The organism is Emticicia aquatilis (genome assembly GCF_014644295.1).
Taxonomy (GTDB): domain Bacteria; phylum Bacteroidota; class Bacteroidia; order Cytophagales; family Spirosomataceae; genus Emticicia; species Emticicia aquatilis.
In genome coordinates this window covers 805,600-920,942 of record NZ_BMKK01000001.1, presented here as the reverse complement: position 1 = coordinate 920,942, position 115,343 = coordinate 805,600, and the positions used below count along the sequence as shown (strand labels likewise).

At 37.1% G+C, this 115,343-nt stretch carries 91 protein-coding genes, 2 tRNA genes and 1 pseudogene (2 of these 94 only partly in view); 30 read left to right on the top strand and 64 right to left on the bottom strand.

Annotated features, from left to right (window positions below):
• Nucleotides 1–424, bottom strand: partial view of a YihY/virulence factor BrkB family protein gene (locus IEX65_RS04035; RefSeq protein ID WP_188764725.1) — the start only. Its footprint begins 494 nt before the window's first position; only the first 424 of its 918 coding nucleotides appear in the window; its start codon is at nucleotides 422–424; its stop codon lies off the left edge, out of view.
• 243 nt (nucleotides 425–667) lie between these two features.
• On the opposite strand from IEX65_RS04035, the gene IEX65_RS04030 reads away from it, so the two are divergent.
• The 4 genes from IEX65_RS04030 to IEX65_RS04015 all read left to right on the top strand — a co-directional run bounded on the left by IEX65_RS04030 (nucleotide 668) and on the right by IEX65_RS04015 (nucleotide 2,270).
• Nucleotides 668–820: a lmo0937 family membrane protein gene (locus IEX65_RS04030; RefSeq protein ID WP_188764724.1), complete on the top strand. Its 153-nt coding sequence runs from the start codon at nucleotides 668–670 to the stop codon at nucleotides 818–820.
• A gap of 45 nt (nucleotides 821–865) precedes the next feature.
• Nucleotides 866–1,060: a hypothetical protein gene (locus IEX65_RS04025; protein ID WP_188764723.1), complete on the top strand. Its 195-nt coding sequence runs from the start codon at nucleotides 866–868 to the stop codon at nucleotides 1,058–1,060.
• Nucleotides 1,061–1,243: 183 nt separating this feature from the next.
• Nucleotides 1,244–1,735 carry a ferritin-like domain-containing protein gene (locus IEX65_RS04020; RefSeq protein ID WP_188764722.1) on the top strand — a complete coding sequence of 164 codons (492 nt, stop codon included), beginning with the start codon at nucleotides 1,244–1,246 and terminating at the stop codon, nucleotides 1,733–1,735.
• A 67-nt stretch (nucleotides 1,736–1,802) separates the two neighbouring features.
• On the top strand, nucleotides 1,803–2,270 hold the full coding sequence (locus IEX65_RS04015; RefSeq protein WP_188764721.1) for a Dps family protein: 468 nt from the start codon (nucleotides 1,803–1,805) through the stop codon (nucleotides 2,268–2,270).
• 42 nt (nucleotides 2,271–2,312) lie between these two features.
• Here the strand turns inward: IEX65_RS04015 and IEX65_RS04010 are convergent, their stop codons facing one another.
• From IEX65_RS04010 to IEX65_RS03995, 4 genes are all read right to left on the bottom strand, one after another.
• On the bottom strand, nucleotides 2,313–2,672 hold the full coding sequence (locus IEX65_RS04010) for a DoxX family protein (RefSeq protein ID WP_188764720.1): 360 nt from the start codon (nucleotides 2,670–2,672) through the stop codon (nucleotides 2,313–2,315).
• Nucleotides 2,673–2,713: 41 nt separating this feature from the next.
• On the bottom strand, nucleotides 2,714–3,418 hold the full coding sequence (locus IEX65_RS04005) for a hypothetical protein (RefSeq protein ID WP_188764719.1): 705 nt from the start codon (nucleotides 3,416–3,418) through the stop codon (nucleotides 2,714–2,716).
• Nucleotides 3,419–3,569: 151 nt separating this feature from the next.
• Nucleotides 3,570–5,288 (bottom strand): GMC oxidoreductase, encoded by a 1,719-nt coding sequence (locus tag IEX65_RS04000; protein WP_188764718.1) that lies wholly within the window; start codon nucleotides 5,286–5,288, stop codon nucleotides 3,570–3,572.
• 128 nt (nucleotides 5,289–5,416) lie between these two features.
• Nucleotides 5,417–6,061 carry a gluconate 2-dehydrogenase subunit 3 family protein gene (locus tag IEX65_RS03995; protein ID WP_188764717.1) on the bottom strand — a complete coding sequence of 215 codons (645 nt, stop codon included), beginning with the start codon at nucleotides 6,059–6,061 and terminating at the stop codon, nucleotides 5,417–5,419.
• Nucleotides 6,062–6,507: 446 nt separating this feature from the next.
• On the opposite strand from IEX65_RS03995, the gene IEX65_RS03990 reads away from it, so the two are divergent.
• Both IEX65_RS03990 and IEX65_RS03985 read left to right on the top strand, forming a co-directional pair.
• Complete coding sequence (locus tag IEX65_RS03990; RefSeq protein ID WP_188764716.1) at nucleotides 6,508–7,818, top strand: UDP-glucose dehydrogenase family protein; 1,311 nt, start codon at nucleotides 6,508–6,510, stop codon at nucleotides 7,816–7,818.
• 113 nt (nucleotides 7,819–7,931) lie between these two features.
• On the top strand, nucleotides 7,932–8,912 hold the full coding sequence (locus IEX65_RS03985; protein WP_188764715.1) for a UDP-glucuronic acid decarboxylase family protein: 981 nt from the start codon (nucleotides 7,932–7,934) through the stop codon (nucleotides 8,910–8,912).
• Between the two features lie 58 nt (nucleotides 8,913–8,970).
• Here the strand turns inward: IEX65_RS03985 and IEX65_RS03980 are convergent, their stop codons facing one another.
• From IEX65_RS03980 to IEX65_RS03965, 4 genes are read right to left on the bottom strand one after another with little or no spacing between them, the layout of a single operon-like run.
• A complete protein-coding gene (locus IEX65_RS03980; protein ID WP_188764714.1) occupies nucleotides 8,971–9,867 on the bottom strand; it encodes a TIGR01777 family oxidoreductase in 897 nt (298 codons plus the stop codon).
• Nucleotides 9,868–9,878: 11 nt separating this feature from the next.
• Nucleotides 9,879–10,700: a hypothetical protein gene (locus IEX65_RS03975; protein ID WP_188764713.1), complete on the bottom strand. Its 822-nt coding sequence runs from the start codon at nucleotides 10,698–10,700 to the stop codon at nucleotides 9,879–9,881.
• A 36-nt stretch (nucleotides 10,701–10,736) separates the two neighbouring features.
• Complete coding sequence (locus tag IEX65_RS03970; RefSeq protein WP_188764712.1) at nucleotides 10,737–11,243, bottom strand: GbsR/MarR family transcriptional regulator; 507 nt, start codon at nucleotides 11,241–11,243, stop codon at nucleotides 10,737–10,739.
• Nucleotides 11,244–11,296: 53 nt separating this feature from the next.
• A complete protein-coding gene (locus tag IEX65_RS03965; protein WP_188764711.1) occupies nucleotides 11,297–11,839 on the bottom strand; it encodes a GNAT family N-acetyltransferase in 543 nt (180 codons plus the stop codon).
• Nucleotides 11,840–11,942: 103 nt separating this feature from the next.
• On the opposite strand from IEX65_RS03965, the gene IEX65_RS03960 reads away from it, so the two are divergent.
• The 3 genes from IEX65_RS03960 to IEX65_RS03950 all read left to right on the top strand — a co-directional run bounded on the left by IEX65_RS03960 (nucleotide 11,943) and on the right by IEX65_RS03950 (nucleotide 17,462).
• A complete protein-coding gene (locus IEX65_RS03960; protein ID WP_188764710.1) occupies nucleotides 11,943–13,148 on the top strand; it encodes a bifunctional 3,4-dihydroxy-2-butanone-4-phosphate synthase/GTP cyclohydrolase II in 1,206 nt (401 codons plus the stop codon).
• 218 nt (nucleotides 13,149–13,366) lie between these two features.
• A complete protein-coding gene (locus tag IEX65_RS03955; protein WP_188764709.1) occupies nucleotides 13,367–16,699 on the top strand; it encodes a TonB-dependent receptor in 3,333 nt (1,110 codons plus the stop codon).
• 76 nt (nucleotides 16,700–16,775) lie between these two features.
• Entirely contained in the window at nucleotides 16,776–17,462 is a 687-nt protein-coding gene (locus tag IEX65_RS03950) for a DUF5662 family protein (RefSeq protein WP_188764708.1), read from the top strand.
• A 66-nt stretch (nucleotides 17,463–17,528) separates the two neighbouring features.
• Here IEX65_RS03950 and IEX65_RS03945 read toward each other — a convergent pair whose 3' ends face one another.
• The gene (locus IEX65_RS03945; protein WP_188764707.1) at nucleotides 17,529–18,677 is read right to left on the bottom strand and encodes a cysteine desulfurase family protein; all 1,149 of its coding nucleotides are present in this window, start codon (nucleotides 18,675–18,677) and stop codon (nucleotides 17,529–17,531) included.
• A gap of 247 nt (nucleotides 18,678–18,924) precedes the next feature.
• The gene (locus tag IEX65_RS03940) at nucleotides 18,925–19,392 is read right to left on the bottom strand and encodes an Lrp/AsnC family transcriptional regulator (protein ID WP_188764706.1); all 468 of its coding nucleotides are present in this window, start codon (nucleotides 19,390–19,392) and stop codon (nucleotides 18,925–18,927) included.
• A 143-nt stretch (nucleotides 19,393–19,535) separates the two neighbouring features.
• On the opposite strand from IEX65_RS03940, the gene rocD reads away from it, so the two are divergent.
• The 3 genes from rocD (at nucleotide 19,536) to hemE (ending at nucleotide 23,319) form a co-directional block, all read left to right on the top strand.
• Entirely contained in the window at nucleotides 19,536–20,771 is a 1,236-nt protein-coding gene (rocD, locus tag IEX65_RS03935; protein WP_308424942.1) for an ornithine--oxo-acid transaminase, read from the top strand.
• Between the two features lie 142 nt (nucleotides 20,772–20,913).
• Entirely contained in the window at nucleotides 20,914–22,125 is a 1,212-nt protein-coding gene (locus IEX65_RS03930) for an OmpA family protein (protein ID WP_188764705.1), read from the top strand.
• A 168-nt stretch (nucleotides 22,126–22,293) separates the two neighbouring features.
• Nucleotides 22,294–23,319, top strand: coding sequence for a uroporphyrinogen decarboxylase (gene hemE / locus IEX65_RS03925; RefSeq protein WP_188764704.1), 1,026 nt, complete (start codon nucleotides 22,294–22,296; stop codon nucleotides 23,317–23,319).
• 102 nt (nucleotides 23,320–23,421) lie between these two features.
• On the opposite strand, the gene IEX65_RS03920 is transcribed toward hemE, so the two are convergent.
• The 9 genes from IEX65_RS03920 to fmt form a co-directional block, all read right to left on the bottom strand.
• The gene (locus IEX65_RS03920) at nucleotides 23,422–24,720 is read right to left on the bottom strand and encodes a Gfo/Idh/MocA family protein (RefSeq protein WP_188764703.1); all 1,299 of its coding nucleotides are present in this window, start codon (nucleotides 24,718–24,720) and stop codon (nucleotides 23,422–23,424) included.
• 116 nt (nucleotides 24,721–24,836) lie between these two features.
• The gene (locus tag IEX65_RS03915) at nucleotides 24,837–26,552 is read right to left on the bottom strand and encodes a PQQ-dependent sugar dehydrogenase (RefSeq protein ID WP_188764702.1); all 1,716 of its coding nucleotides are present in this window, start codon (nucleotides 26,550–26,552) and stop codon (nucleotides 24,837–24,839) included.
• Between the two features lie 70 nt (nucleotides 26,553–26,622).
• Nucleotides 26,623–27,393, bottom strand: a complete 771-nt coding sequence (locus IEX65_RS03910; protein ID WP_188764701.1) for a 3-ketoacyl-ACP reductase — start codon at nucleotides 27,391–27,393, stop codon at nucleotides 26,623–26,625.
• Complete coding sequence (locus tag IEX65_RS03905) at nucleotides 27,390–28,841, bottom strand: oxidoreductase (RefSeq protein ID WP_188764700.1); 1,452 nt, start codon at nucleotides 28,839–28,841, stop codon at nucleotides 27,390–27,392. Before IEX65_RS03905 ends, IEX65_RS03910 begins: the two co-directional genes overlap by 4 nt.
• A gap of 76 nt (nucleotides 28,842–28,917) precedes the next feature.
• Nucleotides 28,918–30,303 carry a glycoside hydrolase family 88 protein gene (locus tag IEX65_RS03900; RefSeq protein WP_188764699.1) on the bottom strand — a complete coding sequence of 462 codons (1,386 nt, stop codon included), beginning with the start codon at nucleotides 30,301–30,303 and terminating at the stop codon, nucleotides 28,918–28,920.
• A 208-nt stretch (nucleotides 30,304–30,511) separates the two neighbouring features.
• Complete coding sequence (locus IEX65_RS03895; protein WP_188764698.1) at nucleotides 30,512–31,429, bottom strand: sugar phosphate isomerase/epimerase family protein; 918 nt, start codon at nucleotides 31,427–31,429, stop codon at nucleotides 30,512–30,514.
• A 139-nt stretch (nucleotides 31,430–31,568) separates the two neighbouring features.
• Nucleotides 31,569–32,909: a dihydroorotase gene (locus IEX65_RS03890; RefSeq protein ID WP_188764697.1), complete on the bottom strand. Its 1,341-nt coding sequence runs from the start codon at nucleotides 32,907–32,909 to the stop codon at nucleotides 31,569–31,571.
• Between the two features lie 30 nt (nucleotides 32,910–32,939).
• Nucleotides 32,940–33,911, bottom strand: coding sequence for a porphobilinogen synthase (gene hemB, locus IEX65_RS03885; RefSeq protein ID WP_188764696.1), 972 nt, complete (start codon nucleotides 33,909–33,911; stop codon nucleotides 32,940–32,942).
• 189 nt (nucleotides 33,912–34,100) lie between these two features.
• Nucleotides 34,101–35,012: a methionyl-tRNA formyltransferase gene (fmt, locus tag IEX65_RS03880; protein ID WP_188764695.1), complete on the bottom strand. Its 912-nt coding sequence runs from the start codon at nucleotides 35,010–35,012 to the stop codon at nucleotides 34,101–34,103.
• Between the two features lie 238 nt (nucleotides 35,013–35,250).
• Between fmt and greA the strand changes: the two genes are divergently transcribed.
• Entirely contained in the window at nucleotides 35,251–35,724 is a 474-nt protein-coding gene (gene greA / locus IEX65_RS03875; RefSeq protein WP_188764694.1) for a transcription elongation factor GreA, read from the top strand.
• Nucleotides 35,725–35,811: 87 nt separating this feature from the next.
• Here greA and IEX65_RS03870 read toward each other — a convergent pair whose 3' ends face one another.
• From IEX65_RS03870 to IEX65_RS03860, 3 genes are all read right to left on the bottom strand, one after another.
• Nucleotides 35,812–36,600: an RluA family pseudouridine synthase gene (locus tag IEX65_RS03870; RefSeq protein WP_229250504.1), complete on the bottom strand. Its 789-nt coding sequence runs from the start codon at nucleotides 36,598–36,600 to the stop codon at nucleotides 35,812–35,814.
• Between the two features lie 66 nt (nucleotides 36,601–36,666).
• A complete protein-coding gene (locus IEX65_RS03865) occupies nucleotides 36,667–37,749 on the bottom strand; it encodes a sensor histidine kinase (RefSeq protein WP_188764693.1) in 1,083 nt (360 codons plus the stop codon).
• A 57-nt stretch (nucleotides 37,750–37,806) separates the two neighbouring features.
• Entirely contained in the window at nucleotides 37,807–38,496 is a 690-nt protein-coding gene (locus IEX65_RS03860) for a response regulator (RefSeq protein WP_188764692.1), read from the bottom strand.
• Between the two features lie 201 nt (nucleotides 38,497–38,697).
• Between IEX65_RS03860 and IEX65_RS03855 the strand changes: the two genes are divergently transcribed.
• The gene (locus IEX65_RS03855; protein WP_188764691.1) at nucleotides 38,698–39,165 is read left to right on the top strand and encodes a CYTH domain-containing protein; all 468 of its coding nucleotides are present in this window, start codon (nucleotides 38,698–38,700) and stop codon (nucleotides 39,163–39,165) included.
• A gap of 51 nt (nucleotides 39,166–39,216) precedes the next feature.
• Here IEX65_RS03855 and IEX65_RS03850 read toward each other — a convergent pair whose 3' ends face one another.
• From IEX65_RS03850 to IEX65_RS03815, 8 genes are all read right to left on the bottom strand, one after another.
• Nucleotides 39,217–39,882, bottom strand: coding sequence for a carbohydrate-binding family 9-like protein (locus tag IEX65_RS03850; RefSeq protein ID WP_188764690.1), 666 nt, complete (start codon nucleotides 39,880–39,882; stop codon nucleotides 39,217–39,219).
• A 5-nt stretch (nucleotides 39,883–39,887) separates the two neighbouring features.
• Nucleotides 39,888–40,337 (bottom strand): hypothetical protein, encoded by a 450-nt coding sequence (locus tag IEX65_RS03845; protein ID WP_188764689.1) that lies wholly within the window; start codon nucleotides 40,335–40,337, stop codon nucleotides 39,888–39,890.
• A gap of 28 nt (nucleotides 40,338–40,365) precedes the next feature.
• A complete protein-coding gene (locus tag IEX65_RS03840; protein ID WP_188764688.1) occupies nucleotides 40,366–41,742 on the bottom strand; it encodes a glycoside hydrolase family 30 protein in 1,377 nt (458 codons plus the stop codon).
• A 203-nt stretch (nucleotides 41,743–41,945) separates the two neighbouring features.
• Nucleotides 41,946–42,734, bottom strand: coding sequence for a hypothetical protein (locus tag IEX65_RS03835; RefSeq protein ID WP_188764687.1), 789 nt, complete (start codon nucleotides 42,732–42,734; stop codon nucleotides 41,946–41,948).
• A gap of 213 nt (nucleotides 42,735–42,947) precedes the next feature.
• The gene (locus IEX65_RS03830) at nucleotides 42,948–44,072 is read right to left on the bottom strand and encodes a PI-PLC domain-containing protein (protein ID WP_188764686.1); all 1,125 of its coding nucleotides are present in this window, start codon (nucleotides 44,070–44,072) and stop codon (nucleotides 42,948–42,950) included.
• 193 nt (nucleotides 44,073–44,265) lie between these two features.
• Complete coding sequence (locus tag IEX65_RS03825; protein WP_188764685.1) at nucleotides 44,266–44,673, bottom strand: MaoC family dehydratase; 408 nt, start codon at nucleotides 44,671–44,673, stop codon at nucleotides 44,266–44,268.
• Nucleotides 44,674–44,810: 137 nt separating this feature from the next.
• Complete coding sequence (locus IEX65_RS03820) at nucleotides 44,811–45,614, bottom strand: mechanosensitive ion channel family protein (protein ID WP_188764684.1); 804 nt, start codon at nucleotides 45,612–45,614, stop codon at nucleotides 44,811–44,813.
• 186 nt (nucleotides 45,615–45,800) lie between these two features.
• Nucleotides 45,801–46,481 (bottom strand): hypothetical protein, encoded by a 681-nt coding sequence (locus IEX65_RS03815; RefSeq protein WP_188764683.1) that lies wholly within the window; start codon nucleotides 46,479–46,481, stop codon nucleotides 45,801–45,803.
• Nucleotides 46,482–46,642: 161 nt separating this feature from the next.
• Here IEX65_RS03815 and IEX65_RS03810 point away from each other — a divergent pair, with 161 nt between their 5' ends.
• From IEX65_RS03810 to IEX65_RS03800, 3 genes are read left to right on the top strand one after another with little or no spacing between them, the layout of a single operon-like run.
• Complete coding sequence (locus IEX65_RS03810) at nucleotides 46,643–47,509, top strand: PDDEXK family nuclease (protein WP_188764682.1); 867 nt, start codon at nucleotides 46,643–46,645, stop codon at nucleotides 47,507–47,509.
• Entirely contained in the window at nucleotides 47,506–48,495 is a 990-nt protein-coding gene (gene miaA, locus IEX65_RS03805; RefSeq protein WP_188764681.1) for a tRNA (adenosine(37)-N6)-dimethylallyltransferase MiaA, read from the top strand. Before IEX65_RS03810 ends, miaA (IEX65_RS03805) begins: the two co-directional genes overlap by 4 nt.
• 43 nt (nucleotides 48,496–48,538) lie before the next feature.
• The gene (locus tag IEX65_RS03800; protein WP_188764680.1) at nucleotides 48,539–49,147 is read left to right on the top strand and encodes a DJ-1/PfpI family protein; all 609 of its coding nucleotides are present in this window, start codon (nucleotides 48,539–48,541) and stop codon (nucleotides 49,145–49,147) included.
• Between the two features lie 48 nt (nucleotides 49,148–49,195).
• Here the strand turns inward: IEX65_RS03800 and IEX65_RS03795 are convergent, their stop codons facing one another.
• Both IEX65_RS03795 and miaA (IEX65_RS03790) read right to left on the bottom strand, forming a co-directional pair.
• Nucleotides 49,196–49,975: a hypothetical protein gene (locus IEX65_RS03795; RefSeq protein ID WP_188764679.1), complete on the bottom strand. Its 780-nt coding sequence runs from the start codon at nucleotides 49,973–49,975 to the stop codon at nucleotides 49,196–49,198.
• A complete protein-coding gene (gene miaA, locus IEX65_RS03790) occupies nucleotides 49,972–50,910 on the bottom strand; it encodes a tRNA (adenosine(37)-N6)-dimethylallyltransferase MiaA (RefSeq protein ID WP_188764678.1) in 939 nt (312 codons plus the stop codon). The genes IEX65_RS03795 and miaA (IEX65_RS03790) overlap by 4 nt, the downstream gene beginning before the upstream one ends.
• A 147-nt stretch (nucleotides 50,911–51,057) precedes the next feature.
• On the opposite strand from miaA (IEX65_RS03790), the gene IEX65_RS03785 reads away from it, so the two are divergent.
• The gene (locus tag IEX65_RS03785) at nucleotides 51,058–51,696 is read left to right on the top strand and encodes a DUF4230 domain-containing protein (RefSeq protein ID WP_188764677.1); all 639 of its coding nucleotides are present in this window, start codon (nucleotides 51,058–51,060) and stop codon (nucleotides 51,694–51,696) included.
• Between the two features lies 1 nt (nucleotide 51,697).
• Here IEX65_RS03785 and IEX65_RS03780 read toward each other — a convergent pair whose 3' ends face one another.
• The 5 genes from IEX65_RS03780 to IEX65_RS03760 all read right to left on the bottom strand — a co-directional run bounded on the left by IEX65_RS03780 (nucleotide 51,698) and on the right by IEX65_RS03760 (nucleotide 58,068).
• Nucleotides 51,698–52,495, bottom strand: a complete 798-nt coding sequence (locus IEX65_RS03780; RefSeq protein WP_188764676.1) for a glycerophosphodiester phosphodiesterase — start codon at nucleotides 52,493–52,495, stop codon at nucleotides 51,698–51,700.
• A gap of 71 nt (nucleotides 52,496–52,566) precedes the next feature.
• Nucleotides 52,567–53,115, bottom strand: coding sequence for a DNA-3-methyladenine glycosylase I (locus IEX65_RS03775; RefSeq protein WP_188764675.1), 549 nt, complete (start codon nucleotides 53,113–53,115; stop codon nucleotides 52,567–52,569).
• 77 nt (nucleotides 53,116–53,192) lie between these two features.
• Nucleotides 53,193–53,582, bottom strand: a complete 390-nt coding sequence (locus IEX65_RS03770) for a restriction endonuclease subunit S (protein WP_188764674.1) — start codon at nucleotides 53,580–53,582, stop codon at nucleotides 53,193–53,195.
• The gene (locus IEX65_RS03765) at nucleotides 53,579–55,246 is read right to left on the bottom strand and encodes a type I restriction-modification system subunit M (RefSeq protein WP_188764673.1); all 1,668 of its coding nucleotides are present in this window, start codon (nucleotides 55,244–55,246) and stop codon (nucleotides 53,579–53,581) included. Before IEX65_RS03765 ends, IEX65_RS03770 begins: the two co-directional genes overlap by 4 nt.
• Nucleotides 55,246–58,068 carry a type I restriction endonuclease subunit R gene (locus IEX65_RS03760; RefSeq protein WP_229250502.1) on the bottom strand — a complete coding sequence of 941 codons (2,823 nt, stop codon included), beginning with the start codon at nucleotides 58,066–58,068 and terminating at the stop codon, nucleotides 55,246–55,248. Before IEX65_RS03760 ends, IEX65_RS03765 begins: the two co-directional genes overlap by 1 nt.
• Before the next feature lie 192 nt (nucleotides 58,069–58,260).
• Here IEX65_RS03760 and IEX65_RS03755 point away from each other — a divergent pair, with 192 nt between their 5' ends.
• The 4 genes from IEX65_RS03755 (at nucleotide 58,261) to IEX65_RS03740 (ending at nucleotide 60,571) form a co-directional block, all read left to right on the top strand.
• Nucleotides 58,261–58,497, top strand: a complete 237-nt coding sequence (locus IEX65_RS03755; protein ID WP_188764672.1) for a hypothetical protein — start codon at nucleotides 58,261–58,263, stop codon at nucleotides 58,495–58,497.
• Complete coding sequence (locus tag IEX65_RS03750) at nucleotides 58,412–59,038, top strand: hypothetical protein (protein ID WP_188764671.1); 627 nt, start codon at nucleotides 58,412–58,414, stop codon at nucleotides 59,036–59,038. Before IEX65_RS03755 ends, IEX65_RS03750 begins: the two co-directional genes overlap by 86 nt.
• 64 nt (nucleotides 59,039–59,102) lie before the next feature.
• Nucleotides 59,103–60,185: a hypothetical protein gene (locus IEX65_RS03745; RefSeq protein WP_188764670.1), complete on the top strand. Its 1,083-nt coding sequence runs from the start codon at nucleotides 59,103–59,105 to the stop codon at nucleotides 60,183–60,185.
• Nucleotides 60,185–60,571, top strand: a complete 387-nt coding sequence (locus IEX65_RS03740; protein ID WP_188764669.1) for a hypothetical protein — start codon at nucleotides 60,185–60,187, stop codon at nucleotides 60,569–60,571. The genes IEX65_RS03745 and IEX65_RS03740 overlap by 1 nt, the downstream gene beginning before the upstream one ends.
• A gap of 38 nt (nucleotides 60,572–60,609) precedes the next feature.
• On the opposite strand, the gene IEX65_RS03735 is transcribed toward IEX65_RS03740, so the two are convergent.
• From IEX65_RS03735 to IEX65_RS03720, 4 genes are all read right to left on the bottom strand, one after another.
• Nucleotides 60,610–64,539, bottom strand: coding sequence for a hypothetical protein (locus tag IEX65_RS03735; RefSeq protein ID WP_188764668.1), 3,930 nt, complete (start codon nucleotides 64,537–64,539; stop codon nucleotides 60,610–60,612).
• A gap of 42 nt (nucleotides 64,540–64,581) precedes the next feature.
• A complete protein-coding gene (locus IEX65_RS03730) occupies nucleotides 64,582–65,043 on the bottom strand; it encodes a hypothetical protein (protein WP_188764667.1) in 462 nt (153 codons plus the stop codon).
• 79 nt (nucleotides 65,044–65,122) lie between these two features.
• Nucleotides 65,123–65,824, bottom strand: coding sequence for a hypothetical protein (locus IEX65_RS03725; protein ID WP_188764666.1), 702 nt, complete (start codon nucleotides 65,822–65,824; stop codon nucleotides 65,123–65,125).
• Between the two features lie 58 nt (nucleotides 65,825–65,882).
• Nucleotides 65,883–74,426 (bottom strand): DUF6443 domain-containing protein, encoded by an 8,544-nt coding sequence (locus IEX65_RS03720; protein ID WP_188764665.1) that lies wholly within the window; start codon nucleotides 74,424–74,426, stop codon nucleotides 65,883–65,885.
• A 200-nt stretch (nucleotides 74,427–74,626) separates the two neighbouring features.
• Between IEX65_RS03720 and IEX65_RS03715 the strand changes: the two genes are divergently transcribed.
• Nucleotides 74,627–76,561 (top strand): T9SS type B sorting domain-containing protein, encoded by a 1,935-nt coding sequence (locus IEX65_RS03715; protein WP_188764664.1) that lies wholly within the window; start codon nucleotides 74,627–74,629, stop codon nucleotides 76,559–76,561.
• Here IEX65_RS03715 and IEX65_RS03710 read toward each other — a convergent pair.
• From IEX65_RS03710 to IEX65_RS03680, 7 genes are all read right to left on the bottom strand, one after another.
• Nucleotides 76,558–76,722 (bottom strand): hypothetical protein, encoded by a 165-nt coding sequence (locus IEX65_RS03710; RefSeq protein ID WP_188764663.1) that lies wholly within the window; start codon nucleotides 76,720–76,722, stop codon nucleotides 76,558–76,560. The genes IEX65_RS03715 and IEX65_RS03710 overlap by 4 nt on opposite strands.
• A gap of 531 nt (nucleotides 76,723–77,253) precedes the next feature.
• Nucleotides 77,254–77,616 carry a hypothetical protein gene (locus tag IEX65_RS03705; RefSeq protein WP_188764662.1) on the bottom strand — a complete coding sequence of 121 codons (363 nt, stop codon included), beginning with the start codon at nucleotides 77,614–77,616 and terminating at the stop codon, nucleotides 77,254–77,256.
• A gap of 513 nt (nucleotides 77,617–78,129) precedes the next feature.
• The gene (locus IEX65_RS03700) at nucleotides 78,130–78,516 is read right to left on the bottom strand and encodes a hypothetical protein (RefSeq protein WP_188764661.1); all 387 of its coding nucleotides are present in this window, start codon (nucleotides 78,514–78,516) and stop codon (nucleotides 78,130–78,132) included.
• Nucleotides 78,516–79,229, bottom strand: a complete 714-nt coding sequence (locus IEX65_RS03695; protein WP_188764660.1) for a PD-(D/E)XK nuclease-like domain-containing protein — start codon at nucleotides 79,227–79,229, stop codon at nucleotides 78,516–78,518. Before IEX65_RS03695 ends, IEX65_RS03700 begins: the two co-directional genes overlap by 1 nt.
• A gap of 194 nt (nucleotides 79,230–79,423) precedes the next feature.
• Entirely contained in the window at nucleotides 79,424–80,251 is an 828-nt protein-coding gene (locus tag IEX65_RS03690; RefSeq protein ID WP_188764659.1) for a DUF932 domain-containing protein, read from the bottom strand.
• 88 nt (nucleotides 80,252–80,339) lie between these two features.
• Nucleotides 80,340–80,999, bottom strand: coding sequence for a hypothetical protein (locus IEX65_RS03685; RefSeq protein WP_188764658.1), 660 nt, complete (start codon nucleotides 80,997–80,999; stop codon nucleotides 80,340–80,342).
• A gap of 45 nt (nucleotides 81,000–81,044) precedes the next feature.
• A complete protein-coding gene (locus tag IEX65_RS03680) occupies nucleotides 81,045–81,317 on the bottom strand; it encodes a hypothetical protein (protein ID WP_188764657.1) in 273 nt (90 codons plus the stop codon).
• A 70-nt stretch (nucleotides 81,318–81,387) separates the two neighbouring features.
• Here IEX65_RS03680 and IEX65_RS03675 point away from each other — a divergent pair, with 70 nt between their 5' ends.
• The 4 genes from IEX65_RS03675 to IEX65_RS03660 all read left to right on the top strand — a co-directional run bounded on the left by IEX65_RS03675 (nucleotide 81,388) and on the right by IEX65_RS03660 (nucleotide 91,305).
• The gene (locus IEX65_RS03675; protein ID WP_188764656.1) at nucleotides 81,388–81,585 is read left to right on the top strand and encodes a hypothetical protein; all 198 of its coding nucleotides are present in this window, start codon (nucleotides 81,388–81,390) and stop codon (nucleotides 81,583–81,585) included.
• Between the two features lie 770 nt (nucleotides 81,586–82,355).
• Nucleotides 82,356–84,626, top strand: coding sequence for a dynamin family protein (locus IEX65_RS03670; RefSeq protein WP_188764655.1), 2,271 nt, complete (start codon nucleotides 82,356–82,358; stop codon nucleotides 84,624–84,626).
• Entirely contained in the window at nucleotides 84,601–90,687 is a 6,087-nt protein-coding gene (locus IEX65_RS03665; protein ID WP_188764654.1) for a P-loop domain-containing protein, read from the top strand. The genes IEX65_RS03670 and IEX65_RS03665 overlap by 26 nt, the downstream gene beginning before the upstream one ends.
• Nucleotides 90,688–91,065: 378 nt before the next feature.
• A complete protein-coding gene (locus IEX65_RS03660) occupies nucleotides 91,066–91,305 on the top strand; it encodes a hypothetical protein (protein WP_188764653.1) in 240 nt (79 codons plus the stop codon).
• Nucleotides 91,306–91,500: 195 nt separating this feature from the next.
• Here the strand turns inward: IEX65_RS03660 and IEX65_RS03655 are convergent, their stop codons facing one another.
• From IEX65_RS03655 to IEX65_RS03590, 13 genes and pseudogenes are all read right to left on the bottom strand, one after another.
• The gene (locus IEX65_RS03655) at nucleotides 91,501–93,516 is read right to left on the bottom strand and encodes a toprim domain-containing protein (protein ID WP_188764652.1); all 2,016 of its coding nucleotides are present in this window, start codon (nucleotides 93,514–93,516) and stop codon (nucleotides 91,501–91,503) included.
• Between the two features lie 166 nt (nucleotides 93,517–93,682).
• Nucleotides 93,683–93,952 carry a helix-turn-helix domain-containing protein gene (locus tag IEX65_RS03650; protein ID WP_188764651.1) on the bottom strand — a complete coding sequence of 90 codons (270 nt, stop codon included), beginning with the start codon at nucleotides 93,950–93,952 and terminating at the stop codon, nucleotides 93,683–93,685.
• A 215-nt stretch (nucleotides 93,953–94,167) separates the two neighbouring features.
• A pseudogene (locus IEX65_RS28005) lies at nucleotides 94,168–94,964 on the bottom strand (RteC domain-containing protein).
• 119 nt (nucleotides 94,965–95,083) lie between these two features.
• Nucleotides 95,084–96,706: an alkaline phosphatase PafA gene (gene pafA, locus IEX65_RS03635; protein WP_188764649.1), complete on the bottom strand. Its 1,623-nt coding sequence runs from the start codon at nucleotides 96,704–96,706 to the stop codon at nucleotides 95,084–95,086.
• Nucleotides 96,707–97,607: 901 nt separating this feature from the next.
• A complete protein-coding gene (locus IEX65_RS03630) occupies nucleotides 97,608–98,882 on the bottom strand; it encodes a YdcF family protein (protein WP_188764648.1) in 1,275 nt (424 codons plus the stop codon).
• Between the two features lie 66 nt (nucleotides 98,883–98,948).
• Nucleotides 98,949–100,628, bottom strand: a complete 1,680-nt coding sequence (locus tag IEX65_RS03625; protein WP_188764647.1) for a RagB/SusD family nutrient uptake outer membrane protein — start codon at nucleotides 100,626–100,628, stop codon at nucleotides 98,949–98,951.
• A gap of 18 nt (nucleotides 100,629–100,646) precedes the next feature.
• Nucleotides 100,647–104,156 (bottom strand): SusC/RagA family TonB-linked outer membrane protein, encoded by a 3,510-nt coding sequence (locus IEX65_RS03620; RefSeq protein WP_188764646.1) that lies wholly within the window; start codon nucleotides 104,154–104,156, stop codon nucleotides 100,647–100,649.
• 24 nt (nucleotides 104,157–104,180) lie between these two features.
• A complete protein-coding gene (locus IEX65_RS03615; protein ID WP_188764645.1) occupies nucleotides 104,181–105,182 on the bottom strand; it encodes a FecR family protein in 1,002 nt (333 codons plus the stop codon).
• A gap of 47 nt (nucleotides 105,183–105,229) precedes the next feature.
• The gene (locus tag IEX65_RS03610) at nucleotides 105,230–105,886 is read right to left on the bottom strand and encodes an RNA polymerase sigma-70 factor (protein WP_188764644.1); all 657 of its coding nucleotides are present in this window, start codon (nucleotides 105,884–105,886) and stop codon (nucleotides 105,230–105,232) included.
• A gap of 499 nt (nucleotides 105,887–106,385) precedes the next feature.
• Nucleotides 106,386–106,457: transfer RNA gene (locus IEX65_RS03605), tRNA-Arg, on the bottom strand.
• Nucleotides 106,458–106,494: 37 nt separating this feature from the next.
• On the bottom strand, nucleotides 106,495–107,754 hold the full coding sequence (locus IEX65_RS03600) for a site-specific integrase (RefSeq protein ID WP_188764643.1): 1,260 nt from the start codon (nucleotides 107,752–107,754) through the stop codon (nucleotides 106,495–106,497).
• A gap of 248 nt (nucleotides 107,755–108,002) precedes the next feature.
• Nucleotides 108,003–108,075, bottom strand: a tRNA-Arg gene (locus tag IEX65_RS03595).
• 42 nt (nucleotides 108,076–108,117) lie between these two features.
• Nucleotides 108,118–110,454 (bottom strand): beta-N-acetylhexosaminidase, encoded by a 2,337-nt coding sequence (locus tag IEX65_RS03590; protein WP_188764642.1) that lies wholly within the window; start codon nucleotides 110,452–110,454, stop codon nucleotides 108,118–108,120.
• A 244-nt stretch (nucleotides 110,455–110,698) separates the two neighbouring features.
• Between IEX65_RS03590 and IEX65_RS03585 the strand changes: the two genes are divergently transcribed.
• Nucleotides 110,699–112,999 (top strand): ATP-dependent helicase, encoded by a 2,301-nt coding sequence (locus IEX65_RS03585; RefSeq protein ID WP_188764641.1) that lies wholly within the window; start codon nucleotides 110,699–110,701, stop codon nucleotides 112,997–112,999.
• 7 nt (nucleotides 113,000–113,006) lie between these two features.
• Here IEX65_RS03585 and IEX65_RS03580 read toward each other — a convergent pair whose 3' ends face one another.
• Both IEX65_RS03580 and IEX65_RS03575 read right to left on the bottom strand, forming a co-directional pair.
• Entirely contained in the window at nucleotides 113,007–114,266 is a 1,260-nt protein-coding gene (locus IEX65_RS03580; protein WP_188764640.1) for a Y-family DNA polymerase, read from the bottom strand.
• Nucleotides 114,266–114,712 (bottom strand): LexA family protein, encoded by a 447-nt coding sequence (locus tag IEX65_RS03575; protein WP_188764639.1) that lies wholly within the window; start codon nucleotides 114,710–114,712, stop codon nucleotides 114,266–114,268. Before IEX65_RS03575 ends, IEX65_RS03580 begins: the two co-directional genes overlap by 1 nt.
• 191 nt (nucleotides 114,713–114,903) lie before the next feature.
• Between IEX65_RS03575 and IEX65_RS03570 the strand changes: the two genes are divergently transcribed.
• Both IEX65_RS03570 and IEX65_RS03565 read left to right on the top strand, forming a co-directional pair.
• Nucleotides 114,904–115,113, top strand: coding sequence for a hypothetical protein (locus IEX65_RS03570; protein ID WP_188764638.1), 210 nt, complete (start codon nucleotides 114,904–114,906; stop codon nucleotides 115,111–115,113).
• Nucleotides 115,114–115,123: 10 nt separating this feature from the next.
• On the top strand, nucleotides 115,124–115,343 hold the 5' portion of the coding sequence (locus IEX65_RS03565; RefSeq protein ID WP_188764637.1) for a type II toxin-antitoxin system RelE family toxin. It continues 59 nt past the right edge of the window; the window shows 220 of its 279 coding nt (coding positions 1–220); its start codon is at nucleotides 115,124–115,126; its stop codon lies beyond the right edge, outside the window.

Here is a 115,343-nt window from a genome sequence, read left to right as displayed (position 1 = left end):
CAATCAGCGAAAATGACAAAAAACGATTAACTAAATACTTGACGATTCCGTTTTTGGGTTTAGCTTTCAGCGACCAAATCAGATTGATAGAATCTTGGATTTCTGCAAAAACTCCCGTTGCACCAATAAAAAGCATAATTACCCCAACTACTCCCGCAAAACCTGTTTTGCCCGATAGCTGAGCGTGTTGCACCATTTCTTGCACTTGTAGAGCGGCTTCTTTGCCAATAAGACCATTTATTTGTCCATAAAGTTGCCCTCTAATGGCATCTTGTCCGTAGAAAAAGCCAACTATCGACAAAAAGATGAGTATCATCGGGGCCAACGAAAACAAAGTGTAATAAGACAACGAAGCACTTAACTTAAAGGCATTATCATTCATAAAGCCCTCAAAAGTATTTCTTATAAGTCTAAGATATTTCATAAAATGCTGATATATAAATAGGTAAATCAAAACCTCATTGAGCTTTTATAAAAGCCTCAGTACTTTAAAACAAAATTTTATACCAATAGCATAAATGGGCAAAATTTTCCACAAAATAGAAGCTCATGCTTGATATTTCCCCAGCTTTCTGCCTCATAATCAATGGAATAAATATTTTATCAGTAAATACAACAATCAAAACACAGTTATAAATATTCTAAACCATTAAAAACTATTACAACTATGCGTTCAATCTTGTATATCATCGCCGTAATCTTAGTTATTGGATGGCTCATCGGAGCTTTTGCTTATAGTGCTTCTGGGCTTATCCATATTTTATTGGTTTTAGCCATCATATCTTTCTTAGTTGGATTGATACGCAAGGGCAAAATCTAAAACTAAAGAGTAGTTCATATTTATTCACTAAAACAAATTGAAACTATGGAAACTGTCATTCTAATCGGATTTTTAGTAGCGGGTTTATTAACCTCATTTTCGCTGATTTTCTTTTCAGAACACTTTAGCCCGTTTAGTTCTGGAGTAGTGAAAAATATGAACTCAGAATACAAACAAAAAGTTGACTACTTGAAAAAAATCAAACACAACTTTACTCGTATAAAGCAAGTTCACGCCTGATGTATAAGACTGGCTTCTGCTATGCTTCAAATCATCGGTTTTCTATATTGAAATCATTGTAAACTAAATGCCAAAAAGGTTTTTGTGGCTGTTCTCCTCTGGAAATAGGACATAAAGATTATAAGCATTTAGTTTACTATGTACTAAATTTTGGGTACACAACTTTTAAATTTAATAAATACCATGAAAACGCAACACGACACGCTCAGAGATACCCTCAACGAGCTAATAGAAATCAATCACAGTAGAATTGATGGCTACAAGAAAGCAATAAGCGATGTAACTCAGGAAGACCTACAAGGATTATTTGGTAGTATTATCAACGAAAGCGATGGTTTTGCTGAATCATTGGCCGAATATGTCGTAAAACTTGGTGGCGAGCCAAGCACTTCGAGTACGTTCTTAGGAAAAGTACATCAAGTTTGGTTGGATTTCAAAGCTGCACTTAGCTCTAAAAATCGACACACAATCTTAAACTCGTGCGAGTTTGGTGATACCCAAGCCATCAAGGCTTATGATTTGGCTTTAGAAATGAACGAACTTAGCGAGCCATTGCGGGCTTTATTAATCGTACAACGAACAATTATTGCCGAATCTTTGGATATTATTAGGTCATTGATGAAAGCCAATACCGACACTAAATCTGAAATTGCGGCTTTAGATATTACTCAATGAGTAAAGTTTCTGACGAAACTCAATTTCGCACATACCCTTATCAATCATCTTTAAAATAACTAAATTCATGCAAGCAAGTATTGGAATACCCAAAAGCGAAAGCCAAAAAATAACTGACATTTTATCGACATTATTGGCCGACGAACACGTATTGGTCATCAAAACTCGCAATTACCATTGGAATATCACTGGGCCAAGTTTTATGGAAATACACAAGTTCTATGAATCTCATTACGAAATTCTGACCGAAACCATTGATGAAATTGCCGAACGTATCACTCAATTGGGGTATCAGGCAATTGGCACAATGAAAGAGTTTTTGTCGGTCACTCGCCTGACCGAAGGCCCGTACAATGAGCATCAGACCGAACAAATGAAAGTACTTTTAGCCGACCAAGAGACTCTTTGCAAGAATATCCGTAAAGACATTGATGATATTGCCGACTTGAAAGACCCCGTAACAACTGATTTCTTGACGGGAGTTTTGGCAAAACACGAAAAAATGGCTTGGATGATACGCTCATTCTTGAAATAAATCACCCTCATATATCAATAGCTTTCTATTTAGTATAGGAAGCTATTTTTTATGGATATACCACGCCCATGCAATCAATACAAACTGCAAAGGTAGGCGAATCAAAGCCGCTTGATGGCTACCGATGGCAGGATTTTCTTTGAAGACATCGAAGATATGAAGCGGCAAAAACACCAGCATCATAATCAAGATTCCGAGTGTAGCCATTGAGCGAAAACGAGGAATAAAAACACCCACACCCACCGCAATTTCTGCGATTCCAGTTAGATAATTAATGGCCAAACTTGGCAGAAAATCAGGTATAAAAGGAGCATACATTTCGGGTTTGATGAAGTGATTGATGCCACCAAAAATCAAAAAAGTACCGAAAAGATAAGTCAGGATGAGTTTTAGGTTTTTCATAGGAACGGTTTTTAGGATTGTATCGTTAAATATAGCGTTTACTATTGGTTCGACAACCAATTCTGCAAAACCTTTTCATCATCGTTCAATTTCCCGACGATTCGGTAATTCGATTTACCCAAAATGATAGAATCTTTGGCTCGCTCATTTACGACCGCATACGGAAACCTACCACTGGCATGAATAAAACGCATTTCGTTGTTTTGGTAGAGCAGAAATCCCGTGTGCGTATCAAGCCCGACCACATAAAGCCCAGTGCCAGTTTCTCGAACACCCGCCAAAAAATCAGTAATAGTATATTGACTAAACCTACGTATCGACTCTTTTTCAACGAGCGATTTTATCATTTCTTCCGAAGGCAACTGTGCGAGTTTATTCCGTTCGATTTTTAAGCCCAAATCTTCCAAAACCGTTGTCACGAAATAGCCACAGGCAATTTTCCCTTTGCCTGGGGTTTCGGTCTGCCCATAAAACGAATAACGAGTGCCGTACCAAAAAGGCAGTAAAGTACAAAACTGACGAATAAATACTTTACTCAGATTATCACTGTTAGAAGCTAACTCTTTACGTTCATTAGTCAATTGATGTAGCGTATTTCTATATTTTTTAGGTGTAAAATAAAACGTATGATACCCCCATAAAATGGGTGTGCGTTTCATAAAATACCCATACACCGCCGCCGAGACAAGCAAGAAAACCAGTAAGATATATTTCGTATAAGTGCGGCGTTTGGGGCGTTTTTGCATGAATTTTTCAGTATTGTAGCACAAGTTTCTAACTTGTGTAATACAAATATTTGAGAAAAACTTTATTAAAACAAAAAACAGCGAACTTATCAAAAGGCAAGTTCGCTGTTTTTTGTAACTATGGTCTATTTTCCATCGTTCATGGACTCAATTACAAATTCATTTTCTTCAACTCACTCACAGCGAAATCTGCTGCACGAGCCGTAAGAGCCATGTATGTAAGCGATGGGTTTACGCAAGATGCCGAAGTCATCGCTGCACCGTCAGTTACGAATACGTTGCTCGCTCCCCAAACTTGATTGTTGGCGTTCAAAACCGAAGTCTTGGCATCACGTCCCATACGGGCAGTTCCCATTTCGTGGATACCGATACCTGGGTTTTTGCTACGGTCATCGTAAGTCTGAATATTTTTTATACCCGCAGCATCAAGCATTTCGGCTGCTTCGTTCATCATTGCTACACGCATTTTCAAGGCATTTTCGCCCCAACCTGCATCAAATTCAACAACTGGTAAGCCCCACTTATCTTTTTTGTCAGAAAGCGTAAAGCGGTTGTTTGAATCTGGCAAAGTTTCACCAAAACCACCAATATTAAATGACCACGGCCCTACTTGTGTCATTGCTTCTTTGAAATCAGCACCGAAGCCGTCCATCTGTCCGCCACGACCCCAACTTGCACGGCTGGCACCGCCTTGGTAGCCAAATCCACGAACGAAATCACGTTTTTTGTCGCTACCCCAGTTTGCAAAACGAGGCACGTAGATACCATTGGCACGACGGCCATAATAGTACATATCTTCCATGCCCTCGAAAGTACCCGAAGCACCAACTGCTAAGTGGTGGTCCATGATATTACGTCCAAGTTGGTCCGACTCATTACCCAAACCATTCGGGTGAGTTTTCGACTTCGACTGCATCATAATCCACGCTGAGTTGATGGCTGAGGCATTCAAGAAGATAATTTTTGCAAAATATTCGTATTCTTCTTTTGTGTTTTGGTCGATTGCTTTTACACCAACTGCTTTACCTTTTTCGTCATCAAAAATTACTTGGTGAACAATCTTATCGGTAGTTAAAGTCAAATTACCAGTTTTATTGGCCGCTGGCAAAGTTGCCGACTGTGTACTGAAATAACCACCGTAAGGGCAACCACGCATACAAGCATTGCGGAATTGGCAAGATGCACGACCTAAATCCGTTTGGATTTTGGTTGGAGCAGTCAAGTGAGCCGTACGACCGATTGTAACGGCACGACCACCAAATTTCTTTCCAATTCTCGACTTAAATTCTTTCTCAACACAGTTCATTTCCATACCTGGTTGGTAGTTACCATCAGGCAATACATCTAAGCCATCTTTTGTACCACTTACCCCGATGAAACTCTCAACGTAGCTATACCACGGAGCTAAATCTTTATAACGAATCGGCCAGTCGATACCGTGACCGTCTTCGAGGTTTGCCGTGAAATCACGCTCGTTCCAGCGGTAGCTTTGGCGTCCCCACATCAACGAACGACCACCTACGTGATACCCACGAATCCAATCGAATCCACGTTTCTCACCATAAGGGTTTTCTTTATCATTTTCAAACATATTGCGGTGTTCTTCACGGCCAGTATAACCCGTACGAACACTTGCCCAATATTGTTCACGAGCCATATTATCCATGTTTCCACGGTGTGGGAAATCCCAAGGATTTTTCATCGCATTTTCATAACCTTCCACGTGCTTAATATCACGTCCACGCTCAATCATCAACACTTTTAAGCCCTTCTCACATAATTCTTTGGCAGCCCAGCCACCTGATATCCCCGAACCCACAACGATGGCGTCGTAAGTCATTTTCTCTTTTTCTTTACCTTGAATATTCATCAGATTGAATAGATTATTTTTAGTATTTTGTTAGTCTATATTCCACAGACCACGGTTAACAGTGGTGTTATTATTGGTACAATAGTCAAATTTTTTGTGGACAGTTGACTATCTACCCTTTGGCTATTTTATAACGCCCAAGCTTTTTGACCTGGAGTCATTTTTACACAACCTTCGTACTTTCCTGGTACTTCTACATAAGCTAATGCTTGTTTGCAACCTACTTCTGAAGTAAAATAACCCAAAAGTGTCAATTCTTTCATTATTTTAAAGAAAGGTGTTGGCGGAGCTTCTGTTTTACCCTTAGTTTCTTTCGTTAGACCAGTTTCAGAGTCCACCATTTTCTTTGCACTTTCATTTTTCTTTGCTTCATCGTTGGCAGCAGCTTCACATTTTTTCAATACAGCCGTTTGTTGTTCGGGCGTACTTTCCAAAAACTTTTTACCTCCGTTTGATTTCTTAGATTCTTCTTCGAGTGCATCTAAGCCTTTCACAAAATGCTCTTGTTGAGCAGCAGAGTAGCAATCTTTCAACATCATTTCAATAAACGGTCCAACGCCCGCTTCTTTAGCTCCCGGAGTTGTTGTTTTTGGAACAATGATTTCGGCTATTTCGGCAACCAAGCTTTTGTAGTCGGTCGATAAGGCAAAAGAGGTTGCGGCTTCGGTTGCAGTATTAGATTTGCAGCCTTCGAGCATCGCAATCATTGTTGGGGCAGACAAAGCACCTCCCATCAGGTAGGCAACTCTTTGTATCGCATCTCTTCTATTCAATGTTTGATGTTCTTTTTAGGATTGTCAAATAATTTAAGTGGTGAATTTACGAAAGAATAACTTGTCTATGCAAGCTAAAACCAACGAAAATTCTATTAATAGCGATAAATCTCCAAAATTATTGTGAAGTATAGCTTTTGCTATATCTAAAAACGAAATATAGCAATCTTAAATTTTTACTATAATTAATACATTAACTGGCTTGCAAAAAATGATATTTATATTTAAAAATAATGGACTTAATCGGGTGTTTACTTCTTTAAGTGGGTATTTTTGAAAAATATTTTTATTTTTTTTGTTTGAATAAAATTTTTGTTTCTAAAAAAAGTTATACATTTGTGCCAACAAATTAAAGACCAAATAATATTAAATCCAGTCGTTTGTAAATGCCCCAACAAATGATTAAACTATAAAACTCTCCTTTTGGGGCTGGGAATTTTTGACTTATGAAAATAGCAGTAGTAGGAACAGGATACGTAGGACTCGTGACGGGTACTTGTTTTGCTGAAACAGGTAATCAAGTTACTTGTGTAGATATTGATGAGCGTAAAGTTGAGAAACTTCGCAAAGGAAAATTAACAATCTATGAGCCTGGTTTAGATGTGATTTTCGACCGTAATACGAAAGAAGGTCGTTTGAAATTTACAACAAATTTGGCTGAAGGTATCAAAGATGCACAAGTGATTTTCTTGGCATTGCCGACACCTCCAGGAGAAGATGGCTCTGCCGATTTGAAATATATTTTGGGTGTAGCCAATGACCTTGGCCCATTGCTCGAAAACTATGCCGTAATTATTGATAAAAGTACAGTACCAGTAGGCACAGCCGAAAAAGTACGTGAACGTGTAGCCAAAAATGCAAAAGTTGAGTTTGATGTTGTATCGAACCCAGAGTTTTTGCGTGAAGGTGTTGCCGTTGAAGATTTCATGAAGCCTGACCGTGTAGTTATCGGTACAACTTCTGAAAAAGCTAAAAAAGTAATGGAAAAACTTTATGCTCCGTTGGTGCGTCAAGGTAATCCTATCATTTTTATGGACGAGCGTTCGGCCGAAATGACAAAATATGCAGCGAATGCTTTCTTGGCAATGAAGATTACGTTTATGAACGAAATTGCTAACCTTTGCGAAAAAGCAGGTGCAAACGTAGATGATATTCGTCGTGGTATCGGTACTGATAGCCGTATTGGTAAGCGTTTCTTGTTTGCTGGTATTGGTTACGGTGGAAGTTGTTTCCCGAAAGACGTACAAGCTTTAGAAAAAACTGCCAATGAGTTTGATTACGATTTCAAAATTTTGAAATCAGTAATGAAAGTAAACGAGAAGCAAAAAACCAAGATGATGCCACACGTGAAGGCATATTTCGATGGCGATTTGAAAGGCAAAACGATTGCTCTTTGGGGATTGGCTTTCAAACCTCACACTGATGATATTCGTGAAGCTCCAGCTTTATATAACATCAAAGAATTGCGTAAAGCAGGTGCCAAAGTAGTTGTTTATGACCCAGAAGCGATGGAGAACGTACGTGGCGTAGTTGGTAAAAAAGTAAAATACGCTAAAAGCCCATACGAAGCCATTGAAGGTGCAGATGCCTTGATGATTATGACCGAATGGCCAGAATTCCGTACGCCAGATTTTGATAAAATGGAAGCAGCTCTCAAAAATAAAGTTATCTTTGATGGCCGTAACCTTTACGAACTAAAAGATATGCGTGATTTAGGTTACACATATTTCTCAGTTGGTAGAGATACTGTGAAATAAAACCTCTAACCGCAGTAGCGGACTATCCCTAAGGGGAGATAAAAGGTGGTTAACTAAGATAAAATTTCATACAAATATTAAAACAAAAACTCCCCTTTAGGGGTTGGGGGTATATGAAAAGAGTATTAATAACAGGCGGTGCGGGTTTTTTGGGTTCGCACCTTTGCGATAGATTTATCAAAGAAGGACATTATGTAATTGCGATGGATAACCTAATCACGGGAGATTTACGCAATATCGAACATTTGTTCAAGCATCCAAATTTTGAGTTTTATCACCACGATGTGAGTAAGTTTATTCACGTTCCTGGCGAACTCGACTATATCTTGCACTTTGCGTCACCAGCAAGCCCGATTGATTATTTGAAGATTCCGATTCAAACCCTAAAAGTGGGTTCGTTAGGTATTCATAACTGTCTTGGCTTGGCTCGTGTGAAAAAAGCAAGAGTGATAATAGCCTCAACATCAGAAGTTTATGGCGACCCACAAGTTCACCCACAAACAGAAGAGTATTGGGGACACGTAAACCCAGTTGGGCCACGTGGTGTATATGACGAAGCAAAACGTTTCCAAGAAGCCATGACAATGGCCTACCATACTTATCATGGTTTGGAAACTCGTATCGTGCGTATTTTTAATACGTATGGTCCAAGAATGCGACTCAACGACGGACGTGTATTGCCAGCATTCATTGGGCAAGCATTGCGTGGCGAAGACCTCACTATCTTTGGTGATGGTACACAAACTCGCTCATTTTGCTACGTTGATGATTTAGTAGAAGGTATTTACCGTTTACTGCTTTCTGATTATGCTTACCCTGTAAATATCGGTAATCCATCAGAAATTACGATGAATGAATTTGCCGAAGAAATCATCAAATTGACAGGAACAGACCAAAAAATCGTGCATAGACCATTGCCGAAAGATGACCCTAAACAACGTCAACCAGACATTACGAAGGCGAGAGAAATCTTAGGTTGGGAGCCAAAGGTAAGCCGTGCGGAAGGCTTGAAGATTACCTACGAATATTTCAAAAACTTACCAAAAGAAAGACTTTTCGAAGAAGTTGCTCACCGTGAGTTTAATAAGAAATAATAATATAAGTTCTTGGAAACCCTGTAAAACCTAAAGTTTTACAGGGTTTTTCTTTTCATTAAGACAGCAAATTATCAAAAGCCAATTCAATATTGGGAAAACGGAATTTAAACCCACTCCCCAAAAGTTTTTTAGGGTAAACATTTCTGCTTTTAAGTAAGAGTTCGGCTTCGGTACCAATAAAAATAGCTGCTAATTCCAGAATAAAAACTGGCGATGAAATGCCAAACGGAATGCTCATGAGCTTTCTTAGTTGCTGCATAAAATCTGTATTTTTGATAGGTGCAGGAGCGGTAATATTTATTGCCCCGACGATGCTTTCATCGTTAATGATATATTCTACGGCTCTACAAAAGTCTTCGATATGAATCCAACTCATCATTTGCTCACCATGTCCTTGTTTTCCTCCTAATCCTAATCTACTTATGGACTTTATTTTTTGAAAAGCTCCGCCATCATTTCCTAAAACAATAGAAGTTCGCAAAGCGACTTTTCTGACATTGGTGCTTTCTTTTTTGAAAAATGCGGCCTCCCATGCTTTACAAATATTCATCGAAAAATCATCTCCAATGATACCATTTTCTTCATCCATCAATTGGGTTTCGGCATGAATATAAATAGTTGCACTACTTGCATTTAACCATACTTTCGGAGGACACTTGCATTTGTCAATAGCTTCCTGCAAAATATTGGTGCTGTTTATCCTTGACGCTAAAATCTGTTTTCTATTGCTCGCGTTATATCTACAATCCACCGATTTACCAGTCATGTTGATTAATGCATCGGCATTTTCCAATTCGCTAACCCAATTTCCAAGACTATTCGCATCCCAATAAACCTGATTTTGTTTAGTTGGATTTCTACTTAGAATAATTACTTGGTGCTTTTTTTCTATCAAGTATTTTTCAAGGGCATTTCCTAAAAAGCCCGAACCACCTGCAATAATAATTTTCATGATTTTAGTATTTAGTGGATAACAAAGCCGATAATGAATAATACAAAAACTCGATAAATCAGCCATGAAATAGATGGAAGCCAACCAATGTCTAAGATTTTACATCGTCTGATATGCTCAAAAAACATGAAGCCTACAACCAACCCAAAATATGCCAAATGTAAAAGTGGTAGTTGATTGTTAATCAAGAGCATAGGAATAAGCAGTAATGTCCCAATCAATGAGACCGTCATCATATTGCCGAGATAATCAAGGAGTTTATCTTTGGGAAGTTTATATAAAATTACACTCTGCCAGACAAGCTGCCCCAAACAAACCAAAAATTCTCTACCTAAGTGATTTTTCCAACCCATAAACTCATTAATCGGTTTCGTGAAATGAAACAAAACAGTAGAAGAAGCTATAACTACAAGAAGTATATACAGGAATCGGTATTTTAGGTTAAGGTCAGGTACGCAGACTCTTTCATTGAGTTGTGGTGAACTCGGAGCAATTATTTTTCTATTAAAAGAGATGAATTTGTATAGTTTTCGTAGAAAAAACTCAACAACTATGTTTTTTAAGATGGGTTTTAGAAATGAGAAACTATGGGTAATTATATACACTAAAGCATCTAGGCCGTAGAGTGCTTCTTGGGTTTGAGTATTGTAAAAAGCAATTTCGTTACGTGCTTTGTTCATGTCAACGCTATTGCTTACTGAAGTATCAATCGTCTGATACGGACTGCAAGTTCCTTGCTCAATCATGCCTGTCTTTTCAAACGCACCTCCATAAAGTTGACACATCGGACAATCTTTATCAATTAGAAGTTTGTAGTTATTTAAAGTTCTCATAGTTTCAGGAATTTATGAAAATTTGTAATAAAAAAATTAACTAATCATTTTCAAAACATTTTTAAGAAGAGCGTTCTTTTCTACTTTTAATAATAACTCGCTCATTGCATCCATCTGCTCGATAAAGCTATTGAGTTCGGTAAGCATATTTTTTATGTGTACCTGTTCGCTATCTTTGGCATCAGTTGTTGAGTTAAGCAGGGCTTTTACGGTTTGTTTAGCAGGCATAATCTCACGCTTTTTTCGCTCGGTAATAATTCGGGTAGCAATTTGCCAAATATCGTGTTCGGCAATAAAATATTCCTTTCTATCGCCTGGTTTTGTTTGTTTATAGATAAGATTCCAGTTGACAAGCTCTCTCAAAACCATATTTACATTACCTCTCGAAAGCTGTAATTGTTGCATAATATCCTCAGTACTAAGTTCCGAACTACTCAATAACATAAGAGCATGAACTTGTGCGGTTGAGCGGCTAATTCCCCACGATGTACCAAGTACTCCCCATGCCTGAACAAACTGTGTTTTTATTTCATCTGTTTTCATACACAAATATATATAAATAAAAACAAACTTCCAAGAATTTGTGAAAGTTTGTTTTATTCCAACTCCAAAACCATATCAAAATTATCAATTCCTTTATTTACAAACTTTCCAATTGTCCGAAAGCCTTGTTTAGAATAATAATTGATGGCCTTTGCATTACTGGCTTGCACACCTCCCCACAAAATCACTCGTTTTATTCCTTTGTTTCGTAAATCATTTTTTATAAAGTCAAACAGGAGATTTCCTAAGCCTTTACCTTGCCACGCATCTGCCACCGATGGTGCAAAAGTGCAATCGGTTGTTGGTTGAAGCTGAAATTGATAGGCTTCAAGTCTGAGTTTATCTTTTGGTACATAACCTAATTTAATGATAGTATAAGCAACGATTTCTTTTGAGTAGCTATCGTCGATGATAAAGCCTGTGTTGCGGCTTTCGGTAGCATAAAAAAGCTTGATTGTGGGTAAATCAAAGGCATGAGGAGCAAATCTACTGCGAGTAGCGGCACTTAGTTTTTCTAAATAAAAGAGCAAGTTGTCAAAATCTGTACTTTCAAGTTGCCGAACAATCATGGTTTTATTTATCTTTACTTCACTCATTGGAATTATATTTTTGAGTCAATTTCTTTAAATTCCTTTACCTTTGCAAATCTTTTGTACAACAAAACTGTTCTCTGAAAAAAGACATAAACATACCAAATAGATGAAATTAGACCGCATAGAAGATGCAATCGAAGCAATTCGTAATGGAGAGATAATCATCGTTGTTGATGACGAAGACCGTGAGAATGAAGGTGATTTTATATGTGCTGCCGAAAAAACTACGCCCGAAATGGTTAATTTCATGGTGAAAGAGGGTAGAGGCTTAATGTGTACACCTCTTACTCGTAAGCGTTGCGAAGAACTCGAATTAGATATGATGGTGGGCAAAAATACAGCCCAACACGAAACCGCTTTTACGGTTTCAGTCGATTTATTGGGCAATGGTTGTACGACTGGTATTTCGGCCAGCGACCGTGCTAAAACCATTCAAGCACTCGTAAATCCTGCCACTAAACCTGAGGATTTGGGTCGTCCAGGGCATATTTTTCCATTGCGTGCAGCCGAAGGTGGCGTAATTCGTCGTTCTGGCCACACCGAAGCCGCTATTGATTTGGCCGTTCTGGCTGGGCTTCAACCCGCAGGTGTTTTGATTGAAATTCTCAACGAAGACGGCACAATGGCACGCTTACCGCAATTACTTGAAATTGCTAAGAAGTTTAACCTTAGATTAGTGAGTATCAAAGATTTAATTGAGTATCGTCTCGAAAAAGAATCTTTGATAAAGCGTGAAATAGGTGTAAATATGCCAACCGAATGGGGTAATTTTGATATGGTGGCTTTTCGCCAGCTTGATAACGACCAACTGCATTTAGCACTTATCAAAGGTACTTGGGAAGAAGACGAACCCGTTATGGTGCGTGTACATTCTTCGTGTGTAACGGGCGATATTTTTGGTTCGTGTCGTTGTGATTGCGGGCCGCAACTTCATGCCGCCATGGAATTAGTGGAGAAAGAAGGCAAAGGCGTTATACTATACATGAACCAAGAAGGACGTGGCATTGGATTGTTGAATAAACTAAAAGCCTATAAATTGCAAGAAATGGGGCGTGATACCGTAGAAGCAAATCTCGAATTAGGTTTCAAAATGGATGAACGTGATTATGGAGTAGGTGCTCAAATTTTGAGAAATTTAGGAATCAAAAAAATGAAATTGATTTCAAATAATCCTAAAAAGAGAGCGGGTTTGATTGGCTACGGTTTAGAAATCATAGATTCGATTCCGATTGAGATACCCGCAAATCCTCATAACATTGCATATTTGCAAACCAAACGAGATAAAATGGGGCATAAAATTATGGGTTCTTAAAAATATTAGGCACGCATAACAATTTCTTAACGATTAGAAATTGAATTTTATCAATATTTTTCATTAAAAATCTTATAAAAACTTGTAGTTCAAGCACTTATCCAAATAAAAAGGATAGGTGCTTGTTTTTTTTAGAGAAAATTTTTAAGACCTTTGTTGTGGAAATTTAAAAACCACTAATGATTTTTACTTCAAACATTTCTAACTCCAAAAAAAACATGATGCGAAAATTTACTTTTTTGCGAGGGGCTCTCAGCCTACTTGTTGGGATTCTTTTTGCTTTTCAAGGCTTTGCACAGGTAACAACCTCTTCGATTAGCGGTTTAGTAGCAGACGCTAAAGGCGAAGGTTTGCCAGGTGCAACGGTTGTTGCAGTTCACGTACCATCAGGTACTAAATATGGTACGGTTTCAAACTCTGCGGGTCGTTATATACTTCCTTCGGTTCGTGTTGGTGGACCATATAAAGTTACATTTACATTTGTAGGTTACAAAGAAGCAGTAAAAGAAGGTGTTATCACCAGCTTAGGTTCTGCTGCTAACGTTGACGTTAAATTAGATGAGGCAGGTACATTCCTTGATGAAATCAAAGTTACATCAGGACGTTCGGATATCATTTCATCGAGCCGTACGGGTGCTTCTACAACTTTGGGTTTAAATGCTGTTAATAGTTTACCAACTATTGGTCGTACTATTGATGACATTACTAAATATAATGCTTACAGTAATGGTCGTTCTTTTGCTGGTCAAGATAGCCGTTTGAATAACTTCACTATTGATGGTTCGGTTTTCAATAATGGTTTCGGTTTAGGTAGCTCATCACAAGCAGGTGGACGTACTGGTACAACTGCCGTATCTCTTGATGCGATTGAGCAAGTACAAATCAACATTGCTCCTTTTGACGTTCGTCAATCAGGTTTTGCGGGTGCTGGTATCAACGCCGTAACTCGTTCAGGAACAAACGACGTAACTGGTTCAGTATATTACCTCACAAGAGGAAGTGACATGGTTGGTAAGAAAGCAGATGGTAAAGAGTTACCACCAGTAAATATCAACGAAAAAACGTTTGGTTTCAGAGTTGGAGCTCCAATCATCAAAGATAAATTGTTTATTTTTGCTAACTTTGAAATGTTTAATAGCTCTACACCAGCACTTACATGGTCGGCTAACCGCTCTGGTGCAACTGGTAACGTATCTCGTACTACTTACGCTGACTTACAAGATTTAGCAAGTTTCATGAGCTCTAACTTCGGATGGGAAGCTGGTGAGCTTGATGGTTTCAACAACGAAATTAATAGTAAGAAAGGTTTGGTTCGTTTAGATTATAACATCAATAACAACCATAAATTATCAGTGCGTTATTCACATCACGATTCTGGTTCAGATGCTATCATCAGTAATAGTAATAGTAGTAATACAGCAGGTAATGGTAACCGTACAAACTCGGCCTTAGCATTATCACCACAAAATACTGGTTACAAGATTGCAGATAATACTCGTTCGTTTGTAGCTGAATTAAACTCTAACTTCAAGGGTAAATTTGCTAACAACTTAATTGCTACTTATAATAAGCAAATCGAAGACCGTACTTACCGCACTGCTGTTTTCCCAACAGTTGATATTTTGAATGCAGGAAGTACTTATACTTCAGTAGGTTTCGACCCATTCACGCCTAATAACAAATTGAATTATTCTACGTTCAACGTAACGAATAACTTGAGTTATTTTGCTGGAAAACACAATATCACTTTTGGTTTATCTTACGAAGCATTCCAATCTAACAACGTGTTCTTCCCAGCGTCGAATGGTGTTTGGGTATTTAACTCTATCGCTGATTTCAAAACAGCTGCTTTGGCTTATAAAGCTAATCCAAATCTTGCAGTTTCTCCAGTTCCAGTAGCACGTTTCAACTACCGTTATTCATTGTTACCAGACGGTGGAGAGCCTTTACAAACTTTGAAACAAAATACATATTCAACTTACTTACAAGACGAATATTCTGTTAATCCTCGTTTGAAAGTTACAGCGGGTGTTCGTTTAGATGTATTTGATTATAACGATAAATACGCTACAGACTTCAATAACCCAGTTGTAGCAGGTTTAACTTACAAAGATGAGAACAATGCTGATTTGAAAATCTCAACTGGAGCATTCCCAAGTAATAAGGTAATCGTAACTCCTCGTTTAGGTTTTAACTATGACGTAAAAGGAGATAAAAGCACGCAAATCCGTGGTGGTACAGGTATCTTCGTTTCACGTATTCCACAAGTATTGGTTTCGAACCAATTGGGTAATAATGGTGTAAATACAGCGGTATTAAACTTTACTAATACAACTGCTTATCCGTTTACAACAGACCCAAGTCGTTTCAAACCAACTACTACTGATATTACTAAGCTTCCTGCTTATGTAATCAACGCATCGACTGATAATCTTAAAAACCCAATTATTTGGAAAAGCAGCTTAGCGATTGACCAAAAATTACCTTGGGGCTTAATCGGTACAGTTGAAGGTATCTACAATGATAATATTCAGGCTCTTCGTTATATTGATGGTAACTTAAAATCACCAACAACTAAATTTACTGGCCCAGATACTCGTGACCGTTTCCCTGCTTCTGGTTTATCAGGAAATGCTGTAAACCCAGCTCGTTTTATCAATGCTGCTAATACAAACGCATTTATCTTGACTAACACAAAAGAAGGTTACTCTTACTCTTTAACAGCTAAATTAGAAAAGACAGCTACTAAAGGTTTCAGTGGAATGATTGGTTATACATACTCTAAAGCAAAAGACTTACAGTCGGTTGCAAGTACTGTATTAGCTAATATCCCAACTGTACAAGGACAAAACTATTTAACTCCTTCTTGGTCAGATAACGACTTACGTCACCGTTTAGTAGGTTATGTAAACTACCGTATCAACTATGGTGGTAAATTAGGTGGTTCTACAATGTTTACTTTGGGTATGGTTTCAAACAGTGGCTTTAAGGTTTCTTATACTTACGGTAATGACTTGAATGGTGATGGTCAAAACAACGACCTTATCTTTGTTCCAAACAAAGCTTCAGACCTTACTTTTACTGCATTGACAGTAGGTTCGGGTGCAACAGCCGTTACTTTCTCGCCTGAGCAACAAGCAACAGCTTTTGAAACATATATCAGCAATCACCCTTATTTAAGTACAAAACGTGGTCAGTACTCTGAAAGAAATGGTGCTGCTGTGCCATCTTTAACTCGTTTTGACTTCACAGTTGAGCAAGATTTCTATGTAGCTACTGGCAAAAAAGGCAAGAAAAATACTATTCGTTTACGTTTTGACGTATTGAACGTAGGTAACCTTCTTAACAACAAGTGGGGTGTTGCTATGTCAACAACAGGTACAAACCCGTTGAGCTTAGCATCTATCAGTGCTGCTGGTGTTCCTTCTTACCGTATGGCTACTCAAGTAGTGGATGGAACAACTATCTTATTACGTGATGCTTTTGTGAAAAGTATTAATATTAACAACGTTTGGCAAGGACAATTCGGAATTCGTTATATTTTCGAATAATTCTTCCAAGAATCAATTACGTCAAGAACCCTCACTATTTAGTGGGGGTTTTTGCATTATCCGAACCCTATTACCTATGAATAAACGACGTATCTTTGAGCAAAAAATCTTTTCATTGTTTTGTGATAACAAGCATGATGCACAAAAACTGGTACGTTTATTATACGAACGTTTTGATGTGGAGAGTCATGATTATGAAGATGATGAGGTTTGGAATTTAGTTGAAAATTACTTTATCAATAAGGTGATTCCTCATAAAATAGAAGTTCGCAAAGCTGGAATGGACTTCCTGAAAGAAAAATGGTTTATAGAGTTACTATCCCTATCGGATAACCCACATCCAAACGACCCAGTAGAGCAGTTTAGGTATAATCTTTGGAGACACGACCTTTCCAAGTTTTCAGTTCAAGAGGCCTACGGATATGCCGTACACGATTTCAAGAATCCTAAGCCAACCCAGTCGTTGTTCCAACGAGCGTGGCATCATCATAAATTGCAGAATGCTCATCATCCTGAGTATTGGTTGAGTGTGGAACGCAATGGGACTACAACCCCTCTACCTATGCCAAGTATATATGTGGGTGAAATGATAGCCGATTGGATTGGTGCTTCGATAAGTTACGGTACGAATTTTCAAGAATGGCTACCCAAAAACTTGCCACAATTTTTATGGCATCCATATACTGCCAATCTTACAGCTGATTATCTTTCAAAGATGGGATTTAAGGTCAGAAAGGAAGAGCAGAAGTTGTATTTAGGATAATAGATACGAAGTATTTCTTTTGGTCAGACCTGAGAGTAAGACCAAAAGAAAAGTTCAAGAAAGGGGTTAGGCCTTCGGAACAGACCCGTATAAACCAGTTACCACTTCAACTACTTTATCAATTTCTTCAACAGTATTATATTTTCCGAAAGAGAAGCGAACATTTCCACGCTCTGGCTGTACGTTTAAGGCCCCCAGTACGTGCGAACCTACATCTGAGCCGCTCGTACAAGCACTACCACCAGAACACGAAATTTGAGCAATATCAAGGTTGAAGAGTAACATGTCATTGTCTTCGCTTGGTGGAAGGCTTACATTCAGAACCGTGTAAAGGCTACGCTCTAAATTATCCGAATCACCGTTGAATCTTACGTCAGGAATGGCGGCTTTCAGTTTTTCAATCATTCTGCTTTTTAAGCCTTCAATATGTGTTTTGTGTTGCTCCATTTCTTTGTAGGCTATTTCGAGAGCTTTGGCTAAACCTACAATACCGTACACGTTTTCTGTACCGCCACGCATATTGCGTTCTTGTGAACCACCGTGAATAAACGGATGAATCTTATTATCGGCATTGATATACAAGAAACCAACACCTTTTGGGCCGTGAAATTTATGAGCAGCACCAACCAGAAAATCTATCTTCGTATTTTGTACATCATGCTTATAATGCCCCATCGTTTGTACAGTATCCGAATGAAAAATGGCATTGTATTTTTTGCAGATTTCGCCTACTTTTTCTAAATCAATCAGATTACCGATTTCATTATTTCCGTGCATCAACGAAACCAAACTTCGTGGTTTTGTACTTAACAATTCCTCCAAATGCACTAAGTCAACGTGGCCTTTTTCATCAAGATTTACGAAACTTAACTCAATTGTGCCTTGTTTTGCCAGATATTCAAGCGTATGCAATACCGCATGATGCTCAGTTGGAGAAGTAATGGCGTGTTTTAGACCATAAGTATCAATGCTACCCGTAATGGCTGTGTTATCAGCTTCCGTACCGCCCGAAGTAAAGAAAATCTCTGAAGGAGAGGCATTAATCAGACTGGCCACGGTCTTACGTGCCTTTTCGATAGCCGAGCGTACTTGTCGCCCGTGCGAGTGAATAGATGAAGGATTACCGAAGTTTTCGGTCATCAGGGGTAACATTGCCTGCAAAACTTCATCATCAAGGCGAGTTGTGGCGGCATTATCTAAATAAATTTTAGGCATTTTAGAGGCTTAGTTTGTTGGGAATGGTCTATCCGCAATCAATAATTGGTTGCGAGTGGCATTCCGTTTTACAAATTTTTTATTATATTTTACAAAAATAATATTTGGTTTTTAATATTACAACCCACTGTTTTGATAGACTAAGGCGAATATTATTTGGCTTTCTGCTGAAAATGTGAAAATTTATAGCCTTTCTTGAAGGTGTGCAACAATTACTGCGGACTGTTGACCTCTGACTGTTGACTAATTACAGCTCTACACTTACATTTCGCTTGAAGGCTGCTCCAAAATCAATCATTGATTCGGTTTTTAAAATTCCTGCAATATGGTCTATTTTATCATATAACACACTTCTCATGTGTTCGTTCGATTTTGCCACAATTCTTATGTAAAGCGTGTATTGACCTGTAATATAGTAACACTCAGTTACCTCGGGAATTTTACGTAGCTCTTCTATAATTAGCTTAGAATCAGAGTCTTCCTTCAAAACTAAGCCAGTAAAAGCACTCCATTCGTAGCCAAGTTTGCGTTCGTCGAGGATAATTCCTGCACCTTTCAAAATACCGATTTTCTTCATGCGATTAACTCGCTGATGAACCATCGTATTCGATATATTTAGGTGTTTGGCTATTTCCGAGTAGGGTTTTCGACCATCTTTTTCGAGTTGAATCAGAATTTTTTTATCGTATTCATCCAACATATTATCATTTACCATAAGTCAACTTTTATATTAATTAATAATTTTTGAGGTATAATTATTTAATTATTCAAAAATAAAGTAAATAATGCTTAAAGTGAAAATATATTAAGTCAATCTAACATATTTGAGTATTATTTCTGAATAAACCATAGAAAATTATGCTAACAGATATTTCACTCAGCGAACAACTAATCGAATTAGAAGAACGCTACGGAGCTCATAACTATCACCCAATTTCGGCCGTCCTTGACCGTGGAGAGGGCGTGTATGTTTGGGATGTCGAAGGCAAAAGATATTATGATTTCCTTTCGGCCTATTCGGCTGTTAATCAAGGGCATTGCCATCCTCGAATCATCAATGCACTCATTGAGCAATCGCAGAAACTAACGCTTACTTCACGAGCGTTTTACAGCTCAATGTTGGGACGTTATGAAGAATATATCACCAATTATTTTGGTTATGATAGAGTTTTGCCGATGAATACGGGCGTTGAAGCAGTAGAAACGGCTCTAAAACTCTGCCGCAAATGGGGCTATCAAGTAAAAGGGATTCCAGAAAGTAAAGCCAAAATAATTTTTGCAGGAGGAAATTTTCACGGACGCACTTTATCGGTAATTTCGGCATCGACTGACCCAACTGCCCGTAAAGAATTTGGGCCATACATGACTGGTTTCGAGACAGTTCCGTATAATAATATCGAAGCACTCGAAGAAGCACTCATGAGCGACCCTTATGTGGCTGGATTTATTTTTGAGCCAATTCAGGGCGAAGCGGGTGTAGTTGTGCCAGATGACGAATATTTAAGAGAAGCATATCGTTTGTGCAAAGCCAGTAATGTGCTTTTTATTGCCGATGAAATTCAGACAGGTATCGCTCGCACGGGTAAATTGCTGGCTATCAATCATGTAGGTGTTAGGCCTGATGTGGTTATTCTCGGAAAAGCTCTTTCGGGTGGTGTATTGCCTGTATCGGCAGTTTTGGCTGATGATGAAGTGATGCTTACGATTAAGCCTGGCGAACACGGCTCAACTTACGGCGGAAATCCTTTGGCTTGTGCAGTAGCAATGGAGGCTCTACAAGTGGTAAAAGATGAGAATTTGGCCGATAATGCCGATTATTTGGGTAAAATTTTCCGTGCCGAAATGCAGAAATTGGTGAATGAAACGAACATCGTTACGCAAGTGCGTGGGCGTGGGTTGCTGAATGCAATTGTGGTAGATTCGCACGAAGATTCTGATTTGGCTTGGGATATTTGTATGAAATTTAAAGATAATGGACTTTTGGCCAAACCAACGCACGGCAATAAGATTCGCTTGGCTCCGCCATTAGTCATGACCGAATCTCAGATGTGGGATTGTGTTGAGATTATTTCCGATGTTGTAAAAAGTTTCTAATACTTCTAAGATATATTTCAAAAAAAGCTCCAATTATGGGGCTTTTTTTATGCAAAAAAATATTTTTTCTACACTTTGTTACTTTTTTACTTAATAGAGTCTGAATGATAGTACCACGAAATTTTAAACAATTATATTCAAAATGGACTTATTAGGTTTAGTTAAAGAACAGCTTACTTCTACTATCGTTTCAAAGATTAGTAGCTTTCTTGGTGAATCAACAGAAAATACAAACTCGGCACTCACAAGTGCTTTGCCAGCTATCTTGGGTGGTGTTATGCAAAAAGCCTCAACAACTCAAGGAGCATCTGATTTATTAAATACGATTCGTACTGGTGGGTACGATGGTAGCGTATTAAGCAATCTGGGAGGTTTATTAGACGACGTAAAAAGTACTTCAACTCTTGCATCGCTCGGTAGTGGTCTTTTAGGAAATATATTTGGTGATAAACTCGGTGCATTAAGTAGCCTTATTGCTAATGTATCCGGAATTAAATCAGGCTCGGCTTCATCGCTTTTAGGTTTAGCTGCTCCAATTTTGATGAATGTGCTGGGTAAACAAGTTACCTCACAGGGTATCAGTACATCGGGTTTAGCAAGTTTATTGATGAGCCAAAAAGATGCCGTAAAAACAGCTTTACCTGCTGGCATTGGAAGCATCTTGAATGTTGGTGCTTTGGGCGATTTCTTAGGAAATCCGAAAGCAACAGTAACCAACACCTTTGAAGCAGCAGATGATAATAAAAAGCCAAATTCATGGCTGCCTTGGTTGCTTTTGGGTGGTTTATTATTGGGTGCTTTATATTATTGGAACAGTTGCCGTAATACCGAAGAAGCAACAGTAGCACAAACAACGACCGAAACGGTTGCGACGGTTGATAGTGCCGCAACACAAGTTGTAAGTTCATTGAAGAAAACGCTTTCGACAGGAGTTGAGTTGAATTTTGGCGAGAAAAGTATTGAAAATGAATTGATTAGCTTTATTGAAGATAAATCTAAACCAGTTGATAAAACTACATGGTTTAATTTCCGTGACCTCAGATTCGAGACAGGAAGTGCTGTGATTGACTCGACATCTATGCAAGAAGTACGTAACATTGCCGAAATTTTGAAAGCATATCCGATTGATTTAAAAATTGGCGGATATACTGATAATGTAGGCAAAGAAGCGGCTAACCAAAAACTTTCGGCCGACCGTGCGACCAGTGTAGTAAATGCTCTCGTAGCGATGGGCATTGATGCCAAACGTTTGTCGCCAGAAGGCTATGGTTCACAATTCCCAGTAGCATCAAATGACACTGAAGAAGGCAGAGCCCAAAACCGACGTATTGCTGTAAGAGTTACCCAAAAGTAATTCCCGATTACCCCAAAACAACAAAACACATACCGCCGAGGCTACTTCACGTAAGTAGCCTCTTTTTTTGTTACAATTTATATCATTTTGATGCGTGCCAAAACCATTTTGACTAAAATTCCGTAACTAATTATAGCAATAAAATAGGCGGAAGCGTATCTTTGTAGAATGAAATTACAAAATGATTTAATATTACGTGCCGCCAAGGGCGAGCGTGTTGAGCGAGTACCTGTCTGGATGATGCGTCAAGCTGGACGTATCTTGCCTGAGTACCGTGCTGTAAGAGAAAAAGCAGGAAGTTTTATAAAATTGGCCACAACTCCCGAAATGGCTGCCGAAGTAACAATTCAGCCAGTAGATATTTTGGGAACTGACGCTGCAATCATATTTTCGGATATTTTAGTTGTGCCAGAAGCCATGGGTTTACCTTACGAAATGGTGGAATCTAAAGGCCCGGTTTTTCCGAAGGTTATTCAAAATAAAAAAGATATTGATGCTTTAAGGATAGCTAATCCCGAAAATGAGTTGGCTTATGTATTGAAAGCGATTGATATTGTAAAGAAAGAACTAAACGGGCGTGTGCCATTATTGGGTTTTGCGGGAGCTCCGTTTACTATTTTTTGTTATATGGTTGAAGGAAAAGGCTCAAAAACCTTTTCGATAGCCAAGAAAATGCTTTATTCTGAGCCAGAATTAGCTCATGCGTTGCTACAAAAAATTACTGATACTACAATCGCTTACTTAAAAGCTCAAGCCAAACATGGAGCAGATTTAGTACAGATTTTTGATTCGTGGGCAGGTATTCTCTCGCCTGACCAATATCGTAAATTTTCGTTGCCTTACATTGCCCAAATTTGTGATGCCATCAACGAAGTACCAGTAACAGTATTTGCTAAGGGTGCATTTTTTGCGAGAAAAGAAATGTCGAAACTGAATTGTGATGTAGTGGGTCTGGACTGGAACATGGACATTACAGAGTCTCGCCGAATGATTCCGCACAAAACTTTACAAGGAAATCTCGACCCGTGTGTTTTGTATAGCTCTTTTAAAGAAATTGAAAAACACACTAAAAAGATGATTAAAAACTTCGGTGGACAAAAATATATTGCGAATCTTGGTCACGGTGTATATCCTGATACCGACCCTGAGAAAGTAAAATGTTTTATCGAAACAGTGAAAAATTATACGATATAAAGTTAGGACAAGTTTCCAACTTGTCTGTTATTGTAGAAAAAAATATAAAAAAGGCTAACAAAATTGATTTTGTTAGCCTTTTTACATGAATTACATGACCAATCAAACCTTATCAGGTACAACATAAGGAGCTCGATACTTACGAGTGAGCATGGCGTTTGCTTCTTTATCTCCGATGAAAGTTTCTTTACTTGGGTCGAAGTGCAATGTTCTGCCCAAACGGTAAGAAATATTGCCCAAGTGAGCGATACTTGCCGCTAAATGTCCTGTTTCAATCGGGCCATTAAGCAGAGATTTATCTTTTGCTCGTACAGCATCAATGAAGTTTTTGTAGTGGTCGCCACCTGCATTGCGAGCAGGGCCAGGCGTGCGTTCTTTTCCAAGAAAAGTTTTATAATCGTTATAGCCATTGATAACCATATAGCCTTTATCACCATAAAAAATGTTGCCCACCTCAACGCCATCTTCTTTGTTTGTCATCCACGGACGCACTTCCATCTGAATCACTTTTCCTTGCTTTGGGTAGTTGTAAGTCGTGCTTAAAACTTCGGGTGTTTCTTTGCAGTCGTTCCAGAGATATTTTCCACCCGCAGCCGTAATGGTTTCGGGCAAACCCACATCTAAACCCCACATACAAAGGTCGGTTTCGTGGATACCTTGATTTCCTACATCGCCATTGCCATATTCCCAGAACCAGTGCCAGTTATAATGCACATAATTTTTGCTAAATTCTCGTGCTTGGGCTGGGCCTTGCCACAAATCCCAATTGAGGCCTTCAGGAACGGGCGATTTTCCCAAATCACCAATATCTGGACGCCACTTATAGACCGTTCCACGAGCCATATAAACTTTTCCGATAAGTCCATCTCGCAAATGTTTGATGGCTTCTTGAATGGCCACCGAACTACGCAACTGCACACCATTTTGCACGATTCGATTGTATTTGGTGGCTGCTTCAACCAGTTTTCGGCCTTCAAATACATTATGGCAAGCAGGTTTCTCTACATATACATCCTTACCCGCCTGACACGCCCAAATAGCCGCTAAAGCGTGCCAATGGTTGGGTGTGGCAATACTCACGGCATCGATGCTTTTATCTTCGTAAACCTTGCGTAAATCGCCTTCAGTATTTACTTTTCTGCTATATTTTTCTTCAAAAGCCTTTGCACCAGCTTTCAGCACAACGTTATCTACATCGCAGAGAGTGGCAACTTCTACATTATCTTGTGCCATAAACCCTTTTATATGGTCTTTCCCACGGCCATTAATACCAATAACTGCTACTCGCATTCGGTCGTTTGCACCGAAAGCAGTGGAAGGAATGATAGTCGGAATAGCCATCATGGCAAGTGAACTCGGAACTGTTGCCTTGAGAATATCTCGGCGAGTAAATTTTTTCATTGTTTGCTGAATAGTTAAGGTTGAATAGAGATTATGGTAGCACATGTTTCTAACTTGTGCTATAACTGAGAATGCGACTTTACAATATTTACATCATCACAAGTTGGAAACTTGTGCTACTCTTTTGCTCCAATAATCTGATAAACTCTTCCATCGGCTTTAGTCATGATATACATTTCGCCTTGGGCATCAATGCCAAAATGCAAGTCAATTCTATCATTGCCACACAAATTTCTGAGGGTTTCGGGCTTGCCATTGAGCGTGAGTTTCCATTCTTTTATTTGTGCTGTTTGCCCTTGTTTGAGGTCGGCTACATCTAAATAAAACAATCTTCCTGTTGGAATATCTCCGAATAAATATTTTCCTTTTAATGCTGGTATTAAGCTGCCTATATATTCGTAGCCACCCGTAATGGCTTTGGCTTCATCGTGGTCGAAAGTAGCTACTGGATAAGTTATGTTATAGGTTTTATCATTAGCTGGTAGTGGATAAACTTTATTCATATCACCGTCGGTATGAATCACAAATTTGCCTTCTCGAATCGGCCAGCCGTAGTTTCGCCCTGCTTCGATTTTGTATAAAGATTCGATATTGGCATGACCAATGTTTGCAGCAAGCATATCGCCTTTGCTCGTCCACATGATTCGGTGTGGGTTTCGGAAACCACTCGCAAAAATTTCTTTCAGAGTCTTTTTATTAGTCGATTTTACATAAGGATTTGTGGCAGGAATACCATATTTGCCATTTTTACTATTTCTGCCCGCTGGGTCGATTCGTAAGATTTTGCCCCAGATTCTTTCTTCTTTGTTTGTCAAGAAAGCGTAACCATTTTCGGCGGCTCCACCATCGCCAATTCCTATATACAAAAGGCCGTAATCGGTATCGCCTTTTTTTGCCATTGGATTAAAGCTAATTTCTTGCACACCATGAATGACCGAAACAACATTTATTCGCATCATTTCACGAGGTTTTCCCGAGAAGACTCCCGACGCAGGATTTTCAATTTTCCATTCGGTAAGCACCCATTGTAAAGCAACTTTTATCGAATCAGAATAAGCAAAATCAGCTTTTGCTGAGCCTGTTTTTTCGCTGTGAGTGGTATAAAGTAAGCCGTTATTCAAGAAATCTGGATGAAATGCAAAACTTCCCAAACCAGAAGCCAAACCTGGTTGGTGAATGAAATTTGGCATTAATTGGGCAAAATCCATGTAAACTACTGGCGTACTACCTTCCATTTTATACAGTTTTCCTCGTAAATCATTTACAAAAATTTGTCCTGTAATTGGCTGAGGAGCCAATTTTGTAATACGGGTGAGCGGATATTTCCCACCTTCACTTGATACAGGAAATTGCGTAAACTGCTTTACATCAATGACAAGATTTGAAACTTCGATTGGTTCAGGAATTGGATTTTTGAGCCCTTCGCCATAGTCTTTCTTGAAGTTATTTTTGATGGGCTTTGTCGTAGCTAAATAATCAACAATCGCATTGAGTTCTGTTTCCTGCAAATGGCTGTATGAAGGCATAATAGCCTTTTTGTATTTCAGAAAAGCTTGGGTGGCTCGTTCATCGCCCGCAGCAATTACATCTTGCGAATTTTTGATAAATTTCTTCACCCAAGCCGGAGAAGTGATACTCGTAATGCCCGATAATTTCGGCCCAATACCATCTGTTTTAATTTGATGACAACTGGTACAATTTTGAGTAAATAATATTTGACCTTTGCCTATAGAAAGTGAGTCTATCGGTTGAAAAAATGCTTCTTTCCTTGCAAAAACGTTCATATTTGCAAAGAAAAGAAGAGATAATATGTAGATGATAGTTCGTTTCATTAGGTAAATATTTAATCGAAAAACGGTATTTCTATAAATAACTATCGACTGCTGACCGTGGGTTATTTTTTCAAAGCCTCGCAATTGTCAGACCACCATCAATCATAAAAACCTGCCCTGTTGAATAAGGGAAAGCTCCTTTAGCTATTGCTGCAACTGCTTTGCCAATATCATCGGGAAACCCCCAACGGTTTTGAACCGTGAGTCCATCGGCAATGAGTTTATCATATTTGGCCGTTACGCCTTCGGTCATGTCGGTTTTTATTACACCTGGTCTTACTTCATAAACAGGAATATTAAATTCACCCAGACGAGCTGCAAAAAGCTGAGTCATCATACCCAAACCTGCTTTCGATACGCAATATTCTCCCCGATTGACCGAGGCAACTGTGGCCGAAATAGAAGATACAGTTATGATTGATGCCAAAAAATCTGGGTCATTATTCTTCTGCTCAATCATCCAATTGGCGGCGGCTTGGGTTAAAAAGTAAGTTCCTTTTAAGTTAGTCGAAATTACATAATCGAAACTTTCTTCGGTGGCTGCTAAAATATCATTACGTTCTTTAGGAGCAACGCCCGCATTATTGACCAAAACATCTAATCTTCCGAAATGAGCTTTGATTTTGTCAAGCATTTGGGTACGTGCTTCCTTTGAAGCAATATCGCCTTGACAATAAATTACTTCTGCTCCGAGAATTCGTAAAAACTCCAAAACTTCTTCTACCGATTGCTCATCTCTAACCCCATTGATAGCCAAATTAAAGCCATTTTGTGCTAAGTGTTGGGCAATTCCTAAGCCTATTCCACGACTTCCGCCTGTTACGAACGCTACTCTTTTCATATTCCGTCTTTGATAGTTTTGAGTAGTTCGGCGTGCGGATGGTTTTTATAAATTGGGTCGAGAGGAAAACAACCTGAATATAAACCATTGCGTGGAGCAGTTGTGCAATCAGAGAAAGTACGACACAGCAATTTGCGTTGCGTTGGACGGTCGTTTAGCATATCATCTGGCATGGTTGGGTACGAAAGCACCATACGACCGAAGCCTACAAAGTCCGCTTTGCCATTTCTCAATACATTATGGGCAACATTTGGTAACCATTCTTGTAAATAAGAATAGCCCGAACCCACAATAACCATTTCTGGAAATGCTTTTTTTAGTCCTTCGGCCACATCAATCATACGAGCCACACCTTCCAAAGGCTCTTCGGGTGGCTGATAACCATCTGAGGGCGGAAAGAGGGCAGGACGTGTAACATGAGGATTGTAATACGGACTCGAAACCGTAACACAAATCAACTGAATGCCCAGACTTTGAGCCAATTCTAAAAATGCTTTTGGTTCTTCTAAATCAATGTTTATTCCAGAATCATCACAACCAAAGGCATATTTGTAAGCTTGATTTGGAGTTAAATCGGGTTCACCTTCTCCAGTTACACTTTTTTTAAACGGCACAAAATCAATGGCACTCAGACGGATGCCCATTTCTAAACCTGGGGCCGCTTTTTTGATGCCTTCAACGATGTTTCTTAAAAAACGAGTACGATTTTCGAAACTTCCACCGTATTTGCCTTCACGGTCGTAGGCACTCAAAAATTCATGACCTAAATAACCGTGGCAATGCTTGATATCGACAAAATGAAAACCTGCTTTTTGAGTCAAAACGGCAGCTTTTACGAAATCTTCCACCAAAGTATCAATTTCATCATCGGTCATCAAAGGATGATTTTCGCTTAGATGAAATTTCTTGTCGAGTTTTGGGTGATTGTATAAAATCTTAGATTCAAACTTGGTATTATCATTTGGCTTGCAGAAACGCCCCGAGTGAGTGAGTTGTAGTCCAACCAATAAATCATCCGTCGAGCCAAATTTTTCGGTGTGTTTGTCAATCACAAGCTTGTAAAGGTTCTCATATTCCGAAAAATTAGCTTCATTCATCACCAGTTGACGAGGATTTGCTCGCCCTTCATGTGTAACAGCTACTGCTTCGCAACCCCACAAGAGTTTTGCACCGCTGATGGCAAAGTTTTCCCAACGGCGTTTGGTAAATTCACTTGGTCGGCCATCGGCTGTGCCGTCCCAGCCTTCCATTGGTAAAATTGAGAGTGCATTACCAATTTTTTTGCCCGATTTTAGGGTAATACTCTTTTTGAAAGGTGATGCTTCGCCTGTGATTAATTCATCATCAAAATCAAGAGTAACATTACTTGTCGAAAGATAATTTCTTAAATCTTGAGCGGTTTTGAGTTGAGCTACTCTGGTATATTTTGGTTTAAATTTTTCTGCCATTTGTCTAATTAATGAATAATTGAGAATGGATAATTGAAAATGAACATTGCGTCATTGCCAAAATCTAATCGGTCGGTTATTTTTCTAAACAATTATAAAAAGCATAATAAGGCTCTTGATTGATGAGTTTCTGCACATAGAGAGCGACTTCTCGGAAATGATAATCGCCCCACATGCTTGATTCTCCGTTTGCAATTTTGCTGCCTTCGGGAACATAATCCCAGCCATTTGGTTGGTGATAAATTGAGTGAAGGAGCAAACCTTGATGATTGTCGTTTGTACTCAAATAAGGTTCTTCTAAAAGCGAATTAAGCACTGTTAGCCCCGCTTGCCAGTATTTTCTGCCAGTTTCGGTATCGCCTTTTCTCATTAAATATCTGCCCAGACGTAACAAACCTTGCGAACCAATAGCTGCCGCCGAAGCATCAACAGGTTCAAAATCATTGTAAGGATTGGCTTTTTCGCTGAGATAATCGCCCAATTTATGTAAGTTTGGAGCTCCAGTATCCCAGTAGGGAATGCCGTCGATTGGTGTATGTTCGATATAAAAATCGCAAGTTGCTTGAGCCGCTTTCAGCATGTATTTTTCGATGCTTGCTCGGCCACCAAAGGCTTCGAGTTCGGTATCTTCGAGGGTTTCAAGAAACTCCAATTCTTCGGGAAAACCACACATCGCCCAAGCCAGTCCACGAGTCCAAGTTGAGAAACCCGTGTAGCCTTGTTGCGAGTTTGGACAACGGAAATTTCCATCTTTTACATTGAAAACGCTTTCGTGAGCCGTTCGGCCCCAAATATCATAAGAATCTCGACCTTCACCATAAAAAACCGAATAATCGGCAGTGGCTTTGATATGCTGCAATGCACGGTCAAGCATATTGATTTTTACATCACCTTCGCCTTGAAAAACATGACCTAAACGATGACTAACCACCAAAGCACGGCACGAACGAATGGTGTCAACAAAAAGAGAATGAGCTCCATTGAAAGAATGAATATAGCCACCGTTTTTTATTGGTGTCCAACGACTTGCTTGCACTGCACCCGAAATTTTAAGAGCCAATTCATAGAAATTTTTCTCCCATTCGTTGAAAGCAATTTTTCCCTCACGCATCAAACGTAGCAAATTGCCGTAGGTGCTTACGTTATTGAAGCCGTGGTCGTGTACACCTATGTGGCTCACGTGCGGAGCCATTACGTTGAGCGTATTTTTTCTTCCAATTTCAAGGAAATCTTGTTCGCCAGTGGCATCGAATTGCAAAATTGCTGAGCCAAACTGAAAGCCTTGTGTCCATTCTGTCCAACCACGAGTAGTGTATTCGCCTTTTCGTGTAAAAACTGGCGAACCCTTTGAAACATCGTAATTTTGCTCAATTGATTGGATTTTTTGTCCAGAAAGCTCCCAAAATCTTTTTAGTTTTGAGCTTAAATCGGTGGGTTGAAGGTTGTAATCAATTTTAATCATTTGTGATTGAATATTTTTTTAACCTAAATTTTTCATGTAATGCGTGCTACTATCCCGTAGGGATTCAATATCGGTAGAAAAGATAGATTTGGGTAAATAACCTCATGCCGTAGGTATGAAACCTACATAAATTTATGTTGCATACCTACGGCATGCTTATGAATTTGCTTTAGATTTACCTACCGATATTTAATCCCTACGGGATATTTTATACAAGCCATGTTTTTAGCAATGCTAAATCTCTTTTCATGGCCGAAATAATCTCTTTTTTGTCCATTTTTATTGTTCTTAGGCCGTTTTCGGCTCCGCCTAAATCATATTCAAAGTGCATTGTTATTGGTACATTAATGTTGTATTGCTTCACTAATGCCAAGAATTTTTTCCAATCGACAATTCCTTCGCCCAACGGACAACCAACTTTTTTGAGCTTGCCATCCTGCAAAATATATTTGAAGTCTTTGATGGCTAAAGATTTGATGTACGGGGCAATTAACCTAAAACCAGTTTCCCAGTTAGCCCCGCTTTCGGCAGTAGCATGATTGACGTCGTACTGACAGCCCGTGAGTGGCGAATTGATGCTTTTGAAAATAGGGAATAAATCCCAAACGGCTGCTCCGAGGTTTTGTCCACCATGATTTTGGTACTCGCCCGAAATTTTAAATTTCTTGTTCAAAACATCTAATCCTTTCATTTGCTGACCAAAAGTCTCGACCTGTTGCATGATGTCTTTTTGCATATCAAGGTGATACCAGCCCATGCGATAATGTTCAACGCCTAAGCCACTGGCAGTCTTCAAAACTCGTTCCGATAAGGCATCAGCTTGCAAGATACTGGTGGTCATCATCGGAATTTTAATGTTGGCTTTTTTAGCGGCTTGAACAAATTTGAGTAAGTCAGCTTCAACTTTTTCGGGTAGCACATGACCGTCAGGACGCACCGTTAGGTCAATGCCATCGAAGCCCATTTCTGCAATGGTATTGGCCAAAGTTTGGTAGTCTTCAATCCAGTGAAGTGTCTTTGAAAAAACACTGATTGAAGGGTTGGTAAGAGGTTTGGCAAAAAGAAAATCAGTTTTTGCTAAAATAGTACCAGTTAGGGTTGTTGCGATGAAATTTCGTCTGTTCATGTTTAAAATTAGTAAAATAATCGAAAATAAATGGTACTAATTTTATTAAAATTTTAATTATTTCATGAGCTGCTAAAAACAAAAATCCCCCTACAAAAACATTGTAGAGGGATTCTTTTATGTAGAAAATAAGAATGAATTATCGGTTAAATGCTAATCGCTGACCTTTATTAATTTCATCGAATTTGCCATTAGCAAAGGCTACATTTCCCGAAACAATTGTGTGGGTAACCTTTGAGCCAAACTCAGTTCCTTCAAATGGAGACCAACCACATTTGGCATAAAGACTATCTTTCGTGACGAGCGTTTTTTCGCTTAAATCAACCAAAACTAAATCAGCCCAATAGCCTTCACGGATATATCCTCGGCGGTCGATTTCAAAGCAATCGGCTACCGAATGAGCCATTTTCTGAGCAATCTTTTCGAGCGAAATCTTACCTTGTTTATGAAACTCCAACATCACATTGAGCGAATGCTGCACTAAAGGAAGTCCCGAAGGAGCTTGCCAATATGATTGTTGTTTTTCTTCCCAAGTATGCGGTGCGTGGTCGGTTGCAACTACATCAAAATGGTCGTCGAGCAATGCTTGAAGCAATTTTTCACGGTGTCCGTGTTTGATAGCAGGGTTACATTTGATTTGATTTCCCAAAGTTTTATAATCATCAGCATCAAACCAAAGATGATGCACACAAACCTCCGAAGTAATATTTTTACCCCTAACCCCTAAAGGGGAATTATTAAATAATGGAATCTCATCAGCCGTAGAAATATGTAGAATATGCAATCTTGTACCGTGTTTTTTTGCTAATTCGACCGCCATTGCCGATGATTTATAACATGCTTCTTCGTTGCGGATTATCGCATGAATGTCATGCGGTAAGTTTTCGCCATATTGCTCTTTATATTTTGCCAAATTGGCTTTCACGGTGGCTTCATCTTCGCAGTGCGTAGCAATTAATGAAGGAAAATTTGAGAATATTTGTGTCAGAACACTCTTATCATCGACCAACATATTTCCAGTTGAGCTTCCCATAAAAATTTTCAAACCACAAACATTCTTGATGTCAGTTTTCATGGCTTCATCATAATTATCATTCGATGCTCCCATGAAAAATGAATAATTGGCTATAGATGATTGAGCCGCTATTTGATATTTATCCTCCAAAAGTGCTTGGGTAAGTGCATTTGGCACTGTGTTGGGCATTTCCATGAAACTTGTTGTTCCTCCAGCTACAGCCGCACGAGCTTCGGTAGCAATTGTTGCCTTGTGCGTTAGGCCAGGCTCACGAAAATGCACTTGGTCGTCTATCACACCAGGTAAAAGATATTTACCAGTGGCATCAATTACCTTTTTGGTTTTGAGGTGAGAAAGGTTGTTGCCGATTTGCTCAATGAAGCCATCTTTGATAAAAACATCAGCGGGCGTAATTTTTCCTTCGTTAACTACGAGGGCATTTAGTATTAGTATGGTTTGTGACATGGAAAGATATTCGATAGAAAACGATTGATTTTATTTTTTGAGTAAAGCAAACTCTTTCGCAAAATAACTCAAGATGATTTTTGCTCCTGCACGTTTAATACTCAAAAGCATTTCAAGCATGGCTTTGTCGCCGTCGAGCCAGCCATTTTGAGCAGCGGCTTTTATCATGGCATATTCGCCCGAAACATTATAGGCAGCAATCGGTAAATCAAAGTTGTCTGCCATTGTTTTGATAACGTCAAGGTACGAAAACGCAGGTTTTACCATCAAGAAATCTGCACCTTCGGCTACATCAAGCTGACCTTCGATAAGAGCTTCACGTACATTGGCTGGATTCATTTGATAGGTTTTCTTATCGCCAAATTTTGGAGCAGAATCAAGAGCATCACGGAATGGACCATAAAATGCACTCGCATATTTTACTGAATACGACATGATACTTACATTCGTAAAGCCTTCATCGTCAAGCATTTCTCTGATATAACCAATACGGCCATCCATCATATCCGACGGCCCGATGATATCCGCTCCTGCACGGGCTTGTGCGAGAGCCATTTTACCTAAAATATCAAGCGTTTCGTCGTTTAGAATCTCACCATTTTCTACCAAGCCATCGTGGCCATCGCTGCTGTACGGGTCCATTGCTACGTCGGTCATGAGAGCAATGTGCGGGAATTTATCTTTGATTTCGCTCAATGCTTTTAAATAAAGCGTATCGGGATTGTGACTTTCGGTAGCGTATTTGTCTTTTTTTGCTTCGGGATAATTCGGAAAAAGACAGATTGATTTGATTCCTAAATCAGAAACCTCTTTGATTTCCTCCAACAAAGTATCAATCGAAAAGCGATAAATGTTTGGCATTGATTTTATCTCGCTTTTGATACCCGAACCTTCCATCACAAACATCGGAAAGATAAAATCATTGACTGAAAGGGTGGTTTCTTGTACCAAATCTCTGATTGCGGCACTTTTTCTATTTCTACGTGGGCGACTGATTAGCATGTTTGTCCTAATTTTATAGCTATTGTTATTTGACAAGTTTGAAACTTGTCCTACATGATTTACGTAATTTCTGATTGCAAAGTTCGGTAAGAAAACGTTGGGATGTAAGAATTAACTATAAAAGTTATAAGGTTTATCCATAAAATAAACTTATAACTAATTCTCTAATAACCAGTATCTAATTATAAATTACGCCCTAAAACCCCTCAAAAACTCCTCAATTCCCATGCGTTTTTTACCTTCGAGTTGGAGTTCTTTGATTTTTATCCATTTATCAGCACTTCTAAAGTCGAGGTAAGTTTTTCCATCAGTTTGGAAATTCCCTATTTCGGCCGAATCATTGGCAGTTTCACCAATTTCAGTTTTGTAAATTTTGCAAGTTTTGTCATTTAGCGTAGTCCAAGCGGCAGGGTAGGGTGAAAGTCCACGCACGAAATTATGGATTTTTTCGGCCGATAAATTCCAATCAATTTGGCAAGTTTCTTTAAAGATTTTCGGTGCAGATTTTAGTTCAGTACTCATATCTTGCGGAATCTGCGGATAACTTCCCGCCTCAATTGCTTCTACGGTTTTGACAACTAAACCCGCTCCGATTTCCATCAATTTATCATGAATGGTTCCTGCATTATCTTCGGGAAGAATCGGTGTTTTTTCAGCGAAAATTACATTACCTGTATCAATTTCGTGTTGTAGGAAAAATGTCGTCACGCCAGTTTCGGTTTCTCCGTTAATTACTGCCCAATTGATTGGAGCAGCTCCACGATATTGTGGCAAAAGCGAACCATGCAAATTGAAAGTACCGAGACGTGGCATATTCCACACAACTTCGGGCAACATTCTGAAGGCAACAACTATCTGTAAGTCAGCTTGATAGCTGCGTAATTGTTCGAGAAATTCTGGGTTTTTCAGTTTCTCTGGCTGCAAGACAGGAATACCCTGTGAGACAGCATATTTCTTTACGGGAGTCTCGTTCATGACCAATCCTCGACCCGACGGCTTATCGGGGGCAGTAATCACAGCCACTACTTCTTTCCCACTTTCTACCAATGCTTTCAAACTCGCCACCGCAAAATCGGGCGTACCCATAAAAACTATTTTCATCAGATTTTCGTTATAAATAATGTGGCTTTAAAAATCACTTGATTTTTAAAAAAACTTTGTACCTTTGTTATTCAAAATAAGCAAATGAAAAGAAAACGAACAAATAAAGTGCTATTTCGCCCGAAAATAAGATAGTTTCTGGACTAAAAACTTGGTTTTACACAGAGACGGTCGAAAATTTTCGCCGTTTTTTTTTGTCTCACCCCTAAAGTTTAGGGGTTTTTAAATTTTATAAATTATGTCAAAGATTCAATATTACACAGAAGAAGGTTTTAATAACCTAAAAAATAAACTTCACGAATTAAAAACTAAAGGTCGTGCCGACATCGCTCGTCAGATTGCGGAAGCTCGTGATAAAGGTGATTTATCAGAAAACGCCGAATACGATGCTGCCAAAGATGCACAAGGTTTGATGGAAATGGAAATCTCGAAATTGGAAGAGATTGTTGCGAGTGCTCGTATCTTAGATGAGTCAACTATTGATACATCGAAGGTTTCGTTGTTATCGAAAGTGAAAATCAAAAATAAGAAAAATGGTGCTACAATGGCTTATACATTGGTCGCTGAAGAAGAAGCAGATTTGAAATTGGGTAAGATTTCAATCAATTCTCCATTTGGAAAAGGTTTGTTCGGTAAAAAACTTGGTGAAACGGCTGAAATTCAAGCACCGGCAGGTGTAGTTGAAGTAGAAATTTTGGAGATTACAAGATAATTTCTTGCTTGAGATATATAAAAAGGGCATTTGTTTTGAAGCAAATGCCCTTTTTCGTAGCACAATTTAGAAAATTGTGCTACTTTATTATCCAAACTTATCCAACTGCTTCACAACTACGCTGAAATCTTTCGGATATGGAGCTTCTACTGTTATTGCATCGCCATTCAGCAAACGAAACGTAAGCGAATGTGCGTGTAGGGCAACTCTTCTGATGAGCGGAATCTCCTCAGTACCGTTTTTTAGATTAAACTTTTTGCTTTTGATTTGCGAAAGATAAATATCATCACCGCCATACATGGGGTCAGATACAATCGAGGCTTTTAGGCACTGCAAATGTACCCTAATTTGGTGCATACGCCCCGTGATTGGCATACATTCTACTAAAGTATAACTTCTGTAAGCTTTGAGTGTATTAAAAATCGTTTCGGCAATTTTTCCTTTTTCTCGGTCGATTCTCACGCCTGTTCCATCACGAAGTTGAGCAATCGGTAAATAGACCGAAACCCCTTCAAAATCATGCACACCATTTGAGATTGCGTGATAACGTTTAGCTACCTCACGGGCTTCAAATTGCATCGCCAGATTACGGTAAGCGGCTGGATTTTTGGCAATGGCCAACACACCCGAAGTTTCTTTGTCGAGACGGTGACAAAGTTGGGCATCATGTGAGTATTCTTTTGCCAAACGCAAAATACTTTGGTGTTTGTCTTGTGTTCGCTCGTCGAGGCTTGATAAATAAGGGGGTTTATTTATCAAAATATAGTCTTCATTTTCAAAGATGATGATGTCTTTGAAGTCGATTTTCTTTAATGTATTCTTTATTTTTGGTGCTTCTTTTTCGTCGAAAACACTAAAATCGAAATCATATTCCATTTATTTACTGCTTTTTTGTGCAAAGTTACGCTTTAAACCCGCATGGTCTGCAAGACCTCACAGGTTTTATTTTGCGATAAGCTGTTCGCTATCAGTAATATTTTCGGTAGAAGACTCTATGATTTTGGCGAGTTTGAATTTAAAAGTAGTGCCTTTGTCGATTTTGCTCGTGACCGTAATTTTTGAATTATGAGCGTTTAGAATATGCTTTACAATGGCTAAACCGAGGCCTGTTCCGCCTGTATCACGTGAACGACTTTTATCAACTCGGTAGAAACGCTCGAAGATGCGAGAGATATGTTCGGGCTGAATTCCTGGGCCGTCGTCTTCGACTGATACATGAAAATGCTTTTTATCTTCTTCTATTTCAACCACAACTTTACCATTGTCTTTACCGTATTTAATGGCATTATCAATGAGGTTGGTTAAAACTTGCGTAATTCGCTGTTTATCAGCCTTTACGAGTGCTTTTTCGAGCGTTTTAGGTTTGATTTTTAGGGTTACGCCACGGCTTTCAGCCTTGTGTTCGAGTTGCTCGAAGATTTCCTGTGTAATGATTTTTAGGTCGATTTGCTCAAAGTGCATTTTTAAATCGCCTTTTTCTACCTGAGAAAGTGTCACTAAATCTCGTACTAAGGCATCAAGGCCATCAATACTTTTGGCGGCACGATTCAAGAAACGGTCGAGTGTTTTGGGGTCGTCTTTTGCTCCATCAATGAGCGTATGAATAAAACCTTGTGCTGCAAAAATAGGTGTTTTGAGTTCGTGCGAAACATCGGCTAAAAATTCTCGACGGAACAGCTCCATTTTCTTCAATTCTTCGATTTCGGTTTGTTTTTTTGCCACATACGTCGAAATCTCAGTATTGAGTTTTTTGATAGGATTCACACTTTTCAAGAGGCTTTTTCTCGAAATATCAAAATCACGAATTTTGAGTTGCTGAATGGTTTTCGAGATTTGTTCAACTTCACGAAAAACCAAAATATCAATCGTATAAAAAACCAAAAAGAAGGTCGCAAAAAAGCACGCCACACCTACCACGAAAAGCATGGCTACCGTAACATCTGGCACAAAACTTAGAAACGCTACCGAAATGAGCGTGATAAAAATAGCCAAAAAAAACGCAATGATTCGAGGACTAAAAGACATTCTTTGGTCGATTATTTACTACAAATGTAATTGATAATTAGCAATTTATCATCGAAATTACGCTTCGTCAGTAAACATATAGCCCACTCCTTTGAGGGTTTTTATGAAATTTTCGCCTACTTTTTCACGTACTTTACGTATGTGTACATCAATCGTACGCTCAACTACATATACGTCGGCACCCCAGATTTTCTGCAAAATTTCGTCACGACTAAATACTTTATTAGGGTATTGGGCAAGAAAAGATAACAATTCGAATTCTTTTTTGGGCAGAACAATAACATTCCCGTCGGGTTTCGTAACCGTGTAATTCAGACGATTGATACTTAATCCTGCAATTTCGAGTGTATCGCCCGCATCGGTTTTCTGAGCTTCACGTCTGAAAAACGCATTGATTCGGCTCATCAAAGCACGAGGTTTAATTGGTTTATTGATATAATCATCGGCACCGAGCTCAAATGCGGCTACTTCTGAATATTCTTCGGAGCGAGCTGTCAGATAAAGAATGAAAGTATTTTTTAGTTCGGGCATCGTACGAATCATGCGGCCAACTTCGATACCATCGAAGAAAGGCATCATGATATCAAGAATCACTAAATCGGGGAGGAATTCCTTCGCAACTTCGATTGCTTTTTTACCATCGGGAGCAGACGCTACCTTATAGCCTTCTTTTTCGAGATTATAGACCAATAATTCTACAATATCGGCTTCGTCGTCAACTACTAAAACACGGTGAGCAAGACTCATAAGTAGTAATGTTATTTGTTGGTGTTATTTACTGCTGCAAAGGTAAGGTTAAAAAAACGTTAGGTATATTAAGCCAATGTTAAATCTTATCGAAAGAGGGAATTCTGAATAAAAATTAAGCACTTTTGGACAATAAAACAAGTGTTTCGGTAGAAATAAAATCGAATGTATATCTTTGTGCCGAAATAATTGAATGAAAATATGGGATTAGAAATTGAGAGAAAGTTTTTGGTAAATCATGTAAAATGGGCTACCGTTGAAAAGCCAAATGCGGAGTTTTACAGACAAGGATATTTATTGACAGACCCAAATAAAACCATTCGGGTCAGAGCTACTGATACCAAAGGTTTTATGACAATAAAAGGCAAATCTGAGGGAGCAACTCGTGCCGAATTTGAGTATGAAATACCAAAGGAAGAAGCCATTCAGCTGCTCGATATGTTTGCAGTTTCTGATTTGACCAAGTACAGATATAAAATACTTTTTGCCGAAAAACTATGGGAAGTAGATGTGTTTTTGGGTGAAAATGAAGGTTTGATTGTGGCCGAAATTGAGCTTTCGAGTGAAGATGAATTATTTGAGCTACCCGATTGGGCTGCCGAAGAAGTAACTGGCGAAAAGAAATATTATAATTCTAATTTATCGACACTGCCGTTTAGTAAATGGTAAATAGTTACGATTAAAAAAGAGGAACGAATTCATATCCGTGCCTCTTTGGGTTTACATTTCCACCTTCAAAATACCGAAAGCTTCTGGTCGGTGAAAACGAGGTATTGCACCGCTCATAGTCGGGCTCCAGCACAGATACGCACACGTAGTGGGCGTTCCTTTCCAGTCAGATTTCGTATGTGATTTTAGCGAGATAATTCGATAAAAATTTACACGATAAGTATCTGATTTTCCTCCCAATAATGTCCACGGAATTTGCATTTTTCCTGACCAACTATCGGCAGTTTTGCTTACCGAGTGAATGATTTTTGCATCCTCGTGACTCACAAAATCACAACTTTTAGGAGCCTCTTTGGTTGGGTTTTCAATCCAACCTGCAAAAAGGGCATTGTTTGGGTTGATTTCTAATTCTAAATAACGGGTAGGAGCGGCCGAGCCTTCGGCGATGAAAAGCTCAAATACCTCTTGGTTATACATTTCGCTATTGTGTTTTGTGTATGAATTTTGTGCCACAAAAGGATTTTGTAAGCAACTAAATTCAATACTCAAATATTGGTCGTCAGCTTTTAGTTTTACTTCGGTTATTTGGCTCGAAACTTTGCCGTCAGTGGCGTTTTTAAAGTGAGTTTCTGGAAGTTTAGTCCAAGTGTTTTTAGGTAAACTGATAGTTGGGGTTGTACTCATTGAAGCAAAAAAGAGGTATAAGAATATTAGCATAATGGTTAATTCGATTTTTGAGAAATTGCTCTGTAAAATCGTTTGATGTTGGGTGATAGTAAAATTACTAAAAGCCAAAAAGCTGGAATTAAAATTGTCCAAATATATTGATATTCGCTTATTATCAAATACGGATTTGTAAAATTCCTTCTTTCATCTACAAGTAACTGCTGCTGAGAACCAAAATAAATTTGAATAGACAGCAGCAATACAATCCCCATTCTTGGAATGATGTGTTTGGGATGATTATTCCGAAAAACAGAACTAAAAACCATAACAATACAAAACATATATGTAGTGGCGGGAGACCAACCTGTGTACTTAATGGTTTTTTGCCAAAGTTCTTTCTCTAAAATTAAAGGTAATAAAAAACTCAAAAATGTAACTATAATTGCAAAAGCCGCAAAAACCTTTAATTCAATAGGTATTTGGTCAAATCTCTTCTGAAGTGTCATTATTATGATTGCTTATTATGAATAATTTTTACCAAATATACGTAGCCACCGAGCCAGCATCGAGCGAGGTAGTTACTTGTTTTTTGTGATAACGAATATTGAATTCTTGGGCTTTTCCACCTTCGTTTTGTACAATCAGAACAGTTTTGCCCAATGGAGTTTTAAAGGCCACATTCGGCAACGACATTGTAATATTTGAGGCGATTCTGACTGAATTTGGACGAACGAACTTTGAAGCATGAGCAATAATATAATAAGCTGGATTTCGAGTAATGTCTTGCCCAATCGTGATAGCTCCCAAGCATTCGGTACAACCTCCATCTGTATGCGGATTTTGCTTTGGGTCGGCGGCAAGATTCCATTCTAAAACCGTTTTGCACCAATTGCGTGAAGCACCAATGACTAAGTTTTTGATATGCCACGAAAAATCTCCCGCAAAATTGCCTGGAGCTCCAATCCATTGCTCGGTAAAATACAGATTTTTATCGGGATGAGCCTCGTGAACGCTTCTGATATTTTCTACACTACCACCATATAAATGAAAAGCCGAGCCATCAATGTATTTACGAGCTTCTGCATCATTCAAAATACTGATAGGATAATCGGGGCGGTCGGCGTTATGGTCGTAAATGATGATTTTTGTTGAGATTTTCGCTTGCTTAAATGCTGGTCCGAGATTATTCTTTACAAAAACAGCTTGTGCATCTTGTTGCATCAATAAACTTGGATTATTGCCAGGGTGAAGGGGCTCGTTTTGAATCGTGAGGGCATCAATTGTAATTCCTTCTTTCTTCATTGCCTGTATGTATTTGACCAAATATTGAGCATAAACACCATAATATTCAGGTTTTAGACTTCCTCCTTTAGAATTATTGTTGGTTTTCATCCAAGCAGGAGGCGACCACGGCGAACCCAAAATCTTGATTTTAGGATTGATTATCAGTATCTCTTTCAAGACAGGAATCAAGTGTTTTTTGTCTTCCGCCAAACTAAATTTAGTAAGTTTTGGGTCGGTTTCACCCGCAGGAAGGTCATCATAAGAGAAAACGTGGTCGTCGAGGTCAGATGCCCCTACACTTATACGTAAATAACTTACACCTATATTATTGCCATCGGTGGCAAATAATTCTTGCAAAATTTTAGCTCTTTCAGCTGCATTCATCTGGCTCAAAAGTAGCGTGCTACCTCCAGTAAGGGTATAACCAAAACCATCCATTTGTTGGAATTTCTTGGCATCATCTACATAAATACTCGGTGAAGTGTTACTGATTTTATCAAAACTAAGGGTATTTGTTTGTTTCTGAAATAAAACAGATTTATCGGTTTTTGTGAGCCATATTTCTACGTTTTGGGCATTTGCCTGCAAAACCCACGCACATAGCAAAAGAGTGGAAAGTTTTTTCATTGTAGTTTTGTTTGAATATCTGTCTGCAAGATACACAAAATGATTGTTTATCGAAATGAAGATAGAATATCAATATCCTTAGCGAAAGATTTGCAAACCCTTAACTAAGGAGGAATTTGAGGACGCATTTCTTAATAAAAGAAAAAGAGGTACCATTCTTGCGAATAATACCTCTCTGTTTTATTATAAAATCTACAAAATAACTATTTTATTGTTGCTACTTCTCTTTTCGGAAGCATTTTCTTGCTGCGAGTTTTTACTACTTTTATTTGTGGTACAGGCTTTTTCTCCGAAGAATCTGCCTGCACAACTGGAGTTGGAATTGGCGGAGTTTCGGGTTTCACATCGGCAGTGATTGGTGCTGGAGTCGCTTGTGGGGTTGTTGCGGTAGTAGTTGGTTCAGTTGTTTTGGTCGTAGCTGGTGCTGCTGCTACTTCAATTTCAACTTTAGGAGCATTACTTATTCCAGCTACTCTTTCGCTGACTCCACTATCTATTTTCGAGGCTTCACATTGTTTAATGGCATCATCAATTTCTTTATGATTCCAACCGTCTGCTTTTCCTTGTTCATAGAGCGAAATTGCTTTTTCGAGCATTAAATTCACTTCTTTCGCTGAGTTTTGTTTTAGTGCCAGTTTCTGCCAATAAGTAGCTTCTTCGATTGATAATTGTGGCAATATTGGAGCATGAAAATCATCGGGATTTATTTCGAGTAACTCACGAAGCTTAGTTTTTGCATCATAGTATTGCTTGGAAGCACGTAAATCAAGAAACTGCTTTGTGAGTGAAATTGCAGTATTACAACGCTGGGCAAACTGGTTTTCGCTGAGATTTGTACCATAAAGATTACGGTATAAAAAGAATGCGTGGTAATAATCGCCTTTTTTGAAAAGTTCGTCGGCGTAAGCACGGTGTGTTTGAGAGAAGCTAACGAGTGGGAAAAATAAAGCCACAAGAAGCATACGATTCATGGTTCTAAAGTACTTGTTCATTGTCTTTTGAAATAATTATGGGAAAGGACAAGTCAAGATACAATCATCGTATTGAAAGGGATTTTTTGTGAGTAATGCTTTCTAAGGTATTTAATTTAAAACGGCTAAATGAGAAGGTTTATTGCTTTTTGCTCGAAATATGCTTTACTAATTGGTGATAATGGTAAATGTAGTGGCTTTTAAATAGACAGAAGCCACTACATTTTTTTTAAGTCAATGCAAACTATCATTGACCGTGATACAAACATCAGTTACGAAAGTATCGCAATAATCTACATAAATAATGTTTGGTACACATCTATATCCACCAGAACTTAGCTTAATTTGATTATTGCTAATCATCGTATTAATAGCTGCTGGTAAATGCCCGTTGGCGGTAGCGGCCAAATCAGATATTTTATCAAACACATGGTCAACGTTTTTCATGGTTAAAGTCCAAGATAGCAAATAATAGTCGCCCGAATGATAGGAACTGGTATTAAACTTTTTTATTTGTCCTCTACTGTCTGTCGAGCTCGACATAGTATTATAGCTATCGGTGTTGGAATAACAATCATAGAGTATAAAATCGCCACTTGGTAAATTAGGAGCTGTATTGACAGTATCAGGGTGGTTTCCTGAATCTGGAACCATATCAGCAAAAGAATAACATCGTTCGGGCATGGTGATAGAACTATTCATACCATCAAATACTGCTATGACTTTCGCATGTTGAGTAGTTCCACTGGTAGTGATTTCGTTTGTAGTATATTCGGTTAATCTTTTACCATCATTGTTGTGATAAAGCCAGTGGAAAGTATTGCCATTATCTTCAGCAATGGTGAAAGTACTATCAACATAGTTTACAAGCCACTGTTTGAAATTATTGAACACATCATTGTGTTCTCCATCATCTAATAAGGTTTCATCTACACTATTATTTTTGTGAGTTACTTGAAAATAATGAGAAAATTTAAGAATTACTACTTCAGAATTGCCGCATTCATTTAAGAATTTAATGACATCACCGAGCATAGATTTTAATTTTCCGCCAGTGCAACCCACATTACCTGCCGAAGAATCAAAATGGCCTGCATATCCTTCCTTTTTACTATCATCATTTGCATCGGCCTCATCAAATACCCAACCCGGTCGAATATCAAAATATCTGACACCAGCTTCGAGCTGTGATTGAATATCTTTTGATTGTGTTTGTGCATTATCCGAAGGGAAAACGCCCGCAATATTGGTATGCCATGAAATTTTGTACATACCTGCATCGTGCGAACCCGGAATTGCTAATTGATTGAGAGGGATGTCTTTGTATTTTGACATCCAAGATAAGTAATTAGTAGACATTTGTAGTATTAGTTTTATGGTAATTAATGGGTCAAAACTAATACTTTGAGTAATAATATTTTTATTAAATCTTTAAAACTTATTGAGTGGAAAATGAGCAGAAAAAAATAAAAATTAGCGTTTGTTAGAGCTAAGATTAGAAGAAAAGAAGCCCTTACCAAAAGGTATTATTTTCGATAAAGGCTTTGAAAAATTAAATCTTAGTCAAGTGCATCAGCGTAGCCAAACCTCTGATTGTTCGGCGAGAAGTACCTTTGATATACACTTCGCCCGTAATTTCGGCAACGTGTTTTTCTCGGTCAACGCTCATTACAGTAAAAATTACCTCATATTCAGTATCAACAAACATCGGAAAAAGGTACTCCGTTTCTTGTTTCATATAGACCGAGCCTTCGCCCGGAAATTCCATGCCCAAGATGCGAGTAAATACACTACTACTCAAATGTCCATGAATAATCGGACGCTTGAAACGTGTAGTAGCTGCAAATTCAGCATCGAGGTGCAAAGGGTTTTTATCACCAGTAACTTCGGCAAACTTAATCACATCTTCTTGCGAAAAACTAAAGCTTTGGCGGTAAGTATCGCCTATTTCTAAAAGCATAATGAGTTCGTGTTTTCTTAAATAATTGCCAAAAATAGCAAAAAAAAAGCCACCCCAAAAGGAGCGGCATTTTTTATTGTTATATTGGCTATATCAATTAAGGGGTATGTGTATTGAGTAATTTTGTGTAGATTTTTCTATTTAGCCAAGTTTATGTTCATCGCTGGTGTTGGGGCTTGTACACCCTGAGCATCAAATTGTCGTTTAATATTTTCTTGCATAAAATAATATACATCCCAGTAGCTGGCACTTTTACACCACGGACGCACATCGAATTTGATAGTGCCAGTTTCTAAGCAATTGACCAACACATCGGTCGGTTTATCTTTCAAGATTAACGGGCAGCTATTGGCCACTTCGTTTACTACTTTTCGTACTTTATCAATGCTTTCAGAGCCAGCCACATTAAATTGCATATCAACTCTAATTTCCCCTTGTCCAGAAATATTAGTAATTGGCCCAGACGTAATCGAACCATTCGGAATAATAATTCTCTTGTTGTCGAGGGTTTTTAAAATGGTTGTGAAAACTTGAATTTCTTCAACTTCACCCGTAAATCCTGCGACAGTCACCAAATCGCCTACTTTATAAGGTTTGAAAATCAATACTAAAACACCACTCGCAAAATGCCCCAGACTACCTTGCAGAGCCAAACCAACTGCCAAGCCCGCACCGCCAATCAAAGCCACAAAAGAAGTAGTTTCGATACCGAACATTCCGGCAACGGTAATCAGTAAAACAACTTTTAGTAAAACACTAAGAATAGAACCTAAAAAGGGAATGATACTTTCGTCAACGTGGCGATTTCTGAGTACTTTTTGTAGGAGGCCGGTAAGCCAAGTTATAATCTTTAAGCCTACGATGAGGGTAACAACAGCCAGCAAAATTTTAGGTGCATATTGCAAGGCCATTGACATAAATTGGTCAGTGTACTTTTCCATAAGATTAGCAAAAATTGTTTTGAGATACTATTAAGACAATGGTTCAGCGAGGAAGTAACAGCGTTGGAGTGTTTTTTTAGTACAAATTTCTGAATTATAAACAAAAACGGCTGCCAATCTCAGATTGACAGCCGTTTTTGTTTTCAAAACCGCACGGGCGACCCCGCAATTTCCCAGTAACTAATCTCAATTACCTTTCGGAGCAGGATTTATCGTTACTTCTACAGGCTTTCTTGGGGTTGCTACCGAAGGCGAAGCTACTGACGAAGAAGCTGCTTGTGGCGAAACACTTGGTTGTTTGGTTTCGACCATCACTGGTGCAGTTGTTTCTTCCATTGGCACTTTTGTTTCTTTTATCGAAGCTTCACATTGCTTAATTGCCGTAATCGACTCATCCATCAAACCTTCTTTTGCGGCTTGATAGTAAAAAGACATGGCACGTTTGAGCATATCGGCCGTAGCTGCGGGCGTACGCTGACGCATCGCCAAACGCTGCAATTCAGCTCCCTGTGCCAACGTAATATGAGCGATTTGCCCACGATTTGGGTCATTCGGATTCAAACTCACCAATTCCAACAAATTTTCTTTGGCTGGTGCATATCTTTGCAGTGCAAAATAATCTTTGAATTTTTTGGTCAGATACAATGCGTGCGAACTATTTTTTATTTGTTCAGTAATTTGGCTCGATGCTTCAAATTCTGGTAAATTTGCACACTCACGGTATTTAAAGAACGCGTCCCAATAACGCCCTGATTTGAAGTAAGTATCGGCTTCATCGAGCATATAGGCACGAGATACTTGAGCATTACTTGCCAATGGCAGTAAAATAATCCAAGAATTGAGCGTAATAAAACGAAGCAGTTTCATAACTTTATAACAGATTTAAGCCAGTAATTAAACAAAAAAACGAATATAAAGGTTTGAATCTCAATAAATTATAATTTTAGTTGCTTATTGTTTCGATACATCTTTTATAACGTATTCTATTACAAAAATATTGAAAAATTGCCATTAAAAACAATTAACCTTTGCAAAAATTAGCTTCTCAAATATATTCATTCCTTTCGCAAAACATCGATTTGGAGCTAATTTCCAATCCTCAAGATTTTCCAGAGAGCCCATTTGATTATTTATTTTATCCCGAAAAAAATATAGTTATTCACTGTGTTTCTTTTGAAACGCTAATTGATAATCCAGTTTTTTTTCAGAAAATTGGCCTTTTATTGGCTCAAAAAAACATTAAAGTCATACATCTTTGGGAAGATATTTGGCAAACTAAACGTGCCATCGTTGAATCGAGATTGATGTCGTTGTTTGGAAAAAGTGAAACGCTTCCTGCTCGACTCACGCAAGTACAACGCATTGATAAACCAACGCTTGATAAATTTCTGATTGATAATCATTTACAAAGCAAAGCCAATGCCAAATTGAAATACGGTTTGTTTTTACCCAAACGTTATTTTAGAGTTATCAAAAACGAAGTTATCTTGCACGAAAATATTGATAATGAAGCACTTTTGGTGGCAGTGGCTTCATTTAGTAATCCTAAAAAGTTTATTCGGGAAGGCCAAGAATACCGCTCTTATGAAATGATTCGGTTTGCTAATCATAAAGGTCTGACGGTGGTGGGCGGACTAAACAAATTATTAAAAAAATTTACGGACGAACACTCCCCCGATGATATTATGACTTACGCCGATGCCGACTGGTCGGACGGAACAAATTACGAAAAAATAGGTTTTGTGCGAATCGAACTAACCAAACCTTTGAGCTTTGTAGTTGATGATGAAACATTGACAAGGAAATTAGTAGTTAACTCTCCTCACCTTCAAGGAGAGGAGATGAGGTGCCACAACTCAGGAAATTGGAAGTTTTTGATGAAATTGAAGCAATGATAGAAAAAAAAGATATTCCTTTGGTGGTGATTTTAGGCCCAACGGCTTCGGGAAAAACGAAGTTGGCGGTCAATGTTGTATCAAAACTTAACGGAGAAATTATCAGTGCCGATAGCCGACAAGTTTATAAAGGAATGAATATCGGAACGGGCAAAGATTATGAAGATTATCTGCCAGTTTTCAAGCCAAACCAAGATTGGCCAGCGGGCATTGAAGGCGTGCATTTGATTGATATTATTGATGCAGGCGATAGTTATAATGTGGCGTTTTTTCAAAGAGATTTTCAGAAAGTTTATCAAGATATCATTTCCCGAAATAAGACTCCGATTTTGTGTGGCGGAACAGGGATGTATATTGAAGCAGTTTTGCGAAACTACGAAGATACGCAAGTGCCTATTAGTCAAGGATTTAGAGATGAATTATCGTTGAAAAATGATGAAGAATTAGAAGCCATTTTTCAGGAAAAATACTTTCAAGAAAATGCCGATATTTCCACCCGAAAAAGATTGATTCGAGCAATAGAAATTGGTAAATGGAAGTCAGAAAATTGGGATTTGAAAGAAGAAAATCGGAATCGTACCGCTGAATATTCGGAACTTAAAACTCAGAACTCAGCATTCAGAACTCAGAATTTCGGTATCACCATTCCAGTAGAAATTCGTCGAGAAAGAATCACCAAACGCTTGCACGACCGACTACAAAATGGCATGATTGAAGAGGTGAAAACCTTGCTCGAAAGCGGTATTTCGGCCGAAAAACTAATTTTCTACGGCCTTGAGTATAAGTTTATTACTGAATATTTAGTCGGTGATTTATCTTACGATGAAATGGCAAAACGCCTCGAAATAGCCATTCATCAGTTTGCCAAACGACAAATGACATTTTTCAGAAGTATGGAACGTAAAGGTATCAAAATCAATTGGTTAGATGGTATGCAACCAGTTGAAGAAATGGCCAGCCAGTTGCTCGAAATCCTAAATCATTAAAAGAATAAAAACATTATTCATTATCCATTATCCATTCAAAAATATGCGTACAGTAGCCATTTTTATTTTCGATGATGTAGAAGTTCTCGACTTCACAGGACCATTTGAGATTTTTGGAGTAACAGGAAAACAAAATGGGGGAGAAGGCCTTTTTGATGTTTTCACCGTAGCCGAAAAACCAAAAATAGCCACAAGAAATAACCTAATTGTAGAAGCAACTTATACATTTGAAAACTGCCCAACGCCTGATATTTTATTGATTCCAGGTGGTGGTGGATTTAAGCCCGACGGAACTCCTTTCGGTACTCGCAAAGAAATGAACAATCAAAAATTGCTTGATTGGGTACGAGAAATGAATGATAAAGTAGAATTATTACTATCAGTTTGCACAGGTTCATTGATTTTGGCAAAAGCTGGTTTGCTCGAAGGACTTTCGGCTACAACCCACTTCAAGGCAGTAGAACAAATGCGAGAAGCTGCCCCAAATACGCAACTTTTCCCTGAAAAACGTTGGGTTGATAATGGACGAATTATTTTGTCGGCTGGTGTTTCGGCAGGAATTGATATGTCGTTGTATGTAGTTTCAAAATTGCACGGTGAAGCTACTGCGGTTGATACGGCTACTTATATTCAGTATGATTATTGGGTGTAAAAAATGAACGTCGGCAGGGTTTTGAACCCTGCCGACGTTATCAAATACCTAAAACTTTTTCACCGAATTAATATCCATCACTAAGTAACTTCCATCTATATTCGTAAAGTTGAGTTTTACGAAACCGTATTCTTCGTTGTAGTAAGCCACGAGCCGAGTTTCGCCTACCAAACTTTGGGCGTTGGCATCAATAATGAAGCATTTCAAGAAACCAATATTGGTTTTGATGGTCTGAATATCTCGTATGCGGTAGCTACTGCTGACTTCAACTGCACCTTGCCAAGTTTTCCACTTATCGCTCCCACCAACATCGCTGGTAGTGTGGGTGCTGTACCAAGTATTATCTTTAATGAGTGGCTCACGGATTTCGGGGCGTGGATTTAGCTCCGTTATCAAAAAATGTCCTTCTGTTGGTGGTGTTATCGAAATATCGCTGCAAACCTCTACTAAGCCAGTTTGTTCGTGTTTCATTCCTCGGCGTTCTTTGCTCAAATAGTCGTATTGTAGGAGCGAGGCTTGACCGAAATAATCACCCGCTTTGACGGTCATTGCCAAGTAATGAATGGCCGTATAATCTTGCTCGAAAGTTAGTTTTGATTTACGTTCGAGTTTCCAACTCAGTTCAAAAGGAGCAATGTGTTCGGGTTTGGTGTAGAGTTTTACGAGTAAAGTGTCTTTTTCTTTCAGAAAATAATATTTGTAATAAAACTGACGGAACTGTTTATATACGGTATTATCATCTGTCAAATGCTTCATTTCTTCAAAGCTCTGACCGAATGTATTTTGTAAGGAAATCCAGCAAATAGATATTAAAATGACTAATCTCATAGCAACTTCGAGACAATGTATGCCTTAACTTCTTCAAAATCAGTGCCATAAAACCACTCAAAAGCATCTTGGTTCTTAAACCAAGTCATTTGGCGTTTGGCATATCGACGAGAATTTCGCTTCAAAAGCTCAACCATTGTAGCATAATCGTAGTTGCCATCGAGGTATTCAAACACTTCTTTATAGCCAACGGTCTGCAAAGCATTATGGTTTCGGTAATCAAGCAGACCTTTTACTTCTTCCATCAAACCATTTTTCAGCATCAAATCCATGCGGAGATTAATGCGTTCGTATAGTTGCTCACGCGGGCGTTCGATGCCGATTTTGATGATATTAAAACTTCGTTCGATACTACTTTTTTTATGAAACGAAGAAAATGGTCGGCCAGTACTCAGACAAACTTCTAAAGCCCTCACCACTCTTTGGGAGTTTTGTAAATCGGCGGTTTCACAATATTCGGGGTCGAGTTGTCGGAGTTCTTCGGCCATTATTTCCAGTTCGCCTTTTTCCAATCTTTGCATCAATTCTTCTCGCAAAGCCAATGGTGCTTCGGGCATTTCATCGAGTCCGTCGGTGATAGCTTTTACGAAAAGCCCCGAACCGCCCGTCATAATAGCCACTTTTTTTCGCTTAAAAATATCATTTTCAAGTAGTTTGATGGCGTCTCGCTCAAAATCCCCTGCACTATAATATTCATTGATACTATGCGAATCAACGAAATGATGTACAACACCATTCATTTCTTCGGGCGTAGGTTTGGCTGTTCCGATGCTTAATTCTTTATAAAATTGACGTGAATCGCACGAGAGAATTTCTGTGTCGAATGCCTTGGCGAGTTTTATACACAAGTCGGTTTTGCCGACTGCCGTTGGCCCGACGATTATTATTAAGTTACTTTTCAAAAAAGATTCAGTCAAATTTTCAGAAAGAGACATTCGATTTTTAGTAAAAGGGCCATTCCGAAGGAATCTGTTATCGACAAAAATAGATTCCTTCGGAATGACAAAAAGAAAGATATTTGCAAAATTAGTCTTAATTTCAATCATTCATTCAAACAATCACTCATTCAAAATTAATTTTCTATGGAATTTTTGCTTTTTCTTGTCGCCATTGCTATCGGAGGAATTGCCGCATGGCAGATTTTCAATTGGATGTACGGAAAAAAATTACGTGATAATAAAGAAGAACTTCGCCAAGAATCAACGCTTCTGCTCGAACGCATCGAAAAAGTCTTCAAAGTTGTAATGGCCGAAGGATATTTCACCGAAATCTACGACCACAGCAGTAAAAAAGAGTTTATGGGCTTCTTTAAAGTCAATAAAAAGGCATTGGTGGTTTCGAGAGCGAAGGTTTCGGTAGGTTTTGATTTTGGAAAAATGAAAGTAAAGCGAGACGAAACCACCCGAAAATTGGTGGTTGAGCAGTTTCCCGAAGCAGAAATTCTGTCGATTGATACCGATTATAAATTTTATGATATTGACCAAGGTTGGCTCAATAAATTCAACCACGAAGATTATACAAATATCTTGAACGAAGCCAAAAAAGTGATGCAAGAAAAAGCCCTAACCAGCGATTTGCCAAGAGTAGCAAACCGACAAGTAGGGCTAATGATGAGTCAGTTAGCAGCTTCGATGAATTGGGAAGTTGAGTTTAAACAGTTGCCCATTTCTGAACAAAAAACGCTCGCTGAATTTGCTGATTTTCAAGAAGTTAAAGAATAAGTTATTTCAATTCTTTGAGAATTTTGAATAATAATTCTGGCTCGTTGGTCGTGATAAATTCAAACTTTTGATTCAGTAAATTTTTCATTTCAGCTTCATCGTTTACCGTCCAAGCATTTAAGATAAGTTTGTTTTTAAGTGCTGCGGCTGCCCAATCAGGGTTCTTTTTGAACACCGAAAAATGATAATCAATACCATCAATTTTATCGGCTAAAATCTGGTCGGGCGATTTATCTCCGTTCAGATGTTGGGTGCTTGCATCGGGTTGTATCTCTTCGATTCGCTTCAAAATATCATAATCAAAGCTAATGTAAACCGTTATAGCTTCGGCTTTTAGGTCTTTCACGAGTTTCAAAACCTTGTCAGCAATTAATTTTCCTCTTTCTTTACTTGCCGAAGGTTTGATTTCACAAACCAATCTTGTGGTTATATTATTTTCTTTGCCTGCCAGAATATATTCTCTTAAAGTCGGTAACTTTTCACCGTTTGAAAGTGGCGTTTTTGCTAATTCTGCATAAGTAGTTTTCTCGATTTCAAGTTTAGTATAATGCGGGTCGTGGTTAATGATGAGCGAATCGTCGAGTGTCATTCTTACATCAAATTCTGAACCCGTACAGCCCAATCTGATGGCTTCTTTGAGTGATGCTATTGAGTTTTCGGGAAGATTTTGGGCTTTCCAAGCTCCACGGTGAGCCACAACTGGATTATCAGCAAATTTGATTTTTGTCGCTTTGGGTTTAGAAACCGTACAAGCATTTAGAGCGATGATAGATGATAGTAAAAGAACACTTTTTTTCATGTCGTGAAGTTTTTTCGATAAAAGTACAAAATGCTTGATGAATGAAGGATGTCCTTAACGAAAAGATAATCTTAGCTCTTCAACCACATCGGCTCACTCTTCAAAACTTTGGCATAAACTTCACAACTTTCGTCATGGGCATGGGGTAAATAACCGATACTCATCAAAAACTCATTCACAATTTCGCCACCTGTAAACTTAAATGTTTTCTTGAAAACCTTTATCCATTCGGCTTTGGTTTTTGGGTGATGTGAGGCCAGCCACTTTTCAAACGAACCGTGTTCTTTTTGTAAATTCAGAATAGTTTTAGCATTTTCGATGGCGGCATTGACTTTTAGTCGATTGCGTATAATGCCCGAATCTGCCAAAAGCCGTTCACGGTCAGCTTCGGTGTAGGCGGCTACTCTCTGAATATCGAAATTATCGTACGCTGCTCTGAACGAGGCTTCTTTTCTGAGAATAGTTTCCCAACTTAATCCAGCTTGATTGATTTCAAAGATGAGTCGGCAGAAAAGTTCGTTGTCATCATGAATCGGAAAACCGTATTGGTGGTCGTGGTAGGCTTTATGCAAGGCTTGTCTTTCGCCCGACATTGATTTGATAGCTGTGCAATATGACATTTTTGGTTGAAGAGGAGGGTGATACAATTTTAAATAAAAACGGACATAATTGCTTGAAATACAAGGAATTATGTCCGTTAGTAGCTCCGAGGGGAATCGAAGCGGAACGCCGCCCGATTGTCCGCAATGCCGACCCCATCAAAGTTTAGTAAACACTTAGTGCTGAAAATGTGTAGATTACCAAACAGATAGTAATAAACGAATTTGATGTTTACATGCTCTTGTTTACTTGAAGCAACCAAACAATCAGTTGATACAGAAAATCTTCCTTTAGCATAATGAATATTGGCTTTACCTCCAGTGCCAAATACAAGTGCTTGGGTATTAAATTGGCTACTATTAAGACTTTTTGTTAGTTTCTCACTTGATGTATAAAAAGGAAACTCTCCGTCAGAAATGCCCTCACCAGCCTGAATTGATGATTTGCTTTGGAAAAAATATAAATCTTTAAATTTTTCTGTTTTCATCCTATCAAACTATTTAATTCTTCCATATCCATTAAAATTTCTTTTTCGAGCTTTATCAATGCTGCCAATATTTCTTTGGGCGGCTCATAGGTTTGCTCCACGTATTCGTATTCTTTGTATCGGTTAAAACTCAAGTCTAAGTCGTTGGCTTGTATTTCGGCAAGCGGTACATAGAAGTGCGTTTTTCGGTCAGGGCTTAGGTTTTGTTTTCTGTCGTCAAAAGCATTTACTGCTTCGGGCAATGGGCTGGTCTTTAGTCGGCGGCGGTTGTCGTCTAATGAGTAACCATCGCTTTGTAGTTCATAAAACCATACTTTTTCGGTATGCCAAGTTTTGCTTTTTTCTTCTACTTTGGTTAGCACCAAAATAGCAGTTTTTACGCCCGTATAAGGCTTAAAAGCCCCACTTGGTAGCGAGATAACCGCTTCCAGTTGGTTGTCTTTTAGCAATATCTCACGGGTTTGTTTTTGGGCATTTGAGCTACCAAACAGCACACCTTCGGGTATAATTACCGCTGCTTTTCCGCCCGTGCGTAGCATCGAAGATATACGGTCTAAAAACAATAATTCGCTGGCTGGCGTATCAATCCGTAGGCTTGTGTTTACATCGCCACGGTCAATCTTGCCCGTAAAAGGTGGGTTTGCCAGCACGATGTCGTACTGCCCTGCTTCGTCATAAGATTTGCTGAGGGTATCTTTATAGTCAATTTTGGGGTTGTCAATGCCGTGCATCATGAGGTTCATGAGTCCCAAACGCACCATCGTTACGTCAATATCAAAGCCAAAGAAAGATTCATCTAAGATTTTTTTGTTTTTTTCGTCTAAAACTGCCGAATAGGTGCCACGCTCAAAGCCATCTTCGTCGAGTTCGAGTTTTTGTTTGTCTTTTTTACGCACCAAATCTGTGAGAATATACTGGTATGCACCCAACAAAAAACCCGCCGTGCCACAAGCAGGGTCGGCAATGCGGTGTCCTAATTGTGGCTTTATCAATTCGGCCATTAATTTAATGATATGGCGAGGCGTACGAAACTGTCCGTTTTTGCCAGCTTGAGCAATTTCGCTCAACAACATCTCATATACATCGCCCTGAATATCCTGAAAAGAATGTCCACCCTCGGTGGCATCTTTTTCTATTTCCACAAAAATCTCTTCAATTTTATTTATCGCCTCAAACAATAAAGTAGGTTTTTCGATAATAAAAACGGCGTTTGCCATGTGTTTTGTAAAAGGCGAAGCATCGTTATTGAGGTTTTTTATGAAAGGAAAAACATTGTAGCGTACATGTTCCAGCATTTTATCGGTTGGCGTAATGCGTTTGAAATAGCTCCAACGGAGTTCTTGTTTAGAGCGAGGTGCTTTTTGCTTTTGAATTTCCGCCTCAATAGCCTCAATTTCTTCTTTGCTTTTATCGGCACTACTTCTAAACCCTAAAATACTTTCATCCACATACGGAATGTATGTTCCATCAAATCTTGAAGTATAGGCTTCACCGATAAATTCGGCATCACCTTCACGTTTGGTTTCGATGTCGTCAAGGCGTTTCATGAAAAGCAAGTAGGTAATTTGCTCAATGGCAGTAATGGGATTGGCAATGCCGCCACTCCAAAGGGTGTTCCAGAGGCTGTTAATGAGTGCTTTAAGCGTTGGGTTGTTGTGTAACATTATGCTGCAATTAGGTTTTTGGTAAATGTTAAAATTTCGTCAATTTCGGCTGAACTAAAAACACCTCTGATACCTTGCGGATGAATCAGGGTAAAGGGCGATTCGATGAGGTTTCGTTTATTGAGTTCACCTTTTTCAATAATAAAATTGCGGAGTAAATCCAAAAATTGGAGTTGTCGGCTTGTAAGATAACTATGCTGTGCAATAAACTCATCGAATGCTTTAGTAACGGTTTCAGGAAAAGAAGTTAATGTTTTTATTCCTAAAATATGCTTAATAAATTGTAAAAATTGAGCTTTTCGATGGTTATAAACCCTGCGGAGTAAGTCAATCGTAATGTGTGGGTGTTCGTTGTGCAATTCTTCTGTCAGATGCTCAATTTCGGCTTCTGTAATTTCATTGCCCTCTTTTATTTTTTGTAAAAGAGCGTTACTTAGCACCAGTTCATTGATTTTTTGCTCTACCAGTTCTCGGTACTTGGCTATGCTCAATGCTTCGTGTTGTGGTCCAAATTCGACATACTCTTTTTCGGTTATTAAGTCCTTGAAATTGAACTTGGCTGGCCCCGATGTATCATTTGATTCTCTGAACTTCATCAGAGGTGCTAATTTTTGAATCAATTCGTCTGATTTTTCTTCGGTAAGTGTTGCCCAATAGTGGTTAGTTTGGCATTTTCTGATGAGCTGTTCTTCTTTGTTAACAACATTCACCGAGAGTGGTAATTCAGCAATTACCTCAATGATGCTTTCTTTAATTGTTTCAAATTTCTCTTTTTCATTTGCCATAAAAGCCAAAGATACTTCAACAATATCTTTTTCAAATCTCATGGCTTTGAAATCGCTACTCGAAACCGTTCTGAATAAGGGCTTTACGAAGGCTCTAAGAAACTCTATTTTATCAGCCGAAAGATGATTCCAATAATTTTCGGTTTCTATTTTCCGTAATTCTTGTTTGGCATCTAAAATCACAACGGAGCTTTGTGGTAAAGTTTCAATCTGTTTTTTGAGTTTTTCGATTTCCTTGTTAGCAATCACCATTTCGTTGAGTTCAATTGCTTTTTCGATTTTGTCTAAACGCACACCAAATAAGCGAACAGGCAATGGTACTTGCACTTTTAGTTCTTTTCCTTTTGGGTTTAGTTTAAAATACTCAAAATTGTCCCAACAATCAAGAATTAAAAAATTATTTTTTTCAGTACACCATGGTTTTATCTTGTTGGATTCGAGTAAACGAGTTCCTCGACCTATCATTTGCCAAAACTTAGTATAACTATAAACAGGCTTTGCAAAAACCAGATTTACGAGTTCTCTAACATCAATTCCTGTATCAAGCATATCTACGCTTAAAGCAATACGAGGCATATCATTATTAGTAAATTGGTCGAGCAAACCACCTTTTCCATAAACTCTTGGGTCTTCACTTACCAATACCTTGGCTAATTCACCATTATATTCAGGATACAAGGCATCAAAAATTTCTTCCATACGTCGTGCATGAGCTTTGGTTGCACAAAAGAAAATCGTTTTGCCTGGCAAAACCCCATTGGCATCTTTGATGGATTCTTCCATGAACTCCCGAACTATCAAGGCATTAGTGCCTCGATTAATTACTTTCCGTTCAAGCTCCGTACCTTCGTAGTTTATTTCTTCAATTTCCTTTCCTTCCAAAATCAAATTCTTTTGGTCTTCCAGTGCAATTGTTCTTTTATTAATTCCTTCATCTTGAAACTTCGTTTTGATTTTCATTACCTGAAAATTGCACAAATACGGAGGAATATGACTGATGGCTTCATCATACGAATAAGCAAAAGTTGGAACGCCGTCTTCTGTTTCAAATAGTTGAAAAGTATTGTGGTCAATGACATCAGTTGGCGTAGCAGTCAAGCCAAGCGTAATGGTATTGAAATAATCTAAGACTTCTTGGTAAGTATTATAAATACTACGGTGGCTTTCGTCCACCACGATTAAGTCAAAAAAATGTGGGCTTAAAGATTTCTCCTCATCACGAATCACGTTAAGCATTGTGGGATAAGTCGAAACATAAATTCTACGGTTTTTTACAATTTCTTTTTCACCTTGTTTGGGCCAGCGAGGTTCATTGGGTAAATGCTCTTTAAAAGCATCGAGGGTTTGGTCACGTAAGGCAATTCTATCAACCAAAAACAATACTCTTTCCGCCCAACCAGTTCGCATTAAGGCATCAACCAAAGCAATACAAGTACGAGTTTTACCTGTGCCAGTTGCCATGACTAAAAGAAATTTTCTTTTCTTTTTTTCAACAGCTTCCAAGACTGCACGAATAGCACTAATTTGATAATCTCGACCTGCAATTTTCGTGTTGATTAATTCTCCAGAAAGTGTTTTCCGTTTTTTACGAATAAAAGCGTAGCGTTCGAGGTCATCAAGTGTAGGAAAACCATAAATTTTCTTAGGTGGATAATTGCCTAAATCCCAAAAGAAAATATCATGTCCGTTGGTGTAAAAACAAAAAGGCAAATCGCCTCCCTTGGTAGCTTGAATGTGATAACAATATTGTTTGGCTTGTTCACGCCCGATGGAAGCATCAACACTTGATTTCTTTGCTTCTACAACTGCTAATGGTTTTCCATCTTTGCCGAGTAATACGTAATCGCTGAAAGTATTGTAAGATTTAGAGGGTTCATTTAAGTTATTGTTATTTGAAGACTCGACAGTGAACTCTTTAATAACCCATAGAGGATTCTCCACGTCCCACCCTGCGGATAGAAGTTTTTTATCAATAATCTCTTTGCGTGTATGTGATTCTTTGGGATTCAAAGCAAATGTAAGGTCGAATGTCTGCAATTTAGTGGATAATCAGATAATTTACTAAAATCGAACAAAAAATGAAGCATTTAGGTCATAAATCGGAATAAGCTGACCAATCTGTAACTAAGCATTTTTATAGAAAATTTAGATTATCTAATCTTGCCATCGAAATCTTTTCATGAAAAGGGTGTTTCAATTTTTTTCAACACTTAAAATGTATCGTGCAGTATGGCAGAACAGATTGGTTTAATTAAGTACAAGGGTAACTTGGGTGGACTCTCAGGTTATTCGCAAGGTGGAAAAACCCTTATTCGTAGGGCGGGTGGAGGCTCAAAAGAGCAGTTTAACAATTCGGCAACGATGGAGCGTACTCGTGAAAATGCAGCAGAGTTTGGGAATGCCGCTTCATCGGGCAAATTACTTCGAGATTGCGATGCGAATCGTGATTTCGCAAGGGTCAGATAAATATTTGACGGCTCGTGTTACTCAGAAAATGAGTGAGGTAATTAAGAAAGATGGGGTTAATGCTCGTGGAAAACGAGGGGTTTTGGATGATGAAACAGGCTTGTTTGAAGGTTTTGATTTTAACCAAAATGCCATTTTTGGCAGTGTGGTTTATCTTAAACCTGAGGTGAGTGTCAATCGTCAGACGGGTGAGGTTTTGGCAAAAATGCCTGCCCATAACTCAAGAATTGTGATTGCTGCCCCACGTGGTGCAACGCATTATCGCTTCTTTGGCTGTGCCTCGAATATCAACTTTGAGCTATCGGAGTTTACAACGTTAGATGATGAAAGCGATTTTATTGAAGTTGGTAATGCGGCTGTACCTGAGACTGTCTTAGATGTGAGCCTCAGCGATGGGCAAAACCAAAACTTAAATCTTACCTCTCCGATTTTTGTGACAGTTGGTGTGAGCTTCTTTCAGGATGTGAATGGTGAAAAGTATCCTTTGAAGAATGGCTCGTACAATGCCGTGAAAATTGCAAAAGTTGATACAGGGGTGTAAAACCCCACCCCTCCCTCCCCGAAAAGGGGAGGGCTTTTTTGTTTTTAACTTATAAGAAAAATTTATGAAAATATTTAAGAATGCCTCTGGTGGAGGTTTTGAGGTTGTTGCGAATTGCAAAACCCGAAAATATACAAGTATTATTAACTTAATTGGGTTGATAATTAGCAGTTTGCAGGAGCAACTGGCTGTTTCAGTTGATATTGGTAAGGCTGTTTTGCCAGTCAAAGGTATCTTGTTCTCGGAGTCAGGAAGTGGTAGTGCTTACAAAATTCAGATTTTGGAGGGTACTAAGTTGCTGAAAGAGTTTTTGGGGGCTAATGCACAAATTGATGCACTTAGGTATATGGCCAGTACGCTTCAAAAGACTAATATGAAGAGTATTTTGAATAATGGCGATTATCAAATCAAACTTAGTGCGGATACTGTTAATAATCAAAATAATGGTGGAGGTACAGGAAACTCTGGCGGTACGGGAACAGGGAATAATACTGGTGGCGGAAATACAACCAATCCGACCGAAACTTTGGCAAGCCAAGTTGTGGGCGTGATTGGCTCAACTCCCCAATTGATGCAACAACTCAACCCTAAGTTGTTTTTCGAAAGTTCGGGCGATTTTGAATTATCGGGTAGCCAGAACGGTGCAACGATTTACTTCCATGATGGACAGCAGATTGACGACCCATTTTTCAAATTGACTTTGAAAGATGGTAACTTGACTCTTGCAGTTGTGAATACCGCTGCTCGACCAGTGAAAGTTTATCATGAGACTGAATTTTTGATGGATGTATTGGGAGAAAGCCATGTGATGGTTTATGGCACTAATGGACTTTATCGAAGCACTAAACTGGACTATCCATCAAGTGCGGATATTCAAGCAATGATTCAGAACAAAATTGATGAACTGGTACAGAGTCCAGAAAAGGAGTCGATGATTGGTAATGCAAAATTAGTGAATACTGCCAGTTACCAGATTCAAAAATTTGATAGTTTTTTGGTTGTAGGAGTACCGACCGAAGGTATTAGTAATGCTTTGTTTCTCCCAAATGTTGGCCAAAATCAGCAAGTTGATTTGACTTTGATGATTGAAAATCCGCAAGGAGCTACTTTTCTGTATCGAATGGCGGGGTTTTCTATGATGGTGTAATGCCTTTAGTTCCTACTACTAAAACTTTAGCAAAGGGAGTTTATCGCATTGTATCGCTATTTGATGGTGCAGCAACAAGGCATTATTTGCTTGATTTGAAAGGACCGAAAGGTGATACTGGAGAATCTTTCAAGATTATTCGTCAGAATTATACAGTTCAGCTAGGTGATAAGAAATTGATTGCATATCATGCTGAAAATGTTTTGGTGATTACTGTTCCGCAAAATGTGCAGCAGGCACAGTTTGAAGTTTATAATGGCTCAGCGAATCCATTATCGGTTGTCTTGGAGGGGCAATCTGACCCTTTGGCAGTTATACCTGCCAATCAAAGGCGGGTAGCTGATTTAGATATTCCGAATGGACGGATGGAGTTTATTGTGGTTTGAGAATAATAACTAAGCTCTCAAAAGAGAGCTTAGTTAATTTAGTCTATGTTCAATTTTATTCTTCTAAAACCAATAATATCACCTTTTCCATCAGGTAATGAATAAGCTGTTATTGTAAAAGTTACTAAACCTATTTTTTGTTTCGCAGCACCTAATGCAGGATATTTAAAAGCAGGGATACCATCTACACCAGCACTAATTGAAGGCCAATTGTTTAGGATTTTCCTGCTCCAATGGAGAGAGTTGTCCACAATCATGACCAAACTTCCTACCCCTTCATTTGGCAGAACACTTAAAACTAAAACATCTCCATTCGATGCTGAACTATATGTTTCTGTATCTGATAAAGTTTTTGTAGTAATCAGAGAACCATTATTTGTTACATTCATTGTCACACTAAAAGTTCTATTTGCCAGAGTTTTTTCTGCATAATTATAATTATAACTTTTACGAATATTACCATCTAAGTCTTTTACTGCTCTTACTCTACCTATTTCATCAAATTCAGTTGTGGTAAATGAGTTATCTGGGGCTGTTATTTTTGAAGTTCCAAACAATGGAATGTGTTCAAATTTTGTAGAACGTGATAATGTAGTACCAAATGCGGTAATAACTTCCGAGGGTAAAAAACTTTGCCCACTTATTCCATAAATAATTTTAGTTTCTGGAGCGTCAGTAGCATTAAACCTTATTGGTAATCCATAATCTGAATATTCACTAAAAGTTGATTTTAAAACATAATTGCTATTTTTTGTAATAGTGCCAGCATTTACTGTGACAGGCGTAAAAGAAGTGGAAGATGTAGATAATTCCAATTGAAATGTTTTAGATGGAAGTCCTACAAGCGACTCTACACTGTTAAACTCTATATAACTCCCTCCAATTACTCTTGTATTGCGTTTTGTATAACTTTCAATTGGGACAATTATTTTTCTTTCCTGCAACCTCTTTATACCTAATAGGTCATTACCAGTGGCTGAAGTTGTGTTAAAATCATAACTGTAACTAATATTCTGTTCTATTTCCTCAGTTACAGCACTACTTGGTGTTGGTTTATGAGTTGTAGTTGTCTTGGTAATTTGTGCATGATTAGAACTACCATATACATAAGATGTTGTAGTCTCATTTGGGTTTAAACCACTTTGGTCATAGCTTTTATTAATAACATTATTTAAAACAATCTTACCTACCGGTACCTTAAATTTATCAATACTATAATTACTTCTATCTTCTATTCTTGTTCCTAATAATCCATCAAGGATTTGAACTAAAATGTTAAATGGAGTAAGCTCTTTTAAAGGGCTAAAAAATGCTGAATTATTCCCTGTAGCATTCATTATACTTGAAACCGTTCCAAGCTGAGAAACTGCATTACCTGCAAAAGCAAGTCCTGTTCCAATTACAACTCGACCAATAATTTTACCTGCACTTCTATTATCTCTAAACTTTACATCATAAGGAGGGGCAATCGCTGCTGCGTTTATTGGTATGAAACCAAGAGGACCGTTCGTGTTATAGTCTGTAACATTATAGTTATATAATGTTTCTTGTAATGGATTAGTAAGGCCGTTTTTATATATTCTTACCGCTTTTAGTGTCCCACGTGTTAAATCAAACTTTGGATAGCGGTACCCCAAATAGTAGTAAGCATCAAAGCATTTTCCTACAACAGATGAGTTATCCACATCAAAACTCATCTGGCCATTTTGCAGAATCATGTATGGTGGTTGTTCATTATTATTATATTCATATTCTGTATAGCCATTGCTTATCTCATTGCCATTCTCAATTTTTATATCTTCAACCTTCACTCTTCTATACATCACTGGCAAGCCATTGACATATTGAGACTGAATTAATGCATATTGAGATGCAGAATAATATTCTCTATCAGGAACCCATTTTGTACCATCAGGATTTGTAAATGATATTCCTGTTACGTTTGTACCCGCTGCTACTTTATTCATTCGACAATAAGTATAGTTAGGCCAAACAGACAAAAAACCAGATGATTCACTGGGGTTGTCTTTTTTAGCGTATGTATATCTTGTGATATATGTTGCATTGGTTACTGGGTCATATGTATTTACTTGATTCACCCTTATTCCTCCTACCTTTTTTAGGCCTATTTTTACAGGTTGAGCGTTTACTATTTGTTTTTCAGTAAAATAATTATCACAATCATGCAATCCATAACTATATTCAATATAGCCGCCTGATGGAAGATTCATTCTCAATAATGTCCCAAGTGTTTTGTACTCTTCTTTTGCTTCCATATCTCTAAACTTATTTTGGCAACTAAGAGAATTGGTATTTTCGACCATATTTGATACATTTCTCGGATATCCTATTGTTAACAATACCCCGTCATTGGTCGAGGCATTTATAGTTCCATTGAAATATCCCCAATGGTCTCTTCTTAAGTCTAATTTTGATGGCAAATTTCTTGGGTCATATATAAATGTATATCCAGGTTGAAGTTCACCTGAAGTTGGGTCGCCGTTTGTTCGTTGAATTTTAAGCTGATATATTCCTTTTAATCTCAATCTTTTTGGTTTTTCTGGCGTAAAAAGAACAGTATTTTTTCCATCATCATTTTGAGTAAAATAATCGTAATCGAAGTAAAATGCTATTGAATTAGTGTTTGCACTCTCTTTATCATAGACTATTATGTGTTTTAAGGCTTCAGAAGTTGGTATTTGTGTCAAAGGGTCTGTTGCAGGGTAATTTCCCGCTGGAATGTTATGACTGGTATATATTTCAATATTTGCGGGAATATTAGGATTATTATTTACGCCACTAATATCTTCTCTATTTGTATTTGCTAAACTACCATCAATATAGTCAGGAATGATGGTTTTGATATTTGATACTTTTCCTTCTAATGCTTTAACTGTAGTGGAATTAAATTCAACTTTAAATTGACCACTTTCTATTGATTGCAATTCACTCTTCAGTATTATTGGAGAGTTTTCATAAGCTAATATTGTAGCGGCTGGTGGAGAACATGTATTGTCTGAATAATCTTCAGTAAAAGCCAGTGCTGGTAATACCATAGCTCTACGAGCATAAGTAAAAGTTATCTGCTGATATTTATCTGTTCCTGTCAATGCTCCTTTAGGTCTTACTATTCGGCTCAAATTCCAAGCATTTACCGCTAATATGTCTTCTCTTGCATTTTTTTCAACGTCATTATTATAACTCGCTGTTGCTTGACGTGTAGCTGATAAGTAATTGGAGTTTTTATAGGTATTATATGTGAAAGCATATTCTCTCTGATTTTCAGTTTCACCAAAATAGTAAACTGTTCCATCAGCAAGTGTTACCTTAAATGAGATGTAGTATTTTTTACCTTGAGCATTGAGAGAGCCCCACCCATAAATCCAAGTATCAAGATTTGTGGGAAAATCAATATTAGGAACACCTGAGGCTGCTGTATTTTCGGTAAACTCAATAGTCATATCCTGATTTTGTGATACCAAAACGACATTTGTTCCATTTTTTGCGATACCACTATTGGTTAAGTAGAATTGTGCATTGATACCAGAAACATTGATTGTAAATAAGTCCGGCTCTAAATCTCGAAAATAAAAAAAACGATTATCAGTTGTTAAACCATCAACATCGGGAAACCCCTCCGTTTTATAGCCACCAAACCGATTACCAGGTGCCGCATCAGCAAAATTTCTCACCGTTTCATCTGCTTTATCTCGTTTAACTCTGGTTATTTTGCCACCTGCTATTAAATTCCAATTAAGGCCGACTTCTGAAGCTTGGGCATCTACTCTTACTCCACTTGCATCATAGGCAAGTGAAATGGGTACAGTTAAATTACCTTCTTTTAGTGTGTAGATAGGAACTGAAATATTTGCGTTTCCATACGGATTTTGTGCATTGGAAATATAGTTACCTAAATAAAAAACAATAATTAATGTAACATTGCGAAGTTTTAAATAAAAGGTCTTCATTATTTATTTTGTTGTGTTTTGTTTATACTTATTCTTGTAAAATTATTCATACTTCCCAAATCTCATAGAAATACCAACTCCGAACCATGTTTTTATTCTGCCATCATAAGTAGAATTAAGCCCACCATAAATGCCGAATTGGTCGTTGAGGTAGCGTTTGTACATAAGATGTACGATTGCCTTGACTGGCCCTTTTTCTGAGCCATATTTAAACTTTCCGACGGAGGCACCTACGCTAAAATCTGCACTATCGAATAACTCTTTGAGGTAATAGCTACCTCGAAGCCCTACAAAGGTATAGGTATTGTAGCCATCTCCTCCTGCCCAAAGCGATACACCAGCACCGATATTGTTTATGGGGCTATACTCTACTGATAACGGTACAGCAAAGTTGCTTCGCCCAAAGTTTAACCCAAGATTGGCTACAACATTACCCTTTTGGAATTGTTGGGCATTTACATTTCTTACTAAAATAGTAAATAGTAGAATTAATGTTTTCTTCATTTATTATTTTTCGTTTTTTTAAAATACAGTTTTTATCTTTTTTTTTCACTTCTAATTTACAAATTCTGCATCTACTTTATTACCTTGATAAATAATCATACAATACTCGAAGTTTTCCTTCTGAATAATCTCCTTTATTTTCACCCCAAAAATCTACTTCAACTAAATAATCTTTAATTATTTCCTCAATCTCACTATCTTTTATATTTTCATCTCCCAAATAAAGAACGTACTCATCCTCATTCTTAAAAAGACCAAAGTGTTTAGAAGTGTTTCGCTCTAATGTTTTACCGAAATATATGACTAAAATTGGGTAAACTTTTGAAAAATAAACATCACTATAAGTAAACTCGCTAATTTTTTCGTTTATCGTAGATAAACTTTTGATTGAAAAATCAATATCATTCTTATCAATTTTCAAGATTTTGCACATTTTTTCTTTCAATACTTCTGTATTGTAATAATATATATTTAAAGCACTATCATCAATTTTTATTTTAAGGTTTTCATTATCATTTGTATAATAACTTTCAGTTAATCCTAAGTCAAGTTTATTATTTTCAAAATCATTTAAATTTATTGAGAAAGATTTTGCCTCTACTCCACTCTTACAAATAAAGTAGAGTAGTTTGTCGTCAACAAAAACATCATGAAAAATAAAGATTTCATCAGAACTATATTTGAGCTTCTCTCTTCTTATTTCATTTATTTGATTGTTGGTAAGTCTTTCAATACTTATTCGTTCTTCATTAAATGTTATAAAATATTGAGTATTTTCCATAGAGTACCAATTTGAACAAATTGAATTAATTAATAAAAAAATAGGTATTAACATATGATTATAACTTTAAAATATTTACATCTCTTAGATTGGTAAAATCGATATAAGGGTTAGACGGTCTATTCCCCTTTCGCAGATTTCGAAACATTTGACTTGTTTTTCCAAAAAAAGTTGCTCTTGGCATTGGTAATGGAGATAGTTGAACAATTGTACCATTTATAAGAACAGGAAATTGCTGATGTAAATTAACACCATATTGTCCAGCCAAATCTCGTAACTGAGTAGGTGTTTGACCAAAAATTTCGTTAACAATATTAAAAGGGTCGATATCAGTATCATATGGTGTTACCAATACAAAATGGGCAACACCATATCCTGCTGCATTATTTCTACTTAATACTTCAAACATTGCTTCTAATTGTTTGGGATTATTGTAACAACAATCTCCATCAATATATCCTTTTGCAGGTGCTTTAGCTTCAATAAAAATGTTATCAACAAAAGACTTTACTTCTCCCGTTTCTAAGTTTACTCCTTCCTTTGATAATACAACATCAGGCCTAACCTTAGCCTGTCTAATTTTAGATTGAAATTCTTTTTGTTTACCAAGGTCTTTATAAGCTTCTTTTACAATTTTATCCCAGAAATTCCCTATTCCCTCGGCTGTTGTAATACCTTTTTCTTTTGCGATTTTTTGCAATAAATCATATGTCAATGGTTGAGTATGTGGTGGCAGGTCTTGATTAGACTCTGTTCTTTTCCACTCATCTCCAACACTTTTTAACATTTCGCTTCCTGCTGAAAAGGCATTTATAGTGTTCAAAACTTCTCCTAATCCCTCTATTTTATTAGCAATTAACCCTACAATAATACCTGTAAGACCTCCTCCACCTCCAGAACTTGATGAAGCATATGGAAAAAGTCCACTCGGGTCATTAAACATGACAGGATTATTAAAACCAAACTGAAAAGGGTTGATGCTTGATGTCATTGCTGCCAATGGGTCAACAGCTTTAAAACGCCCAATTTGTGGGTCAAATAATCTGAAATCAGTTTCGTATTCAGCAATACCTTCGGGGCTTAGGCTTTTCTCTGCTCCTCCATTAAACTGAAACCAATCATCAGGTGTCCCTGTTTTCTCTATCCCTTGTAGGTTTATACCCCAAGGGTCATAGTGGTTTTCTTGGGTAACAATTGGTCCAAGTAAGCCAATAATATTATTATTGGCATCCCGCTTCGGGTCTCCACATCTAAATGCCATACGTAGGTTGCCCAAATGGTCGGTTATTTGGTATTCGTATCGCCAATCAGTATTTGAGCTTCCAGCTACAGGCAATAGTGCACGTCCTTCGGGGGTTGGTACAAACTCTATCACGGCATTGGTATAAACCAAACCTGCTACATACTCTATTTTCTTAGTATCATGATTTTCTTTGCGTATTTTACTGCCAGAGCCTGTGTAAGTATAACGTACATTGGTAGTAACACCACTTACTACAAAGGTCATACTTTCTACCAAATTGAGAGCATTATAACTTATGGCCGTTATCTTTTTATTTGCATCTTTGGTTAGATTTCCTGCCCAGTCATAAGTATAATCTGAACCTGTGCCTATAGTTGCAGTACCAGTAAAACCGTTTCTAAACCAAGGTTTTGTCGCATCGCTTAGTCCCCCTGTTCCTTCATTTACCGAAGCAAGCAAGTCATTATTAGTTGCATATAAATAGCTGAGGTTATCTTGTACTACACCATTAATGGTACGTCTGAGTGAAGTAATATTGCCATTTTTGTCATAGTTAAGGTTATCTATATCATATTTCTCCCCTGCAAAGCCACCTGTATAAATGGCAGTTTTTAGGCGGTTTATTCCATCATAAGTATAGGTGTATTTACGTACAGGAGGTGTTTGGGCAGCTGTGGCATCTAACTGTGGTAATGTTCCCCACTCTTGAGATTTTATTGTACCATCAAAATCATAGTCGAGTTTCATTCCAAAGAATTTCTTTTCATTAAATAGGGTTGCTGGGTCATTAATAGATTTAAGCCACCCATGAATATCGGTATCAAAGACAACTTTTTGTATGTCACAGCCCAAAGTTTTTTCTCGCAATTCACCTATTTCATTATAAGCATATCTACCCACAGGTTCTTTCTTTCCACCATTTATCTGTTGGCAAACCGTTTTTACACGACTACCTAAATCGTAGGTTTGAGATACTAATACTTGAGTAGTTGTTATTTGAGTGGATGTTCCTGTACGAAATTTGGTTTCGGTAAAAGTTTTCTCAACTCTTCCAACAAAGTCAAACTGACTTGAAGCAATATCTTCAGTAGCAGTATTGGTATGATTAGTTGCACGAGTTTGTATAGCACGACCAAACTTGTCATAGTAATAGATTGTCAAAGGAACATTGTTGTTTACTGCGGCTGAGCCAGTTGGGAGTAAAACAGCCTCTTGCGTACCTGTGAGTTTTCCTATAACATTTGTTTTTTGAGCTGCTAATGTTAATTGAGTAACAGCAAGGGTTGTAGTTTTTCCTGTAAATACCGAGTTGGTGTAGCCATCGTAATAGTTGTAGGTATATGCTAAGGTTGTTCCAACAGTGGTAGAACCGTCTACAACATTTGTGCTTATAGCACCAGTAGCATTAAACCCTGCACTTGTAGGAAATGCTGCATTACCATATTTTGCAGTAACAAAAGTAGTATTAACTAAGGTTTGTAGTTTGGTTCGGTTATTATAAACTGCATTTGATGCGGAACTTATAGTAAATAACCCAGTAGAAACGACCCTTCCAAGCTCATCATACTTTGTATATAGCCACTGTCTTTTGGGCTTGTGCATACCATTACGGTATAGCACAACTTGGTCAATGTTGTTATAGACATATTCTTCTTCGCCTTGAATTGAAATAGAGGTAGCATCATTGGTTGAAGCGGTACTTGCAACTTTTTTTGTAATGATTCGTCCACGTGCATCATATTCGTACCAATAAATCAAATCTTTGTAAGAAGCATTTGTTTTAGGATTTATATTTGTAGCAACACTGGCTAAATTATCAGCAGCTCTTGGAGGGAAAATTAAACGCACTCTACCAAAATCATCAAAAGCAGTGTATGTTATCAATACCTCTGCACCATTATAAACCTTCTTGCAAACAGTTTGCCCGAGAACATCAGTGAAAGTTTCAACTCGTCTGTTTAATTCATCTTTTGTTTCAACAATCATCAATTCATTGACGGCATAATTAGCAACTTTCCAAGGGTTTGTGGCATTGGCATAATCAAAAGTAACTTTCTTTATATTCCCATCGGTTGCTGTATTATGTCTATAATCAGCTTTTACAGTTTTAGCAGTGGCTTGGTCTCCAATTTGCCAAGATGAGCCTACATTACCCTGTTGCAATAATTTTTGAATGGGAGATTCCTCTAATTTAACCTCAGCATAAGCCACGCCATCTGTTTTTAAGCTACTATAAAAAGTTGACTGTTCAGAGGTAGCGTAATTAGCAGGAGTCAAAGCATTTGGTCTATATGCACCATTATTTGCCGTTTGTGTGGTAGCATAAGGTAAGAAGGTTTTTGTGATACGCCCCAAAGCATCGTATTGATATGGTTGTACCATATCCTTACCTAATGGACTTGTTCCATTACTGATTGCTTGAAGAGGTCGTCCTAAGCCATCTAAATAGCTAATAGTTTGAGAAATTTCAAAATTACCCGTTGGTATAGTAGTTGTTGGCTTTAAATAATAATTCTCAACAACATTGTGATAGTTTTTATATGAAATATTCGGATTTGCTGTTGGGTTATTAGTGATGTTTGTTGGCTGGTCACAAACTGTGCAGTTACAAAATGGGTCACTAATAGAAACATCAACCGTTGCCGTTGAAGGCAGACAAACACCATCGTTTACAGTAACAGTATAAACTCCTCCCATGTTGAGTTGAGCATTTAAAATTGTTGGGCTGGCAACAGCACTCACAAAATTATTTGGTCCTGCCCAAGAATAAGTATAAGTTCCTACAGGTGTTACTGTTGATGAAAAATTAATTGTTTCTCCCACTTTCTTTGGGCCATCACTGGTGGCAGTTAAGTTAGTGATGGGGGCTTTGGTTGTTATGCTTACGATATTAGAAAATATGCTTAAACATCCTTCAAATGAAACACATTTTGCACTATAATTACCAGCTGAGGAAACTAATAATTGGTTACCAGTAAAACCCGTTGACCATATTACATCTCCAACACAATTAGTAGCTTGTAGAGTAGTAGTAGTGCCTTCGCAAATCGTTGTTAAGTTATTGATTGCCGAAACTACAGGCGGAGTGGGTTGCACAAAAGTGTTAATCCCAAGTGCATTTGTAGTCACTGTCGAACAAGTACCTTGACAAGATGCTTCGTATGAGGTTGATGAATTTATGACAAATGTAGTTGAATTTGTTGTAGTAGTCGTAACAGCATTTGTTACAAGATTTTTCCAAGAAATTGTTCCTGTGCAACCATAAACAAATAGTTCTACTGGTGTACCTGGGCAAACATCTGACAATATAGAAACCATTGAAGGGTTAGTATTAGTCAATATCCCTATTGTAATTGTGGCAATTGAATTGACCGAAGTACAGCCATCAACAGTACATTGTGCTGAGTAGGTTGTAGGAGAAGTTGGTGCAACAGAAACAGATGGCCCAGATGCTAAAATACCACCGCCGCTCCATGAAATAATACCTGTACATCCTGTAGCGTTCAAAATAGTTGACTCTCCAACACATACATTTGCTTTTTGAGAAGCTAATGTAGGGCGTGCAGGAATAGGTGTCAAAGTAATCGTTTTTGCTACTGATTTCACACTTTCACCACATTGATTTGAGCAAGTTGTTTGATAATTGGTTGTTGCTGTTGGAGTAAAGGTACGCACAGCCGTTGAACCCGCAACTAAAGTTCCATTAATGTACCATTTGAGTGTACCATTACAACCCGCCGCAGTTAAGGTTACATTATCGCCACTTCCTACACAAATATTATTTTTATCTGATGTTAGACTTGGAGCTAATGGAACTGTTATTACAGTAACTTGCTGAACATTTGATGTAGTAGAAATACAGCCTTCTAATTTACATACAGCAGTGTAATTTGTTGAGGTTGAGGGATAAACATTAATTGAATTTCCAATTTGATTAGTTGACCATTCTACTGTACCAACACAACCTGTTGCTGTGAGAGTGGCTGATGGTGGATTTATGTCACTGTAGCAAATAGTAGAAATATTTGCTGATATTACTGGAGGGCTTAATGGAGCAACACTAATAGTTATTGGCAAACTAAATGCACTTTCTCCACAAGAATTGACACATTTGGCAGAGTAGGACGTTTCTGTTGTTAGTGTTACTGTTTGGCTTATTCCGATTGCACCGTTAGACCAACTTACGTTACCTGTACAGCCTGATGCAGTTATAGCTGTACTTCCGCCAGGACATACGTTTATTTTAGAAGCTGACAAAGTTGGAATTGTTGGCAACGGTAGAATAGTAAGTGTAGCTATATTTGAAGTAGGAGATTGGCAATTGCCAATTTTGCAGACTGCTGTGTAAGTTGTTGTCGCTGCTGGTGTGTTAACCGCAATGATATTTCCAATTGAGGCATTAGACCAAATAATTTGTCCATCAATACAACCTGTTGCTCTCAGAACTGTTCCTCCGCCATTATTTACACATAACGTTGCTTGGTCAATAGTAATTGCTGGTGGAAGAGGATTCGCAATAGTTAAAATAGTTCCATTAATACCTGTATTACAATCATTAACTGTACATTTAGCATAGTAATATTTATATTGAACTTCGATTCCATTAGGTAAATTTATAATTGGTGTCGTATAAGTATTCCCGCCAACTTGTACAGGAGTATCAAGTCCTTGGTCGCTACTATACCATTCTAAAAGTCCATTAGAACAGTTTGTAATTGTAATTACGGCATTCTGTCCTGAACAAATTGTCTGTGGCTCAGTAAATGCAGGTGTATCTGGTGTTCCCTCAACTGTTACAGTGATTGGGTTACTCAATGCACTTTCACACCCATCATTTATACACCTCACTTTATAAATTGTTGAATTTGTTGGATAATCATAAAATTCTGTGTTTGAAGACGTAAAAGCCCCTTGCTTTAGATTTCCATTCAAATGATACTGCTGAATATATAAGCCACCGCTTGAACAGCCAGATATAGTAAATAAAACACTTCTATCATTACAAAAATCAGTTTGAGTTTTATTTGAAGTTAGAACGGGAGGATTAGAAATACCGCAAACCTGAATTAATATTGCATTTGAAGGCTGGGATAAGCAGCCATTTTTAGAGCACTTTGCGGTATAGGTTGTAGTAACTGAAGGTCTAACCCATCGAGTAGTGAAACCTACATCCCCATCTGACCAATATATTGTTCCATCAGTACACCCTGTTGCATCCAATCTTACGGGATGGAGTCCTCCAATTGAATAATATTGGTTATCAGATACAATTGTTGGGGAAGATGGAGCTGATACGTTTGGGTCAACAGTTATTGTTACGGGGTCAGACCAAGGGTTATTACAGTTTGGGGAAACACATTTGACTTGATAAGACGTTGTAACTGTTGGAGAAACGGATATTGACTGTCCAACCATTCCGTTTGACCATTCGAAAGTTCCTCCACAATTTTCATTGGCTTTTAAAGTTGTTGCACCACCAGCACATTGGACACTTGGGGTGTTAACAGTTAGCTTTAAATTATCAAAAGGATTGACTCGTATCCAATTATAAGAATATCTTGTAATTGTATTACATGTGTTTTCACACCCTATTCGAGTTGCAATATAGTAGTAATCACTAAAAGAAGGGTTCGGAGGAGATAAGTTACTCAAAGAAGGTACAACTACTGTATTAGAATAACTACTGATGTAAGTCGTTTTATCATTTTGTAATCCATATGTCCTGATTAGTATTTCCTTTAAACTACCCTCCTTACATCCACTAATATTAAGTAATAAATTTTCTCCACACCTTAATGGTGTTTCGGAACTTGGTGATGGCAGTGATGTGATAGAAAAAAGTGGGCAATTAGATGATAGTGGTGGTGGTGGTGCATTCACAGCATCTACTATAAATGATTGAGAAAAGTCGGAGCTACAATCTCCTTCTACACAGATGGCTCTATACTCTCCATAGGTGACGTTTCTCAACGTATTATTGCCTTCGACGAAGCCATAATATATAGTATTTAGCCAGAAATAATTATCAAGGCCGTCTTTGCGAAACCAATTAATTGTTCCACTACAGTTATTGCCTACTATTGTATAAACTGGAATATTAGGGCCACCTTCATTTATAATTTGAAGGATTGGCGGTGTAACGCTATTACATTTTACAAATACTTTATATTCAATAAAATCTTTACTTAAACATGTACCAAATTTACAATAGAGTTTGTATGTAGTTGAAATAGTAGGTTGAACATTGATAGTCGGAGAAGTATCTCCTGTAGACCAAACTAATTGTCCTTCAGTACAACTAAACCCAGATGAACTAAGGGTGATTAAATCATTAGGAGAAGTTATAAAACTTGTTATAGCGTTACCACTATCAACATAGGGACTCCCAATTGTGGCCAGATTACAATCAGTTGTAAGGGTAATCGTTTGTGGAAGAGATGCGTTTGATGTACACCCATTTTCGGTACAAGTCGCGGTATAAGTTGTTGTTTGCGTAGGGTATGTTGAAATGTAAGCCCCTTCGGTACCATCCGACCAAACCACGGTACCATTACATTGATAAGCACTCAAAGTAACATTTTGACCGTTTAAAAAAAATTTAGGGTAAACGGAAATTTCTGGAGGATTAACGCCACAATTATCCATTACTGAATGTTCACTTTTTGAAACGACTAAAGACTCACTATTTGAAATGTTACCATCTACAAAAATTTCAAATTCTTTTTTCTTAACAAAAATAGTATTAGCATCTGAACCAATAGGCCCTTTCAAAACCATAAAAGTAGCTATTGAGTCTGGACGAAAGAAAACACCTCTAATCTTAAAGTCTTGGTACGGTTTTTCTTCACTCAAATGGACGTCTATAAAGTCGGTGTAATTTCCACTAATTTGCTGAAATCCCTTTGGAAATACAACCTTTAAAGAGAAATCATTACAATCCTCATCACGCCACATTAATGGCAGTTGTTCAACAAAGGATACTCGGACTATCATATCTATAGGCTCACCCACCCGTGCATCTTTTCTATTAGTTATAAACTCGTACCGAATGCAATCAACCAAATTTGTGATAATTTTAGCATCCTCTACCCACTTCACAGTTGGTACTTCTTTATACTTTTCGATAATAACCTTTGTTTTTGGAGTGGTATAATCAGCCGAGTCATTAGTAAAGAGTGTAGTTTTACTAATGACAGGAAAAAAAAAGTCTTGGTTTTTAGGTTTTATGGAAGAACCCTTTGACTTTGTTGGATTTGCCCAAAAGTTATTAGTAGACTTAGTTGCTAAAACATGAAAAGAATAAGAAAGTGTACATAATACAAGTAAGCAAAAGCGGATGTTTTTGTAGATTTTTTTCATTAAGTTTGAGGATAGGTATGGTTTGTGGATACCAAAATATTTTGCCATAGTTACTAATTATTTTTAATCAAGTCAAGTCAAATTTTATTTTTTTTCTTAAAACCATTTTTTTTTAAATCTAAACTCTACTAATTTTGATGATAAGTGAAATTGATATTTCTCTCCGAGTTATCTGATTTAATTAAATTTTTATCTTCACAATGAACAGAAAACTAATTCTTACTATCTTCTACTTGTCCTTTTGTATTTTAAATTGTTTTGCATCACATATTATTGGTGCCGACTTAAGTTTGGTTCGCACAGGTAAGTCTAATCCGAATTATAAAGCAGTTCTTCACATGTACATCGATGAACATAAACAAGGAATTACAGAAAATAACCCATTAGAGATAGTGCTTTTATATAGAAAAAGAGATAATAAATTGATGATGCAAATTGATTTACAGCAAGAAACCCCGAAGCATTTATCGTTTAAAAACAAAACCTGTGCTGATTTTTTTGACATACATCTTTTTGCTAAGAAAATGTCAAAAGAAATTTTTCTCGACCCAAATCTGTATGATGACGATGGAGGTTATTATTTAATTTTTGATAGGTGTTGTCGTTCACCATTAATTACAAATATTGACAATGTTGGTTTAGCCTCCACCGCTTTATTATTAGAATTCCCTTCACTAAAAAAATACCCAAATTATTCTTCTCCCGAATTTACAGTACCTAATGGAGAATATCTATGTAAAGGCAAACCATTTCAAATGACGATGGATGTTACAGATGCTGAAGGAGACGAAATAAAATATAAAATCGTAGAACCATTGAGTGGCTATACTGGAAATGGTAATTCTTTTTTTGTAAATTTTACTCCTCAAACTACATACTATCCTGTCAAATGGGCTGCTGGTTATGGATTAAATAACCAATTACCAGGGAACCCCTCTCTTAGTATTGATTCTAAAGGCACTATAAGCCTTACACCCACAGAAACTGGTTTCTTTAACTTTGCAATTTTAGTTGAAGAATTTAAAAACGGGATTAAGGTCGGAAGTAATATTCGTGATTATGCACTACCAGTATTAAATTGTCCAAATACCACAGCACCATCTAAACCAATTATAACCTACCAAGGTAATCCAATAAATCAAACTATTGAAATTTGTGCAGGGCAAACTATTAAATTAGAAACATCAGACGACCCAACATGGGTATTTCAATGGAAAAATAATTTAGATAATATTTTAGATGCAGCATTAAACAATATTTCAGTAAAAGATTCTGGAACTTATAGGGTTGTTAAATCATTTAAAAGTACTTGTGCTGAAGAATCAGAGTCAGAACCAGTAAAAGTTAAAATTATAGATTTAAATTCAAAAGTTAAAATTATCGCTGATAGGTTGGAAGCTTGCGAAGGTGAAAAAATTCTACTAAAATTGGAGAATGTAAGCCAAACTGCTGATTGGTATTTAGGTTCAGGATTCATCAAAAAAGATAAATCTCTTATTGCTGATAAATCTGGTGATTATTCAGCAAAAGTGGTATCTACGAATCCTACTTGTCCTACTGTTAAGGATAATATTTTATTGAAAATTTACCCTAAACCTACAATTTCCATCCCTAATGTTTTGGGCTACCAGATTTGTATTGGAGATAATTTAGATTTAAAAACGATTGAGAGTCCAAATTATACTTATCAATGGTTAAAAAATACAGTCCCTATAAGTGGTGCAACTGATTCAAAATTGAACGTATATGAATTTGGTAATTACACTGTAAAAGTTAAAAATACTACAGGTAATTGCGAAGTAGAATCAGAAGAATTTAAAGTTACACTAAAGACATCATGTGGGAGTATTTCTTTTGGCTCAACTGATAACATCTATTTACCTAATACTTTTTCGCCCAATAATGATGGTAAAAATGATGATTGGCAAGTTTACAATCTTGACAAATACCCTGATGCAGAAATATTCGTTTATAACCGCTGGGGAGACCCCATTTTTTACTCTAAAGGAAACACTATTAAATGGGATGGAAAATATAAAAATGAACTTGTACCAGTAGGGATATATATATATATACTTGATTTAAAAACGGTTGGATTCTCTCCTATTGAAGGAAAATTAACTGTACTTTATTAATTTTTTTGATTCTGCCCACCTGGGCCAGCTATGGCAGCCAAAGCCCGAGCGAGATAGGACCACCAACCAGAACCACTGGGCGGCCAAGCAAGGCACGGAGCAGAAACACCCGCCAGCCCGCCGAGCAGACGACCATCACGCCCGAAAAGGACACGAGCCAAGAAACCAAGGCAGGACGAGGAAGCAAAAGGCCAGCCACTGCAAAGAGAAAAGCTGAAGAGGTGACACGCTGGGCAGCAACCCACTGAACACCTGGCACCAAAGCAGCCGCAGCAACAAAAGGACGAGTGGCCGCAGAACCAGCCCAAGCAACAACTGGACAACCAAGCCCCGACAAACGGAACGAAAGAGCGAAGGAACAACCGAAGAACATGATGAGAAAAGGAGAAATGGCGGAACCGCCGCCAACGGGAAGCCAAGCAACACGCAAGGAACGGGAGATGACAAGCAGCCCAAAAGTGGTGGCGGGGTTTATCCCCTCGGTTGCAAGGGCAGCCTACGGTTTAAGGTGCGTTTGCCTTTGCTTAGCTAAATAGTAGACTGGCGTAGCGTACCCTTGCAACCGCCACCACAACGGCTAAATTGCAAGTGACTTGTGTGTAAATATGTGCGTATGGAGAAGCATTGGAGAAACGTAATTTATTCCGAACCGCTTCTGTGTGTTTGCCTTGCGAAAAGGAAGAAAAAAGGGGTTATTTCACCCCGTTCTTTTGTACACATGCTTTGTATTTATCGTAGTTACCTCTACAAACTGTGAAATACTTCTTTGAATTTTGATGTACTTCTTTGATTTCTTCATTATGTAGGGCTTTGTAGATAATTCCCTTTCGTGCATTTAGCCCATCTTCAATTTCCCAAATTTGAGCGACGTTACAAGTCGATGACATTTGTAGTGAATCGCATTTAAGCTGTACCTCTTTTAGCTTTATATCTTGAGTTGGATTGCTGTAGGCTATCATGGTGATGTCTCTTCCTCGATAGCTGATTTTTGTTGTGTCTTGGGCAAAGCTGTTTGAAGCGATGGCAATGGCGAAAATGCAAAGTAAATTTTTCATGTTAATTGAAATTATGAAAGTGAAACGTTGTCTGAAACCTATCAGCAACGCCTATGCTACACGAGCTACCTAAGCCACCCAAAGGGCTTGGGTGCAAGACTTTGGATAAAAAATACTATCTCGATATTTAAGCAACGAGATGGAGATTTTTTATCCAAACGGAGCTTGGTCTTGCGGCTGTCTTAGGCAGTCTCGTAAATTTGCTGTTGCTGATAGGTAGTTAGGAGGATGCCCAATTATGTAGCTGAGGTTGAGCTGAGGAAAGGTAGATAGATACCTTATCAAGCGTGTGAGCCGTGTGGAGATGGGTGGGTGCGGTTGGTAAATTTCTTTCCGATTCTTGGGTCAAATGAGCTGATTTTTGATATTATTCTTTTTGCAAAAATCAGCTTATTTGACCATCGCAAAGAAATTTTGAAGGGTTGGAGGGTGGGTGCGAAAGCTGTGCAAAAGCCCCCCGATGTCTTCGGCTTCGCTCAGGCATCGGGGTTTATAAAGCTTTCATTTATATATTTAAACTGCTCTTGTTTGAGTCTTCATATTGAAGAGCGGAACGCCGCCCGCCTCATACTTGGGGCTGTGTCTTTTCAAATGTCCTGAAAGGCTTTTTGAACTTTCTGCATAGTATTCGCAAAAAGGACATTTAAAAGTTGCTTTTTGCTTTTCTGCCTGCTTCTCGGTTTGCTTTTCAGTTTGCTTTTGCAGAATGGTTTTTGCTTTTGCAAATTGTAACTCTGCTTTTTCTCCTTCGTATTCGCTAATAAAATCTACCAAATCAATACCGCAAATATTTGCTGCGTGTACCATTGTTGAAAGTTTTCGGTTTCTTAGCGTTAGGCTGTTTAGCTTCCAAAACTCCTCACGGTATATGAGGAGTTTTTTGTAGTATATTTCAAACATTAGGCGGCTTGATTTAAAAGTTCTATATTCCATGTGGATGGTACAAAAGCATTAGGAACGCCTCCCATTTCTTTCCATCTGCGTAATAAGGCTTTATATTTTTTTCTACCCTGTTCGATAAAAGCTGCATCTTTTGAAGTATCGAAAATATATAAATCATAAGGTGCTTTTTTCTGAACTCCTACAAAAATAAACTTCATTATTTTTCTCCCTTCGGCTTCGCTCAGGGAACGGCGTGAGGTACTAACTGCATCTAAATAAAATGCTGCTTGGCGGTCGTATTCGTATTCTAAGCACGATTTTAGAAAAGCTGCTTCGCTTCGTTGGCTGGTGGTTTTGAAATCTACGATTAGATTTTGGCTTAACACCATATCAATTTTAGCTTTGCAGGGTAAATTGGTTTGGACATCATCAAATAAAAAACCTTGTTCTTTTCTTGAAAATTGTAAAGCCCATTTGCAAAATTTATTCTCTCGAACTTTGTTTGATAAATGCAAAATTTGGTCTTTATCAACTGATTCGGGGAAAATGTGGGGTGCTTTGGGTTCTAATAAAACCTCGTGGAAGGCACTGCCAAAAGCATTGACTGGTTTAAACCTTTTGATTCCAAAAATAAAATCTCTGAATTCGGTTAAATCGCTGTTTGAAATTGCTGGATATTGGCGGTAACCCCCATCCCCTAAAGGGGAGTTAATTTGTATGTTATTTTTCATATTTTTGATTAAAAATGATTAGTCTATATATTCAAATGTTTTGAAATCTACGTCTTTTGTCAGAATGACAAATCTATTTGCTTTGCTGTCGAAAGCGTCAAAATGATAAAACTTTGAGATTTCTTTAGGGCTGTACTCGGTTTTGAATACAAGCCCTTTTTTCGTTAAAAATTTATACATACCTTCGGCTACGCTCAGGCAGCAATTAATTGTTCACAAAATCTAAATGCTTCTTCGTTGATTCGGGCGGCTCCGCCTAATACGTTTCCAAAAACTTCTTCTTTATTTTTTCTTACGTGGGTTGTGTGGTGCGTAATGCCTTGTAAAAGTCCAAAAGCGGTATCGCCTAAATCAAGGCATTCTCTTTCGATTGATGCGTTTATGTTATCAATTAGATTTCTTTTTCTTGGTGAGAGTTCGGCAATACCCAATTTTTCCTCTTCGTTCATTCTTGTCAATCGCTCAACTAATGCCTTTTTGATTGAGCTGTCGATTTTGGCGGTGTGCATTCGTGCCATTTTGATATATAATTCTTTACGTTCACGCATATACGTTTCAAAGTATCTGAGTAAACCATCAATTTTTCCATCATGGTTTTTTGTGTGATGTACTTGCAACTGGCGAAAGATTTTTGAAAAGCGATTTGAGCAACGAATCATTTTTGAACTATTACCCATAAAAAAGCCTGTGCTGCTGTCGTGGCTGTTGCCGATAATCATATAATCTTTGAAATCATAGCCATAAACTTTGATTGCTTCGGTACATTCAAGAAATGCTAAAACCTTTTTTCCTCCCTCGAACTCGTCATAAGTTTGTAGCGGAAAACCTGTGATTTCTTGCATTTTTTCAACTACTTCTACAAATCTTTGGTTGGGGGTTGGTGTGTAGCTTGTTTTTGCTACGTTTAGGAGTTGACCGTTATCGTTTCTAAAAATTGCTTGGTAGTTTCTTAACTGGCTATTATTTGAATAGATGGGCTTTTGTTCGATTTCCCAAGATATGGTGTTTTGTGTTGGTTTCATTGGTTTGTAAGTTTAGCCCCATCCCTAACCCTTCCCTGATAGGGAAGGGAGTTAAAAGGAATGAGATAGTGAATTAATGAATTTAATTTTAGGCGGCTTGCTTGGCTTCTTCTAAAACCTCTGCTTTGGGTGGAATGTGGAAATTTTCGGATTTTGCCAAATAGATGGCTGTTTCTGTGATTGTATCACGTCTGAAAATTGGGTAGTCGTTGGCAAATTCTTGGAGTTCGGCAACTTTATTTTTTTCTGCGTAGTCGTAAGAAAAACGCCCAATGTACCAAGATTTATTTTCGGTTTTCGATTCGATTTTTTCGGGCTTCATGGTTAGCACTATATCAGCCAAAGTAATATCATCGTAAAACATTTGTTCGGCTAATTTATTGAGTTCTTCCAATGTGGTATTGTTGAACATGATACACGAAACACAATTTTTGTCGTCGATGAAAAATATTTCACACCACTTATCGGCACGGTCTCGGCCAAACATTGGGGCTTCAAATATTCTCCACGCAATGGGTTGAAAACTAAATTGAGTAATTGGCGAACCTTTGCCATCTAATAAAATACGCTCACCGTTGATATTAAACTGACCATTTTGGGAGTTGTAACGGTACTGCTTGGGCGAACCTGGAATGTATTTGTATTTTGGAACAAAAATTTCTTCGCCTGTTTCTTTGTCCACTTGTGGCAATAAATACAATTTGGTTGCTTGGGCTGTTTTTGCGGTGTTTGATTTACGATTTGACATAATTGAAAAGTGTTTAAAATATTGAAAATGATTAAAAAATGCTTGTTATAAACTTGAATAGTCGGGGTAAACTGGTATTGAAAAATCTTGAATTTGATGCTTTGGAATATTGATATTTAGCCTTTTTAGAACCTCGTTTCTTACCTCTAAATATTCCGATTCGGAACACTCAACGAGGTCGTCATGAATCTCAGTTGGACAAACTGCACAAAGACTGATTGAAGGATAAAAAGTAGCTTTAAAAATGATAATACAGGCATTTTCAGCTATGCAGTAAAACCAATTGCTACAAATCGAACGGAGGTAAAAAGTCTTCATTTTGGTATAACCCCTAACCCCTAAAGGGGCATTTTGTTGCTCTTTTCATACATTGGGGCATTTAATAAATATGAAAGAGTTGGTAATGATTTATAAGGTATTTTTGCTTTTCTTCGACTTCTCGCTGGTAAATGGAAGAGGAAAGAAAGAACTAAAAATCGCCACCTTTTTTAATTTTTGTGGGCTGCTAAAGCCTAATGGTTTTCAACTCGAAGCGACCCTGACCGAAGGTCAATCTGTTACCTCTCAAAGAGAGATAAACCTCTGATAAATTTGCCTCGCTGGCACGACGAACCCAAAAACGAAAACCGCCAAAAACAAAAAAGAACGCTAAATAGAATGCAGACAGTAGCTTGATAGACAAGGGCGAAGTGCGGAAACGTAGGCGAACGGAGTGAGTCCAAGTTGCACAAACGAGTTTATTTACCCTTGTCTATCAAGAAGCTACTGGCTGCAATTTTGCTGTTCTCTTTTTGTTGGCGGCTTTCGGATTGGGCGTGTCAGTGAGGTAAATTCGAGGTTTATTTTTCTTTGAGAGTGTTTGACGGGAGCTTCGAGTTTGGTTGTTAGAAAACCATTAGGATTTGGCAGGCAGCAAGGGAAGTTTTTATGAATGTTATGTCAGCCATGGTCTGCTTTTCTTTGCCTTCGCAATTCCATTGTGGACATCTCTCAGGCAACGGAGAAAAGCAGATGATGGCTACCTTATTGCAGGAGCGGCCTACGGAATCTTATTTATGAAATAACATGAAATAGTAAGATTTGGTAGGCTGCGGGTAGCCTGTGTGTAAGCAAAATAATCGGGTGGGTGTGTTAGCCGTGCGTTTGGTAAGTTGGCTATGGGCAAACGTAACAACGATTAGCCTTTTGAAAAGCCTTTGTTATGGTTGGTTATTTAGCTGACTGTGCGTTGGGTGTGGTTTGGTGGGTGGGACGTATGAATTATTCCTTATTGTAAACAAATAATTTTGTTTACCCTCGTTTTCTATTCAAAATACATAAATTTGGGTAAACTTATTAATACGACTTACGTAAATTATGGTAATTTCTTCACATCTAAAAGAAGCTAAATCGAAAAGAGATTTTGAGGCGTTAGTAGAGCCTTGGACTACATCGTGGAATTTTAAAGACTATGGTATTGATGTCTTTGTAGGAACTACAACTCGGCATACCTTAAAAGATGAACATTATCGGAATGATAACAAATACTTCGCTGTTCAATTAAAATCAACCGAACGCATTAAAATTCAAGGGGATTCGATAGTATTTAAAATCGAAACGAAGAAAATTATTGAGTGGTTTAGAACCAATATTCCAGTTATGCTCGTTTTAGAAGATTTGGAAACGGACATATTTTACTATATCTGGATTAACGATTCACTTATCTCAGATTTAGATAAAGAACCAAATTGGATAAATCAATCAACTAAATCTCTATATATTCCGAAGTCGAATATTCTATCTAAAAACACATTAAATTCCATTAGGGATTATGTGAATAACTTTAAGAATTCACCTAAAAAATTGATAGAACCTGATACATATTTTAGAATCAGGGAGTTATGCCAAGATAAAATTGAATGTTTAGATTCAATAGCAAGTAGATTCGATTTTCAAACCAACAAAATTTCGTCAGAAACTTTACATTCTAATATTGAAAATTCTATCTATCGCATCGCCATATCTGGACCTTCTCGTGCTGGGAAGAGTAGTTTGATTAATCGGCTTTTGAATAAGAACCTCTCACCCGTTGGATTTTTTCAGACAACGGGAGTACCAATCCAGATTATTTCAAGTAAAAAAGAACATGTTTCGGTATATTTTCTTGATGGTAAGATTGAAGAATATCCACTTGATGCAAAAATAATAGAACAGTTTGCTTCCCAAGACTTTAATCAAGATAATAATAAAAAAGTAAAAACGGTAGCTATAAAAGCCAAAAATAGACAGCTTGAACGTGGAATTTCGATTTTTGATATACCGGGATTAGACGACCCTAACGATAGTATTTATGACTACGCTTATCAAGCAGCATCAAAAGCGAATGTCATTTTATACTTGATAGATGCCTCATCTGCCGAAACAGGTGGATTCATTTTTCGCAGAGATATAAAGGAGCATATTGATATTTTAGGAGCAGAGGCAGACAAATTCTTTCTAATTTTCAACAAAGTAGATGTTCTATCAGATAGTACACTTTCAGAATTGAAAAAACGAATTCAAATTGATTTAAACAGGCATCAATTAGAAAACAGGGTATCGAGTAAAATTTTCTTCACAAGTACCACTTCAAAACCTCAAAAAAATCAAAACTATGATTCTATACAAAGTTTAGAGAAAGACTTATGGTCTTTTATCTTAAACAATAATAAAAATGGATTAACAAACCTTTCTGGATTATGCAGAGAAATACAATATTCGATAAGTAATTTTGAAGAAATTCTCAAAAGCCGATTGGTAGATGACGAAGCAAGAGGAAAAATAGATTCTATGATTAAAGACATACAACAAAAAGTACCTTCTTTGCACAATACTTTATTTATTCAAAAGGAAAACTTATTCAATCAACTTACTATTCAAATTGATAATGCTAAATCAAGTTTGCTAAAAAATTTGGATTCTGAATTACAAAGTATTCCTTTAACTACTTCCCTTCCAGATGAAAATATAATTAGAGATTATTTAAGAACAAGAGTAAATAATCTCATTGAAAATTGCAATCACACACACCAATATCAATTAGAGGCTATGAAAAATACGATAAATGAGCAAATTGAATCAAATTTCAAGCAACTTAGGGAATATATATACCATTATAATCAACAACAGGTGGTAGATATTTCAGAAATAGAAGGATTTAATAAACCAAGTTTTGACTATACTTCATTATTTGGTACAAGTGTATTTGCAGGTTTAGTAAGTTCATTACTAAATCCACTTGGTGGTTTAGCTATTGGAGTAATCTCTTTAATTGGGAATTTAATTTTTGGAGCAGAAGACAGAAGAATAAACCAAATCAAAAAAATAAATAAAGAGGTAGAAAATAGAATTGACAAAATTATTCCAAAAATTAAGTCTGTTTATTACAGTACAATAGACCAGCAAGTAGCAGATATTTACAATTATGCACAAAGGAAAATTAATGCTTATACACTTGATTTAGAAAACCAAATGAAAGAGTTTGGGAATCAGGTTTCGGAAGCCGAAAAAGACCTTTATCAAAGAACATTCATTGATTTAAAAGGTTTAGCTACTGACACAATAAACCTCAAAAAAGAAATTGATGAATACACAGGATTTTCAGCGTGAAAAAGCAATAAAAAATTCAGCAAAAGGTGATAAAATAGATTTGGGGGGCAAAGAACCGCAAATTGGGATTTTTGTTGATAAAACCTATCAGCTCTTAATTCAAAATAATCTTGAATGGATTAAGATTGGAGATTCGACGGTTGGAATTGTAGATGATATTCAATACGCTACAAAAGATGAAGTTCATGCTTACCAAATGAAATGGTCAGTACAGGACTCAATGCCGAAATTTTCTTATCGTAACTTTAAAGAATTGCTACCCGATTTCATAGATAGTTGGAAAGTTGTCAAAGAGCAAAATCCACTAAAAAAAATATTTTTATATATCATTACCATTCAACAACCTTCAAAAGATGATACTCTAAAATTAGGGACACAAAGCATTGGTTCTTTCTCTGATTTTTTAACTAACTATTACTCTAAAGTAAAAAGCAGAGAAGTGATTTCTGATGATTGGAATGAGTTTATAAGAAAAGAATTGTCCGAATTAAACATTTTAGCACATGACTTTAATGATTTCCTTAAAAATTTCATTTTTGAATTTGATGCCCAAAGACCAAACTATTCCGACGATAAAAATAAATGGCAAATTGAAAACAACTATAGTCGTTATAAATCATTTATTCTTGAAGAATTGCATAATCCCAAAAGCAAGGTAAAATTTACTTCGAAAGAAATTTTAAAAGTCCTCAATCTACAAACATCTACTACATTCTACCACGATTTCTTTGTTGACTATGATATTTACACGCCAAATGTTGAAACTATTATTGAATTAAATGAAGCAATTGAAAAACACACAGGTGGTTATGTTTTATTAAGCGGCAAACCCGGAACTGGTAAATCTACGCTGCTTACCGAATGGATTAAAACTCGGAATGAAAGAGTTGTAAAATACTATGCCTTTTCAAACTTATATAAAATTCAAAATATCCCTGATAGGGGAAGTGCTAAAAATTTATTTTTCGATTTGGTATTTCAAATTGCAGAAACGGGATTTTACCCTGAAAAAGTCTATCCATACAAAGATAGCATTGAGCAGATTCAAGCTACTTTTGTCAAGCAATTAAACCTTCTACATCGTGAATATTTAACAAAAGGAGAAAAGACAATTATTATCATTGATGGCTTAGACCACATTCCAAGAGAGTACAAGGTTTATGATAGTATTATCAAGTATTTACCTTCCACAGATTCGATACCAGAGGGCATTTTTATTGTACTTGGTAGTCAGACTTATAAATTTACTGATATTCACCCTTCGATTCTAAAATTACAAAATGATTCAGAGAGAAGCATTACCGTAAAGCCTTTATCTCAAAGTGTTATATTACAAATAATTGACAAAACGATTCCTTTGACCATTGATGTAAAAGAAAGGATTTATGCTTTATCAGAGGGGCATCCACTATATTTAAGTTTTATTTTAAAGAGAATTAAAGATTCAGATGATATCGAGTTTGTACTTAGTCAATTTGAGCAAATTAGTGATATAAACGACTATTACGATAATATTTGGAGAGATTACCAATACAAGTTTGAACTGATTGAAACACTCGGTTTAATCGTAAGGCTGCGTTTTGGATTTGACAGTAGATTATTAAATGAATGGAAAGTTAGTAAAGAAGTTCAATCACAATTATCATACTTTATAAATCAGTTTTTTGATAAAACATTTGATGTTTGGACAATCTTTCATAATAGTTTTAAACAATTTTTGCTACAAAAGACCGCTGTAAACCAATTTGATTTAATATTTGATGAGTCCATAGAATTAGAGTTAAATCAAAAATTAGCAGAATATAGTAAATCTTCCGCCGTTCTTACTTTTCAATTTGATAGGCTGTATTATCTTTTCGAATCTAAACAATTTGATGAATTTATTTCGATAGCCAACTCTGATTATTTTGATAAGCAATTAGAATGTTTTCGACCATATTATTTTGTTTTTGAAGATTTGCGTATGGGGCAACATATTGCTGCTGAAAGGCAGGATTTACAGTTGCTTTTACGATTTGCTTTCTTTTCTGCTGAATTTTCGAGAAGAGCTTGGAGTTTTAATCAAGATACTTTTTTTGATTCTTCCTCAGAAATCATTGAAAATGATATATTGAAACAATACCTTTTCTTGCCTTCTGATGATATAAAGACTCTTAAATCAAAAATGAAGTTAGCACAGTTCTATTATGCAAATGGTAAAAAGACTGATGCAAAACTACTTTATAGAATGGCAAAGCCAGTTGAAGTTAATGAAAATAGTATTTTTATTTCAGAAAATAGACGCTTTGGTTTTAGGGAGGAAATAAAAGAGTTATTAAAAGAGTGGGTTCTAATAGTACACTATTTTAGCTCGATTACAGAAGTAATTAATCAAATAAAAAATCTTAAAATCGAAAGAGAAGATGAAACCCCGCATAACGATTACTATGTAAAAGATAGTGTAAAATTAAAAAGTGAATTAATAAATCGTCTTTTGGAATTTCTCATTGAAACAAAAGAAAGTGAGAAAATTAAAGATTTTATAAATTGTCTTGATTTTTCAATCAAAGAAAATTTGAATTTCTACATCAATATTTTAGAAGAAGTAGTCTATTATTTTATTGACGAAAAAGATGAAAATTCAGCCCAACAAATGCTTTCTGTTCTGTTGAACTTGGAAAAAGATAATACTTTTGTTGATGCACACAAAATAAGGGTTGCCTACCTTGTATTTAGGGTGTCGAATGACAAAGAAACAATCTTGAAATTGATTGAAAATGTTGAGCTACCTCGATTGAAATTTGAATATAATATTGATGAGAGTAAGCCTAATGAGGTTTTATTATACAAAATGTTGGTCTTACAACTTACATTTGGAAAAGAAATCAAATTTTCTGAGGTGTTTTCTTTAACAAAAGATGCTGAAACAAATGTAGGTATTGAGTTTGAACGCATCTTTTACTACTTGGCTAAGTTAAGAATTGAATCAGAAAATAACACCGAAATTGATATTCGTAGAATTAGTCCGATAGTAAGCTACTTTTATCAAGACCATGACAGGTTTCGTCATAGAACTTGGAGAGAAATTGTTGATAGGAAAAAAGATACCGTTTTGCTTATGATTAACATTGTCAGCCTATACGATATTGATTCTATACAAAAACTTTGGAAGTTTTACTTACAACAATTCGAAGAATATCCGAAATATTGGGGAAGTTTTGATTTTAAAATAACAATTCTGATAAAACTATATCGGATAGGTTTAGACAAAAATGAAGTAAAAATATATTTACAAGAATTTGGTAAAGAATCCGTCAAACAAGAATCTGGTTTGGATGGACGCATAGAGCAATCCTTAAAATTATCAGGGTATTGGGCTGAATTGGGAGAAAATGACAAAGCGAAAGAATGGTTGTTGAATAGTTACAAAGAATCTCTTGGTGTTGGGTACAGAAAAGACTATCAGATTCAATTTTGGATGAAATGGATAGAGAAAATTAACAAGATTGAACCTGAAAAGGCATATTTAAGGCTTGAATGGTTAAATTCTATCAATTCTCATGTAGAAAGAACAACCGAAAATGCGGGAACGGATATTTCTGAACCACTTTTAAAAGAAATACTACGAATCAATTTATTAGATGGTGTAATCCAACTAAAATGGCAGTTAGAACAAGACTTAATCGGATATAGCTCGTCTCTAAGTTTATTTATAGAAACTGCTCTAAAAAATACCAACCAAAATAACTTCTATATACTTTTTGATGTTTGGGGTAAACTGTTTATTTATACCCATCGGTATAGTGATACTGACTTACTAAAAAAGATAATTACTCGTGCAAAGGCAATATTTGCAGTTAATCAATATGATAATTTTCTCAATAAACTTCGATATTATTTATCTGTCAACCCGATTTCGGAGTTTAGGGAGTTGTATTATGAAGTCCTCATTGATTTTGGAATTGACTTTGAAACAGATTTAGAAATACTGAAACCAACATTAGAAGAAAAACAACCAAAAAATCTGAAACTAAATGATGGTAAAGAATTAAATGTTGATGAAGTCAATGATACAATAAATTCATTTGAAGATATTTGGGCGTATTTCATAAAGCAAGATAATTCGTATTCTAATGAATTTGACTGGCAACCTGTCTTTGAAAAGCAGAAAAACTACCTTAATGAATCTAATATTCGCAAATTATTTGATTTTTTGAAGGGAAGAAGCTACGAAAGAGAAAAATTGTTTTTCGATTTAGCCTCTCTTTCAATTAAAAAAGGTTTTACGACTATTGGTAAAGAAATTACTTACCAAATTTTAAGTAGTTCGAGTAATACTTGGTTGCATCATTACGATGGAGCAAAAAGGTTAGAAGCGTTTAGACTTTTGATAGAAATTGATGGAGAAAAAGCAAGAAAAGAGGCTTTTACAGATTATTCAGCAAAGACAGTAGATAATCATTCGAGTGATTTATTTGAAATTGAGAAAATATTAGAAGTAATCTACCCTAATTATCATGTGAAAGATGTTTGGCAAGAAATGGAATCATACTTAAAAAGATTGCTTGCCACCGCCGATATAAATACAAACTTACCCAAATTTAGCCAACAGAAAAAAGACCTTGATTATGTAATTGCAGATTTACTTTTGTTCTATTCTGACCAAAATGTGCTAACTCTTTCACAAACCGCAATAGCTATTTATATCAAATGTCTTTCGGAAGGTAATGAGGGGTTTATAGTACGATTGAAAACATATTGTCTTGAAAGTACATATAAAAGCCAGCTAAATTCAATTCAAATTCTTTATTGCACTTCGGCAGCAAATAATGAGGTATTAAAAAACTTCTTTGACGAGCTTAGGGTTTTAACTAAGTCAAAACTTTTTGAAGTGAGCAATAAGGCTAAAGATTTATTATACGAATATACAGATTACGAAGAGGAGTACATAAGCCATTTTCAAAAAGAATCGAACTGGAAACTTTATAGGAATAAATTACTTCTACAAAATGAAAAATCTAATGATTTCAATATTAGATTTAAAAATGAAGAGGTACAAATTGAAGATATATTAAATATGTCTGAAAATATTGTTAGAGTTTTATCGGACATATTGGGCCTTGGTGAACACGTTTGGGAGAGTAAAATACTATCAATCTGTCAAATAATCGAAATACAACCAGAGTTTCAAAATTACTTTATCAAAACACCACAATACTTAGAAATAGAATCAAGACGCTTTATATTAGGATTTATCATTGCAAAAATTGCTAATAATTTATTGTTAAAAGAAATTTATGATTTAGGATTCATTCAGCAAGAGTTTGTTGAGATTTTCGATTATTTGACCAACTCAATAGATAAAGACTATCCCAAAATTGAAATCCACCAAAGACCAAAATTTATTAACGGAATCATTCATGAAGGGTTTAAAGAATATGGGGACAAATCTCACTATCACCTGAAAGATGACTGGTATTTAAACGTTGGACAAAATCTTGATAATTACCAGTATCAATATAATGATTTTGTTATTATTGCTGAATCAAGTTTTATTAGATGCTTAGGGAATGATTTAGAATGTGAAGCAAGAAATACATTTATTTCAAGGATGAACAGACAAATTTATAATCCTCATTTTCCATTTGAACAAGTGAATCATCGTTTAATTGAAGATTATTCGAATTTACAATTAACTGACCGAGATTTAATCATTTTGAATGCAAGCAATTTTATACAACTATGCCCTGAAAGGTCTTCATATTGGGTAGTTTTTAATCCAGCTATTGCTATTCAAATGGGGTGGAAATTGTGTAAAGAAGGACTTTTTAGATGGCAGGATAAAGATGGAAATTTAATGGTTGAATCCAAATTTTGGATTGATGGAAATACTTTTACTAAACCTCCACACTTTAAAAGCGAGGCGGGTGCAGGATGGTATGTGATAGCTTCAAATAAGGCCTTTGAGCAATTAAAAAACAAATTTAAACTCAAACACCATACTATTTTCATCCGTAAACAAAGAAATCAAGATAATATTTGGTCTGAAAAATCTGCATCGAGTACTTCAATAATATTGTAAGAATATGCTTTTAGTTATTAGAAGAAAACCAAGCTATATAATCTGTCCGATTTTTCATCGGGACAACCATTGGTAAAAATCCATCAACATTTATTCATAAGATGGTTTTGTTTGATAATATTTAGCAAAAAATGATACAATTTTCATAACTTTACACGATAAAATTTGATTCGTATAGATAAAAAAACAGTGATTTTCTAACATATTGATTAGCGTTTAGCTGAAGTTCCTGCATCTGAAATCTGGTAAATTAATGTAACAGGGAAGTGAAGTATAAACGCCCATGCTATGCGTGGGCGTTACTTTGCTTTGTTACAGGGCTTACCAGAGCCTCAGGTGCAAGTATAGGTGGCGACTCACGCTTATTTTTTCTGGGGTATGGTCAATCAAAAAATAAATATTTCATTGGAGGTTTCGCCTGAAAATGCTTTGCTTCTTAGTGTACTTATCCAAAATGGTGTCGGTGGCCAACAAAGTGCCGAAAAGCTATTTTCGGCTACTGCAAAACAAGATTTAATATCTATTGGTCAGGAGATTATTAATCAAATTACTGCTAAAACTGATTTTGATTTGCTTCGCATTAAGAATGATTTATTGGGTGGAATTGAGCAGAATTAGTTTGGGAAATTTGGGAAGTTTCCTAATAAGTGATTTCCCTGATTTCCCAAATTTTTTACATCCCCCCACCCCCTTCGGCTGGCTTCGGCTTCGCTCAGCCACCGATGCCTTTCCGTCGTTGCTCAACCATTGTCACTCTGCTACTATAGTTATGCTCTACCACCGTTGTATTATTTGATAAGTTTTGTATTATTGTTAGGTTTGGCATAATTGGTAGTCTTTGCCGATTGGGGTGTGTTCGATGATGCCATGTTCTTGCATGAAACGGATGTAGTTTTTTGCCATTCGGTCGGTTACGCCCATTGTTTCGGCTAAGAAATTCATTAGCTGAGAATAGTTTATTTTTTCTTTGTCTTTGAATAGTTCGGTGGCTGCATTTGTTAAGTCGTCAATTTTCCTCTGCTGTTTGTGTTCTTTTGGTTTTTCTCCAATGTGTACGTGGTAGCCTTTTTCTTTGTCCCATGCAAATTGAATCAGTGGCACATCAAGTGGACTACCCGAACGTACTTTTAGGGCTTTGATGCAGCTTATATCGGTGTTTTCGTCTTTCTCGATGCAAAGGATTCCCGCTGATTTACGTTGAAGTTCTGAGCCGAGGTGTCCACGTAATTTGACACCACTTGGTACGAGGTGCAATACGCAAGCGATGCAGGTTTGATAAATGCCGGCCATTCGATGCAGCTCTTCGATGAGGTTTACACTTTCTCGTTCGTCGTTTAGGCTGCCGATTAAATCGCCAATGCCATCAATGACAACGGCATGAACACCATTAAATTGATGATGGAATTTATCAACAGATTGCATAATGACGTGCATTCGTTCTCGGCGGCTCAAATTAATGAGGCAGTATGCTTTGAACCATTCGGGTGGAGCATCTAATTCGCAACGTTGCAAGATGTAGTTGAGGTTTCGGTAGAGCTGGTCTTCGGATTGCTCAGTATCGAAATAAAGTAGGGCTTTGCCTGACAGGTTGGGTAAAACTTGTGTACCCAAACTATCTACTTTTTGACCTGCTTGGGCTAATGCTCCTGCAATCATTCCACCGAGGAAATTGGATTTCCCTGAGCCTTCGTTGCCTGTGATTCCCAATAGATTGCCTTGGCTGCCGATGGTTACGCCTGCTATGGTTACTAAGGGTTTGGGGATTTTTGGAGGGCGTTTGAAATCAATTTCGCATGACTTGAGCATGGCGAAAGTCTGGGCGTATAAGTTTTCGAGTAATTGATTGAAGAGTATTTTTAGTTCTTCAGCAGTATGGCCGAGTCGGAAAAAGTCGGAAATGTCTTTTTCTGTTTTTATGCCAGAAAGTGGTAGGAGCATTACTTTGATGTCGAAATCTTTTAGTTTTTGTTGGTGATATGTGGCTGCATCAAGTCCTGCTTGGTCAACATCGTATAATAAAACTATGTGGCGAAAACGGTATGATAGTTTGCGAACCACTTCGGGAGGGATGGTTGCATTTTCGGAATTGAAGCAGATTGCGAAGAAGCCATGAGCGTGTAATGTTATGACATCTTTTTCTCCGCCAGTGATAAAAAGTACATCACCACGTGGTGGCAGGTGGTCAAGTCCGAAAACATAGTTATCGGACTTTTCACCCAAAAAGAGAAAACGTAGTTCGGAATTTGGGCGATAAACTTTGATAAAATGTTTGTGCTTATAGCCAAATATGGGCTCTGTCTCAGTACTTTGAATGGTGTATTGTTTGCCATTCTTATTGGTAGCAATGAAACTTTGGATGCTATTCACATTGAAGGTTTCTAAGACAGTTTGGGTAATGTTATATTTTTGCCAGAAACTTAGTTCGGCCTGCGATAAGTCTTTGAAAGTTATTTGTTCGATGCTATTTGATGTATTTTCTGGGGTTTCTTTGATTATAGGTATTGGATTAGGCATAGGCTTGGAAGCACTGTTTAGCAGTACTTCCTGCTTGATTATGTTGATTACTTTTTTGAAATCATCTCGGTCTGCAATGTTTAGATTATTGAGAGCAGCCACGAAAGAGAAACAGTCGCCATTGAAACGATTATCACCAAAATCTTTGATTTTATAGATACCCGATTTTTTATCAAGGTAGATATTGCATGATGCTTTGGTATCTTGATAGAAAGGATTTAGAAAACTCTTTCCGATTTTAAATTGTACTGGTAAGAAATGTTTGAACACAGTAAGGCCACCTTGGGTTTTGCCCAAAATTTCATTTTTTGTCATACTTGATAGTGTTGTTATGGACGAGGAGATGTGTCCATTAGGTGATGTAAATTCCTTTGAGAATGTGTGTATCCCCCTTCTCCTTCGAGGAGAAGGAGGATGTTTTACTCAGAATACTTTAGCCATTTTGTTTGATTGAGGATTTATCTTCTTTGTTCCTAAAGTGTTATTTAACCTTATCTTTTTCAAGCATTTTCTTAATGTCTTGATAATCGTAGAACATTTTGCCTCCGAGCTTGGTATATGGTAGTTTACCCGAAACTCTTAGGTGTTGGAGTGTACCTGGTGAGATATTGAGTAGTTTTCGTACTTCATAAGACTGAAGGTATTTGGTGGTTGTGGTGTTTGCAGGGTTACTGATTACATTTTTTAATTCAGTAAGGAGGTCGTGTTTGAATTGCAGTAAGTCTTCTTTTGTTATAATTTCTACAGCCATTGTTTGATTAAAATAAGTTGTTTTGTGAAAAAGCATACATAATTGTACAATTATGTATGCAAATTTCGATAGTATAATGGCTTTGAATTCAGTATGTAGTGGTATGTAGGAAAAACATTTTTTTTGACACGATTAACTATCAATTGACATAAGAAAAGTTTGACAGTCAATAAAATGAATATATTTTGTTTGAAAAGTGGTAGATGAATGTAAGACTAATTACCCAGCTCTTCATCAATTTTTTCAAGTAATGATTCTTTTAAAGTATCTAAATATTGAGTTGGATTTTTCCTGTTTTTGATTTCGGAGTAAATTCGATAGATATTGCTGAGGTCTTTGTTAAAAACCTGTCCAAAAATATCGGCGATTTCGGATAACTCTACTTTTCCTTTATTGATGCTTGTGGCAGTATGTATAGCATAAATTAATTCTACTAAGTCAATCTTTTTATCCGTCCACTGATAGGTGCCTACCAATCCAACAGGAAAAGCATTTTGAGTATTTTTATCAAGTTTCGTAATTTCTGTTTGTACATAAGTGATTAACAACTCATAAGCAAAAATTTTTGCGACTTTAAAATCCAGTGCCGTTGAGAATGTGTTATCAAAGCAAAACTTAGTTCGAGAGATAATTCGTCTGATTCATGTCTTCTGACAAAGAATTGCTGGTCAAAAGCATTTCCTTCAGAACGTAGGTAATTATATATTTCATCATTATCCTTGATAAATCGGTATATTTTTTTTATTTCCTTTAGGTAATATTCTTTTATCAACTCATTATTTATAGGAGGTTTTTTGAATTCAATATGATAGCATTCTACATGAAAAATAAGTTGTGATAAGAATTTAGGTTTAGTCGTCTTGAAAAATGAGATTTCTTCTTCTATGTTTTTAAAAGGGTTATTTTGGATATGAACTTTTAGTTTTTTTAAGAATTTTTGGCAGACATTAATTGCTTTTAGAGATTTGTGTATTTGGTTTTCTTCGTCAATGATATTTAATTCTTCTATCATCGAATTTAGTAGGCTGTTCATACAACAATATATTTGAATTGGTGTAAATCCTTACTTGAAAGGAGTTTTAGTGTATATTTAATAACTTAAAAAGGTTATACATAAGAGTTTTTTATGCTTCAGTGGAATAATTCCTCAATAGGTATAACGCTTGCTTCATTGGGCAATGGAATATCTAACGACAAAGATAGCGATGGAATAATACTTGTTATTGAGTAATATTTTATTGATTCTCCCTTCTTAATATTGCCTCCATACCATATTAAAGGTACATGTGTGTCATTGTTGTAAGCACTATAATGCGAAGTTCCATATTTCAAGTTTCGCATCCAACCTGGATAGAATTGGATGTATATATCACCAGAACGATTATGATTAAAACTATTTTTTATGAATGAACCTAAATCGTTATTTAATAATGATTGATTCTTAAAACTTGGGATAAATATATTCTTTATACCATCTAAGCCAAAAAGGTATTCTTCCGTTTTTGCTAATAGTTTTTGTTTATCAGGTACTTGATTATTTACATAAACTTGAGTATTATCCATATAACTAATACAATTGTTTATTCCGAAGTCTTGAAATAGTTTATTGTTCAAATATGTTTTTAGCGAATCAGTATCATAAAAGCCTGATGCTACATTCACCTCTTTTAGAAAGTCAGGATTATCACTGGAAGCATGGTCTGCTGTTAGGAAAAGAATGTATTTTTCTTTCCCAATTTGAGTATCTAAAAAAGTTATTAATCGTGCTAAATCTCGGTCTAACCGTAAATATGTATCTTCCAATTCTTTTGAACGAATACCGAAATCATGCCCTACTTTATCGGTACTTGAAAAACTTATAGATAAAAAATCTATATCGGAATGCTTACCAAGTTTTTCTTGTTTAATTGTCTCTATAGCAAAATCAGTAAGAAGTGTATTTCCGAAAGGTGTTTCAGCTAAAATACGATAACCACCATTTTGCTCTTTTAACTGCTTCAAATTATATGGAAAAGTAGCATTAATTTTTCCTTTATATATTCGTTCAAGAGTCACATCATCATTATTACTATTGATATATTTTTCGATTGGAAGAAGTAAATCCCAAGTTTTATTTAGAAAAAAATCTGGTAACATTTGAGCATTAAAGGAACTTGTCCAATTAGGGATTTTTTTATTATAAAATGTACTACTTACAAAGTTTCCAGTTCGTTCGTCATACCAGAAAGCAAAATCAGCCAAATGTCCGACTGGTAATATTGCTCCTCGGTCTTTTAATGAGATTCCTATTACTTTTGAGCGTTTATTTGAAAAAAGCTTTAACTCGTCAGTAAATGTACTTGCCAATAAGTTTCGAGGAGAAGCACCTATTGATTTATTATTTACAGTTTCATTTCCAATAATTTGCTCCAAACTATCATCTACGCAATAAATTGTTTTGTTTTTATCTCTCAAAAACCAATTATTCGCAATTATTCCATGGTTAGCAGGTGTTGTACCAGTATAGATTGAAGCATGGCCTGGTGCTGTTTCGGTTGGAACATAATTATAATGGACATTTTTTAAATTTAACCCTTCATTTATTAATTTCTTGAAACCATTTTCCGAATAATTCTTTTGAAATCTATATAAATACTCGGCTCTCATTTGGTCAACAACAATACCTATAACTAATTTAGGTTGTTCCTTTGCTTGCGAAAAGCTTTTAGAGCAAATTATCAGAAAAAAAACAGTAAAAATCAATATTGTTTTCATGTTAAACGCTTTTAAGGAAATGTAAAATTTTAAACTTGTAATGATAAATCGAAAGAAAAATCAACTTATAATCAAGCAATTAACGTCATTTATACATTCTAAATATTACTAAATAAATACTTCTCTTTACTTGATGAACGTATTTAATAAACAAGCGATAATATCCATTAACTTCGTACATTAACTTTTTGATAATTAGCTAAAAATATACTCAGCACAATATCAGTTAGTGGATGAGAAAATAAGCCTCCAATGGCTTGCAATAGGCCTGTTATGACATCCACTCCAATTTTTACACAATCATATGATGTGCAGCGTATAACGAGTAGATGCTGCTGAGATTTGGGTTTCATAGCCATAATTATCATAAATAGTTCTGATTTTCGAGATAAATCTGATGTATCATTAAGACAACCTATTAATAAGAAAGTATAAGTAGCTACTACTTTGGGAGTAAAAAAGGTTTGGCTCGAAGAAAATATCAATGAATAATAGGTCTTTATTCTCTTATATGAAAGACATTAAATGGTCTTTATATCATTTTTTTCATGGGTACTATCTCCACAATTTACCCACTCAACGTAGCTAATTTTTCTCCTTCGATAATCATTCTTTCAAAATCAGTAGCAATGACTTCAGCACTCACGTCGCTATCTACTAAGCTGCATATCTTTTTGTAATGCTCCATTATTTGCGTGCTTGCAATTTCTTCTTTTCCATTAGCGATTGGTTGGCATTTACGCTATCTAAAATAACTAATTACAGTGTTCCCACAATTTCTATCAGGTTAGCAGTATCAATAAAAATTTCATTTCTTGTAAATTATTTAAAATTATTTGTTTTCTACAGCGTGTTCATATTTGAAAGTCAATGCAAAAGCAATTCCGATTATTAAAGCTCCCTACGGGTCAAGTGGCTCTAAGCTATTTAGGTACAAAGAGGTTATATTTGGCGTATATTCGCCTTCGTACTGCCCTAATCTTTTGAGTGATGTGTAGGGGATATATCCCAATTCTTTGATGCACCGTTTATTGAAATTCTCATTGGTAAGATAATCTAAGTGCGATTTACTGGTAATAAGCATCAGCTTACCGTTGGTCGGAAAATCATTGCCAAATATAATACGGTTGGCATTTCTAAAATTTGTGGTAGTATGTCGGGCGTGTGGTTCTGCAATAACGTCTGTGGCAGGAATACCGCAATGTTCAATAAGGTATTTTCTCATTTCAATGGCTTCGCAATGAGGGGTTTGAAATGGGTGAACTTGCCCGCCACTCACAATAATAAATGGTGCAGTACCTTCTTTATATTTTGCAGCGGCAATTTGACAACGTAACTTTCCGTGTGGACTTAACGGAATATTGGCGTATTCTGGCCCTTCGCCCAATACCAAAATGGCGGTATAGGGGTATTTATTCCAAGTAGTGATTTTGGCTTTTTGGTATGCTTGACTATTGGTTAAACTTAATGGGCGAAACCTAATGGCTTCATCTCGGTTGTTTATTTCGAGTAAAAGTGTTGCCATACTTAATGAAGACTGGAAAAAAAACTTATATCCTTTTCCCTCATAAATCGCTTCTTTTTTGAATAATTGATTGAGTAAGTCTTGGTAATACTTACTTTTGACCTCATAAGTAGCTGAATCAATTTTGGGATAGAGTAAACCATCGTTTAAAGCATAGGCTTTTATGATGTAATTAGAAGCATTGGCAGCATCTTTCCACGCCTTAGCTACTATTTCTTCGCCTGTGTCATTTTTATATAATTCAAAATAACCACTTGGTAATAGGTGATTGTTTACTAAATTTTTTAATGCTTTTGACGTTTGATACAAGCGTTTGAATTCACTCGCAATCGTTTCTTTCTCAGCATCTGACCATAATACCTTGTCAATAAAACAAGCCGTTTGTTCATCGCATTTATAAACAGTATTTTTAAAAGTTTCTATCTTTTCATTGGTTAATTTCTTAAAAAAAACATCATTATTGATTGTTTGAGCTACTTCTGGCACATATTGAAGCAAAGTATAAAAATAAAAAATTCTATCACCAATTGGATTTTGACTTTTAAGAGGCACATAGCTTTTTTGAAAAAAATTGTTTTGAGCCAAAAGGTTACCACCAAAACTACTCATTAACAACCCAAAAAAGAATAAAATTTTAAGAAAATGTTTCATCTGAAAACGGTTTTATAGTTTTAAAAAGCAGTAGTAAGCGTTCAAATCTTACTACTGTTCTGAAATTTAATATCCTTGATTTTGCTTCAAATTTCCTTTACTAAGGTCTATTTCTACTTGTGGTATAGGTAAATATTCGTGCTTATTGGGTGTAAAGGCTGCCGTATTTAAATAACTTCTTTTTGCTTTTTCAGTAGCAAAATAGGCATTTATGACAGTGGCGGCATCACCCCAACGTACCAAATCAAAGAAACGATGCCCTTCGTTGTTCAGCTCAAGTCGGCGTTCAGCTTTTAAGGCTTTAATGGCTTCAGTATATCCACCCACAAATGGAACTGGGTAGGGTTCTATCTTATAGGTTGCTGCATCGCCAGTTGCAGGAGCGAGTTTCTGCACTTTACGACTATTTTTTGCTCGATTTCTTATCTGATTAATAAAACCAATACCTGTGTCTATGTCTTTTAGTTCTATCAATGCTTCGGCTTTCCAAAGCAACACATCGGCATAACGTATGAGATAATAGTTGAGGTCGGTAATACCTTGATTGTTACGGTCATAATGAGTTGAAATTGGCGAAACCATTTTTTTCTTAGGGCTAAAATCACCATATACAGCATTCCCTCTTGTCCAATTGGCTTTATAAGTTTCTTTTGTGTAATCTAAAAATGGAATACCAACACGAGCAACACTAAAATCAAGCCGAGGGTCGAGGTTATCTGTTGTGGTAACATTGACATCGCTGTAAGCAGGCAAGCCGGCAGCAGTTGTTTTGAAGAAATTCACCAAATTTTGTGAAGGTCTGTGAAAACCTTGTGCTGCAACTGGGTAACCACTGCCTGCAGGTGTGGCGATACGGTTAAGGCGGTCACCTACCGAGCCGTTTTTGTTGCTAGAAGCTCCATCATTTATAGAATGTTGAATGGCAAAAACCATTTCAGCACCATTTTCGAACTCTGGGGTAAAAACATCTGAATAATTAGGCAATAGGCTATATCCCCCTTTTTGAATCACCGAATCTGCGGCAGTGCTTGCTAAATTCCATTTTTTCTGAAACATGTAAGCTTTACATAAATATGCCCATGCTGCATAGCGTGATGGACGCCCGACAGAGCTTTTTACAGTGGGCAAACCATCGACAGCCGCCTTGAAATCATCTTCAATTTTTTTCCAAAATTGCTCATCAGACAATAAATCATTAGCAACATAAAAATCATCTTTTTCTTTCGCTGTTTCGTCTATGTAAGCAGGTTTGTTAAAAATCTTTTTTAGTTCAAAATAATAGTGGCCTCTCAAGAAGCGAGTTTCGGCAATACGTTGCTGGCGTAGTGACTCAGTAAAACCAGTAGCATCATTAATAATTTGCAAAATATTGTTGCAACGGCGAATGCCTTCGTACAAACAGGCCCATTTGCGTTGTGCATCAAGATTTGTTGAGTTTAAGCTTGAAAAGACCTCCATATCGTGGATATTCACTTGGTCAGTAGTTCCTGAAGAACCTTTGTAGGCATCGCCACTTCTGACATCACCAAAAGACCAATTTGAGCCAGCCGAGTTGTAGGCTTCGCCACTGTCGAATTGCCCATTTAGTATATGGTATGCTCCTGTCAAAAGCGACTCTACCCCATCCTTGGTTTTCAGTTGTTCCAATGATTGTTCACCAATAGGTTGTTGGTCTAAGTATTTTTCACAACTCCAAAGCGAGGAAACAAGAAAAATAAGGGCTATTTTAAATGATATTTTTTTCATCGTTAATTGATTTTAAGATTAGAATTTAAGGCTTGCTCCTACCATAAAAGTACGAGCCACAGGATAGAGTCCTCGGTCTACGCCCATATCAAGGTTTCGATTATCACTGCTGTAATTTTGTAAACCCACTTCAGGGTCAAGTCCATCGTATTTTGTAAAAGTGAATAAATTTTGAGCTTGCACATAAAATCTTACTTTACCCGAAAGGCTTTTACTCGGTAGTTCATAGCCGATTTGAACTGTTTTTAACCGAAGGAAATCGCCATTTTTAATAAAATAAGATGATGGACGAATATCATTATTGGTCGAAAGTGTAGTAAGCATAGGAACAGCTGCATCGGGTCTGTCAGGTGTCCACGCCTCTAAAACCCGAATGTTTTTATTTGAAAGAGAAGGGCTTGTAAAGAAATCACTATATACCCGTGTAAAATCGAAAATTTTGTTGCCGCCTACCCCTTGAAAGAATGTCCAAAAATCGAAGTTTTTATAATTGAGTTTTAGGTTAAATCCATAATTAAAGGTCGGAATGGGACTTCCTAAAAATTGGCGGTCTTTGTCATCAACTACGCCGTCGTCATTGGTGTCTTCAAATTTCAAACGCCCAATTGCTTTACCTGTTTGAGCAGCATGAGCGTCAACTTCGGCTTGTGTTTTGAAAATACCGAGACTATTATATCCGTAAAAAGATGCAATCGGCAAGCCCACCACCGACCGTTGAAGTTCTAAATTTCGGGTTAAATTATTGCTCACAGGGCTTGGAATAAAACTTAACTCAGGTGCTAAGTCTGTCAACTTGTTTTTTATATAAGAAAAGTTCCCATCAATCGAATAAGAAAAATCTTTTGTTACTTTATTTCTATAACCCAGCTCTATTTCAATACCTTTATTTTGCATACTCCCCCCGTTGATAAAAGGTGGCGTTGCGACACCAAAAGTGGCAGGTATTTTAGGTTGAACCAGTAAATCTTTGGTATTTTTTGTGAAATATTCAACCGAAAACGTGAGTTTATTGTCAAATGCAGCTAAATCTAAACCGATATTCGATTGAGTTGATGTTTCCCAAACTAATGCAGGGTTGCCAATCCGCTGTTGAGAATAGCCAGGTTGTGAAGAGTTATTAGCACCGTTTATGTCGTAATAAGTCGTTCCTAAATCAAGTGCATAAGTTGTATAAGTAGCATAATCTATGATTTCTTGATTACCCGTTTGTCCCCAACCGTATCTTAGTTTGAGGTCGTTGATTTTTGACTTATTTTTCAGAAAACCTAAATTGGATAACCGCCAACCCAACGAAAATGCAGAAAATACTTGCGAATTACGTCCAATCGCAAGTTTAGAAGTAGCATCATTGCGTAAGGTAAACGAGGCTAAGTAAGTATCATCAAAATCATAGTTGATTTTACCGAACTGCGACCACAGTGAAGATTTAAAGCCTGAGCCACTGTTGGTGAAGAGCAATTGCCCTGCATTGAGTTGTTGTCCATTCACATCGTTTGATGGAAACCCAGACCGCCCTGCTCGTTGGTTTTGGCCCGAAGTAAGAATAAATTCCGCACCAGCCAATACCTCAAGGTTATTTTTCTGAATAGATTTCTTATAGTTTAATAGATTCGTCCAAGTGTTTACTAATAACGAACTGTTGTAAACCGATAAACTATTAACGGCATTTACTTGTGTGCCTTCCGAATAAGTCGGATTAAAATCTTTTGTATTGAAATTGGTATAATCTATGGCATAGTTAGTTTTGAGTGTTAAGTCTTTAAATAATTCCAATTCTGCAAAAACTTTTCCCAAAATTTTCCATTTTGTGGCATTATTGTCTTTATTGCCGTTTAAGATTGCTAAGGGGTTTCTTCCCCCTATTGGCATTCTTAAGGGCGGACCCGCAAAATTTCCTTTTTCATCTCGAATGGGCAAAAGAGGGTCTGCAAAATATACACTTGTAATGGTTGAACCCAAAGCCGTATTTTCAGAAGGGCTTTGGCTTTGTGTATAAGTAATATTGGCAAATTCGCCTATTTTAAGTTTTTTCCAAAGCGAATAATCTGCATTGAATCTTGCTGAATATCTTTTAAAACCCGTATAATCAATCATCCCTTTTTGGTCAAAATACCCCACATTTAGAGCTGTTCTGCCTTTGGCATCGCCATTGAGCAAACTTAAAGTATGCGACTGCACTAAGGCTGGTGAAAAAATCTCTTTGAACCAGTTGGTATTACCTGATTTTAAATCATTTGCTACTAAATATTCAGGAATCACAGCCGATGTTCCGATTCCGTAAGGATTTCCAGTAGGCGGGGTTTGTCCGCCATTTTTCAAAGCAAGAAACCACAAGTCTCCAAATTGTTGAGCATCCAATAATTGCGGAAGTTTTGCTGCTTGCTGAACGCCTACATAACCATCATATATTACTTGGGCTTTATCTTGTTTAGCCGTTCGGGTAGTGATTATGACCACACCATTAGCAGCTCTTGCTCCGTAAATAGAGGCAGAAGATGCATCTTTTAGCACTTGAATGGATTCAATATCCGAAGGGTTCAATGAATTGATATTACCTGTTACCGGAATACCATCAATGATATAGAGAGGGTCATTACTATTAATAGTGCCAATTCCTCTAATTCTAATAGCCACGCCACCACCTGGCACGTTGCTATTCATCACATTTACACCAGCAACTCGCCCTTGTAAGGCTTGGTCAATCCCTGCTGCTGGAACAGACTTGGCATTATCCATATTTACAATAGACACTGCACCTGTCAAATCTTTTTTTCGTTGGGTTGAGTATCCCGTTACTACCACTTCGTCTAATGCTTTGGTGTCGATTTGCAGCACAATATTTATCATTGTGCGATTTCCAACCACAATTTCTTGGATTTGATACCCAATATAGCTTATCACCAAAATAGCTTTATTATCAGCCACACTGATTTCGTACTCGCCGCCAATGTTGGTAGTTGTTCCACGAGTAGTTCCTTTTACGGTAATACTTACGCCTGGAAGTTTTTCGCCTTTTTCGTCAGAAACTATTCCTTTTACTGAAATATCCGCCATTTTTATAGCCGCCAAATGTTCAACAGATTTTGTTGCCTGAATTTCGGTATTCTCATTGAGGGGTAAGGCATTCTGAACTGGAAGTTCTGCCGCAGTTCTTCGGTCGTTTTTACTTAAAATGAGGTATGAACCATTTTTCATTTTTTTAAACTTCAAACCGCTCGAACGCAAAACATTTGATAGATTAGTTTCAATGTTTTTTTGATAATCTATCTCACTCGAAGAAATTGTAAATGTTTCAACCGTTTTATCGCCAAAAACAATATCTACGTTATAATGTTCTTTGAGGGCTTTTAGAGCTTCTTTGAGAGCGATGGTTTTTGAGTTGACTCCAGTTTTTGTAAAAGAAGTTTCTATTTTTGGCGACTGTTTCTTATACGCCAATGCCTCTTGAGCAAATAAGAAATGTCCTCCTTCCAACAAACAAAAGGTCAAAGCTATCGCTTGCCAACTTGTGTAAAGTTGTTTTTTCATGTAAATAGAGGTTTTAATAAATGATTATTGAGTGATAAAAATTGTATTTTCTTTATGAGTAATTTGAAGGTCTAAAACGCCTTGTATCAATTCTAAAAATTCATCAAGATTATTAGCGGTAAACGTTCCCGAAACGGTGAGGCCGAGTAATTCCTTATTGGTTACTTCTACATTTACGCCATAGTTTTCTGATAATAAATAGGTTATTTCTTGTAATGATGTTTGTTCAAAAATATACCGATGTCCTCGCCACGCTTCATGGATTTCTGGTTGAGTGGTGGTCTCTTTTTTTGCAATATTCCGATTATCAATGGTTATTAAATCCCCAGGTTTCATCAAGATTTTTTGTGTAGAATCGCCCACTTGCAGATTTAACCTTACTTTACCCTTACTCAAAACCACCTTTGAACCTCTTTCACGAGCAAAAACTGTAAATTCGGTTCCTAAAACCTCTACATCAAAACTTTTGGCGGTCTGAACAATAAATTTTTGATGATTTTGGGTATGTTTTACCGAAAAAGAAGCCTCACCCTCTAAAAGCACAATTCTTGAATCTTCGCCAAAGCCCCAACGAGGAATTTTTAATGAAGAATTGGCATTGAGCGTTACTGAACTGCCATCAGGCAATTGAAAAGATTTTGTTTCACCAAAATCGGTTTTAAAGGTTTGATATTTCCAGATATTTCTCGAAAAAAACAATGATAATCCGACTACAAATAGTACCGATGCTGCGGCAATCCAAGGTTTCCAATCTAACTTTTTGGTTTGCTTTGTAGTGGCTGTAAGCACTGTATTATTGTGAGGATTGTTTTTATATTGCTCTAAAAAATCATAATACTTATCAACTGCCCCATCTATGTTGGCTATATATTCAGCGTGTAAATTTTCGTATTCTTCTAAGTATCTATAAAATAATTCTTCATTAGCTTTATCCAAAACCCACTCATCAATCATCTGCTTTTGCATGGCAGAGGTCTGTCCCATAAAATGATTAAAGAGTAACTCTTTTGTTATTTTGGCATTCATAATTGGTGTAATTGATATTGATTAGACAAATTGAAGGCATTTTTCACTTACAGATGCACTAAAATAATCAGTAAAAGCAGCCATTTGTCTTTCAATAAGGTTCTGATAAATTTGTTTGCACGATATAATTGAACTTCAACGGTTTTTACTGAAAGCTGAAGTTCATCGGCTATTTCTTGGTAGCGTTTACCTTCAAATCTGTTCAATAAATAAATTCTTCGTCGTTCAATGGGTAAATTATTGATAGCACTTTGCACATCTTGATACATTTCCTCATACTGACTGATAGACTCAGGAGTGTCTTGCTCCGAAAATGCTTCATCATGTTTTTCATCAAGAGACTCAACCTTTTGGATTTCGCTTTTTATAAAATTAAAAGAGCGGTTTCTAACAGCACGGAAAAGGTAAAAGCGGAAGGATGTTTCTATTTTAATGTAAGCCCTTGTGCGATAGAGTTCATAAAACACCTCTGAAACAAGGTCTTCGGCGATGGCTTTTGAGCCGACATATTTAATGGCATGGCTGCAAAGCGGCTGAAAATAACGCCTGTAAAGCAATTCTATACCTTTTTCAGGATTGCTATCAATGGCATTTTTTATGAACAATTCATCATTGTTCACATTATTCAAACTTTTGTTGTGAGAAAGTATCAAATGGCTTTTCGAGCTTGATTCATCATTAGAATATATGTCTTTTTGAGCCATTTTGTTTTGAATAAACTTAGTTAAAAATCTTTCGATAACAGTTCACTAATTACAAGACAAAAAAAGAAGTTTTCTCACTTACAGTTTTTATTTAATTTTTTGAAAAAAGTTACAAAATTGTAAAATACACTTCATAAACTTGAATGTGCATACAATTTTATAACTTTAAAGTTGTATAGGTAAATTAAAAACAGCTCACCTACAATTTAAGAAATATTAAGTGAGTTCTGATAATAATTTTAGGATTATGTCCCTGTTTTCCGATGTGTAATCTCCATTTGCTTTTGTCCAAGCCTTTCTTTGAGATTCTTCATATCTTCACTCAACTTATCTTGTAGCACTCTGGCATAAATCTGAGTTGTACGAATAGATGCCGAGCGATGTTTTGTTCAATGCAAATAAATCAGCCAATATTTTCAAATAAATATAAAAAAGCCACTCCCGAAAAACTGGAGTGGCTTAACTGATTGTTGTACGGTATCGAACCTTGAGTTATTTGTGGTCTTATCCAGACTCGAACTGGAATCTAAAGTTTAGGAAACTTCTATTCTATCCCTTGAACTATAAGACCATGATTCTTTCGTACAAATTTAATAAGAAAAAAGGTTTTATGCTATTTTCAATTTTGATTCTTCTTTCATTGTTGGGTTATTCATCATTCTTTTTCGTAAATCTTTCATATCCTGACTAACTTTTTGCTGAACAACTCTCGCATAAATTTGTGTTGTACGAATGTCCTTATGCCCAAGCATCGAACTAACTGATTCGATAGGAACACCATTGGAGAGGGTTATGGTCGTTGCAAATGTATGACGTGCCAAGTGGGTTGTTAAGTATTTGTTTATCCCACAAATATCCGCTAACTCTTTCAAATAAGCATTATATTTTTGATTACTGTTTACAGGAAACAATCTATTTTGAATTTTCCGGCAATTATGATTTTTGTATTTCTCTATAATTTCTATGGGGATTGGCAGAGCCATTACTCTTTCTTTTGTACCTGTTTTCTCTCGATAGGTTTGTAGCCAAATTTCTCCATCCACACTTTTTGATATACTATCAGGAGATAAGTTTGTTAAATCAGCATAGGCAAAGCCAGTAAAACAACAGAAAATAAATATATCCCGCACTTCTTCAAGTCGCTTTATTAAGTTGGACTTATTGTAAATTAATTCAATTTCTTCCATTGTGAGAATGTCTTTATTTGCAGGCTCGTATGTACATTTGAAGTCTTGGAAGGGATTAGTTTTTAACCAACCAAGCCTTACAGCATGACGAATAATTTGCTTTAAACAACTCATATACTTCATGTAGGTATTTTTCTTAACTCCTTCAAAGGTTTCAAAATAATATTCAAAATCAATTACAAATTGGTATTTCAAATTGCAGAGAGCTTCATCACTAAGGTTGTACTTGTTTCTGAGAAAAGATTGAATTTTAAGTTTTGTGGTAACAAAATGTTTCTTGGTATTTTTTGACATTCTACCAGCATCTACCCTTTCTTGAACTCGAAGTAAATGGTAATCAATTAACTCCATCAACGTTTTTTTCTCTTCCTTTACACCCATGTAGGCGTTCCTAACCATTTCTGGGGTAACATACTCATTTTGAGAGATTAGGACATTGTAATTTTTCTGCAATTCGCCTCGAACGGTATTGATGTAATTATTGATAATCTTTGCCTCTTGACCGCTACCCTTTGCCATACCTGCTTTTTGAATCCATTTGTCAGGCTCTATTTTTTTACCAAGAGAAAATTGTGTTCTTCTACCTTCAATGGTTAATCGGACATAGATAGGAGCAAGCCCATCTATCATTTTGGACTTGTTGAGCCAAATAAGAATTGATAAGTTTTGATTTACTTTCATTGTTTGATGTAGTTTTAAGCGACCGAATCCATTTAAAATGACTTCGTTTTAGTTAATTTAATTTCTTGTAAATCACTTATTATCAGCATTTTACAAGAAATTCGGTCTCCAAGGCTAACAAACAAAAAAGGATACCGAAAGGGATACATTTTTGTTGAAAGTGTTTAGGTTGATTTGGTGGAAAATAAATAAAAAAACCGCCAAATCATATGATTCAGGCGGTTTTGGTATGATGTATCGTGATAATTAAATTCTCGTCGGGAATCGAACCCGAATCAAACGTTTAGGAAACGCTTATTCTATCCGTTGAACTACGAAACCGATAATATTTCAACAAAAATATAAAGAATTTGTTTCAATACATCAATCAACCCCAATTTCATCAACAAATAACCAAGCGGGACTGCCTTTACCTGGGTGATTGTCTGGAAGTTTGCCGTAATTTTGAGCAATAACCTTTACAAAACGCCCTTTTTTACCATCAATTCCTACGCTTAATTGTTGCACCACTTTTTCTTCACCTTCTAAATTTCCTAATGGCATTTTCTTGGCACTCGTAAATTTCTTACCATCTTCCGAAACCAGAACTTCTACTTCACGAGGTAGCATAATCCATGAAGATTTTGCTCGTAAGAAAGCAAACGAAACCGTTTGTAGGTTCATTACTTGCCCTAAATCAATCGTTACATCAAGGTTTTTGCCCTCAAAACCTACCCAAGTATCCAAGTTTCCAGCTTCGCCTTTTACGCCATTGGTTAGACCGTAAGTTTCACCGCCAAGATATTTGGTTGGCTGGCTCGCCAAAGTATATTTCCGTCCAGTTGATTTATTGATGTAATAATACTTACTCATATCCTTACCCAATTTCTGCCCTTTGTCCGTAAACGCAGTTGCTCTAACCGTGGCATCTTTAGTCACAATCACACCCGTTGGCTGATAAACCAATGAACTTGCCGTTGGCTCTGTTCCATCAATGGTGTATCTGATAACCGCCCCATTATCAGCAGTTTTGAGTTTTACGGCCACTTGGCTTTTGGCGTTTACCGACGAACTCGCCGAAACATCATAGTACGCATTTGAGTAATTAACAGCCAAAAATCTTAGACGCTCAAAGTGTGTTTTTAGGCGAGTCGTAAAATCTTTGTAGTCTTTGGCATTATTGGCTGTCCAACCTACTTCGGCCAAAGCCGATGCTCTTGGAAATACCATATATTCGGCATGACTTGGAGTGGCAATATATTCAGTCCAAACGTTGCCTTGTACGCCCAAAATATGTTTGGCTTGCTCAGCCGTAATTCCCGCAGGAATTGGGTTATACGAATACACTTTTTCGAGTGGCAAAAAACCGCCAATTGCCACTGGCTCCGATGATGGGTCTGACTGATAAGCATCTAAATAACAATGGCTTCCGGGAGTCATGATGGCATCGTGGTTTTGTTTCACGGCTTCGATTCCGCCTTCAATTCCTCTCCACGACATGATTGTTGCGTTTGGAGAAATCCCTCCTTCTAAAATTTCGTCCCAACCAATCATTTTTTTGCCTTTCGAGGTCAAGAATTTGTCAATTCTTTTAATGAAATAACTCTGTAATTCGTGTTCGTCTTTCAAACCTTCTTTTTTCATTAATTCCTGACAAAAAGGGCTGTTTTTCCATGAAACCTTCGGACATTCATCGCCACCGATATGTACATAATTGCTTGGAAATAAGGCGATTACTTCGGTTAGTACATCTTCTAAGAAAGAAAAAGTTTGTTCCGTTGGACAGAAAACGTCATCATAAACGCCCCATTTTACACCTACTTCGTAAGGGCCTTTTGAGCAACCCAATTCTGGGTAAGCCGCCAAGGCTGCCATTGCATGACCTGGCATTTCGATTTCGGGAATCACGTTTACGAATTTCTTTTGGGCGTATTTTACCACTTCTGAGATTTGTTCTTGGGTATAAAATCCACCGTAAGGTTTTCCGTCAAAACGTTGGTCGGTGAAATGTCCTTCCATTGATTCTTTGCGTTTTGAGCCGATTTCGGTCAATTTTGGATATTTTTTTATTTCAATTCTCCAACCTTGGTCGTCGGTTAAGTGCCAATGAAATGTATTCATTTTGTGCAAAGCCAGCAAATCAATGTATTTTTTGATAAACGAAACTGGGAAAAAATGACGGCTCACATCGAGCATCAAACCACGATACCCAAACTGCGGGCGGTCATAAATCGAGCAATTCGGAATACTCCATTTTACACCATTGGCCGCCGAACTGCTATAAATTTCGGTAGGAAGCAATTGTAAAAGACTTTGTAAGGCATAAAATTCACCCTTTGCCGTTGAGGCCGACATCACCACACTATTGGCTTCTACTTTTAGGGTATAATCTTCTTCGCCCAAAGTTTTGTCGCCTGATTTTGGGCTAAGTGGCATAAAAATAATGGCTTTTGTATTGGCAGGAGCAAAGCCCGTGAGGTCAAATTCTTCGATATTGAGTGTCATGCTCGAAGTAATCAGAAAACGCTCGGCGAGCATCTCGGCCAACGGACGTAAATCTGGGTTATTTCTCGGAATCAGAATCTTGGTTTGGGCAGTGACTACGAATGAGCCAGCCGTTTGTACGAGTTGTGTAGGTTTCGGAATGATTGCGTATTTGTTCTGTGCAATACTATAAAACGATAAAGCAATGAGGGCAATTACGCCAAAAAATTTCTTCATGGTGCTCCGGAGGGGTTTATTGAATTTTTAGGAAAACGAAATTCGGCTTTTCGTGGTATAATTGCAAACAAAAATTTATTTTTTTATTAATTAATATAATAATAAAATATTTTAGCAATAAAAGCTGTTTCATGAGCGAAATTCAAACCTGTAAGGTCTGAAAAGACCTTGCAGGTTTTGTGATGGTGTAGGTTTTTTTTAGCGATGCTTTATAGTTATCTTTGCAGTCCAAAAAGAGAAACGAATGGCAAAAGATAATTATTTAGAGAAACTCAACCCACCACAAAGAGAAGCAGTAACACACCCCGAAGGTCCATTGATGATTATTGCGGGTGCAGGCTCGGGCAAAACTCGTGTGCTTACGTACCGCATTGCGTGGTTGATTGAGCAAGGCGTTGACCCTTTCAATATTTTGTCGTTGACGTTTACCAACAAAGCTGCGGGCGAAATGCGTCAGCGTATCGAGGCCGTTATCGGAAATGATGCCAAAAACCTTTGGATGGGAACTTTTCACTCAGTTTTTGCCAAAATCTTGCGTTTTGAAGGAAAAAGATTGGGTTATACTTCTGATTTTACTATTTACGATACCGACGATTCGAGGTCTTTGATGCGAACAATCATCAAAGAATTGGGTCTGGACGATAAAACCTACAAGCCAAACTACGTACTCAATCGGATTTCGAGTGCCAAAAATGCCTTGGTTTCGTGGGAGGCTTACGCCAATAATCCTGTTTATATGGAAGATGATAAAGCCGCCCGAATGCCCGAAATCGGCCGACTTTATAAGATGTACGTTTTGCGTTGTTTCCAAGCAAATGCCATGGATTTTGACGATTTGCTCTACAATACCAACGTACTTTTCCGTGACCACCTCGATGTGCTGAACAAGTACCAACACAAGTTTAAGCACGTCATGGTCGATGAGTTTCAAGATACTAACGTTTCGCAGTATCTCATTACTCGTAAACTTTCGTCGGTGCATCAGAATATCTGTATCGTGGGCGATGATGCCCAAAGTATCTATGCGTTCCGTGGTGCAAATATTCAAAATATCTTGAATTTCAAAGCCGATTACCCCGATTTGAAAGTCGTAAAACTCGAACAAAATTACCGTTCGACCCAAACGATTGTCAATGCGGCCAATTCGGTCATTGCTCGAAATAAAGAACAACTGGAGAAAAATGTTTTCTCAGAAAACGAAGAAGGAAGCAAAATTGATGTCATAAAAGCGGCTTCCGATAACGAAGAAGGGCGTTTGATTGCTACCAATATTTTTGAAGAAAAAAACAATAATAGCTTAAAAAATACCGATTTTGCGATTCTTTACCGCACAAATGCCCAGTCGAGGGCTTTTGAGGAGGCTTTAAGAAAACTCAATATCAAATATCGCATCGTTGGTGGTTTATCTTTCTACCAACGAAAAGAAATCAAAGATTTGTTGGCGTATCTTCGTTTTACGATAAATCAGAATGACGAAGAGGCTTTCAAACGCATCATTAATTTACCAAAACGTGGCATTGGCGATACGACAGTTGCCAAAATTGTGGTTACAGCTGCCGAAAATGGCAAGTCGGTTTGGGAAGTGGTAAGTAACATTAACCAATACATTGCTGGGCGTGCTGCTCAGACGATTGATGATTTTGCGACGCTCATCAAAAGCTACGGTTTATTGATTGAAGAAGGCAAAGATGCCCACACGGTGGCTTCATACATTGCCAAAACTTCAGGACTTTTGAAAGAATTGTACGATGATAAAACCGTTGAAGGTTTGGCTCGTTACGAAAATATTCAAGAATTACTCAACTCAATCAAGCAATTTGTTGATAATCCAGAAAATGAGGAAGTGACTTTGAGTGCGTTTTTGCAGACGGTTACGCTCATGACCACTGCCGACCAAGAAGACGAAGATGGCGACCACGACCGTGTGACCCTCATGACGATTCACGGAGCAAAAGGTTTGGAGTTTAAATATGTCTATATCGTCGGTTTGGAAGAAAACCTTTTTCCATCGCAAATGATGCTCTCGAAACGCAGCGATTTGGAAGAAGAACGTCGGTTGTTTTACGTAGCCATCACTCGTGCCGAAAAGAAATTGACCTTGAGTTATGCCGAAAGTCGTTATAATTACGGTCGTTTGAACTACTGTGAACCAAGTCGTTTTTTGGAAGAAATTGACCCAAAATACCTGCAAATTTCAAGAAGCAGAGTGATTTCTTATGGAAATAGCGACGCTCGAAACGACCGTCCAGCAACGAGTTCGCCAGTTCCAGCAGGATTTACGAAGAAAGAAACCCTGATTTCTAATTTACGACCTGTACAGAAAGCTGCTCCAGTAAACCATACGCCAACTGGTGATTTTGTGGCAAGCGATACCTCAAACCTAAAAGCAGGAGATAAAGTAGAACATCCAAAATTTGGTTATGGCACTGTAACCAAAATGGATATTAATGGCAATGACCGCAAAGCAACCATCAAATTTGATGCTCAAGGACAAGGTGAAAAAACGCTTTTGTTGAGTTTTGCGAAGTTGAGAATTGTGGAATAGGAGGGTTTTATACCCGAATCACAATAATATCAGATAGCTTTGTGGTATAGTTGGGCGAAAGTTTTTCTTGCTTCATTTTCCAAGTCTTTTTAGGGTCTTGCGACCCTAATCTTATTTTTTGCTGGCCAAACATTGCATTAACTTTATCAATAGATTGCATCAATTTTTTGTGACGTTCATCGCTGTTTTCAAAGATATTAATTTGCGTTGCATCTTCATCCGTAAAGTCTTGCACAATTACGCCCGCTCGTTTGTATTCGTAACCTTCCCGAAAAATAATTGAAAGAGCCTGCAAAGCAAAATTTGAAATTTCGATACTCGAATTGGTCGGAAATTGCAAATTCAACAGAATATTTCGGTTATATTGTGGTAAATCAACCCGATGGCGATTGGTTTGAATAAATACCATGACCGAATTACAACAAGATTTTTGCAAACGTAGTTTCTCGGCACAAGTAACCGCAAAAGTTGAAATACGTTCTTCCAAAAAATCTCGTTCGGTATGATTGCCTTCAAACGAACGAGTAATGGCGATATTCTTTTTTTGTTGAGCTTCTTCTAAATCGAGCGTAGGTTTTCCTTCTAAATCACGTTTTAGGCGTAGGCCCACAATCGCCATGTTTTCCTGCACCCATTTATCATCAAGCATCGTAAAATCGAGTGCTGTTTTTACGCCAATGGCTTGCAAACGCTTGGCGTGTTTGCGGCCAATTCCCCACACATCTTCTATTTTTAGCCATCTTAGGGCTTTTATCCGTTTTTCTTCATCATCAATCAGATAAACGTTATTGGTGTGTTCAGGGAACTTTTTGGCTATTCGGTTGGCTACTTTTGCCAGTGATTTGGTTGGAGCAATGCCCACACTTATAGGTATGCCTGTGCCTTTTGTTACTCGGTGGTGCATTGATTCACCTATGTGTTGGAGATTGAATCGCTCAAAGCCTTCAAATTTGATAAAGGCTTCGTCGATGCTGTAAACTTCCATTTCTGGACTAAAATCATTCAAAATGGTCATTACTCGTTGGCTCATATCGCCATAAAGTGCAAAATTGGCCGAGAAAACCTCAATGCCATTTTGCTCGAAAAACTTTTCCCACTGATAGGCCGCTGCTCCCATCGGAACACCCAATGCTTTTGCCTCATTGCTTCGAGAAATCACGCATCCATCGTTGTTGGAATAGACAACAATAGGTTTACCAACGAGGTTTGGTTGAAAAACTCGTTGGCAAGATGCGTAAAAATTATTGCAATCGACTAAGGCAAACATCAGAAAGATTTGATAGAAAAAGTAATGATTCCCCAGATGATAAAATCGTTTTCTTCGGTAACTTTTATGGGTTTATAATCTTCGTTTTCGGCAAGTAGCCAACACTGTTTTTTTTCGATTCTGATTCTTTTGAGCGTAAATTCTCCATCAATAAAACAGACCGCAATTTTATTATTGATAGGTTCTAAACTTTTATCAATTATCAGAATATCTCCATCGAAAATCCCAACATTTTTCATCGAATGACCTTTCACAAATCCGCAAAAAGTTGAGGGTTTGTTTTTGATAAGGTATTTGTTGAGGTCGATAGACAATTCAGTAAAATCAAGGGCAGGCGAAGGAAACCCTGCACTGATTCCAATATCAACAAAGGGTAATCTCAACTCGGTCTCGGCAGAAAGAGGCGTAATATCAATGGTCGAATCTTGTATCTGGATGACTGACATGGTGTTGATGAAAAATAATATCGCTAAGATATTGATTTTGCTGTTAGTTAGGGTAAATATCTTGAGTAATTTGTGGAAAGTTGAGGTTTTTTGATAAAATGTAAAATGATGTGATAGCAGAATTAAGCTGGATAAAGTTGATTTATTCAGAAATAAAGTAAATATTTGTATGACAAAAAAGGTTATAACTTATGGCAACTTACGCAGAAATAATATCAAAAAATATCAAATATGTAACAAACGAAAAAGGCCAAGAGACTGAAGCAATCATAAGCCTTAAAACCCCTTTGATGAAAGCGTTTTTTGAAGATATAAAAGACTTACTACTTATTCAAGATAGAGTGAATGACGATAGAGTCGATTTTTTTGAGGCAACAGACAAAATACTAACCAAAAAATAAGATTTGGCTAATGTATAAAGTTGAAATTAGTAAAAAAGCCTTAAAGGAATTAGAAAAACTGCCTAAAGAGGTAGTGAGAAAGTTTAGAGATAAATTTAGTGATTTGGCCGAGAATCCGTATTCGGTCAATGGTACGAAAAAATTAGTAAATCCGAAGTCTTTGGGTATAGAATTAGAAGAAGTTTATCGAGTAAGAATAGGAGATTATCGAGCAATTTATGCCATTGAAA

Bases quoted from the DNA above. Each gene is read 5' to 3' on its own strand.
- IEX65_RS04030 (WP_188764724.1), top strand. From the start codon at position 668: ATGCGTTCAATCTTGTATATCATCGCCGTAATCTTAGTTATTGGATGG.
- IEX65_RS04025 (WP_188764723.1), top strand. From the start codon at position 866: ATGGAAACTGTCATTCTAATCGGATTTTTAGTAGCGGGTTTATTAACC.
- IEX65_RS04020 (WP_188764722.1), top strand. From the start codon at position 1,244: ATGAAAACGCAACACGACACGCTCAGAGATACCCTCAACGAGCTAATA.
- IEX65_RS04015 (WP_188764721.1), top strand. From the start codon at position 1,803: ATGCAAGCAAGTATTGGAATACCCAAAAGCGAAAGCCAAAAAATAACT.
- IEX65_RS04010 (WP_188764720.1), bottom strand. From the start codon at position 2,672: ATGAAAAACCTAAAACTCATCCTGACTTATCTTTTCGGTACTTTTTTG.
- IEX65_RS04005 (WP_188764719.1), bottom strand. From the start codon at position 3,418: ATGCAAAAACGCCCCAAACGCCGCACTTATACGAAATATATCTTACTG.
- IEX65_RS04000 (WP_188764718.1), bottom strand. From the start codon at position 5,288: ATGAATATTCAAGGTAAAGAAAAAGAGAAAATGACTTACGACGCCATC.
- IEX65_RS03990 (WP_188764716.1), top strand. From the start codon at position 6,508: ATGAAAATAGCAGTAGTAGGAACAGGATACGTAGGACTCGTGACGGGT.
- IEX65_RS03985 (WP_188764715.1), top strand. From the start codon at position 7,932: ATGAAAAGAGTATTAATAACAGGCGGTGCGGGTTTTTTGGGTTCGCAC.
- IEX65_RS03980 (WP_188764714.1), bottom strand. From the start codon at position 9,867: ATGAAAATTATTATTGCAGGTGGTTCGGGCTTTTTAGGAAATGCCCTT.
- IEX65_RS03975 (WP_188764713.1), bottom strand. From the start codon at position 10,700: ATGAGAACTTTAAATAACTACAAACTTCTAATTGATAAAGATTGTCCG.
- IEX65_RS03970 (WP_188764712.1), bottom strand. From the start codon at position 11,243: ATGAAAACAGATGAAATAAAAACACAGTTTGTTCAGGCATGGGGAGTA.
- IEX65_RS03965 (WP_188764711.1), bottom strand. From the start codon at position 11,839: ATGAGTGAAGTAAAGATAAATAAAACCATGATTGTTCGGCAACTTGAA.
- IEX65_RS03960 (WP_188764710.1), top strand. From the start codon at position 11,943: ATGAAATTAGACCGCATAGAAGATGCAATCGAAGCAATTCGTAATGGA.
- IEX65_RS03955 (WP_188764709.1), top strand. From the start codon at position 13,367: ATGATGCGAAAATTTACTTTTTTGCGAGGGGCTCTCAGCCTACTTGTT.
- IEX65_RS03950 (WP_188764708.1), top strand. From the start codon at position 16,776: ATGAATAAACGACGTATCTTTGAGCAAAAAATCTTTTCATTGTTTTGT.
- IEX65_RS03945 (WP_188764707.1), bottom strand. From the start codon at position 18,677: ATGCCTAAAATTTATTTAGATAATGCCGCCACAACTCGCCTTGATGAT.
- IEX65_RS03940 (WP_188764706.1), bottom strand. From the start codon at position 19,392: ATGGTAAATGATAATATGTTGGATGAATACGATAAAAAAATTCTGATT.
- rocD (WP_308424942.1), top strand. From the start codon at position 19,536: ATGCTAACAGATATTTCACTCAGCGAACAACTAATCGAATTAGAAGAA.
- IEX65_RS03930 (WP_188764705.1), top strand. From the start codon at position 20,914: ATGGACTTATTAGGTTTAGTTAAAGAACAGCTTACTTCTACTATCGTT.
- hemE (WP_188764704.1), top strand. From the start codon at position 22,294: ATGAAATTACAAAATGATTTAATATTACGTGCCGCCAAGGGCGAGCGT.
- IEX65_RS03920 (WP_188764703.1), bottom strand. From the start codon at position 24,720: ATGAAAAAATTTACTCGCCGAGATATTCTCAAGGCAACAGTTCCGAGT.
- IEX65_RS03915 (WP_188764702.1), bottom strand. From the start codon at position 26,552: ATGAAACGAACTATCATCTACATATTATCTCTTCTTTTCTTTGCAAAT.
- IEX65_RS03910 (WP_188764701.1), bottom strand. From the start codon at position 27,393: ATGAAAAGAGTAGCGTTCGTAACAGGCGGAAGTCGTGGAATAGGCTTA.
- IEX65_RS03905 (WP_188764700.1), bottom strand. From the start codon at position 28,841: ATGGCAGAAAAATTTAAACCAAAATATACCAGAGTAGCTCAACTCAAA.
- IEX65_RS03900 (WP_188764699.1), bottom strand. From the start codon at position 30,303: ATGATTAAAATTGATTACAACCTTCAACCCACCGATTTAAGCTCAAAA.
- IEX65_RS03895 (WP_188764698.1), bottom strand. From the start codon at position 31,429: ATGAACAGACGAAATTTCATCGCAACAACCCTAACTGGTACTATTTTA.
- IEX65_RS03890 (WP_188764697.1), bottom strand. From the start codon at position 32,909: ATGTCACAAACCATACTAATACTAAATGCCCTCGTAGTTAACGAAGGA.
- hemB (WP_188764696.1), bottom strand. From the start codon at position 33,911: ATGCTAATCAGTCGCCCACGTAGAAATAGAAAAAGTGCCGCAATCAGA.
- fmt (WP_188764695.1), bottom strand. From the start codon at position 35,012: ATGAAAATAGTTTTTATGGGTACGCCCGATTTTGCGGTGGCGAGTTTG.
- greA (WP_188764694.1), top strand. From the start codon at position 35,251: ATGTCAAAGATTCAATATTACACAGAAGAAGGTTTTAATAACCTAAAA.
- IEX65_RS03870 (WP_229250504.1), bottom strand. From the start codon at position 36,600: ATGGAATATGATTTCGATTTTAGTGTTTTCGACGAAAAAGAAGCACCA.
- IEX65_RS03865 (WP_188764693.1), bottom strand. From the start codon at position 37,749: ATGTCTTTTAGTCCTCGAATCATTGCGTTTTTTTTGGCTATTTTTATC.
- IEX65_RS03860 (WP_188764692.1), bottom strand. From the start codon at position 38,496: ATGAGTCTTGCTCACCGTGTTTTAGTAGTTGACGACGAAGCCGATATT.
- IEX65_RS03855 (WP_188764691.1), top strand. From the start codon at position 38,698: ATGGGATTAGAAATTGAGAGAAAGTTTTTGGTAAATCATGTAAAATGG.
- IEX65_RS03850 (WP_188764690.1), bottom strand. From the start codon at position 39,882: ATGCTAATATTCTTATACCTCTTTTTTGCTTCAATGAGTACAACCCCA.
- IEX65_RS03845 (WP_188764689.1), bottom strand. From the start codon at position 40,337: ATGACACTTCAGAAGAGATTTGACCAAATACCTATTGAATTAAAGGTT.
- IEX65_RS03840 (WP_188764688.1), bottom strand. From the start codon at position 41,742: ATGAAAAAACTTTCCACTCTTTTGCTATGTGCGTGGGTTTTGCAGGCA.
- IEX65_RS03835 (WP_188764687.1), bottom strand. From the start codon at position 42,734: ATGAACAAGTACTTTAGAACCATGAATCGTATGCTTCTTGTGGCTTTA.
- IEX65_RS03830 (WP_188764686.1), bottom strand. From the start codon at position 44,072: ATGTCTACTAATTACTTATCTTGGATGTCAAAATACAAAGACATCCCT.
- IEX65_RS03825 (WP_188764685.1), bottom strand. From the start codon at position 44,673: ATGCTTTTAGAAATAGGCGATACTTACCGCCAAAGCTTTAGTTTTTCG.
- IEX65_RS03820 (WP_188764684.1), bottom strand. From the start codon at position 45,614: ATGGAAAAGTACACTGACCAATTTATGTCAATGGCCTTGCAATATGCA.
- IEX65_RS03815 (WP_188764683.1), bottom strand. From the start codon at position 46,481: ATGAAACTGCTTCGTTTTATTACGCTCAATTCTTGGATTATTTTACTG.
- miaA (WP_188764681.1), top strand. From the start codon at position 47,506: ATGATAGAAAAAAAAGATATTCCTTTGGTGGTGATTTTAGGCCCAACG.
- IEX65_RS03800 (WP_188764680.1), top strand. From the start codon at position 48,539: ATGCGTACAGTAGCCATTTTTATTTTCGATGATGTAGAAGTTCTCGAC.
- IEX65_RS03795 (WP_188764679.1), bottom strand. From the start codon at position 49,975: ATGAGATTAGTCATTTTAATATCTATTTGCTGGATTTCCTTACAAAAT.
- miaA (WP_188764678.1), bottom strand. From the start codon at position 50,910: ATGTCTCTTTCTGAAAATTTGACTGAATCTTTTTTGAAAAGTAACTTA.
- IEX65_RS03785 (WP_188764677.1), top strand. From the start codon at position 51,058: ATGGAATTTTTGCTTTTTCTTGTCGCCATTGCTATCGGAGGAATTGCC.
- IEX65_RS03780 (WP_188764676.1), bottom strand. From the start codon at position 52,495: ATGAAAAAAAGTGTTCTTTTACTATCATCTATCATCGCTCTAAATGCT.
- IEX65_RS03775 (WP_188764675.1), bottom strand. From the start codon at position 53,115: ATGTCATATTGCACAGCTATCAAATCAATGTCGGGCGAAAGACAAGCC.
- IEX65_RS03770 (WP_188764674.1), bottom strand. From the start codon at position 53,582: ATGAAAACAGAAAAATTTAAAGATTTATATTTTTTCCAAAGCAAATCA.
- IEX65_RS03765 (WP_188764673.1), bottom strand. From the start codon at position 55,246: ATGTTACACAACAACCCAACGCTTAAAGCACTCATTAACAGCCTCTGG.
- IEX65_RS03755 (WP_188764672.1), top strand. From the start codon at position 58,261: ATGGCAGAACAGATTGGTTTAATTAAGTACAAGGGTAACTTGGGTGGA.
- IEX65_RS03750 (WP_188764671.1), top strand. From the start codon at position 58,412: ATGCAGCAGAGTTTGGGAATGCCGCTTCATCGGGCAAATTACTTCGAG.
- IEX65_RS03745 (WP_188764670.1), top strand. From the start codon at position 59,103: ATGAAAATATTTAAGAATGCCTCTGGTGGAGGTTTTGAGGTTGTTGCG.
- IEX65_RS03740 (WP_188764669.1), top strand. From the start codon at position 60,185: ATGCCTTTAGTTCCTACTACTAAAACTTTAGCAAAGGGAGTTTATCGC.
- IEX65_RS03735 (WP_188764668.1), bottom strand. From the start codon at position 64,539: ATGAAGACCTTTTATTTAAAACTTCGCAATGTTACATTAATTATTGTT.
- IEX65_RS03730 (WP_188764667.1), bottom strand. From the start codon at position 65,043: ATGAAGAAAACATTAATTCTACTATTTACTATTTTAGTAAGAAATGTA.
- IEX65_RS03725 (WP_188764666.1), bottom strand. From the start codon at position 65,824: ATGGAAAATACTCAATATTTTATAACATTTAATGAAGAACGAATAAGT.
- IEX65_RS03720 (WP_188764665.1), bottom strand. From the start codon at position 74,426: ATGAAAAAAATCTACAAAAACATCCGCTTTTGCTTACTTGTATTATGT.
- IEX65_RS03715 (WP_188764664.1), top strand. From the start codon at position 74,627: ATGAACAGAAAACTAATTCTTACTATCTTCTACTTGTCCTTTTGTATT.
- IEX65_RS03705 (WP_188764662.1), bottom strand. From the start codon at position 77,616: ATGAAAAATTTACTTTGCATTTTCGCCATTGCCATCGCTTCAAACAGC.
- IEX65_RS03700 (WP_188764661.1), bottom strand. From the start codon at position 78,516: ATGTTTGAAATATACTACAAAAAACTCCTCATATACCGTGAGGAGTTT.
- IEX65_RS03695 (WP_188764660.1), bottom strand. From the start codon at position 79,229: ATGAAAAATAACATACAAATTAACTCCCCTTTAGGGGATGGGGGTTAC.
- IEX65_RS03690 (WP_188764659.1), bottom strand. From the start codon at position 80,251: ATGAAACCAACACAAAACACCATATCTTGGGAAATCGAACAAAAGCCC.
- IEX65_RS03685 (WP_188764658.1), bottom strand. From the start codon at position 80,999: ATGTCAAATCGTAAATCAAACACCGCAAAAACAGCCCAAGCAACCAAA.
- IEX65_RS03680 (WP_188764657.1), bottom strand. From the start codon at position 81,317: ATGAAGACTTTTTACCTCCGTTCGATTTGTAGCAATTGGTTTTACTGC.
- IEX65_RS03675 (WP_188764656.1), top strand. From the start codon at position 81,388: ATGAAAGAGTTGGTAATGATTTATAAGGTATTTTTGCTTTTCTTCGAC.
- IEX65_RS03670 (WP_188764655.1), top strand. From the start codon at position 82,356: ATGGTAATTTCTTCACATCTAAAAGAAGCTAAATCGAAAAGAGATTTT.
- IEX65_RS03665 (WP_188764654.1), top strand. From the start codon at position 84,601: ATGAATACACAGGATTTTCAGCGTGAAAAAGCAATAAAAAATTCAGCA.
- IEX65_RS03660 (WP_188764653.1), top strand. From the start codon at position 91,066: ATGGTCAATCAAAAAATAAATATTTCATTGGAGGTTTCGCCTGAAAAT.
- IEX65_RS03655 (WP_188764652.1), bottom strand. From the start codon at position 93,516: ATGACAAAAAATGAAATTTTGGGCAAAACCCAAGGTGGCCTTACTGTG.
- IEX65_RS03650 (WP_188764651.1), bottom strand. From the start codon at position 93,952: ATGGCTGTAGAAATTATAACAAAAGAAGACTTACTGCAATTCAAACAC.
- pafA (WP_188764649.1), bottom strand. From the start codon at position 96,706: ATGAAAACAATATTGATTTTTACTGTTTTTTTTCTGATAATTTGCTCT.
- IEX65_RS03630 (WP_188764648.1), bottom strand. From the start codon at position 98,882: ATGAAACATTTTCTTAAAATTTTATTCTTTTTTGGGTTGTTAATGAGT.
- IEX65_RS03625 (WP_188764647.1), bottom strand. From the start codon at position 100,628: ATGAAAAAAATATCATTTAAAATAGCCCTTATTTTTCTTGTTTCCTCG.
- IEX65_RS03620 (WP_188764646.1), bottom strand. From the start codon at position 104,156: ATGAAAAAACAACTTTACACAAGTTGGCAAGCGATAGCTTTGACCTTT.
- IEX65_RS03615 (WP_188764645.1), bottom strand. From the start codon at position 105,182: ATGAATGCCAAAATAACAAAAGAGTTACTCTTTAATCATTTTATGGGA.
- IEX65_RS03610 (WP_188764644.1), bottom strand. From the start codon at position 105,886: ATGGCTCAAAAAGACATATATTCTAATGATGAATCAAGCTCGAAAAGC.
- IEX65_RS03600 (WP_188764643.1), bottom strand. From the start codon at position 107,754: ATGAAAGTAAATCAAAACTTATCAATTCTTATTTGGCTCAACAAGTCC.
- IEX65_RS03590 (WP_188764642.1), bottom strand. From the start codon at position 110,454: ATGAAGAAATTTTTTGGCGTAATTGCCCTCATTGCTTTATCGTTTTAT.
- IEX65_RS03585 (WP_188764641.1), top strand. From the start codon at position 110,699: ATGGCAAAAGATAATTATTTAGAGAAACTCAACCCACCACAAAGAGAA.
- IEX65_RS03580 (WP_188764640.1), bottom strand. From the start codon at position 114,266: ATGTTTGCCTTAGTCGATTGCAATAATTTTTACGCATCTTGCCAACGA.
- IEX65_RS03575 (WP_188764639.1), bottom strand. From the start codon at position 114,712: ATGTCAGTCATCCAGATACAAGATTCGACCATTGATATTACGCCTCTT.
- IEX65_RS03570 (WP_188764638.1), top strand. From the start codon at position 114,904: ATGGCAACTTACGCAGAAATAATATCAAAAAATATCAAATATGTAACA.